This window comes from Nocardioides koreensis, from assembly GCF_039531775.1.
GTDB lineage: Bacteria > Actinomycetota > Actinomycetes > Propionibacteriales > Nocardioidaceae > Nocardioides > Nocardioides koreensis.
Genome location: NZ_BAAAQR010000008.1, coordinates 1 through 111,279 on the forward strand (window position 1 = coordinate 1; position 111,279 = coordinate 111,279).

The window sequence follows — 111,279 nt, forward strand, 5'->3', positions numbered from 1 at the left end:
ACCGCGCGTCGCAGACACGCTGAACCCGCACCGACCCCACGCCAGAACAGAGGCGCCGCCACGACAACCAGTCGCGACGGCGCCTCACCCTGCCCCTTGACAGGAGATCCCTACATATCAGCCGACGGCGAGCACCGCGGTGACCCGGGTGCCGCCGGTCCCGTCGAACCACCAGGCGGTCGTCAGGGCCTGCACGATGGCGAGGCCGCGGCCGCGCGGTGCGTAGGGGTCGGGCGCCACGACGTGGGGGACGGTCGTCCCCCCGCCGTCGAACACGCTCAGGCGCAGGGCGTCGCCCTCCAGCTGCCAGGAGACCTCGAGCCCGTGCTGCGGGTCGGGGCGACCGTGGTCGATCCCGTTGGCGACCAGCTCACCGAGCACCAGCGCGGCGTCCTGCCGGATGTGGGCGCCGAGGCGCTCGCGCTCGACGAAGGCCGCGAGCAGGGCCCGGGCCGCGGCGTTCGTGGTCCGGTTGAACGGCAGCTCATGGACCTCCGCCCGCGCCGCCTGGTCTGCCCCCCGCGCGTCCCCCGCCTCCATCACGCCCGGCCCCTTCCTCAGTCCGTCTCGTGGTCGAGCCCGCAGATCGTCAGCACGCGCTGGGACAGGGACCCGTCGACGGCACGGAGGCCGAGCCCGACGCCGGCCTGGTCGGCCGTACGACGCGCGGTCGCCAGCACGCCGATGGCCAGGCTGGGCAGGTACTCCACCTCGCTGAGGTCCACGGTGATCCTGCGCTCGAACTCGCGGCTGTACTTGGTGAGCTCCTCGCGCAGCACGACACCGGCCGCCTCGTCGACCTCACCACGAACGGTGAGCACCGACGACGCCTCGTCGAAGCTGGAGGAGTAGTTCTGATCATCCACGGCGTGAGGGTAACCCGAGCCGGGTGCGGTCGGCTCCACCCGGCTGGTGACGGGCACCTGCTCCCGTAGCCTGTGGAGCGACGCCGTCACGTGAGGAGCAGCAGTGGACCACCCGGTGGGTGACCTGTCGACGCCGCTGTCCGTGGCGATGCGGGAGGGGTCCCGACGCGAGCACGAGCAGGCCGAGGGCACCGACTTCGTGTCCGACCTGCTCGCCGGTCGCGCGCATCCCCACCAGTACGCCGCCTACCTCGCGCGGCTGCGGGACGTCTACGCCGCCCTCGAGCAGGCGGTCCGCGACCATCGCGACGACCCCGTCGTCACGCAGGTGTACGACGAGACCCTGTGCCGCCTCGACGCCCTCGACGCCGACCTCGAGTTCTGGTCGGGCCCGGACCGGTCGACCGGCTCGCCGGCGGCGGACCGCTACCGCGAGCGGATCGACCGCGCGCGGCGCACGCCGCTGCTGCTGGTGGCCCACCACTACACCCGCTACCTCGGCGACCTGTCCGGCGGCCGGATGCTCGCGCAGGCGATGCGCCGTGGCTACGAGGGCCTCGACCGGGGCGGCCTGGCGTTCTACGAGTTCGACGCGATCCCCAAGCCGGTCGCCTACAAGCGCGCCTACCGCGACCGGCTGGACGGCCTCCGGCTCAGCCCGTCGCAGCGGACGGCCATGGTCGAGGAGGTGCGCAGCGCCTTCCGGCTCAACCACGCGCTCCTCGACGAGGTCGCCACCCTGGGGGCCGGCTGCGTCACTCCGCGATGTCCCGGGTGAGCAGCACGACGTTGATGAACCGGCGGTAGAGCCGGACCGGGTCGTCGTCGGTGGTGGACGCCGCGGTGGTGCCGGTGCGCTCCACCCCGGTGATCCAGGTCGCCATCTCGGCCAGGTCGGCGTTGCGGAAGGTGATCTCGAGCGTGGCGGGCATCTCGACCCGCGGCGGCCGGGCGTCCGTCAGCCCGGCGATCGCGGCCCGCGCCCGGTCGTGGATCAGCTCGCGGGCGACGGCCGGGTGCAGGCTGTCGGCGGCGAACCGGGAGATCGCCGCCTTCACCACGGCCGTCCGGACGCCCGGGCAGAAGGTCTCGGCCTCGGCCGCGGTGACGTCGTCGCCGGTCACCAGCACGACGGGGACGGCGTACGCCTGCGCCACCAGGGCGTTGATGCCGGACTCGCCGACCACGGCCCCGTTCAGCCGGACCTCGGCGATCGCGCGCGGGTTGTAGGTGTGCGAGAGCGGCGAGGAGGTCGACATCGAGCCGTGGTAGGAGACGAAGAAGACCGCGTCGAACGAGCTGTCGAGGCCCTGCATCATGTACATCGGCTTGTGCCGGCCCGAGATGTAGCGGGCGCTGCCGGCCAGCGTGTCCGGGCGCAGGTTCTGCATCCTGGAGTGGGAGTCGTTGACCACGAACTCGTCCGCGCCGGCGGCCCGGGCTCCCTCGATCGCCGCGTTGACCTCGGCCTGGAGCAGGGACCGGTAGTAGTCGTACTCCGGCTGGCCGGCCAGGCACTGGGACCAGTCGACGACCCCGGCGGTGCCCTCCATGTCGGAGGAGATGAAGACCTTCACGCGACCTCGATTCGTGGTGGCTGGTTCGTGGGCGAGGCTAGCCTCGATGTTTCGCGAGGTTGGTTGCATGTGGCCTAGCTCGGGGCATCTGGCGGTGCTGTCAGCGGCGCGCGTGGGATCCCCGGCGTTGCGCTCGCCGGTTCTCCGATGTCCTTGGTGGTGACGGGGGCGGGGGTGTTCAGGCGGTTCGCAGGTTGGCCCAGCCGGTGTCGATGAGCCGGTTCCAAGGCCAGTCTCGTGGGAGCCGGACTCGTCTTCGGCGGCCGGTGCGGATGATGCGTCCGGCGACGGCGAGGATCCGGAAGCGGAGTCGTTTGGGTTCCCAGCGACGGGCGGGCTCGTGCTCGCCGAAGGCCAGGGTCTGGGTCCAGGCGAGCAGGTCGGCGGCCAGGGCGACGACCTCGACCCAGATCCGGTTCTGGGCGTAGCCGTGGAAGGGCAGGTTCCGCAGGCCGGTGTCCTTCAGCCCGCGGATGCGGTCCTCGCAGCGGGCGCGTTGCCGGTGCCGGACCTCCAGGTCGGCCAGTCGCCAACCGGCTGAGCGTGGGGTGTTGGTGGCGAAGCAGGTGATCCGCCAGCCGTTGTGGTCGGTCAGCCGCAGCTGGGCGCCGGGGTGGGGCCGCTCGCGGCGGGCGATGACGCGCATCCCGGTCGGCCATTCCTGGGGGCCGAACCGGGCCGGTGACCTGGTGGGTTTGGTCGGGGGCGGCATCCAGGCGGTGAGCTCGGCGACCTGGGCGCCGTCGCGGGGCTGGCCGTCGCCGTCGATCGCGGCACGCCAGGCCTGTTCGGGGATGGCCTCGATCGCGGCCTGCACGCCTTCCCGGCCGGGGAACCCGATGGAGTACTCCAGCCCGGCGCCGGTGATGTGGTGCAGGAACGCCTTGGAACAGGCACCGGTGTCGGCGCGGACCAGCACCTGCCCCCGTTCCTGCCCGGGCAGCTGGGCCAGCGCGGCGTCCAGGGTGCTGATGTGGTCGGCGCTGTTCCACGGCGAGGCCTTGCCCGGGCGCAGGTCGACCGCGAGCGTCTCACCGGTGCCGTGGACGCCGTGGTCGACGAACGCGCACATCGGCGCGAACCCGTAGCCCCGCTTGAAGGTCGGCTCGGCGCCCTCCTTGTCCGAGTGCGCGGTCACCAGCGTGGCGTCGAGGTCCACGACCACCTGACCGCCGGCACGCCGACCAGGAGCTCCGGCCAGCGGCCGGCGCCGTGCCCACACCGCGGCCCGCGCCTGCGCACGTGCCTCGCGGATCGCGGTGACCGCCTCTTCGACGTTGAGGGCCAACGCTGCGAACAACCGAGAGACGGTGGGATCCGAGGCGACCGGTCCGAACACCGCGGGCTGTGCACGGACCGCGGCCACGTCGGCCAGGCAGTCACCGCCGAGCGCGACCGCGGTTGCCAGGTCGAGCAGAACCTTGCCCGGGTCGTGAATCGCTCGGGGCGATCGCCACCCTGATAGGGCCCGGGACAGGCCGCGGTCAACGCCCGCGATCCGGATCGCCTCCCGCAGCAGTAACGCCCCAGAGGACGAGATCAACGACTCGCGGACGGGATCGAGAACCAGATTCGGGACCGGGCTACGCTTCACCTGCGGAGTGCCTCTCTGCGCGGTGGATCTTGACCTTCGACAAGCCAAGAATCCCGCGCCAGATGGGCACTTCCGTGCTTCTACTGCCGGTGTCGCCTCACTCGTTCATGAAAGCCCGAGGCTAGCTAGGCGCTGTGGCCCCGGCCGGCACCGACCTCGGTGCCGACGACGACCGTGCCGCCGACGTCCTCGTCGTGCACGACCTCGGTGTCCAGGCCGGCGGTGGTCATCAGCGCGGCGGTCGCCGGCGCCTGGGCGACGCTGGTCTCGATGAGCAGGTGGCCCCCGGGTGCCAGCCAGGCGGGGGCGCCGGCCGCCACCCGGCGGTGCACATCGAGCCCGTCGGCTCCGCCGTCCAGCGACACCCGGTGCTCGTGGTCGCGCGCCTCGGGCGGCATCAGCGCGATCTCGTCCGTGGGGACGTACGGCGCGTTGCACGCCAGCACGTCGACCCGGCCCCGCAGCCCCTCCGGCAGCGCGTCGTACAGGTCGCCCTCGAGGACCCGGTCCGGGGGCAGGTTGCGTCGGGCGCAGGCCACCGCGGCCGGGTCCAGCTCAGCGGCGTACACCTCGGCGGTGGGTACGGCGGCCAGCACGGCCGCGCCGACGGCGCCGGTGCCGCAGCACAGGTCCAGCACCACCGAACCGGGACCGGCCAGGGCGGCGGCCCGGCGGGCCATCAGCTCGGTGCGCCGGCGGGGCACGAAGACCCCGGGCGCCACCACGATCCGCAGCCCGCAGAACTCCGCCCACCCGACCAGCACCTCGAGCGGGGTGCCGTCGACCCGGTCCGTGACCATCCGTTCCAGCTCCTCGGCCGACGACGCCGCGTCGACGAGCAGCGCGGCCTCCTCCTCGGCGAAGACGCAGCCGGCGGCGCGCAGTCGCGCGACGATGCCGGCGGGCGGTGCTGCTGGGGCCAAGGCGGGTCTCCGGGGTCGAGGGGCGGCAGGCGATGATGCTCCCATGCAGTCCGCCCTCCACACCCCGCTCGGCCAGCTCACGCTCGTCGCCGCGGGGTACGCCGGCCTGGTCACGCTGGTGGCGCTGGTCACCACCGTGCGTCGGGTCCCGCGACCGGCCTGGCTCGACCACATGGTCTGGATCCTCGAGCTGCTGCTCGCGGTGCGGGCCGTCGCCGGGCTGGGCAGCATGCTGGGCGGGCAGCGTCCCGAGGAGATGTCGGCCCACGTCGGCTACCTGGTCGCCTCGGTGTGCATCCTGCCGATCGCGATGCAGTCGATCTCCGACGACCGGGGCACCTGGTCGTCCGGGGTCGTGACGGTCGCCGCGCTGGCGGTGACCGTGGTCGCCGTACGCCTCCAGATGACGTGGGGGCACGGTGCCTGAGCCGGCTCCCCGCAGCGGTCCGCACAAGGTGCTGCTCGCCTTCTACGCGCTCTTCACGCTGGCCGCCGGGGCCCGGGCCGCGGTCCAGCTCCTGACGCAGTACGACGAGGCGCCCGTCGCCTACTGGCTCTCTGCGGCCGCGGCGGTGACCTACGCGCTCGGGTGGTACGCCATCCGGCGCGCCTCGGTGGGCCACACCGGCTTCGCCAGCGTGATGCTCTGGGTCGAGCTCGGCGGCGTGCTCACGGTCGGCACCCTGAGCCTGGTCGAGCGGGACTGGTTCCCGGACGCCTCGGTGTGGTCCGACTACGGCATCGGCTACGGCTTCGTCCCCGCGGTACTGCCGATCGCGGGGCTGCTCTGGCTGCGCCGGCAGAAGCAACAGGCGCCCGAGGGCGCCCGCGCGGGCGCGTAGCCCGAACGGGTCCCGGCCGTCCCGGGTCTCCCTCGCGGCTGCCCACGAGTCGCTGGACGTTCACCCGCCGTCCCTAGCGTCGCGGTGGTCTGCCCACCATCGAAGGAGCCTGACCCGTGCGACGACCGACCCTGCTCACTCTCGCCTCCGCATCGCTGCTCGCCCTGACGGCCGGCGGCGTAGCCCTCGGCCAGGCTGTCGGGTCGGAGGCGGCCACCGCGCCTGCCCCCGACGGCGAGCTCGCCCGCGACTTCGGCGCCGTCGACCGCAACACGGTGTGGGACGAGGTCGACCGGTTGAAGCTCGACTTCCCGACGTTCCACCCGGAGGGCCTCGTCGTCACCGACGACCACATCTTCCTGTCCTCGGTGGAGGTCATCGAGCCGACGCAGAAGTACCCGAGCCCGGTCGACGGCTACGACCGCACCGCCGGCAAGGGCGTCGGGCACCTGTTCGTCATGAACCGCCGGGGCGAGCTGCAGAAGGACATCGAGCTGGGGGAGGGCGACATGTACCACCCCGGCGGCATCTCCTCCGACGGCACGAACGTCTGGGTGCCGGTCGCGCAGTACCGGCCGGACAGCAGCTCGATCATCTACAAGGTCAACGCGCAGAGCCTGAAGGCGACCGAGCAGTTCCGCGTGGACGACCACATCGGCGGCATCGTGCGCGACGAGACGACCGGCCACCTCGTGGGCAACAACTGGGGCTCGCGCCGCTTCTACGACTGGAGGCCGGACGGCAGCACCGCCAGCACCTGGGCCAACCCGAGCCACTTCATCGACTACCAGGACTGCCAGTACGTCCCCGCGGGCAAGATGATGTGCGGTGGTGTCGCCGACCTGCCGCAGTCGCCCGCGGGCGGTGGTGCCGCGTCGACGTACGAGCTCGGGGGCATGGCCCTGATCGACCTGCACACGCACGCGATCCTGCACGAGGTGCCGTTCCAGCGCTGGTCCACGGCCGGCCACGTGATGACCCGCAACCCGCTCAAGCTCGCGGCCGACGGGAAGCGGCTGACGATGTGGGCCGCGCCCGACAACGGTGACGAGGGCAACGGCACCGAGCTGTTCACCCTCGAGGCCGACGTCTCGTAGCGGGCCCGTCCCGGCTCGCGGGGACCTGCAACGTGTTCTAGATTGCCGGGGTGGCTCCCGACGTCTTCGCGCCCGCGACCCTGGGGCCGGCCCGGCTGCGCAACCGCATCGTCAAGGCGGCGACGTTCGAGGGCCGGACACCGCACGGGCAGGTCACCGACGAGCTGGTCGCCCACCACCTCGCGGTCGCCGAGGGCGGCGTCGGCCTCACGACGGTCGCCTACCTCGCGGTGGCGCCGGAGGGGCGCACCCACCACGAGCAGGTCGTGGTCGGCGAGGACACCCTGGCCGGGCTGGCGCGCCTCGCCGAGGCCGTGCATGGCGCCGGTGCCGCGATCGCCGGCCAGGTGGGGCACGCGGGGCCGGTCGCCAACGGCCGCTCGAACGGCGTGCACGCCCTGGCGCCCAGCCGGATGCCGAGCCCGCTGTCGATGCAGCTGGTCCGGTCGGCCACCGAGCAGGACCTGAGCCGCATCACCGCGGCGTACGTCGCCACCGCGCGCACCCTGGTCCGGGCCGGCTTCGACGTGCTCGAGCTGCACATGGCCCACAGCTACCTGCTCTCGAGCTTCCTCGCGCCCGGGCTCAACCGCCGCAAGGACCGGTGGGGCGGGCCCCTGGAGAACCGGGCCCGGCTGGCCCGCCAGGTGGCCCGCGCGGTGCGCGACGAGGTCGGCGGCGAGGTGGCGGTGACCGCGAAGGTCAGTCTCGCCGACGGCTTCCGTGGGGGCGTGACCACCGAGGAGGGCCTGGAGGTCGCCCGGCTGCTCGAGGCCGACGGCACCCTCGACGCCCTGCAGCTCAGCGGCGGCAGCTCGCTGATGAACCCGATGTACCTCTTCCGCGGCGGCGCCCCGGTCAAGGAGTTCGCCGCCGCGATGCCGCTGCCGGTGCGCTGGGGGATGCGGGTCGGCGGCGGGCGGTTCCTCAGGGAGTACCCCTTCGAGGAGGCCTACTTCCTCGACAAGGCACTGCGCTTCCGGGAGGCGCTGTCGATGCCGCTGATGCTGCTCGGCGGGATCAACCGCCGGGACACCATGGAGCAGGCGATGGCCCACGGCTTCGAGTTCGTCGCCATGGGTCGCGCGCTGCTCCGCGAGCCCGACCTGGTTCGGACGCTCGAGGAGGAGCGCCGGGCAGAGGGGCTGTGCATCCACTGCAACCGGTGCATGCCGACGATCTACTCGGGCACCCGCTGCCCGGTGGTCGAGGAGGCGCCCTTCCCGCCTACCTAGAACGTGTTCTAGATTGACCCATGGTCTCGACGAGTCTGCCCGAGGGTCCGCTGCCTGTCGTCGCCTGGTCGACGGGGACGGTCGGCCGGCACGCCATCGCCGGCATCGACGCCCATCCCGATCTGGAGCTCGTGGGCGTCTGGGTGTCGAACCCCGCCAAGCACGGCAAGGACGCGGGGGAGCTGGCCGGGCTCGGCCGGGAGCTCGGGGTCCGCGCCACCACCGACCGGGACGCGCTGCTGGCGCTCGAGCCGGACGCGATCGTGCACACCGCGATGGCCGACGACCGCGTCCTCGAGTGCATCGAGGACCTCTTCGGGTTCGTCGAGGCCGGCGTCAACGTCGTCTCGAGCGGTCCGGTGCTGCTGCAGTGGCCCGAGCGGATCCTGCCGGCGGAGATGCTCGACCGGCTCGTCGCGGCGGGGCGTCGTACCGGCGCCAGCCTGCACGTCAACGGCATCGACCCGGGCTTCGCCAACGACGTGCTGCCGCTGTCGCTGACCAGCCTCTCGCAGCGCATCGACGAGGTGCGGGTGATGGAGATCGCCGACTACTCGACGTACTACCAGCCGGTGGTGATGCGGGACATCTACGGCTTCGGGCAACCGCTGGAGCACCGGGCGATGCTCTGGGAGCCGGGCATCCTGGGTACGGCGTGGGGCAGCGTGGTCCGGCAGCTCGCCGCGGGACTGGGCATCACCCTCGACGAGCGCTCGAGGAGGTGGTCGACCGCCGTCCCGCCGAGCGCGACCTCGACACCGCGTCGGTCCGCATCCCGGCCGGCAGCATGGGGGCGGTGCGGTTCCAGGTGATCGGCAAGGTCGACGGGGTGCCGCGGGTGGTGCTCGACCACGTCACCCGCACCGCCGAGGACCAGGTGCCCGAGTGGCCGACGCCGCCGGAGGGTGGCGGCTGCTACCGGGTCGTGATCACGGGCGAGCCGTCCCTGCGGTGCGACCTCGTCCACCACGCCGAGCACGGCGACCACAACGTGTCGGGGATGATCGTCACCGCCCAGCGGCTGGTGAACGCCGTGCCCGCCGTCGTCGCCGCCCCCGGCGGCCTGGTCACCGCGCTGGACCTGCCGCTGGTGACGGGGACGGGGCTGGTCTCGACAGTCTCGACAGGCTCGTCCGACGGAGCAGCATGAGCATCCTCGACCGCTTCACCGTCACCGACCAGGTCGCCGTCGTCACCGGCGCCGGGCGCGGGATCGGCGCCGCCACCGCGCTCGCCCTCGCGGAGGCGGGCGCGGACGTGGTGATCTCCTCACGCACCGCCGCCCAGCTCGAGCAGGTCGCCGAACGCGTCCGGGCTGCCGGCCGCCGGGCGCTCGTCGTCCCGGCCGACCTCAGCGATGCCGACGCGGTCGCCGGCCTCGCGCAGGCGGCGTACGACGAGCTCGGCCGGCTCGACACGGTGGTCAACAACGTCGGCGGCACGATCCCGAACGCCTTCCTCGACACCGACGTGGCCTACCTCGAGGAGGCCTTCCACTTCAACGTCAGCACGGCCCACGCGCTGAGCCGGGCCGCGGTCCCGCTGATGCTGAAGGGTCCGGACGACGCCCCGAAGTCCATCGTCACCATCAGCTCGATGATGGGCAGGGCCTCCGGCCGCGGCTTCCTCGCCTACGGCACGGCCAAGGCCGCGCTCGCGCACTGGTCCCGGCTCGCCGCCGCCGACCTCGCGCCGCGGATCCGCGTGAACGGGATCTTCGTCGGGTCGGTGATGACCAGTGCTCTGGAGCTCGTCGCCGGGGTGCCGGAGATGTGGCAGCAGCTGGAGTCCAGGACGCCACTGGGCCGGGTGGGCGAGGCCGAGGACGTCGCCGCGGCCGTGCTGTACCTGAGCTCGCGGGCCGGGCAGTACGTCACCGGCAAGATGCTCGAGGTCGACGGTGGCATCCAGGAGCCCAACCTCGACCTCGGCCTGCCCGACCTCTGACCGCCGGCGCGGCCCGCACCTGAGCGTGGGCCGGGACGGGGTCGGCCGTGCTCACGCGAGGTCGGCCACGACCAGGGCGAAGTTGTCCGGTGCGCCGGCCGCCTCGACGGCAGCAACGACCCGGTCCGCCACCTCCTCGGGGTCACCACCGCCCAGGAGCCCGGCGAGCTCCTCCGCCGGGAGCACCGCGTGCACCCCGTCACTGGTGAGGACCAGACGGTCACCGGCCCGTGCGTCGTGCACCGAGAGGTCGGCCTCGGCCGGTGCGTCGGGCGCCAGCGCCCGGTTCAGGCGGACCCGGTCGGGGTGGCAGCGCGCCTCCTCCTCGGTGAGCCGGCCCTCCTCGATCAGCGCGGTCACCATCGAGTGGTCACGGGTGAGCCGCTCGATCTCGCCCGCGCGCAGCCGGTAGAGGCGGGTGTCCCCGATGTGGGCCACGGCGACCTCGCCGTCGCGCAGCCAGCAGGCCGTGAGGGTGGTGCCGCCCGCGGCCTGGTCGCTGATCCGTGCTCCGGCCCGGGTCACGGCCGCCTCCAGCCGGTCCAGGGCGGCGCCGGCCGCCACCCCGTCCAGCGCGGCGACCTCCTCGACGGCGGTCCGGGACGCCCGGTCGCCCTCGCCGAAGCCGTCGGCGACGGCGAGGACGGCAGTGCCCGCGTAGGCCGTGTCCTGGTGGGTGTCACGACCGCCGATCCGGTCGCGGACAGCGAGTCGGACGGTCCAGTCGTGGGTGGGTCGGGTGGTGCTCATCGGTGCCTCCTGGGCTCTCAGCTGCGAGACGAGGGAGGCCACGAGCTCACGCCGAGAGGCCGTGTCGGCCTCCACCTGACGCCAGTACGCGCTCAGCTCGGCCAGCGCCGCGGCCGGCTCCTGCTGAGCCATGACCCGCACCCGCGACAGGGGCATCCCGATCAGCCTCAGGCGGGCCACCAGGCGCGCGGCGTCCAGCTGCTCGGGTGAGTAGCGGCGGTAGCCGGAGCCCGGGTCCACCTCTGCGGGCGGCAGGATCTCCAGCTCGTCGTAGAGCCGGAGCGCCTTGGCGGTGAGGCCCGAGGCGACGGCGAAGTCGCCGATGCCCATGAGTGCACGTGTGGTCACTGACCCATCCTCGTCTCCCGGTGTCGGTCACCGGAGTGGCGACTGTGGGGTCTCCCGCTGGGGGAAGGTCAAGCCCCGTTGGCCGTCAGTCGATGACCATCCAGGTCCGGCCGTCGATCAGCTCGCGTACGGCGTCGAGGTGGCCGGCGTGGGTGGCCGTCTCCGTGATCACGTGCATCAGCACCTCGCGCAGGCTGTCCATCCGGAACTCGCCGAAGAAGTCGGGCCACCAGGCGGGCGCCGCGTCGAGCGGAGTGCCCGCGACGATCGCGTCGGTCCGCTCGGCCTGCTCGCGGTAGAGCGCCAGGACCTGCTCGGCGGACTCCTCGGGACCGACCTGCCAGGCGCTCACGGTGGCGGCCGCGACCTCGTCCTTCACCGCCTGCTCGCCGGCCACGACGCCACGGAACCAGAACTGCTCGTCGTCCAGCGCCAGGTGCCGGACCAGCCCGAGGCAGGACCAGCCCGAGGGCAGCACCGGACCGCGCAGGGCCTCCTCGTCGAGGCCCTCGAGGATGCCCAGGACGTGGCGGCGCTGGGAGCGGAGGTGGGCCAGCAGCAGCTCGGCCTCGGCGGTCATCGCCTGGGAGGTGGTCACGAGGCCTCCAGTCCCTGGGCGACTTCCCAGCTGTGCCCCGCGGGGTCGGTGAAGGTGGCGACGCGCATCCCCCACGGCCGGTCGACCGGGCCCACGAGCAGGGTCACGCCTCGGTCCCGCAGGTGGGCGCAGACCGCGTCCACGTCCTCGACCCAGATGCTGACCTGGAAGCGGGCGCCGGCGCTCCGGTCGGCCACCGGTGCCGGTTCGACCAGCCCGGCGCCTTCGGAGCTCTGCAGCAGGTTGATGAGGAGGTTGTCGAACTTGAGCGCGGCCGAGACCTCGTCCTCGTAGACCACCGGGACGCCGAAGACGTCCTGGTAGAAGGCCTTGGCCTCCGGCACGTCCTCGACGAACAGGCTCATCGCACTGATGCTGCCCAGTGTCTTCACGTCAGCCCCCATCGGGCTCCCCCTGAGTCATGTGGTGAACGGATTCCCACACCGTAGACCGCTCGCGCGGCCGGCCCCGGGACCTCGCGGACGCGGCCGCCACCCGCCCCGCCTAGGGTCGAGGTCGTGAGCTCCTCGACCAGCACCGCCCACGCCGTCTCGCCCGACTCCGGGCGGCACTGGACCGAGCCGGGTGCCTGGCGGGTCGCCGACGGCATCCACCGGATCCCGCTGCCGCTGCCGATGGACGGGCTGCGGGCGGTCAACGTCTACGTGATCGAGACCGAGCGCGGGCTCACCCTGGTCGACGGGGGCTGGGCCATCGACGAGGCCCGCACGCTGCTGGAGAAGTCGTTGGGCGAGCTCGGCTTCGCGTTCACCGACATCACCCGCTTCCTGGTCACCCACGTCCACCGCGACCACTACACGCTCGCGTCCGTGCTCGGTGCGGAGGTGGGGGCGCACGTCAGCCTGGGCCTGGGTGACAAGCCGACCCTGGACCTGCTGCACGCCGCGGACGAGGTGTCCGAGGACCCGACCCTGCTCGTGCTCCGCTCCGCCGGCGCGCACCGGATCGCGGAGGAGTGGCAGCGCTTCACCGACGGCCGGCTCCCCGACCTGGGCATGTGGGGCTACCCCGACACCTGGCTCGAGGGCGACCACACCCTCGAGGTCGGCACCCGCACCCTCGACGCGGTGCACACGCCCGGGCACACCCAGGGCCACTTCGTCTTCGCCGAGCGCGCGGCCGGGCTGCTGTTCGCGGGGGACCACGTGTTGCCGACCATCACCCCGTCGATCGGCTTCGAGCCGGTCCCGGTCGAGCAACCGCTGCGCGACTTCATGGGCTCGCTGGCCAAGGTGCGCGCGCTCCCCGACCTGACGCTGCTCCCCGCGCACGGTCCGGTCGCCCCGTCCTCGCACGCCCGGGTCGACCAGCTGCTCGCGCACCACGAGGTCCGGCTCGAGCTCTGCCGCGACGCGCTCGCCGGCGGTGCCGCCACGGCGTACGACGTCGCCGGTGAGCTGCCGTGGACCCGCCACGAGCACCGGCTCGCGGACCTCGACTCCTTCAACGGCGCGCTGGCGGCGATGGAGACCAAGGCCCACCTCGAGCTGCTGGTGGCCCGCGGTCAGGCCACCCGCGAGGAGACCGACGGCGTCGTGGTCTTCTCGGCGCCCTCCGACTAGCGGCCCGGGAAGTCCGCCGCGCCGTCGTCGGGCGCCAGGTCCTGGGCGGTCGTTCCGGACGCGACCTGCTCGAGCGTGCCGAACTCCGCGCCGGTGGCCCACCGGAACGACGTCGCACCGCCGACGTGGCCGGCCGGGAAGCCCAGGGTCAGCGAGGCGCCGCTGACGGTGACCGTGACACCGCTCGAGCCTCCGAACCGAGCCCCGTCGGGGTAGCGGTAGCTGGTGCCCCACCCGGACTCGGACAGGCTGGCCCACATCTCGTAGTCGACCCGGCCGTCACCATCGGTGTCGACGAAGCAGCCGACGTTCATGGTCCGGTCGTCGCCCTGCGACGAGGGCATCGGCGCGGCCACGTCGATGCGCACCCGGAACCGGTCGCCCGCCCGGGTCACGGTGGCCCCGGTGAGGTCGACGTACGCAGGCGCGCCGAGACCGCTGACGTCCCCCCGGGAGTCGGCGGTCGAGGCCGAGCCCGCGGGCGCCGGGGCAGTGGCGCTCGTCGTCGGCGCGGCCGGGGACGTGGCTCCCGCCGCGGAGGGCTCGCCCTGCTTCCCGCCCGTGGCCGGGTCGGGGTGCGCGGTGGTCTTCGCCGAGGCGTGGGCGGTGGCCTTCGGTGAGTGCTGCTTGGCGTGCTGCCGGTGCTTGCCGCGCTCGGGGCGGAAGGTGGGCGCGAGGTGCGACTCGCCCGACTCCGTCGAGCTGGTGTCGGAGGCCCCGATGGCGCATCCGGAGAGCGTGAGGGCCAGGCAGCCGACCACCCCGAAGAGAAATTGACGGATCATCCCAGAACCCTTGTGCTCGCGCCGACGTTTCCGAAACACTACTGCCCGGTAACGACACCGCGGCCAACACCTGGGGAGGGTGGACACCGGCACCCGCCGGGTCACGTGGGGTGTAGCCATTCATCCGAGAGGCAACACAATGCGCATCACCACCCTCGCCATTCCCGCCGCCGCACTCGCGCTCGCCATCGGCGGTGCCACCGTCGCGACGGCCGACCCGGGCCCCAACGGCCACAACACCTTCGGCCTCTGCACCGCCTACTTCGCGGGCTCGGAGAAGGGCCAGGAGATGAAGCACCAGGCCCCGCCGTTCGCCGCCCTCGAGCAGGCAGCGGAGGACAACGACCAGTCGGTCGAGGAGTACTGCGCCGCGAACGGCACCCACCCCGGCGGCGGCCAGAGCTGATCATCGCCTCACATCCCCTGTAGCACGGCCCGCGGAGCTCCTCCGCGGGCCGTGCTCATCCCAGGGGCGGGCCGGCTCGCCTGCGCATCGGCAGGTGCGGGATCCCGTCCTCGACGAACTCCGGGCCGTCGACCTCGAAGCCCAGCGTCGAGTACCAGCCGGCCAGCGGGGACTGGGCGTCGAGCACCACGTCGCGTCCCGGGCAGGCAGCCAGAGCGGCCTGCATCAGCGGATCGGCGAGCCCCCGCCCCCGGGCCTCGGGCGCCAGCACGACCCGGCCGATCCGCCAGACCTCGCCGTCGTCGAGGACCCGCGCGTAGCCCAGCAGCCCGTCGTCGTCCAGCAGGACGTGGCGGGTGCCGGGCTCGGTGTCGCGCCCGTCGAGGTCCGGGTAGGGGCAGGCCTGCTCCACGACGAAGACCGACTGCCGCAGCCGCCAGACGTCGTACGCCCTCCGGGCGTCGAGGCGGTCGAACGGGACCGCGACCACGCTCATGAGAGGAACGCCACCGTCCGGCGCCAGGCGCGCTCGGCCTCGGGCAGGAACGGGAGCAGCGGGTAGACGTGGATCAGGTCCGGCTCCTCGACGTAGGTGAGGCTCCACGACGACTCCGCCGCCCGGGCCGCCAGGAGCCGGCAGCCGGGCGCGAGCGTGTCGCGGGTGCCGCAGAACATCAGCGCCGGGGGCAGCCCGTCGAGGTCGCCCAGTGCCGGCGACACCTCCGGGCGGCCGAGGTCGCCGGGGGAGCCGGCCCACCAGCCGGCGTAAACGCGGATCTTGCCGAGGAACAGCCACGTGTCCCGGGCCGCGAACGCCTCGGTCTCGGGGGTGGAGGTGGTCAGGTCCCCCCAGGGCGAGTGCAGCAGCAGGTGCGAGGGTTGCGGCCCGCCGCGGTCGCGCAGGGTCTCGGCCACCGCGAGCGCGTAGCCGCCGCCGGCCGAGTCGCCGGCCAGCACCACCGGCTCCGGCTCGGTCAGCCAGCGCCCGGTCATGTCCGCGACCGCGGTGTGCGAGTCGCGCCACGTGTGCTCGGGTGCCAGCGGGTAGTCCGGCAGCACCACCCGCGCGCCGAGCGCCCGTGCAAGCCGGGCGGCGTACCGCACGTGGAACGCGTCGATCGGCGCGACGAAGCCACCGCCGTGCAGGTAGACCACGGTCCGGCGCGGCTCGAGGTGGCGCGCCGTGAGGACGTACGCCGGGAACTCGCCCGCCGGGCCCTTCAGGGTCTCGGTGACCACCGAGAAGTGCCGGTGGAAGCGCGGCACCAGCCGGGTCGGCAGCGCCCGGTCCAGCCCGTCGTGCCAGCGCTCGAGCCGGGCGCGCTCCGCGGGCTCGCTGTCGAGGTCGCGCGACTTGCGCACGCGCGGCACGACCTGGGCGAGGAGCTGGTGACGACGGCTCGGCGACATGACGCCGAGGTTGCCACAGCCCGGCCTGTCACAGGGCGCGGGTGGCCGGTGTCTCGTGGTCAAGGACGACCACTCGAGACGGAGGCAGTTCGATGTCCAGCCCCAGCACGTTCCGGATCCCCAAGGCCGAGATCAGCGGCGCCTACGGCGCACTGGTGAAGATGTTCGCCCGGCGCATGCTCGGCGACGAGCTCCCCGACAACCTCTACGTGTACTTCCACAACAAGCCGGTCCTGAAGGCCGTGATGTCCTTCTCCGGCAAGGTCCGCGCGTGGCACGTGCTCGACCCGACACTGAGCTCCTACGCCCAGCTGGCCAGCGCCGGCGTGATCGGCTGCAGCTGGTGCCTGGACTTCGGCTACTTCATGGCCCACAACGACGGGCTCGACCTCGCGAAGGTGCGGGAGGTGCCGCGCTGGCGCGAGTCCGACGTGTTCACCCCGCTGGAGCGGGACGTCCTCGAGTACGCCGAGGCGATGACCGTGACGCCGCCCACCGTCACCGACGAGATGGTGGCCCACCTGGTCGGACAGCTCGGCGCCCCCGCGGTCGTCGAGCTGACCCAGGTGGTGGCGGTGGAGAACATGTACTCCCGGTTCAACTCCGCCGCCGGGCTGCACAGCCAGGGCTACTCCGACGTCTGCGAGCTGCCGCTGGCCCGCCCGACCGCGGGGGCGGCAGGATGACCACCGTGACCACGAGCGCGACCGACGCCTTCGTCGCCCACCGGAACCTGCTGTTCACGGTGGCCTACGAGATGCTCGGGTCCGCCGCCGACTCCGAGGACGTGCTGCAGGAGACGTGGCTGCGCTGGGCCGAGGTCGACCACGACGGCGTCCGCGACGAGCGGGCCTACCTGGTGCGGATCGTCACGCGCCTGAGCCTGAACCGGCTGCGCACCCTCCAGCGGCGCCGCGAGCAGTACGTCGGGCCGTGGCTGCCCGAGCCGCTGCTCACCACCCCCGACGTGGCCGAGGACGTCGAGCTGGCCGACAGCGTGTCGATGGCGATGCTCCTCGTCCTGGAGACCCTCGGGCCGACCGAGCGCGCGGTCTTCGTGCTGCGCGAGGTCTTCGACCTGGGGTACGACGAGATCGCGGCCGCCGTGGACAAGTCGCCGGCCGCGGTCCGCCAGATCGCGCACCGGGCCCGGGCGCACATCGAGGAGCGGCGTCCCCGCGCGGACGTGGCGCCCCGCCTGCGCGACGAGGTGATCGCGAAGTTCCTGGCCGCCGCGTCCACCGGTGACATCCAGAGCCTGATGGACGTGCTGTCCCCCGACGTGGTGCTGGTGACCGACGGTGGCGGGGTGAAGAAGGCGGCGCTGCGGCCGATCCTCGGGCGCGAGAAGGTCATGCGCTTCCTCGACGGCGTGGCCCCGGAGAAGGCCGAGGCCGACGTGGTCGTGGTCAACGGGGCGCCGGCGCTGCGGCTCTTCCTCGACGGGGAGCTCGACTCGATCGGGTCGCTGCTCGTCGAGGACGGCCTGGTGACCGGCATCTACTGGGTGCGCAACCCCGCCAAGCTGGCCCGGCTGGACGAGGTGGTCGCCCTCACCCGTTGAGCTCCCGCCGCGGGTCGTAGAGTGAGCGGCACAAGACAGGGGAGCACGCCCCGTCCGCGAGGACCAGCGTGCTGAGAGTGCGGATGAGCCGCAGACCCTCCGAACCTGCTCCGGCTAGCACCGGCGAAGGGAGTCCACATGAAGTCCAGCCGTGCGCTCAGCGCACTCGCGGCCCTCACCACCCTCGGCCTGACGGTCACCGGCTGCTCGACGGTGGGGGAGGAGTCGTCGGACACGAGCACGGACTCCTCCGTCGTCCTCGTCACCCACGACTCGTTCGTGCTGCCCAAGGCGCTGAAGAAGAAGTTCGAGCAGGAGTCCGGCTACGACCTGGTCGTGCGGGCCTCGGGCGACGCGGGGCAGCTCACCAACAAGCTGGTGCTGACCAAGGACGACCCGATCGGCGACGTGGCGTTCGGCGTCGACAACACCTTCGCCTCCCGGGCCCTCGACGCGGGGGTGTTCGCGCCGTACTCCTTCGACGAGCCGGCCGGCGCCGCCGACTACGCCCTGCCCGGTGACGACGACCACCGGCTGACCCCGGTCGACAACGGCAACGTCTGCGTCAACGTCGACGACACCTGGTTCGCCGACCACGACCAGGCCCCGCCGAAGACCCTCGACGACCTCACCGACCCGGCGTACCAGGACCTGTTCGTGCTCCCGGGTGCCGCCACCAGCTCCACCGGCATGGCGTTCCTGCTGGCCACCATCGCGGCGTACGGCGAGGACGGCTGGCAGGGCTACTGGTCGAAGCTGATGGACAACGGCGCGAAGCTGACCGCGGGCTGGTCGGACGCCTACGAGGTCGACTTCACCCAGGGCGGCGGCTCCGGCGACCGGCCGATCGTGCTGTCCTACGACTCCTCGCCGGCCTTCACCGTGCCGAAGGGCGCCAAGACCTCCAGCACGAGCGCGCTGCTGGACACCTGCTTCGAGCAGGTGGAGTACGCCGGCGTGCTCGAGGGCGCCGGGAACGTCGACGGCGCCGAGGCGTTCGTGCGCTTCATGGACAGCCCCGAGGTGCAGGCGGCCCTGCCCGAGAGCATGTACGTCTTCCCGGTCGTCGACGGCGTGAAGCTGCCCTCGGACTGGGCGAGGTACGCCGTCCAGCCGACCGACTCGTACGCCGTGGACCCGGCCGACGTCGCCGCGCACCGGGACGAGTGGCTGCGGGACTGGAGCGACATCACCTCCCGATGACAGCCCGCACCCGATGACTGCCCGCACCCGGTGGTCGAACCGCACCCGGTGGTCGAGCCGCACCCGGTGGTCGAGCCTGTCGAGACCGCTCGCCCTCGCCGGCCTCGCCGTGGTGCCGGTGCTGGTGCTCGGCGTGTTCTTCGTGCTGCCGGTCAGCGGGATGCTGCAGCTCGGGTTCTGGGCCGACGGGAGCTTCGACCCGGGCGCCGTCCTGGAGGTGCTCGGCCGCCCGCGCGTGCACCGGGTCGTGTGGTTCACGGTCTGGTCGGCGTCGGTGGCGACCGCGGTCGCCGTGCTCCTGGGCCTGCCGGCCGCGCACGCGCTGCACCGGCTGCGCTTCCCGGGCCGCGACGTGGTCCGGGCCGCGCTGCTGGTGCCGTTCGTGCTGCCCACGGTCGTCGTCGGCGTCGCGTTCCGGCAGTTGTTGGGGGAGGCCGGGCCGCTGGGGTTCCTGCGCCTCGACGGGACCGCCGTCGCGATCCTGGCCGGCCTGGTGTTCTTCAACGTCGCGGTCGTGATCCGGGTGGTCGGCGCGGCGTGGGAGTCCCTGGACCCGCGGCCCGGGGAGGCCGCGGCGGCGCTCGGTGCGAGCCCGGCCCAGGTGTTCCGGACCGTGACGCTGCCGGCGCTGCGGCCCGCGATCGTGTCGGCGGCGAGCGTGGTGTTCCTGTTCTGCGCGACCGCGTTCGGGGTGGTGCTGACGCTCGGCGGTCTCCGGTACTCCTCGGTGGAGACCGAGATCTACCTGCTGACCACCAACCTGCTCGACCTCCAGGCCGCCGCCGCGCTGTCGATCCTGCAGCTGGTGGCGGTCGTCGTGCTGCTGCTCGTCGCCGGCAGGCTGCGGGCCGTGCCCGACCCGGAGGTGTCGCGGGTGCTCGCCCGCCCGCGCTGGCCGGCCCGCGGCGACGTCTGGGCGCTCACCTCGACGCTGCTGCTGCTGGTGCTGGTGGCCGCCCCGATCGCGACCCTGGTGGTCGGGTCGCTGCACGTCGACGGTGACTGGAGCCTGGGCAACTACCGGGCCCTGACGACCAACGGCACCCACCAGGCCCTGCTGGTGCCCGTCACCGACGCCCTGGTGACCTCGCTGCGCACGGCGGTCGACGCGACCTGGATGTCGCTGTCGATGGGCCTGCTGGTGGCGTTCACCGTCACCCGCCGGTCGAGGTCGCGCGCCGAGCGGCGGGTCCGCCGCGGCCTCGACGGCCTGTTCATGCTGCCGCTCGGGGTCTCGGCGGTGACGCTGGGCTTCGGCTTCCTGATCACCCTGGACGAGCCTCCGCTGGACCTGCGCAGCTCGCCGCTGCTGGTGCCGATCGCCCAGGCCCTGGTGGCGCTGCCCCTCGTCGTCCGCACCATCGTCCCGGTGCTCGCCGGCATCAACGACCGCCAGCGCCAGGCCGCGGCCTCGCTCGGCGCCGGCCCGCTGCGCGCCGTGCTCACCGTGGACCTGCCGGTGGTCTGGAAGCCGCTGCTGGCCGCCGGCGGGTTCGCGTTCGCGGTCTCCCTCGGCGAGTTCGGCGCGACCTCGTTCCTGGCCCGCGAGGAGCACCCGACGCTGCCGGTGGTGATCTACCGGCTGATCGGGCATCCCGGGCCGATGAACTACGGCATGGCCCTGGCCGCCTCGGTGGTGCTCGCGGCGACGACGACCGTCGTGATGCTCGTGGTCGAGCGCCTCCGGGTGCCGTCCGTGGGAGCCTTCTGAACGATGTTGGAGCTGGAGAACGTCACGGTGCGGTACGACGGTGTCCCCGCCGTCGTCGAGGTGTCCCTGGACCTCCCCGACGGCGAGGTGCTGGCGGTGCTGGGGCCGTCCGGCTGCGGCAAGTCCACGTTGCTGCGCGCGGTGGCCGGTCTCGAGACGCCGAGCGACGGGGCGATCCGCTGGGACGGCCGCGACCTCGCCGGGGTGCCGACGCACAAGCGCGGGTTCGCGCTGATGTTCCAGGACGGTCAGCTCTTCAACCACCTCACGGTGGCCCGCAACGTGGGCTACGCGCTGCGGATCCGGCGTACCCGCTCCTCCCGGGTCGCGGAGCGGGTCGCGGAACTGCTGGCGCTGGTCGGCCTGGAGGGGTACGCCGAGCGACTGCCCGCGACCCTGTCCGGTGGCGAGCGGCAGCGGGTCGCCCTGGCCCGCTCGCTCGCGGTCGACCCGCGCCTGATCCTGCTCGACGAACCGCTCTCGGCCCTCGACGCCGGACTCCGGGAGCGGCTGGCCGGGGACCTGCGGGAGATCCTGCGCTCGGCCGGCACGACGGCGCTGATGGTGACCCACGACCACGAGGAGGCCTTCACGGTCGCGGACCGGCTGGCGGTGATGCGCGGCGGCCGCGTGGTGCAGGCCGGGGGGATCTCCGAGGTGTGGCGTGCCCCGGCCGACCCGGAGACCGCGCTGTTCCTCGGGTACGCCCGGGTCCTGCGGGGCGAGGCGGCGCGCGTGCTGCTCGCGGCGGCGGGGCTGCCGGTCGCGCCGGCGGTCGCCGTACGCCGCTCGGCGCTGGTCGCGGCGCCGGACGGGCCGCTGACCGGCCGGGTGGTCTCCGGCCGCGCCACACCGGAGCAGGTGCGGCTGGTCGTGGAGGTCCCCGGCGTGGGCCAGGTGGACGCGGTGTCCCCGCTGGGACTGCACCCGGGGCCGGGCGAGCAGGTGAGCCTGACGGTGGAGGCCGCCAAGCTCGCGACCCTCCCGGGTGCCTGAGCCGCCCGCTGAGCCCGTCGCCGGGGGCACCACCGGCGATCCCTAGACTGGCGGGCGTGTATCGCCGCGCCTACGCCCTGCTCATCGGCATCGCCGCCGTCATGGGCGCGCTGGCGATCCTCGCGGCTGCGCTGCTGGACAAGAGCCTGGCCGACCCCGACGGCTTCCTCGGCCCGTCGTGGGCCCGGCTGCCGCTGCTGGTCGGTGGCGCGTTCCTGGCCGACCTGCTGCCCCGGACGCTGTGGAAGTCGCGGATGCACCCGCGCGAGATGCCCGGGGTCTTCCTGGCCCGGGTGCGCACCCACTGGACCCGCGAGCGGGTGACCCTGGTCGTGACCGGGGTGGTGTGCTTCTACATCACCTACGTCAGCTACCGGAACCTGAAGTCCTTCCTGCCGTTCGTGATGGGCGAGACGAAGTACGACCGCGAGCTGCACCTGGTCGACCGGGCCCTGCTGTTCGGGCACGACCCCGCGATCACGCTGCACGACATGCTCGGCACCGGCTTCTCCGCGCACCTGCTGTCCTACATCTACCTGTGGTTCCTGCCGCTGGTGCCGCTGGCGCTGACGGCCTGGCTGGTCTGGTCGCGCAACATCACCTACGGCTACTGGTTCGCGACCTCCCAGTGCATCGCGTGGTCGCTGGGGACGCTGTCCTACTACGCGCTGCCCACGCTGGGGCCCGGCTTCCAGTACCCCTGGCTCTACGAGGGCCTCCCCGACACCCCGGCCTCGTCGCTGATGGGGTCACTGTTCTACAGCCGCGACAACGTCCTCCACTCCGGCATCGAGGGCGCCGTGCAGTCGGTGGCCGGCTTCGCGAGCCTGCACTGCGCGATCACGCTGCTGGTCGCGCTGATGGTGCAGTTCACGCTGCGCTCGAAGGTGCTCAAGTGGGTCTTCTGGGTGAACTTCGTGGTCACCCTCTTCGCCACCATCTACTTCGGCTGGCACTACATCTCCGACGACGTCGCCGGGATCATGATCGCGCTGATCTCGTTCTACGTCGGTGGCGTCGCGAGCGGGCAGAAGTTCGACAAGCACGGCCTGTCCTCGCACCCGACCGCGACCACCTCCGCGGTCCCCGTCGAGCAGGACTGAAGACCCCCTCGCCGACCCGTCGCTCGTGATGGAAGAAGTAGAGGCAGACATGAGCGACACTTCGGTCCCCGGGGACACGCTGCGGGTCACGACGTGCGACACCGTCGAGGCGCTCGCAGCGGCCAGCGGCCTGTTCAACCAGTACAGGCACCACTACGGCGCACCGCCGGACGCGGACGAGCGCACCCTCGGCTGGCTCACCGACATGGTTCAGTCGAACATGCTCACGGTCTACACGGCATCCGTGGGCTCGCCGGCGGACGCACCCGCGATCGGCCTGGCGACCGGGCACGCGGTCCCTGCATCTTTGGTCATGGGACGGTTCTGGCAGCTGCGTGACCTTTACGTGCTCCCCGGGTCCCGTCGCCAAGGAGCGGCAGCCGCTCTGGTCAGCGCAGTCCGCGAGGCGGCACTCGCCGCAGGCGCAACACGACTGTCCCTCGTGACGGAACCGGGCAACCAAGCCGCGCTCGGCCTCTATCGGAGACTTGGATTCAGGCCTGTCGAAGGTCTGGCATCGCTCAGCCTCGACCTCGCTCCGCGAGAGATCAGGGAGTAGGGCGTCATCGCACAGGACGTTCCCGCACAAGGCTTCCGCGATCTGACCGACTACGTCGGCCGGGTAGCTGCTTGAGGCTGGCGCTTCAGACCCCGACACACCCTGGGTCGGGATGAGCCTTGTTGCCGCGCTCTGGCGGCGACCCGTCGCTTGTGCGCGCTGAATTACATCCTTGTAGTTCGTCAAGGCGACACGCCGGTTGCTGAAGAGAAAATTGAGGGAAATGTTTCTTTTGTGACAGAAGAGCACTAGCGTGCTCCGAGTGCCTCGGGTGAAGGGGAAGTCACCCGAGGTCCCTTGATCGAAGTCACGAGAGGTCCGAGACGTGCGTGCACTGGGAATCGCGAGCGCGATCGCTCTCACGATGGTGGTCGGCAGCACCGTGGCCGGCGTGGCCGTCGCCGACGACGACACCATGCCGTCGCGCCGCGACGTCCACGAGGCGCGGGTGGCGGTGCGGGACAAGGCCGCGGACGTCGAGTCCGTGCGGGCCCAGCTGGTCCTCGCCAACCAGCGCCTGCAGTCCTCGGCGCAGGCCGCAGCCCAGGCCGCCGAGGCGTACAACGGCGCCCGCTGGGAGCTGACGCGGGCCCGGGCGGCCGCACGCGACGCCCGGCAGCGCTCCGAGATCGCCGGCGCCGACGTCGAGCGCCAGCGCCTTGTGTACGGCGACGCCGTGGTCAGCTCCTACGAGATGGCCCCCGGGCTGACCGCGCTCTCCGCGATCGCGGAGTCCGACGGCATCCAGACCGTCATCGAGCGCGCGACCACGGTCCGCAACGCCGAGGACGCCCTCGACCACCACTACGACGAGTTCCGGGCCGCAGCCACCCTCGCCGACGTGGCGACCCGCCAGGCGCAGGAGACGAGCGCCGCCGCCACCGCCGCCGCCGACAAGGCGCGGGCGGCCCGCGACGCCGCCCGGGCCGCGGCCGACTCGGCTGCCGCCCAGTCGCAGTCGATCGCCGACGAGAAGTCCCGGCTGATCGCGCAGCTCGCGGAGCTGCAGCACGTGAGCGTGCAGCTCGCCGAACGCCGCCAGGCGGCGCTCGAGGCGAAGGCGGCCGCCGCAGCGGCGGCCGCAGCCCAGCACCAGCAGGAGCTCCTCGAGCAGCAGCAGGCCCAGCAGCAGGCCCAGCAAGAGGCCCAGCAGCAACAGCAGCAGCAAGAGGCCGCGTCCAACGGCGGGTCGAACGGCGGGTCGAGCGGCGGGTCCAACGGCGGCTCCGGCGGTGGGTCGCACGACAATCCGTCCACCCCCGCCCCCAGCACCCCGCCCCCGCCGCCGGCCCCGCCGGCACCGCCGGCTCCCGCGTCCGGCGCCCCGGCGGCGATCGCCTTCGCCCGGGCCCAGCTCGGCGAGCCCTACCGGTGGGGCGCCGCGGGCCCGGACGCGTGGGACTGCTCCGGACTCACGATGGGCGCGTGGGGTGCGGGCGGGCGCTCGCTGCCGCACTACTCGGTGGCGCAGTACGAGCAGTCGACGCCGATCTCGGCCTCGAGCCTCCAGCCCGGTGACCTGCTCTTCTGGGGCTCCTCGAGCGCCCCCTCGTCGATCTTCCACGTGGCGCTCTACATCGGCGGCGGCCAGATGATCCACGCCCCCCGGACGGGGCAGCCGGTGCAGGTCGCGTCGATGTACTACTGGACCCCGCCGAACTTCTTCGCCCGGCCCTGACCGCGCGCCGTCAACGCGGCTCCAGACCACCTGTGTAGACGGCGTACCCGTGGGTACGTTGTCGCTCATGGCCACCGACACCGCACCCCCGGCAGCGCCTGACGGGGCCGACGCATCCCGCTACGTGCAGCCCGCGATCGACGTGGCCGAGCTGGCCGCCCTCCTCGACGGGAAGTACGCCGAGATTCGTGGGCTGGTCCGCACGAACCTCGCCGAGTACTCCTCCATCCTGGAGGAGGCCGAGACGATGACCCGCGACGAGTTCCGCGAGCGGGTCAAGGAGGTCGTCGTCGAGATGGCCTCGACCGGCCAGACCGGCATGGGCTTCCCCGAGGAGTACGGCGGCGGTGGCGACATCGGCGCGTCGGTCGCGGCCTTCGAGACGCTGGCGTACGGCGACCTCTCGGTGCTGGTCAAGGTCGGCGTCCAGTTCGGGCTCTTCGGGGGCGCGATCCTCCAGCTCGGCACCGAGGAGCACCACAAGGCGTACCTCCCCGACCTCATCACCGGCAGGCTGATGGGCTGCTTCGCGATGACCGAGACCGGGCACGGCTCCAACGTGCAGGCACTCGGCACGGTGGCGACGTACGACGTGGCCACCCAGGAGTTCGTCATCACCACCCGGGGCGAGCAGGCCCGCAAGGACTACATCGGCAACGCGGCGAAGCACGCCGAGGTCGCCGTGGTCTTCGCCCAGCTCGAGGTGGGCGGCACCTCCGAGGGCGTGCACGCGTTCGTGGTGCCCATCCGCGAGGACGGGCGGCCGTGCGCCGGCGTCCGGATCGAGGACGACGGCGCCAAGATGGGGCTCAACGGCGTCGACAACGGCCGGCTCTGGTTCGACGGCGTCCGGGTGCCGCGGACGGCGCTGCTCAACCGGTTCGCCGACGTCACCGCGGCGGGGGTGTACGAGAGCGAGATCGAGAACCCCAACCGGCGCTTCTTCACCATGCTCGGCACCCTGGTCCAGGGCCGTGTCTGCGTCGGCGGCGCGGGGATCAACGCCGCCAAGGTCGCGCTGACCATCGCGGTGAAGTACGCCCTGCAGCGACGGCAGTTCGAGGCGAGCTCGGAGGACGAGGAGGAGCTGCTCCTCGACTACGGCATGCACCAGCGCCGGCTGTTCCCGCTGCTGGCCCGGACCTATGCGCTGCACTTCGCCCAGGAGGTCGTGGCCTCCCAGCTGCACGACGTCTTCTCCGGCCCCCCGTCGGCGGAGAGCGATGACGACCAGGCCCGCCGGGAGCTCGAGTCGCGGGCTGCGGGCACCAAGGCGCTCGGCACCTGGCACGCCACCCGCACCATCCAGGAGTGCCGCGAGGCCTGCGGTGGAGCCGGCTACCTCGCGGTCAACCGGTTCGCCGCACTGAAGGCCGACACCGACGTGTTCACCACCTTCGAGGGCGACAACCACGTGCTGCTCCAGCTGGTCGCCAAGGGGCTGCTGACCGACTACGCCAGCGAGTTCGAGGACATGGACCAGTTCGGCATGGTCCGCTTCGTCGCCGGCATGGCGGTGGAGACCGTGATCGAGAAGACCAACGTCCACAAGCTGCTGGAGCGGATCAAGGACGTCCTCCCCGGTGGCGACCAGTGGGACCAGGAGGCCGGGCTGCTGGACCCGGACTACCAGCTGGCCATGCTGCGTTTCCGGGAGGAGCACATGCTGGCCGGGGTGGCCCGGCGGCTCAAGCGCGGCATCGACCAGGACATGAACCCGGGCGTGGTGTTCTCCCGCGTCCAGGACCACGTGATCGCCGCGGCCGACGCCCACGTCGAGCGCCTGGTGCTCGAGGCCTTCGTGGCGAAGGCGCGTGCGCTCCCCGAGGGCGACCTGAAGGTCGCGGTCAACCTGCTGTGCGACCTGCACGCGCTGACCACGATCGAGGCGGACCGGGCCTGGTTCATGGAGCACGGCCGGCTCACCGTGGTGCGGTCGAAGGCGATCAGCCGCGAGATCAACAGCCTGTGCCGCAAGATCCGTCCGCTGGCCGGGGACCTCGTCGACGCGTTCGACGTACCCGTCGAGATGCTGCGCTCGCCCGACCTCGTCCGCGGCTGATGCGCCGGCACGAGGATCCCGGAGCATGAGGATCCCCGGCCTCGGCTCCTGGAGCGAGGACCCGCTCTGGGGGGCGTTCTACGACTGGACCGTCGAGCACCCGCTCCCCGGTGGAGTGCTCTGGCGCGCCGGCATCGGCAGCGACCTGGGGCTGCTCCACGGCGCGGCCGCCGAGATCGGGCGCCAGCCGGCGGGCGCCCGCATCCTCGACGTCCCGTGCGGCGGCGGTGTCGCGCTGCGCGGGCTGCGAAGGGGCCAGGGCGTGGAGTACGTCGCCGCCGACATCTCCCCGACGATGCTGGACCGCACGCTCGCGAACGCCCGGAGGCGCGGGGTGGCCGACCAGGTCCACACCCGGCTGGCGGACGTGGAGGCGCTGCCCTTCGAGGACGGCTCCTTCGACCTGGTGGTCTCGTTCACCGGGCTGCACTGCTTCCCCGACCCGGCACGGGCGATCGACGAGATCGTGCGGGTGCTCCGGCCCGGCGGGGTCGTCACCGGCAGTGCGCTGCTGGAGGACACCGGGCTGCGCTACGCGCCCGTCCGTGCCGCCGGCAGGCTGGCCGGGCTCCTCGGCCCGGGGTGCACCGGTGAGCAGGTGGTGGACCGGCTGACCGCCCGGGGGGTCGCCGCGGTGAGCCTGGAGACCAGCGGGGCGATGGGCTACTTCAGGGGCGTGAACCGGGGCTGAGGACGCGGGCCCCGAAATGACAGGACGCCGCCCCGAGGGGCGGCGTACCTGGCAGGACGTGCGTGCCTCAGTGGGCGACGGCCGCCTTCTGCGCGCGCTCGAAGGATGCCTGGACCTCGGCCTCGGCCTCGGTGCGGCCGACCCACTCGGCGCCCTCGACTGACTTGCCGGGCTCGAGGTCCTTGTAGACCTCGAAGAAGTGCTGGATCTCGAGGCGGTCGAACTTCGAGACGTGGTTGATGTCGCGCAGGTGCTCGAGGCGCGGGTCGTGGGTGGGGACGCAGAGCACCTTGTCGTCGCCGCCGGCCTCGTCGGTCATCCGGAACATGCCGATCGCGCGGCACTTGATCAGGCAGCCGGGGAACGTCGGGGCCTGGAGGATGACGAGCGCGTCGAGCGGGTCGCCGTCCTGGCCGAGGGTGTTCTCGATGTAGCCGTAGTCCTCGGGGTACGCGGTCGAGGTGAAGAGCATGCGGTCGAGGCGGATGCGGCCAGTCTCGTGGTCGACCTCGTACTTGTTGCGCGAACCCTTGGGGATCTCCACGAGTACGTCGAACTCCAGCACGTCTTCCTCCGCGATCGTCATCGGCCGCCCGGGCCGGTTGTCGGTGTGGGCCCCTCGAACGGGCCGGGTGACAGTCTCGCGCACAATGTGCGCAAACGCGCACTCGGAGAGGGGGAACGGTGGCTGGACGTGACACACGCCACGCTCGGCGGACGGGCGACCGCTTCCTCCGGTGGTTCCCGATCGTGCTGGTCCTCGTGCTGCTGGCCGCCGCGGCCGCGTCGTACCGCTTCGAGCTCGGCCCACGCTGGTTCGGGCTGGAGCGGGCCGACCCGGTCGCGAACCCGGCCGCCGTGGCGCCGCCCGAGGGGCTGACCCTGCCCGAGCCGGACGCGCCGTCGCCGGTCGCCGCCACGACCGACGCGACGTCGCCGCTGGACGCGGCCAAGGTACGCCGGGCCCTGGCCGGCGCGCTGGGCGACCCGGACCTCGGACCGCACGTGCTGGCCACCGTCGCGCAGCTGGACGACGCGTCGCCGGTCTTCACCCGGGGCGCGGGCGTGGCCATGCCGGCGTCCACGATGAAGCTGCTCACCACCACCGCCGCGCTCGCGACGATGGGCCCGGACCACACCTTCTCCACGCGGGTCGTCGACGGCGGCGGCAACCGGGTCGTGCTGGTCGGCGGGGGCGACCCCTACCTCGCCAGCCGGCCCGCCGGCGGCACGGCGTACCCCCACAGGGCGGACGTGGTCACACTGGCCCGCGCCACCGCCCGCGCGCTGCGCGCCGAGGGCACCCGCCGGGTGCACCTGGCGTACGACGCCTCGCTCTTCACCGGTCCGCGGGTCGACCCGCACTGGCCGGACGACTACGTGCCCGACGGCGTGGTCGCGCCCATCAGCGCCCTCTGGGTCGACGAGGGTCGGCCGCCGACCGGGCTCGGCCGGGTGGCAGACCCCCCGGCGGCCGCCGCGGCCGCCTTCGCCGCAGCGCTGGGCCGGTCCGGGGTCAAGGTCGTCGGCGACCCGCGACCCGGCCGGGCGGACGCCGAGGCGGCGCCGCTGGCGAGCGTGGAGAGCGCACCGCTGTCCGAGATCGTCGAGGAGGTCCTCACGGTCAGCGACAACGAGGGCGCCGAGGTGCTCGCCCACCACGTCGGCCTCGCCACGGGCGGGAGGGGCAGCTTCGCGGACGGCGCGCGGGGGGTCACCCGGGCCCTCGACGCGCTCGGGGTGCCGCTGCGCGGCGCCGAGGTGCACGACGGCAGCGGCCTGTCCCGCGAGGACCGGCTCGCGCCGGGGACGCTGGCCGCGGTCCTGTCGCTCGCCGCGTCCGAGGACCACCCGGAGCTGCGGGCGGTCGTCAGCGGGCTGCCGGTCGCCGGCTTCTCCGGCTCGCTGGAGACCCGGTTCGAGGACGCGGCGCCGCAGGGGCGCGGCCGGGTGCGGGCCAAGACCGGGACGCTCACCGGCGTGAGCGCGCTGGCGGGCGTGGCCACGGACCTGGACGGGAACCCGATGGTCTTCGTGCTGATGGCCGACCGGGTCGCCCTCGAGGACACCCTGGACGCCCGGGAGGCGCTGGACGCGCTCGCCGCGGGCCTCGGCGCCTGCCACTGCGGCCGCTGAGCACCCGGCGGGGGTTTCCCGACGCGGGTACGGTCGGTCCATGACGAACAACCCGGCCCCGGCCATGGTCGACTGGGACCTCGCGGTCTCGTTCGGCTCCCGCGTCGCCGGCGAGGGCCCGACCGTGTCCCGCGAGGAGGCCGTCGCCGCGGTCGCCGAGCTGCGCGCCGGGGCGGACCGCTCGACCGGACTGGTCCGCGAGTTCACCGGCCTGGTCGCCGAGGATCGGACCGCGCCCGTCGTGGTCGTCGACCGGCCGGGCTGGATCCAGGCCAACGCCGACAGCTTCGCCACCATCCTCGGCCCCGTCATCGAGCAGCTCGCCGCCAAGAAGCGGCCGCCCACCGGTCTCGCGCTGACCGTCGGGTCGAAGGTCACCGGCGCCGAGGTGGGCGGCCTGCTGGGCTTCCTGGCCGGCAAGGTGCTGGGCCAGTTCGACCCGTTCTTCGGCGCCAACGGGCGGCTGCTCCTGGTCGCCCCCAACATCGTGCACGTCGAGCGTGAGCTCGGCGCCCTGCCCCGGGACTTCCGGCTCTGGGTGTGCCTGCACGAGGAGACCCACCGGGTGCAGTTCACCGCCGTGCCCTGGATGCGGGACCACCTCTTCGGCGAGATGCAGCGCATCGCCGAGACCATCGAGCCGCAGCGGCTGCTCGACGACGGGTTCAAGCGAGTGACCGAGGCGCTCAAGGGCGGGGGCGGCAGCCTCATCGACGCGATCGGCACCCCCGAGCAGAAGGAGATCGTCGACCGGGTCACCGGGGTCATGTCGCTGCTCGAGGGGCACGCCGACGTCGTGATGGACGGCGTGGGGCCCACGGTGATCCCCAGCGTCGCCGAGATCCGCCGCAGCTTCGACCAGCGCCGCAAGGGGGTCGGCACGCTGGACCGGATCCTGCGCAGGCTGCTCGGCCTCGACGCGAAGATGGCGCAGTACCGCAACGGCGCGGCGTTCGTCCGCGGCGTCGTCGGCAAGGTGGGCATGCACGAGTTCAACGCCGTCTGGGACCGCCCCGAGAACCTCCCCTCGAAGGCGGAGATCACGGACCCGGCGGCCTGGGTGTCCCGGGTCCTGTGACCCGGCCGCCGCGGCGATGAGCCTGCACCCGGCGGTCGCGGCCGTCCGGCTCGGCGTACGCCGTCACCTCGCCGACGTCGAGCCCGGCAGCACCGTGGTGGTGGCCTGCTCCGGCGGCGCCGACTCGCTGGCCCTGCTGGCCGCGACCGTGTTCGAGGGGGAGAAGGCCGGCTGGCAGGTCGTGGGCGCCACCGTCGACCACGGCCTGCAGCCCGGCTCGGCCGAGCACGCCGCGCACGTCGTGGCCCAGATGGCCACGCTCGGCGCGGGCGAGACGCTCAGCGCGAGGGTGCAGGTCGACGGCGGCGGACTCGGGCCGGAGGCCGCGGCCCGGCGGGCGCGGTACGCCGTGCTCGAGCAGGTCGCGGAGCACGTCGGCGCGGCCGTGATCCTCCTCGGACACACCCGCGACGACCAGGCGGAGACGGTGCTGCTGGGCCTCACCCGGGGCTCCGGCGGCCGCTCCATCGCCGGCATGCGCCGCGCCTTCGACCGCTACCGCAGGCCGCTGCTCGACGTCTCCCGCGACGACACCGTGACGGCCTGCCAGGTGCAGGGGATCGAGTTCTGGGAGGACCCGCACAACCACGACCGGGGGTTCACCCGGGTCCGGGTCCGCCGGACCGTGCTGCCGCTGCTCGAGCAGGAGCTGGGGCCCGGCGTCGCGACGACCCTGGCCCGCACGGCCGACCAGCTGCGCGACGACATGGACTTCCTCGACGACCTCGCGGAGGCGGACTGGGTGGAGCTGCGGGGCGCGGACGGCTCGCTGCCCGTCGACCCGCTGGTCGGCCGGCCCGGCCCGGTCCGCCGCCGGGTCCTGCGCCTGGCCGCGCTCGCCGCCGGGGCGCCCTCGGCCGAGCTGTTCCACGACCACGTCCTGGCCATGGACTCGCTGCTGACGGACTGGCACGGCCAGAAGTGGATCGACCTGCCCGGGCACCTGCGCTGTGCCCGGCGCGCGGGCCGGCTGCTTCTTCTCCGACACCCGGAGGCCGAGTCGCGGTAGGTTGCCTGGTTGTGCCGTCACCGAGGATCGGGGGGTTCATGAGGCTCGTGCCCGGGGGTCTGCTCGCGGTCGTGGTGGCGACCGTCGCGTCGCTGGCGATCGGCGCCCCGCCCGCCGTGGCGGCAACCGCCGTCGCCACGACACCACCGACCGTCACCGGGGTCGTCGCGGTGGGGCAGACGGCGCACGCGGAGCCCGGCACCTGGGACGCCGAGGGGCTGGACTTCACCTACGCCTGGCTCCTCGACGGAACGCGGGTCGACGGCGCCACGGGGCCGGACTACGTGCCGGCGGCGACCGACCAGGGCCACGCGTTGAGCGTGCACGTCGTGGCGGTGGAGGGCGGCGCGCCGGCCGGGGAGGCCACCTCGGACTCCGTCACCGTGCTCGGGGAGGCACCCGTCGCGACGGTCCCGCCGGAGATCACCGGTGGCCGGTATCCCGGGGACACGGTGCAGGTCTCCGACGGAACGTGGAGCCGGTCCGACCTCGCGTTCACCTACCAGTGGCTGCGCGGCGGGGAGCCGATCATCGGCGCGGAGTCATCGTCGTACACACTCACGGGCGAGGACTGGTGCCAGGAGCTCACCGTCGTCGTGACGGCGACCGAGGCTGGGTACGCCGACGGCACCGCCACGTCCGCCACCTACCGCACCTCGTGCGTGATCATCGAGACCTGGATCCCGACGGGGCTCCGGCTGCGGCTGGTGCACGAGGTGGTGACCCCGCGCGAGCACCCGGTGCTCAAGGTCCGGGTCGAGACGCCCGGGAACCAGGTCGTGAAGTCGGGGACCGTCACGGTCCGGGTGACGCCCGATCGGATCCGACGCACCGTCCGGCTGCGGCCGGCCGACCGCGGCCGGCTGACGATCCGGCTGCCGAGGCTGGACCCGGGCCGTCATCGGGTGCGTGTGCGCTTCGACGCGCCACCGTCCTCGCCGTTCATGGACTGCACCAACGCGACCATGCTGCGCGTCCGGCGGCATCACCACCGCTGAGGCCGTCCGGATCCGGGAAAACGCCACGGCGACGAGATCTCGCCGTCATGCTCAGGGGGCTCATCTCGTGACCCCGGAGGAACCATGACCCGCACCCGCCCGTTCGCCGCCGCGCTGCTGCTCGCGCTGGCCACCTCCGGCCTCGTGGCGACGGGCACCTCGCCCACCGTCGCGAACCCGGCGTACGACGTGTCCGGGACCGCCCCGCGAGCCGCGGCGCGGCCGCCGCTCATCCAGGGCGTGGTCGTGGACCAGCTGGGCCACGCCGTCGACGACGTCGACGTGCGGGCCATCGACAGCAACGGGGACCCGGCCGCCTCGGCGCTCACCTATGCCAGCAGCCGCGTCGACGGCCCCCAGCACGGTTACTTCTACCTCGAGGTCGGCGCGGTCGGCAGCTACACCCTGCGGCTGAAGAAGCCGGGGTACGTCAGCGCCACCGTCGAGTCGGTGCAGGTCAGCCGGCCGAGGCAGCGGCTCGCTCTCGGCGAGCTGGTCCTGACGAAGGTCCTGGGCACCAAGACCTCCGCCTCGCTGGCCGACGGCCGGATCACCGCCGACCAGTGGGGCAAGGTGCGGGTCACCGTGACTGGAGGTGGCACCAGCCGTCCGGCCGGCACGGTGGAGGTCCGCGACGGGCGCAAGGTCGTCGGGACCGGCCGGCTCCGGCCGTCCGACGGCGGCAAGGTCGTGGTGACCCTGAAGCGGCTGGCCGCCGGCAGCCACGGCCTCGAGGCGCGCTTCCTGGGGTCGAAGACCCTCAAGGCCTCGTCCGCCCGCAAGGTCACCCTGACCGTGACGAAGCCGCGGCGGCACCAGCGCGTCACGGCCGGCGCCCGGTGACGGCCGCCGCAGGACGCCCGCCCGCGCGCCGCCGCCCCACCTGCCTCTAGGCTCTGCCCCATGGACGCGTCCCACGTCGAGAACGACCTCGTGAACGTGCTGTTCACCGAGAAGCAGATCCAGGACCGGCTCGGCGAGCTCGCCCGGGAGATCGAGGCCGACTACGAGGGCAAGGAGCTGCTCATCGTGGGCATCCTCCGGGGTGCCGTCATGGTCATGGCCGACCTCGCCCGCAGCTTCAGCCGACACGTCGAGATGGACTGGATGGCGATCTCGTCGTACGGGTCCGGCACCAAGTCCAGCGGTGTCGTCCGGATCCTCAAGGACCTCGACACCGACATCTCGGGGCGGCACGTGGTCATCGTCGACGAGATCATCGACACCGGCCTGACTCTGTCCTGGCTCACCTCGAACCTCAGCTCCCGCAACCCCGCCAGCGTCGAGATCTGCACCCTGCTGCGCAAGCCCGAGGCGCTGCAGATGCCGGTCGACGTGAAGTACGTCGGCTGGGACATCCCCAACGAGTTCGTGGTCGGCTACGGCCTCGACTACCGGGAGAAGTACCGCAACCTGCGCGACATCGGCACGCTCGCACCGCACGTCTACTCCTGATCTGTTCCCGCCGGCGGGCACTTGCCTGCGAGAATGAGCGTTGTCGACGTTGTGTACCGTCGTCAGTTCAGTTGATCGTCCGCGCATGAGTCCGCGCGGGCGGCATGGTCGTGTCGAGAGAAGCCTGTGAAGCGTCTAGTCAAGGGTCCCTGGCTGTGGATCGTCGTCGCCGTGGTCGGCGTCCTCCTCGCCCTGCAGTACCTCGCCCCCAACGGGGGGTACGACGAGGTCAGCACCTCCCAGCTCGAGTCCTACATCAACAAGGGCCAGGTCAAGGAGATCACCTTCGTCGGAGGTGACCAGCAGATCCAGGCGACCCTGGACGACGGCGTGCGCGACGGCAGCGACAAGGTCTCGGCCTACTGGGTCGCCGGCCAGCAGCAGGGCATCATCAACGAGGTCGACCAGCAGGTCGCCAAGGGCACCATCGAGAAGTCGAACTCCAAGATCGCCAAGCCGAGCGTGATCGGGTCGTTCCTGTTCTCGGTGCTGCCGTTCGTGGTGATCTTCCTGGTGTTCCTGTGGCTGCTGAACAACATGCAGGGCGGCGGCGGTCGCGGTGTCATGCAGTTCGGCAAGTCCAAGGCCAAGCTGATCTCCAAGGACATGCCCAAGACGACGTTCACCGACGTCGCCGGTTGCGACGAGGCCATCGAGGAGCTCGGGGAGATCAAGGAGTTCCTCCAGGAGCCCGCGAAGTTCCAGGCCGTCGGCGCCAAGATCCCCAAGGGCGTGCTGCTCTACGGCCCGCCCGGCACCGGCAAGACCCTGCTCGCCCGCGCCGTCGCGGGTGAGGCCGGCGTGCCGTTCTACTCGATCTCCGGCTCCGACTTCGTCGAGATGTTCGTCGGTGTGGGTGCCTCCCGCGTGCGTGACCTGTTCGAGCAGGCCAAGGAGAACGCCCCCGCGATCGTCTTCATCGACGAGATCGACGCCGTCGGTCGCCACCGCGGCGCCGGCATGGGCGGCGGCCACGACGAGCGCGAGCAGACGCTGAACCAGCTGCTGGTGGAGATGGACGGCTTCGACGTGCGCGGCGGCGTCATCCTGATCGCAGCCACCAACCGTCCCGACGTCCTCGACCCCGCGCTGCTGCGCCCGGGCCGCTTCGACCGCCAGATCGGCGTCGACGCCCCCGACCTGGCGGGTCGACACATGATCCTGCAGGTCCACTCCCGCGGGAAGCCGATGGCACCGGACATCGACCTGCTGTCGATCGCCCGGCGTACCCCGGGCTTCACCGGCGCCGACCTGGCCAACGTCCTGAACGAGGCGGCCCTGCTGACCGCCCGGCAGAACCAGAAGCTGATCGGCAACCAGGCCCTCGACGAGGCGATCGACCGCGTCATCGCCGGCCCGCAGCGCAGCTCGCGGCTGATGAGCGAGAAGGAGAAGCTGATCACGGCGTACCACGAGGGCGGCCACGCCCTGGTCGCCGCGGCGCTGCCCGGGACCGACCCGGTCCACAAGATCACGATCCTGCCGCGCGGCCGGGCGCTGGGCTACACGATGGTGCTGCCCGACGAGGACAAGTACTCCCAGACCCGCTCGGAGATGCTCGACAAGCTGGCCTACATGCTCGGCGGCCGCGCCGCCGAGGAGATGGTCTTCCACGACCCGACGACCGGCGCCGGCAACGACATCGAGAAGGCCACCAACCTGGCCCGGGCCATGGTCACCCAGTTCGGCATGACCGAGCGGCTCGGCGCCATCAAGCTCGGCGAGTCCAACTCCGAGCCGTTCCTGGGCCGCGACCTGGGCCACCAGCGCAACTACTCCGAGGACGTCGCCGCCAAGGTCGACGAGGAGACCAAGAAGCTCCTCGCCACCGCCCACCAGGAGGCGTTCGACATCCTCGAGGAGAACCGCGACGTGCTCGACCACCTCGTCCTGGAGCTCCTCGACAAGGAGACGCTGGACAAGGAGCAGGTCGCCGGCATCTTCGAGCCGCTGCTACGCCGCCCGGCCCGCCCCGCCTGGACCGGCTCGCCGACCCGCAACCCCTCGGAGCTGCCGCCGGTCGAGATCCCGCAGGCGATCCGCGACCGGGCCGCGGCGAACGGCTCCGCACCGGCCGAGGCCGGGACGATCCTGACGCCTCCCGGCTCGGGCGGCGACGTGCACGGCGACCCGGGCGCCTCGGGGCCCGGGCACCCGGGTCCGGGACTGCCGCCGCGATGACCGACCCGATCCGGATGGCCCCCCGGGCACCGGAAGCGGTCCCGGGCTACGACGCCGCCCGCGCGGAGGCGGCGGTCCGTGAGCTGCTGATCGCGATCGGGGAGGACCCCGAGCGCGAGGGGCTGCAGGAGACGCCGGCCCGGGTGGCCCGAGCGTACGCCGAGCTCACCGCCGGGCTGCGGCAGCGGCCCGAGGAGGTGCTCACCACCACCTTCGACATCGGCCACGACGAGATGGTGCTGGTGCGCGACATCGAGCTGTGGTCGATGTGCGAGCACCACCTGGTGCCCTTCACCGGGGTCGCGCACGTCGGCTACATCCCCTCGGAGACCGGCAAGATCACCGGGCTGTCCAAGCTGGCCCGGCTCGTCGACGTGTACGCCAAGCGACCCCAGGTCCAGGAGCGGCTGACGACCCAGGTAGCCGACGCCCTGATGGAGATCCTCGAGCCCCGCGGCGTCATCGTCGTGATCGAGGCCGAGCACCTCTGCATGACGATGCGGGGTGTCCGCAAGGCCGGGGCCCGGACCATCACCTCCGCGGTGCGCGGCATGATGCACAACGCCGCCACCCGCTCCGAGGCGATGTCGCTGATCAACCGCGGGCACTGATGCCCGCGCCGGCCTCGCTGTTCGCCCCGTGGGGGCGACCCCGGCTGATGGGGATCGTGAACGTCACCCCGGACTCCTTCTCGGACGGTGGCCGCTGGGCGGAGCCGGAAGCCGCGATCGCGCGCGGGCACGACCTGCTCGCCGACGGGGCCGACATCCTGGACATCGGTGGCGAGTCCACCCGCCCCGGCGCCACCCGACCGCTGGTCGAGGAGGAGCTGGACCGGGTGGTGCCCGTCATCGGTGCCCTGGCCGAGGCCGGCGCGCTCGTCTCGGTCGACACGATGCGCTCCGAGGTCGCCGCGGCGGCCCTGGCCGCCGGCGCCGGCCTCGTCAACGACGTGTCCGGCGGGCTGGCCGACCCGCGGATGCTCGAGGTGGTGGCCGACACCGGGGCGGCGTACGTCGCCATGCACTGGCGGGCGCACAGCGACCACATGGGTGACTTCGCGAGCTACGACGCCCCCGGCGGCGTGGTCGCCGCGGTCTGCGAGGAGCTCGCGCACCGGGTCGACGCGATGCTGGCCGCCGGGATCGAGCCGGACCGGATCATCCTCGACCCCGGCCTGGGCTTCGCCAAGCGCGCCGAGCACAACTGGGAGCTCCTGGCCGGGCTGGACCGGGTCGGTGCGCTCGGCCACCCGGTGCTGGTGGGGGCGAGCCGCAAGTCCTTCCTGGGCTCGCTGCTGGCCGACACCGAGGGCAGGGCGCGCCCGGTCGACCGGCGGGAGGATGCCAACACCGCCGTCTCGGTCCACCTCGCCCAGCAGGGCGTCTGGGGCATCCGGGTGCACGACGTACGGGCCAGCAGGGACGCGATCTCGGTCGTGGAGCGGCTCGCCGCCGAGAAGAAGAACCACGCGCACCAGGAGGCACCATGACCGACGAGCTGGCCGTGCTGGGCATCGAGTGCTTCGGGCACCACGGTGTCTTCGACTTCGAGCGCCGGGAGGGGCAGACCTTCGTCGTCGACCTCGTCCTGGGCCTCGACATCAGTGCTGCGGCGGCCTCCGACGACTTGCGCGACACCGTCGACTACGGAAGTCTCGTGGCCGCGGTGAAGGCCGCCGTTGAGAAAGATCCGGTCGACCTGATCGAGACCCTCGTCGTGCGCATCGCGGACGTCTGCCTCTTGGACGCCCGTGTTGAATGGGCGCGGGTCACGGTTCACAAGCCGGATGCACCCATCGAGGCGACGTTCGCGGACGTCGCCCTGACGATCACCCGGACACGTGAGGGCGAGAAGTGACTGAGACCCCCAACCCGAACATCATCGACGCCGACACGCTGACCGGCGAGATGCGGCCGATCCGTCGGGCGGTGCTGGCGCTGGGGTCCAACCTGGGGGAGCGGATGGCCAGCCTGCAGGGCGCCGTGAACGCGATCGCTGACACGCCCGACGTCTGGGTCACCGGCGTCTCGCCGGTCTACGAGACCGAGCCGGTCGACAGCCCCGAGGACGCCAAGAACTACCTGAACGCGGTCGTCCTCATCGACACCACGCTGGCCGCCACCCGGCTGATGGACCGGGCGCTGGCCATCGAGGACGCCTTCGACCGGGAGCGCAGCGACGTCGAGAACGCTCCCCGCACCCTGGACGTCGACCTGATCGTGGTGGGCGACCGTCGCAACGACGACGAGTTCCTCCGGCTGCCGCACCCGCGGGCCGCCGGGCGCGCCTTCGTGCTGCAGCCCTGGCACGACCTCGAGCCGGAGGCCGAGTTCCCGGAGCTGGGCCCGATCGCGGTGCTGCTGGAGAAGGTCGACCGGAGCGGACTGTCGCGGCGGGACGACCTCCTCCTCGAGATCCAGTGACGTCCGGCCCGTCCGGCGAGGAGCCGTCGGGCGGGCGCCTGCGTCCGACCTCCCCGGCCGTCCTCACCACCTGGGCGGTCATCGGCCTCGTCGGCGGCTGGTTGTTCCACCCGCTGATGGAGCGGACCCGTGGCAGCGCCCCGGTGGTGACCTGGACCCAGCCGCTGGCCCTCTTCCTCGGGGCCGCGATCGTCGGGGCCACCGCGTGGGGCACCTGGCGCACCGTGCAGGTCCGCCGCGAGCCGCTCGAGCCGCACCGGGCGGTGAACCGGCTGGTCCTCGCCCGTTCCTGCGCCTACGTGGGTGCCCTGGTGGCCGGTGGCTATGCCGGGTACGCCGTGTCCTGGCTGGGCGTGGGGGCCGAGCTGGCCTCCCAGCGGGCATGGCGCTCGCTGGCCGCCGCGGTCGCCGGTGTGGCAATCACCATCACAGCAGTCCTTCTCGAGCGTGCGTGTCGCGTCCGTTCCGACGACGACACGACATAACCTGCTATTCATGCCTTCCCCGTCGTCTCCTGCCCCCTCCGGCCGGGCTCCCAAGGCCCGTCGCCGGCAGCGGAGCGTCCGGCTCACCGTCGCTGTCGCACTCCTCGTGGTCGCGGCTCTGCTCGTCACCGGCGCCGTCGTCAGCAGCTCGTGGCTGGTCCTCGTGCTCGCCGCCGGGCTCGGTGTCGCCCTGGGCGCCGCCGCCACCCGCATCACGCACTCCGAGCTGATGGAGACGCGCCGCGAGGCGGCACGTGACCGTGCGGAGCAGGCGCAGGCCTACCGTGACCTCACCGTGGCCCGCACCGCCGAGCACGCCGCCTTCGCCGAGACGATGGAGTCGCGGATCGCGTCCCACGAGTCGGCGATCGGGGAGCTCGAGGTCGCGCTGACCTCGGCCCAGAAGCGCGCCGCCGAGGCCACCCGCAAGATGAACGCGGAGGCCCGACGGGCCGACGTCGCCGAGCGTGAGGGTCTCGAGAAGTCCGAGCGCCTCGACGAGGCCGAGCAGCGTGCCGCGGAGGCGATCGTCCGGGTCGCCGAGCTCGAGGGAGAGCTCGACGTCCTCAAGGCCGAGCTCCTCGCCTGGCAGACCGCCCCGGCACGCCGCCACGCCTGATCGACCCGTCGCGTGTCGGCGTCGTACGCACGCCGACCCGTCGCTTGTCGACGTCGTAGCGACCTCGACCCGCCCGCAGTTTCCTGTGGGCGGGTCGCCGCCTTTCCGGGCACTACGGCAGAATCGACGATCGTGATCCCCGAGGACTCCCGTTTCGAGAGCGACCCTGACTTCGTCATCCGATCGGAGCTCGGCACCGACCCCGGCCTGCCCGAGGGCTGGGAGGTCGGCACTCCGGACCCCGCCGACCGCTTCGACGTCGCCCGCCTGACCCACCTGCTGCGTGCACACGAGCGGCACGGCCGCGGCTGGGCCGGCGCCGGCGTGGACGACGTCCTCGTCGAGGTCTCCGAGCACGGCCTGCGGATGCGCGAGAACGTCGTCGTCCGCGATGCCTCCGGCGAGATCCGCGCCTGGGGCAGCGTCCACGACCGCTCGGTGGGGCGGATGCTGTTCGTCCACATCGTCGAGCGCGGCCTGCCGGACGACCTCGAGGAGAAGTGCTCGGACGTCCTCGTCGAGTGGGCGGTCGGCCAGGCTCGGGCGGTCGGCGCCGCCAGGGGCCTGGAGACCCAGCAGATCGACACCGGGGCCTTCGCAGACGACGAGCGCCAGCACGCCTGGCTCGCGGGCGCGGGCTTCAAGCGGGTGCGCACCTGGTGGCAGATGAGCCGCCCGGTGACCCCGGACGAGGCGTCCCTCACCGGCTCGCCGGACCACTGGGAGCAGGACGGCGTGGTCTTCCGCCTGGTCCGTCGTGCCGGCGGCGGCATGCCGGACGAGGGTGACCTGCGCGAGGTCCACGAGGTCCTCGAGGGCGCGTTCGTCGACCACTTCAACTCCAGCGAGGAGACCTTCGAGGAGTTCCTGTTCCGGCTTCGTGAGGACCCCGGCCACCGCTGGGACCACTGGTGGCTCGCGGAGCTGACCGAGGGCGAGACCCCGCAACCGGTGGGGGCCCTGGTGGGCACCGTCAGCGAGAGCTCCTCGGGCCCGGACGGCTCCTACGTCTCCTACCTCGGCGTGCTCGAGGCGGCGCGCGGACGCGGGGTCGCCAAGGGGCTGCTGCGCACGATCATCGCCGACGCCGCGGCCCGCGGCCGGGACCGGGTCGGGCTCGAGGTCGACGCCGACTCACCCACCGGCGCGGCCGGGCTCTACACCTCGATGGGCTGGAAGACGAAGTACGTCACCGAGTCCTGGCACCGCGACGTACCGGTGATCCCGCCGCGCGCGTAGCGACCACCCGACTCGGCACCTGCCGCAGGACCCGCCGCGTCCCACTGGTCAGGGGAAAGGGGAACTGGTCAGGTGGTCCTCCCCCTGACGAGTGCCACTTTCCCCGCCCGGTGAAAGTGCCCGCCCTCACTCCGCCAGCGAGGCCCGCAGCGCCCGGTGGATGCCGTTGGGGGTGAGCACGCCGACGAACTGCGCGCCCTGCTTCACGGCCACCATCGGCTTGTCATCGCGCAGCAGCACGGCGAGCGCCTCCTCCAGCGTGGAGGCGACGTCGATGGCGGCGCCGAGGTCGCCGGTGCGTACGCCGTCGAGCGGTTCGAGGTGGGCGGGGTCGATCGGCGTCACCGCGAGCCGGCGCAGCCCGCGGGTCGAGCCGACGAAGTCGGACACGAAGTCGTCGGCCGGCCGGCCGAGCAGGTCGGCGGGGGAGGCGTACTGCGCCAGGCGCCCGCCGCCGGCGAAGATCGCGACCCGGTCGCCCATGCGGACCGCCTCGTCGATGTCGTGGGTGACCAGCACCACGGTCTTCCCGAGCTCGTGCTGCAGGCGCAGGAACTCGTCCTGCAGCCGCACCCGCACCACGGGGTCCACGGCCCCGAACGGCTCGTCCATGAGCAGCACCGGCGGGTCCGCGGCCAGGGCCCGCGCCACGCCGACCCGCTGCTGCTCGCCGCCCGAGAGCTGGTGCGGGTAGCGGTCGGCGTACGTCGCGGGGTCGAGGCCGACCAGGTCCATCAGCTCGTGGGCCCGCGCCCGCGCCTTCGCCCGCGACTCGCCGTACAGCAGCGGCACCGTCATCACGTTCGTGACGATCTTCTGGTGCGGGAACAGGCCCACCTGCTGGATGACGTAGCCGATCCCGCGGCGCAGCTCGACCGGGTCCTGGGCCGTGACGTCGCGGCCGTCGATCTCGATCGTGCCCGTGGTCGGCTCGATCAGGCGGTTGATCATCTTCAGCGTGGTCGACTTGCCGCAGCCCGAGGGGCCCACCAGGCACACCAGCTCGCCCCGGCCGACCTCGAGGTCGAGCTCGTGGACCGCGACGGTCCCGTCGGCGTACGTCTTGCCGACTCCCCGGAGCCGGATCATCGGCTCGGGCGCGGACCGGTCGGAGGCCCTGGCGTCGGGGGAGCCGGTAACGTCCATGCGGTGACCCTACTCGCGCACGCGGCCACCTCCGGTGAGCCGAGCTGCTACAGCAGGCTCACCAACGAGTGGTTCTGCATGCAGTACGTCCGGGACCGGCAGAGCGAGATCGTCGACGCCACCACCCAGCACCTCCAGATCACCATCGCCGCCGTCGTCCTCGGCGTCCTCATCGCCTTCCCGATGGCACTCGTCGCCCGGCGCTTCCCGCGGCTGGAGTCCTCGATCCTCGCGGTGAGCACGGGCATCTACACGATCCCGTCGCTCGCGCTCTTCCCGCTGCTGGTGCCGTTCACCGGTCTCACCGCCACCACGGTCATCATCGGCCTCGCGCTCTACGCCCTGACGGTGCTGGTGCGCAGCATGCTCGAGGGGCTCCGCTCGGTGCCCGCCGACGTGCGCGAGTCCGCCACCGGCCTGGGGTACGGCGCCGGCAGGCTGCTGGTCAGGGTCGAGCTGCCGCTCGCGCTGCCGGTGATCATGGCGGGGCTGCGGGTCGCCACGGTGTCGACGGTGGCGCTGACGACGGTCGGCTCGCTGGTCGCGTACGGCGGTCTCGGGAACCTGATCAAGGATGGTGTGCTCACGAACTTCCGCGCCGAGCTGCTCACCGCCGCCGTCCTGTGCGTCGTCCTCGCCGTCCTCCTGGACGTGCTCATCGTGGTGCTGCAGTGGCTGATGACCCCGTGGACGCGAGGTGCACGCGCATGATCTTCCTCGACACCTGGGCCTACCTCACCGACTGGTCGCACTGGCAGGGCGATGACGGCCTGCTCCAGCTGCTCGTCCAGCAGCTGCTGCTCAGCGTCACCGCGCTCGCCATCGCGGTGGCCGCGGGGCTGCCCGTGGCGTTGTGGCTGGGCCACCTCGGCCGCGGCGGCTTCCTGGCCATCAACATCTCCAACGTCGGCCGGGCGGTGCCGACGTTCGCGTTGCTGGCGCTGCTGGTCACCGCGGACTTCCCCGGTGTGACGACCTTCGGCCCGTACGGTCGCGCCGGCCTGGCGACGCTGATCGCGCTGGCGCTGTTCGCGCTGCCGCCGATCATCACCAACGCCTACGTGGCGGTGCGCGAGGTGCCCGCCGACGTGCGCCAGGCCGCCGACGGGATGGGCATGACCGGGCTGCAGAAGTTCACGCGGGTCGAGCTGCCGCTCGCCCTCCCCCTCGTCATGTCGGGCGTCCGGCTCGCGCTGGTCCAGGTCTGGGCGACGGCAACGATCGCGGCGCTGGTCGCGGGCCCTGGTCTAGGCCGGGTGATCACCGACGGCTTCTTCCGCTCCAACTACGCCAAGGGCATCGCGGGCGCCGTCGTCGTGGCCGTCGTCGCGCTCCTGCTCGAGCTCCTGGCGGGCACCGTGCAGCGCGCCGTGGACCCCACGCCCGCCGGACCGTCACGCAGTCGCGGGCGCGGCCCGTCGACCCCGGCCCGTACTGTGGACCAAGCGGCCGAGCCTGTCGGCAGCTGAGGGTGGCTCGGGGCCGCCCACATCCGGACACGCGCGGCGAGGGCCGCGGGACACAGAAGGTTGGACGCCATGCAGGTACGACGCTCTCTCGCCGCGGTGCTCGCCGTCGGCTCGCTCCTCCTCGCCGGCGCCTGCGCCAGTGACGACGTGTCGGGCTCCGCGTCCGACGACAACGCCTCGACGGGCTCGGCTGACAAGGGCACCGTGCACATCGCGGGGCAGAACTTCGGCGAGGCCACCCTGGTCGCCGCGATGTACGACGAGCTGCTCACCAACGCCGGCTACGACACCGACGTCAAGCTGGTCGACTCCCGCGCGGCCTACATCGGCACCTTCCCGAAGACCATCGACGTGGTCCCCGAGTACGTCGGCGGCATCGTCAACCAGCTCAACGCCGATGCGAACGGCGCCGACGCCAAGCCGTTCGAGGCCGGCGACGGCCAGGAGCTCGCCCAGCAGGGCAAGTCCCTGCTCGACGACAAGGGCATCACGCTGCTCGACCTCTCCACGGCCACCGACACCAACGCCTTCTTCGTGACCAAGGACTACTCCGAGTCCGAGGGCGTCACCAAGCTGTCCGACCTCAAGGGCAAGTCGGTCGTGCTGGCCGCCAACCCCGACTGCGAGGGCCGGCTCGACTGCGAGGGCGGCCTGTCCGACGACTACGGCATCGACATCACCAAGGTGCTGCCGCTCGGCTATGCCTCTGACCAGACCTACCAGTCGGTGCTCGACGGGGAGTCCGAGCTGGGCGAGACCAGCACCACCGACGGCACGCTGTCCTCCCAGGGCCTCGTCGTGCTCGACGACGACAAGAAGATCCAGCCGGCCCAGAACCTGGTGCCGGCGGTGGGCACGGACTTCCTCGACGCGCACCCGGACGTCGCCGATGTGCTCAACCCGCTGATGGCCGCGCTCACGACCGAGAAGCTGACCGAGCTCAACGGCCGGGTGGCCGTGGACCGGGAGAAGCCCGAGGACGTCGCCCACGACTTCCTCACCCAGGAGGGCCTGGTCTGAGTCACCGACCGGCTCAGGGCCTGCGCAGCTCCTCGGGCAGGTCCGGCCGGTCGCTGACCGGGTGGTCCACCACTTCGTGGCCGCCGACCACCCGGCGGGGCAGCCCGTCGGGGTGCCGGTCGAGGAATGCGAGGAAGTCCTCCAGCTCCGCGCGCAGGCCGCGGGCCACCAGCCACCCCATCATGCGCTGCCGCCACGGCAGCACCGTGCGCTCGAAAGGGACGGTCTCGGGGCCCCAGAACTCCTCGACACCCTCCCGCAGCAGCGACCAGTACTCCTCGGAGCAGCCGGGAACCGCCCGGAAGTACTCCCACATGTCGATCGGCAGCACCCGGGCGAACCACACGGTGCGGGTCGGCTCCGAGGCCCGCTCCAGCACGGTCGCGGTGCTCCACCGCTTCGTCAGGATCCGGTCCGACAGGTCCCGGAGGTCGCCGCGCTGCTGGCTGATCGACGTCCCGTCCGACCGGATCCGCCACCGGTACACCGGGTCGGCGAGGACGTCGAAGGCCGTCGCCCCGACCAGCGCCCGGGTCAGCGCCGGCTGGTCCTCGTAGCGCACGTCGACGGGGAAGGACAGCCCCGCCGCGTCCCAGAACGAGCGCCGGAAGACCTTGTTCCACGCGAAGACGTCGGCCAGCATCAGCGGTTGGTCCTCGACCGTGGCGGCGTACGACGACCGCTCGTGGTTCTCCCGCATCAGCGGGGTCATGAAGCTGCGCTGCCCGTCGAAGCGCTCCACCGCGCCGACCGCGAGGTCCGAACCGGTGCGTTCGAGCGTGCCCACGAGCAGGGCGTAGGCGCCCGGGCACACCAGGTCGTCACTGTCCGCGAACGTGAGGTAGTCGCCGGTGGCCAGCAGCGTGCCGGCGTTCCGGGCCGCGCCGAGGCCGGCGTTCGCCTGGTGCACGACCCGGACCCGGTGGTCGCGTGCGGCGATCCGGTCCGCGATGGCACCGGTGCCGTCGGTCGAGCCGTCGTCGACGACGATGACCTCCAGGGCGCGGTGCGACTGGGCGAGGATGCTCTCGAGGCACTCGGCGAGGTACGCCTCGACCTCGTAGGCCGGCACGACCACGGTCAGGAGCGCCGAGGAGGCGGCGTCCTCCGCGGCCGCGCGCCTCGTCAGCCGCCGGAGCAGGTTGGCCATCCCCGGACCTACGGACGCGGTCCCGGGCCGGTGCCGGAGGGTGCGCCACCCGGGGTCAGCCGGGCCCGCACGCGGGCCCGTGCCGGAGCCGGGACCAGCCTGCGCACCGAGGGCGGGACCCGGCGGGCAGCGCTGACCGCGAACCCCCGGATCCCGGTCGGCGCCGGAACCGGGGCCGGCTCCTGCTTCCGGGCGCGCTCGGCGGCCTGCCGGACGGCGATGACCGAGGAGCGGGAGACCCCCTCGGACTCGAGGTAGTACGCGGCGTACTGCTCGTGGATCTCGTCGAGCCGGGCGGTCACCGCCCCGGCGTCCTCGCCCACGTCGGGGAGCGCGTCGAGGGCCTCCCAGGCGCCGCGCGCCATCGTCGCGAGCCGGTCCGGCAGGTCGAGGTCGTCCCACGTCAGGCTGACCCGACGCAGGGCGGGGTCGACGAAACCGTCGACCACCTCGCGGTCGGCGGGGGTCAGGTGCTCGAGCCGGGGCAGCGTCAGGTCGGCGCCGATCCTGGTGATGGTGGGCTCCCAGTCGCCGAGCAGGTCGTGATAGCGGACGAACGACCGGGCAGAGCCCCGGGTGGCCCGCTCGGTGTTGAGCAGCATGTTCAGCCAGGCCGCGACGCCGTGGGCGTCCTGCAGGAAGCTGTTGTAGTAGGTGCGCTTGCTGCCGACGATCTCGGCGGGCGGTCGCAGCATGGTGATGAACGACGGCTCCGCGCCGACCCGGCGCGCGATCGTGGTCCACAGCGGGAGGAACCAGGAGAGGCGCGGATCCTTGATGAGCACCTGGTCGGCCTGGGAGAACTGCTCCTCCAGCCATCCGGTGAGCAGCCGCGTGGCGCCGGGCCGCTCCGCGAAGGCGCTGGTCCGGGTCCAGGCGTCCGGGCGGGCGTCGGAGACCTGGACGTTCGCGTGCATGAGCAGGTCGTCATGGAAGTCCACGACCCACTGGGACTCGGAGAACCCCTTGGGGTTGGTCTCGTCCGAGACGACCTCGGGGGCCGGCACCACCAGGCCGAGGCGCTGCAGGATGCCGGCCACGGTGCTCGTGCCCGAGCGGCCGGCTCCGGCGACGAGGACCAGACGCCTCGTGGGTGCCGGGTCGTCCGACGCGATCTGGGGTGACGAGGGGTCCGGCAGCATGGAGCGATGCTAGCCACTCCGGGCGGCGGCGCGCGCACGAGGCGGTTCCACCGGAGCCGCCGGTTGGGCCCGGGAGGGGGCTGTCGGGCTATCCTGAGCCACCGGCACCCCCCTTGCCCTGTGCCACCCACGCTCCCCAACAGCGCTTGATGGAGGTCGAGTCGATGCTCGAACAGGTTCCGGCAGAACCAGAGTCGGAGAAGCTGACCGACGAGGACCTGGCGATGTCGTCGACCCCGGGCCCCACGGACACGCAGCGCAAGGTCGTCCTCGTGGCGGGCTCCGGGCGCAGCGGGACCAGCCTGATGGCCGGGATCCTGAAGCAGATGGGCATGACCGTCCCCGAGCCCGAGGTGGTCGCCGACGCGACCAACCCCAAGGGCTTCGGTGAGCCGCGCTGGGTCGTCGACTTCCACGAGACGTTGCTGAAGCGAACCATCGTCCAGACGGCCGACGCCCGGCCGAGCGCCTGGTTCGACACCGGCCGCGCCGGCACCCGTGAGCTCAACCGCTCCGAGCTGACGGCCTGGCTCGAGCAGGAGTTCACGACGGCCGACTCCCTGGTGATCAAGGACCCCAGGATCTCCTGGTTCCTGGGCCTGTGGCGGGTGGCCGCCGTGCGCTCCGGGGCCTCGACGAGCACCATCACCATGCTGCGCCCGCCGGCCGAGGTGGTCGGCAGCAAGAACGCCTACTACGGCGGCCGGCAGGGCGACATCAGCCGCCTCGCGGGCTGGGTCAACGTGATGCTGTGCACCGAGCGGGCCACCCGCGGCTCGTCCCGGGCGTTCGTCCGCTACCACGACCTGCTGGACGACTGGACCAAGACGGTCGTCCGGGTCGGCGAGGAGCTCGACCTGCGCGAGGTGGCCGACGCCGGCACCGGCAAGATGCAGGAGGTCCACGGGTTCGTGGACCCGCAGATGCGCCGCGTGCGCGCCACCTGGGACGACCTCTCCGTGCCCGACAACCTGCGTGACGTCGCCCAGGCGACCTGGGACCAGCTGAACCTGCTGGCCGAGCCGGGCGGCGACACCGCCGACGTCCACGCGGCGCTCGACGAGCTCCGCCACCGCTACGGCGCGCTCTACGCCGACGCCGAGGCGTTCGCCAACTCCAGCGTGACCGCCGCCGGTCCCGCCTTCCTGCGCGCCACGCGCCAGGCCCGCGCCGCCCAGGCCGAGGCCGACGCCGCCGCGGCGTACGAAGCCGCGTCCCCGATGCGCAAGGGCTACCTGCGGACCCGCCGGGTCGGTGGCCGGGTGAAGCGCAGGCTCCAGAACCGAGGTGAGTGAGCGATGACCGACAACCACCTGCTGCTGTCCAACCTCGAGGAGCTCCACGACTTCGACGTGTCGTGGCCCCGCGACTTCCGCGCCCAGAAGCCGGGCGTCACCTCGGTCCTGCGGGTGAAGAACGAGGCCCGCAGCCTGCCGTGGGTGCTGCCGCCGCTCTTCGAGGCGGTCCAGCACGTGGTGGTCGTCGACAACCAGTCGGACGACGGCACCCCCGACGTCGCCCGCCGGGTGGCCGAGGAGTCGGGCGCCGCGGACCGGCTCACCGTCACGGCGTACCCCTTCGACGTGAGCCGCTGCGGGGCGGAGCACCTCGCGACCCCCGAGGCGTCGGTGCACAACCTCGCCTACTTCTACAACTGGTCCTTCGCGCACGTGGACACGGCCTACTCCATGAAGTGGGACGGCGACATGGTCCTGACCCGCGAGGGCATCGAGACGTACGCCGACCTCTCGTGGCAGCTGGAGAGCGTGGAGGCGGTCATCGCCATGCCGCGGCACCCGCTGTTCGTGGAGAGCGACCGGGTCGCCTACCTCGACGTCTACATGATCAACGTGGAGGAGTACGTCTTCCCGATGGGCGAGGCGTACCGGCACGTGAAGGCCTACGAGTGGGAGATGCGGATGGTGCCGCGCCAGGCGCGCCGGGTCCGCCTCCCCGAGGGGCTGTGCGTGGAGCTGAAGTACCTCGACAGCGACGAGTTCGACCACTGGGTCGGCCCGGACGCGTTCGGCGCCACCCCCCGCACGATGCGCAAGCTGCGCGAGTGGGAGGTCTTCCACGCGCTGAAGGAGGGTCGCGCCGACGAGATCGAGGGCGTCGTCCGGATCGAGGCGCCCGCGGACTACGACCACGTGATCACCTACGTCACCCAGTCGTGGCTGCCGCGCCAGCAGCGCCCGATCACCGTGCCCGTCGACCAGCGCCCGGGCTTCGCCGAGGAGCTCACCTCGGTCCCCAAGGCTGCCGACAAGGCGTCCGCAGCCCCCCGCTGACCACGCCTCGGCGTTCAGTCGTGGGTCGGGGTGGCCACGACCTTCTTGGCGTACTGCGCGGCGAGCTCGTCGGGGTCCAGGTCCCCGTCCAGCAGCCGCTGGAGCGGCCAGGCGGACACGTCGAGACCGGAGAGCTTCTTGAACTTCGCGAAGTCCGCACGGTAGACGTCGACGAGGTGGTTGATGTCCGCGCCGGTGGGCGCGGTCCCGATCACCGTCGGCTTGCCCGGGAACGCGTTGGGCAGGTCGGGGTACTTGCGGAAGGCGTGGATGCCCAGGAACTGGGTGATCCGGTCCAGGTGGGTCTGGTAGTCCTTGAGGAACGAGCGGAACTCCATCACGTGGAACTGCTCCTCGCCCAGCACGGAGTAGCCGTGCTCGAGCTGGGCGCCGTAGTAGCCGCGCACGATCCCGGAGTTCATCCGGTAGCCCGCGACGTCCACCCGCTCGGGGATCCGGTCCTCCAGGCCGCTCGGCGCGAACCGGGTGAGGAACTCCGGCCAGTCCGGCGCGACGTTCGGCCAGCGGTTGACGTTCATCACCCACTGGGAGAACAGCCGCTCGACGGGATCCCGGAAGATCGCGATCATCAACATGTCCGGGTTGTAGGCCCGGATCCGCTCGAGGGCCCGGGGCCACCACAGGTAGAGCGGCGTCGCGTCACCGAGGAGCTGCTTGCGGTCCCGCTTGGCCGGCACCGTGAAGTCGGAGAAGTCCCCGCTGGCCCAGTCCCGGGTCTCGTCGTCGAAGTAGTGCATCTCCTTGCGAGGAGCGCGCTGGATCATCCGGTGCTTGTCGAGCATCACCGACAGGGTGCTCGTCCCGGACTTCTGGGTACCGCCGATGCAGAACGTGAAACGCCTGTCGCCGAAGCCGTTCTCGGGCTCGATCTCGGTCAACGCGATTCCTTCCATGACCAGCCCTGCGCATGCGTCGACTGGCTCGAACGGCGGCCACCCCCAGAGGCAGGGAGGCTAACACAGCGGGGAGAGTCGCCCTCGTCACACCTCGGGGCCGTTCCCCGGGAAGATCCGGGGTCCTACTGTGTGTTCACTGCATAGACCGAGACACGTCCGGTACCCGCACCGGCCCTCTCCCGAGGGCGTCGGAGGGACTGGAACGAAAGGTTCGCGCATGAACAGCTCCAGCCCGCACGCCCGCGTCGGCGTCATCGGCGCCGGCCGCGTCGGCGCCGTCCTGGCCGCCGCGCTCCGCGACGCCGGACACGAGGTGGTGGCCGCCGCCGGCGAGTCCGACGCCTCCCTGCGCCGCATCGCCGAGCTGCTCCCGGGCACCCCGAACCAGAAGCCCAGCGTGGTGGCCCGCTCCTGCGACCTGCTGCTGCTGACCGTGCCCGACGACATGCTCGACAACGTGGTGACCATGCTGGCGGCCAGCGGTGCGATCCACGAGGGCCAGTACGTCGTGCACACCTCCGGGCGGCACGGCCTGGCCGTGCTCGACCCGGCCGCCGCGGTGGGCGCGCACGTGATCGCGATGCACCCGGCGATGACCTTCACCGGCACCTCCGTGGACCTGCCGCGCCTGACCGGTTGCGTGTTCGGCCTGACCGCGGCCGCGGGGGAGCGCGGGATGGCCGAGCGCCTGGTCGCCGACCTGGGCGGGCGCCCGATGTGGGTCGCCGAGGAGATGCGCACGCTCTACCACGCCGGGCTCGCCCACGGCGCCAACCACCTCGTCACGCTGGTCAGCGAGGCGATGGAGATCCTCGCCGCCGCCGGGGCCGACGACCCCGCGGGCACCCTGCGCCCGCTGCTGGCCGCGGCGCTGGACAACGCGCTGGAGCAGGGCGACGCGGCGCTGACCGGGCCGATCGTCCGGGGTGACGTCAACACCGTGCGCGGCCACCTCGCCGACATCGCCGCCAACGCGCCGCAGACCATGGCGTCGTACGTCGCCCTGGCCCGCGCCACGGTGGACCGCGCGGTCACCGACGGGCGGCTGCTGCCGATCCGGGCGGCGAAGATCCGGCTGGTCCTCGACGAGGCCGTGGCCCCGGCGCCCGCCCGGGCGCCCCGTGCCCGGACCTCGCTCCAGTGACCGGCACCCCGGTCCTCGCGCGCACCCGCGAGGAGCTCGCCGCGCTGCTGGCGCCCGCCCGCGCCGGCGGGCAGTCGGTCGCCCTGGTGCCGACGATGGGCGCCCTCCACGAGGGGCACGCCAGCCTGGTGCGGGTGGCCCGCGACCGCGTCGCCGACGGGCCGCTGGTCGTCTCCGTGTTCGTCAACCCGCTGCAGTTCGGCGCCGGCGAGGACCTCGACCGCTATCCGCGCACGCTCGACGAGGACCTGAAGGTCTGCGAGCGCGAGGGCGTGGACATCGTGTTCGCGCCGTCCGTCGACGAGGTCTACCCCGGCGGCGAGCCCCAGGTGACCGTCGAGCCCGGACCGCTCGCGACCGTGCTCGAGGGCAGCACCCGCCCCGGCCACTTCCGCGGGGTGCTCACCGTCGTCGCCAAGCTGCTCGGCCTGGTCCGTCCCGACGTGGCCGTCTTCGGCGAGAAGGACTACCAGCAGCTGGTGCTCATCCGGCGCATGGTGCTGGACCTCAACATGCCGGTGGAGGTGGTCGGCGCGCCGACCGTGCGCGAGGTCGACGGGCTCGCCCTGTCCAGCCGCAACCGGTACCTCGAGGGCGAGCAGCGGCAGGAGGCGGTGGCGCTGAACCGCACGCTGCGCGCCGCACGGGAGGTGGCGGAGTACGGCGTGGACGTCGCGCTCGACGCCGCCCGGGCCGAGCTGCGCCGGACCGTGGGTGTCGACCTCGACTACCTCGTCCTCACCGACGCCGACCTCGGCGAGCTCGCCCACGACGCACCCGCCGGCACCGAGGCCCGCATCCTCGTGGCCGCCCGCGTGGGCGGCACCCGCCTGATCGACAACATGGCCATCACCCTCGGGTCCGCGCCCGAGCACCGTCAGAAGGACCGCTGATGCTCCGCACCATGATGAAGAGCAAGATCCACCGCGCCACCGTCACCCAGGCGGACCTGCACTACGTCGGCTCGGTGACCGTCGACGAGGACCTGCTGGAGGCCGCGGACCTGCTGCCCGGGGAGCTCGTCCACATCGTCGACATCACCAACGGTGCACGGCTGGAGACCTACACGATCGCCGGCGAGCGCGGCTCCGGCGTGATCGGCATCAACGGCGCGGCGGCCCGGCTCGTCCACCCCGGCGACCTGGTGATCCTGATCGGCTACGGCCAGATGGAGACCGCGGAGGCCAGGGACTTCCAGCCGCACGTCGTCTTCGTCGACGCCGACAACAAGATCATGGCCACGGGCTTCGACCCCGCCGAGACCTTCGGCGGCACCGGTCTGGTCCGCGGCGACGCGGCTCCCGGGCGATAGCCTGCATGAATGGCTGACGCCCCTGTACGCCGGGTCCCCGGACGCCTCACGGCGCCGCCGCCCGGCTGGACGACGACCGCCGACGTCGTCGTCATCGGCTCCGGCATCGCCGGGCTCACCGCGGCGCTCCGGCTGCGCGGCCAGGTCGAGAAGATCCTGGTGGTCACCAAGGACGTGCTGTCCGCGGGCTCGACCCAGTGGGCGCAGGGCGGCATCGCGGCCGCACTGGGGCCCGAGGACACCCCGGAGCAGCACGAGCGCGACACCCTCGTAGCAGGAGCGGGCGCCTGCGACCTCGACGCCGTCCACGCCCTGGTGACCGAGGGTCCCGACTCGGTCCACGAGCTGATCGCGCTCGGCACCCGCTTCGACCACGACCCCGACGGCGTCCTTTCGCTGACCCGCGAGGGCGGCCACCACCGGGACCGGATCGCGCACGCCGGCGGCGACGCCACCGGCGCCGAGATCCAGCGCGCGCTGACCGCCGCCATCGAGCGGGCCCGCGAGATCGAGGTGATCCAGCACGCGCTCGCGGTCGACCTGCTCCTCGACGCGGACGGTGGAGTCTGCGGCGTCACCCTGCACGTGATGGGGGAGGGACAGCGCGACGGCGTGGGCGCGGTGTACTGCCGGGCCGTCGTCCTGGCCAGCGGCGGCCTGGGCCAGGTGTTCTCCCAGACGACGAACCCGGCGGTGGCCACCGGCGACGGGATGGCCCTCGCCCTGCGGGCCGGTGCCCCGCTCCGCGACCTGGAGTTCGTGCAGTTCCACCCCACGGTGATGTACCTCGGCCCGGACTCCCGTGGCCAGCAGCCGCTCATCTCCGAGGCGGTGCGCGGCGAGGGCGCGTTCCTGGTCGACTTCGACGGGAACCGGTTCATGCAGGGCGTCCACGAGCTCGCCGACCTCGCCCCCCGCGACGTCGTCGCCAAGGCCATCACCCGCCGGATGAACGAGACCGGGCGCCCGCACATGTGGCTGGACGCGCGGCACCTCGGCGCCGAGTTCTGGGAGCGCCGGTTCCCGACCATCCTGGCCACCGCCCGGTCCCACGGTGTCGACCCGGTGACGGAGCTGATCCCGGTCGCGCCGGCCTGCCACTACGCGTCGGGCGGGGTCCGCACCGACCTGTGGGGCCGCACCGGGGTGCCCGGGCTCTACGCCACCGGGGAGGTCGCCTGCTCGGGCGTGCACGGCGCCAACCGGCTCGCCTCGAACTCCCTGCTCGAGGGCCTGGTCTTCTCGCGCCGCATCGCGGCCGTGCTGCCGGCCGAGCTGCGCCCCTGGTCGCAGCCGGTGGCGGACACGCGGACCGCCGGGCTGGTGCCCGGCGCCGTGCGCCGGGAGCTCCAGGAGGTGATGACGTCCCGGGTGGGCGTCCTGCGCACCGCCGACGGGCTCGCCGAGGCCGCGCTGATGCTCGACAAGCTGGCCGGCGCCGTGGCCGAGGAGGTCGGCCAGGAGTCGTGGGAGGCCACCAACCTGCTCACGATCAGCGCGGCGCTCACGGACGCCGCGGCGCTGCGCGAGGAGACGCGCGGCTCGCACTGGCGCGAGGACTTCCCGGACCGCGACGACGACCGCTGGGCCGGGCACCTGGACGCCGTGATGGCCGACGGCGAGACGAGCCTGCGCTTCCAGCCCGCCCCGGCCACCGACCACCTCGTCTGAGGAGACGCCACCGTGACTGCCCGTACGCCGTACGACGCCCTGCCGAGCGCCCTGCTCGCCGAGCTCGAGGCCGCCGGCCTCGACCCCAGGGCGGTCTACGACTCGATCGTGACGGCCGTGGCCGAGGACCTGCCGGGCGACGACGTCACGAGCGCCGCCACCATCCCGGCCACGGCCCGGGGCGTGGCCGACTTCGCGACCCGGGAGCCGGGCGTCGTGGCGGGCCTCCCGGTCGCCGCGATGGTGTTCCACTACGTGATGGGCGACGCGGTCACCATCACCGACCGGCTGCCCGACGGCACCGGGGTCCGCCCCGGGGACGTCGTGATGCGGGTCGCGGGCCCGACCCGGGGACTGCTCACCGCGGAGCGCACCGCGCTCAACTACGCCTCCCACCTCTCGGGGGTCGCCACGGCCACGGCCGCCTGGGTCGCGGCGCTGGAGGGCACCCGTGCCCGGGTGCTCGACACCCGCAAGACGCTGCCCCACCACCGCGCCCTCCAGAAGTACGCCGTGCGCTGCGGCGGTGGCGTCAACCACCGGTTCAGCCTCTCGGACATGGCGATGGTGAAGGACAACCACGTCGTCGCGGCCGGCGGCGCGGTGCCGGCGTACCGCGCGGTGCGCGAGGCCTACCCGGACCTGCCGGTCGAGGTGGAGGTCACTGATCTGGACCAGCTCTGCGACTTGCTCGACGCCGGTTGCGAGCGGATCCTGCTCGACAACATGGACACCGCCACGATGGCCGAGGCGGTCCGCCTCGTCGAGCAGCGGGGAGCCAGCCGCGCCACCCTGGAGGCCAGCGGCGGGCTGACCCTCGAACGGGCCCGCGAGGTGGCCGGGACCGGTGTGGACTTCATCTCGGTCGGTGCCCTGACCCACTCGGTGAAGGTCTTCGACCTCGGCATGGACCTGCGCGAGGAGTAGGCCGTGTCCCTGCTCGCGGCCGACATCGGCAACAGCCACACCGTCCTCGGCATCCTCGAGGGGGGCGACGTGGTCGCCGACTGGCGGATCGCGACCGAGGAGCGCCGTACCGCCGACGACTGGGCGGTGGTGCTCCGGGGGCTGCTGGAGGACGACCTCGACCGGGTCACCGGCATCGCGGTGTGCTCCACGGTCCCGGCGGTGCTGCACGAGTGGCGCGAGATGCTGGCCGGCCACTTCCCCGACGTGCAGCGCGTGGTGGTCGAGCCGGGCGTGCGCACCGGCGTACCGGTGCTCATGGACAACCCCCGCGAGGTCGGGTCGGACCGGATCATCAACGCGCTCGCCGCCGCGACCGACTACGGCGGCCCGGCCATCGTCGTGGACTTCGGCGGCACCGCCACCACGTTCGACGTGGTGAGCGCACGCGGGCAGTACGTCGGCGGCGCGATCGCCCCGGGAATCGAGATATCCCTCGAGGCGCTCGGACGCCGCGGCGCCCAGCTGCGCAAGGTCGAATTGCTGCGACCCCGCGCGGTCATCGCCAAGAACACGGTCGAGGCGCTGCAGTCGGGAATGGTTTTCGGCGTCGCCAGCCAGGTCGAGGGAATAGTCGCCCGAATGATCGACGAGCTCGGCGTGGCGTCCGCCGACGTGCACGTGATCGCGACCGGATATCTTGCGCCGTTGGTGCTCGAGGAATGTCGCTGTTTCACCGATCATGCGCCGTGGCTCACGCTGCGTGGACTCGAGATGGTGTTTGCCCGCAACACGTGAGGGACACACTGCGGAAAGGTCACGTGGTCTCGGGAGGAGTCAGGATGCGGGTGGTCCCCGGTCTCGCGGCCGTGGCCGCGCTGGCCTCGCTCGCCGGCGCGTGCACGGCCGTCCAGGAGTCGCTGTCGTGTCCCGGTGAGAGCTGCCCGGCGGCGCTCCGGGCCGTCGGTGACGAGGCGCGGCAGGTGCCGCGGGTGACCTCGGTGGAGCGCGCGTGGCGGTTCTACAACGTCGACCACGGCGCCAGTGGCGGCGTCGACGTCCACGCCTCGGTCCGCACCGAGTCCGAGGCGCGCCGCGTGGCAGCAGCGCTCTCCACGATCTACCAGGACAGCGGCGTGGAGCCCGTCGACCGGGTCGACGTGGTCGTCGTTCCCGAGCCGGAGCGGGGCCGGCGCGACGACACCGAGTCGGTCACCAGCGGCGCGGCGAGCAGCTCCGGGGCGGTCCCGTGCGCCGACGACGACTGCGCGGCCGAGGTCGCCGCGTTCCGGGCCGCGTTCGCCGACGCCCCGGTCGCCGACGAGGCGACGCTGGACGCGGTGTCGTGGAGGGCCGACGGCCAGGATCCCGGTACCCGGATCGAGGTCACGGCCACCGGCGAGCCGATGAGCCCGGCCGCTTTCCGGGACTTCGAGCGCCGAATTGTCGACGTCGCGCAGGCTGCGGGACTCGCCGATATCGGTGACGTGAGAACGCTCGTGCACTACCGGCAGCGCGTCGAGTTCTCGTTCACCTTCGATACGCAGATTTCGGCGGGGAGTTAGCGCCGACAATTAAGAGCGTGGCATGATCAATTCGTTAACGGTCTTTCCTTGAAAGAAACAGAGGTATTGCCATGGCTCAGAAGGTCCACATCGTTCTCGTCGACGATCTCGACGGGAGCGAGGCGACCGAGTCGGTGTCCTTCGGCCTCGACGGCACGTCGTACGAGATCGACCTCAACGACGCCAACGCCGCCCGCCTGCGCGACGCGCTGGCCGAGTTCGTCGGCCACGCCCGCAAGGTGAGTTCCGCCTCGCGCCGCGGGGGCCGCCGGTCCTCGGGGTCCGCGGCCGCCGCCAGTGGCCCGAGCGCCAGGGAGATCCGCGACTGGGCCCGCTCCAACGGCTACGACGTCCCCGACCGCGGCCGCGTCTCCGCCGAGGTCCGCGAGGCCTTCGACGCCGCGCACTGATCCCGTACCGAGTCGGCGCAGCCCCCGGATGCCGGGCGGCTGCGCCGACTCGTCGGTCCTGTTCGCTCAGAGCGGAGCGTGGATACAGGCATTCCGGGAACGCGTAGGCTGGGAGAGGGGTTAGTTCAACTGTCCGATCCCGTCGCCCCTGAACGGGACGGCCCCGAACTCCTGAGGAGACTTGAGCATGTTCGAGCGGTTCACAGACCGAGCCCGCCGGGTGGTCGTGCTGGCCCAGGAAGAGGCCCGCATGCTCTCCCACAACTACATCGGCACCGAGCACATCCTGCTCGGCCTGATCCACGAGGGTGAGGGCGTTGCCGCGAAGGCGCTCGAGAGCCTCGACATCTCGCTGGAGGCCGTCCGGGCCCAGGTCGAGGAGATCATCGGCCAGGGCCAGCAGGCCCCCAGCGGCCACATCCCCTTCACGCCGCGCGCCAAGAAGGTGCTCGAGCTGTCCCTGCGCGAGGCGCTGCAGCTCGGCCACTCCTACATCGGCACCGAGCACATCCTGCTCGGCCTGATCCGTGAGGGCGAGGGCGTCGCGGCCCAGGTGCTGCAGAAGCTGGGCGCCGACCTGAACCGGGTCCGCCAGCAGGTCATCCAGCTGCTCTCGGGCTTCCAGGGCAAGGAGTCCGCGTCCTCGGGCGCCGCCGCGAGCGGTTCCTCCAGCGACGCCCCGTCGTCCTCGCTGGTGCTGGACCAGTTCGGGCGCAACCTCACCCAGGACGCCCGCGAGGGCAAGCTGGACCCGGTCATCGGCCGGGAGCAGGAGATCGAGCGCGTCATGCAGATCCTGTCGCGCCGTACGAAGAACAACCCGGTCCTGATCGGCGAGCCGGGCGTCGGCAAGACGACGATCGTCGAGGGCCTGGCCCAGGACATCGTCAAGGGCAACGTGCCCGAGACGCTCAAGGACAAGCAGATCTACACGCTCGACCTCGGCGCCCTGGTGGCCGGCTCGCGCTACCGCGGTGACTTCGAGGAGCGCCTGAAGAAGGTGCTCAAGGAGATCCGCACCCGCGGCGACATCGTGCTGTTCATCGACGAGATCCACACCCTCGTCGGCGCCGGCGCGGCCGAGGGCGCGATCGACGCGGCCAGCATCCTCAAGCCGATGCTGGCCCGCGGTGAGCTCCAGACCATCGGGGCGACGACGCTCGACGAGTACCGCAAGTACCTCGAGAAGGACGCCGCGCTGGAGCGCCGCTTCCAGCCCATCCAGGTCGCCGAGCCCTCGATCGCGCACACGATCGAGATGCTCAAGGGCCTGCGGGACCGCTACGAGGCCCACCACCGGGTGACCATCACCGACGAGGCGCTGGTCTCCGCGGCCACGCTGGCCGACCGCTACATCTCCGACCGGTTCCTGCCCGACAAGGCGATCGACCTCATCGACGAGGCCGGCTCGCGGCTGCGGATCCGCCGGATGACAGCCCCCGCCGACCTGCGCGAGTACGACGAGAAGATCGGCGACGTGCGGCAGCGCAAGGAGGCCGCGATCGACGGCCAGGACTTCGAGGCCGCCGCGCGCCTGCGCGACGAGGAGAAGCAGCTGATCGCCAAGAAGTCCGAGCGCGAGCGGCAGTGGCGCGCGGGCGACATGGACGAGGTCGCGGAGGTCGACGAGGAGCTGATCGCCGAGGTGCTCGCCGTGGCGACCGGCATCCCGATCGTGAAGCTGTCCGAGGAGGAGTCCACCCGGCTGCTCAAGATGGAGGACGAGCTCCACAAGCGCGTCATCGGCCAGGAGGAGGCCGTCAAGGCCCTCTCCCGGGCCATCCGTCGTACCCGCGCGGGTCTCAAGGACCCGAAGCGTCCCGGCGGCTCGTTCATCTTCGCCGGCCCCTCCGGCGTCGGTAAGACCTGGCTGTCCAAGACGCTGGCCGAGTTCCTCTTCGGCGACGAGGACGCGCTGATCCAGCTCGACATGAGCGAGTTCGGCGAGAAGCACACGGTCTCGCGGCTGTTCGGCTCGCCTCCCGGCTACGTCGGCTACGAGGAGGGCGGCCAGCTGACCGAGAAGGTGCGGCGCAAGCCGTTCTCGGTGGTGCTGTTCGACGAGGTCGAGAAGGCGCACCCGGACATCTTCAACAGCCTGCTGCAGATCCTGGAGGAGGGTCGCCTGACCGACTCCCAGGGCCGGGTGGTCGACTTCAAGAACACCGTCATCATCATGACCACCAACCTCGGCACCAAGGACATCGCCAAGGGCGTCAACCTCGGCTTCCAGCAGACCGGCGACGCGGCGGGCTCCTACGAGCGGATGAAGGGCAAGGTGCAGGAGGAGCTCAAGCAGCACTTCCGTCCCGAGTTCCTGAACCGCGTCGACGAGATCATCGTGTTCCCGCCGCTCTCGCAGGAGCAGATCATCTCGATGGTGGACAACATGATCGCGGCGGTGGAGACACGGCTGAAGGACCGCGACATGCAGCTCGAGCTGACCCAGTCGGCGAAGAACCTGCTTGCGCAGCGGGGCTTCGACCCGGTGCTCGGAGCCCGGCCGCTGCGCCGCACCGTGCAGCGGGAGATCGAGGACACCCTCGCCGAGAAGATGCTCTACGGCGAGGTCGGCCCCGGCCAGATCGTGCTCGTGGACGTCGAGGGCGAGGGCCCGACAGCGACCTTCACCTTCAAGGGGCAGAAGGTCGGCGAGCTGCCGGACCTGCCGCCGTTCGAGACCGCCGAGGTCGGGTCGGGAGAGGCCGCGGTCGAGGGACCGGACGACACCGAGGGTCCCAAGGACGTCCCGAAGTCCACCGACTGACCGCAGCAGCAGACGACGTCAGACGGGCTGGTCGCTCCGGCGGCCGGCCCGTCTGTCATGCCCGGGGGGACGTCATCCGTGGTGGCGGTCCGGGCGACCACCTCCGACGACGTCCCGGGGCCGACCCTCAGGGCAGGGCGTAGGTGCCGCGCGGGGTGCGGACGACCAGGCCGTCCTCGACCAGGCCGGCCAGGCAGCGGGCTCGCTGCAGCTCCTCGGACCAGGCCGCGTCCAGCCGGGCCGCGGTGACCTCGCCCTCGGTGTCGCGCAGCACCGCGAGCAGCCGGCCGCGGCACTGGCGGTCGGTGCCCGCCCAGGCCTGCGCCCTGCGGGGCGGCCCGTCGTACGCCGGGTGGCCGGCCGCCCGCCACGCGCACAGGTCGGCCAGCGGGCAGGCCGGGCACCGGGGGTTGGCGGCGGTGCAGACGAGGGCGCCCAGCTCCATGACCGCGACCGACCAGGTCGCGGCGGTGGGCTCGTCCTCGGGGAGCAGCTCCGCGGCCAGGGTCCGCTCGCCCTTCGTCACGCCGGCGGCCGGGAACTCCTCGCCGGTCGCCACGCGCGCGAGCACCCGCCGCACGTTGGTGTCGAGAACCACGTGTCGCCGGCCGTGCGCGAAGGTCGCGATCGCGGCCGCGGTGTAGTCGCCGATGCCGGGCAGCGCGCGCAGGTCGTCGTACGACGCGGGCACCTGGCCGCCGTGCCGCTCGACGATCGTGGTGGCGGCGGCGTGCAGCCGCAGCGCCCGGCGCGGGTAGCCCAGCCGGCCCCACGCCCGGACCGCCTCCCCGGCCGTCTCGGCCGCGAGCGCCGCCGGGGTCGGCCACCGGCGCAGCCACTGCTCGTGGACCGGGAGGACCCGGGCGACCGGCGTCTGCTGGAGCATGAACTCCGACACCATCACCGACCAGGGACCGGCCGCCGTCGAACGCCAGGGCAGCTCGCGCGCGTGCTCGTCGTACCACGCCAGGACCGGCTCGTGCAGATCGCTCATCGCGGTCATTCTCGGCGGTCGGGCGGGTCGTCGCGAAGCCGGGGGCCGAAAGGTCACCCGTGACGCCGTCGTGCCGGTGTGGCACCGCCAACCTCGGCGGTGCGCTGGCTAGCGTTGCGCCCATGTCGTCCCTCACCCGTGGTCCGCTGCCGGCCCGCGTGTACTGGCGGCGTCGCGTCATGGTCCTCGGCACCGCGCTGCTGCTCGTCTTCGCGTTCGCCCGGCTGCTGGGAGGCGGCAGTGACGCCTCCTCCGCCTCGGAGGAGGCCGCCCAGGTGGCCGCCGACCAGACCACGCCGACGTCCGCGCCCACGAGCGCGCTCACGACGCCCGCCGCGACGGGTCCGGGCCAGGGCAAGGCAGGCGGCAAGCACACCAGCCAGGCGCCCGTGCTCGCCGAGCCCGACGGTCCGTGTGCCGACGAGGATGTCCTGGTCAGCCCCGAGGTGAAGGACGCCGTCGCCGGCCGCGACGTGCACATCTCGCTGAAGCTGAGCACCGTGGAGTCCGAGGCCTGCACCTGGGAGGTCTCCCGGGACACGCTCACCCTCAAGGTCACCTCGGGCAAGGACGACATCTGGTCGACCCGGCAGTGCCCCCGGGCGATCATCGGCCGCGAGATGGTGCTGCGCCGCGACTCCACGACCTCGGTCGGCGTGACCTGGAACGCCCGGCGCTCCGACGACGAGTGCTCCCGGCTGACGGAGTGGGCGCTGCCCGGCTTCTACCACGTCGAGGTGGCCGCGCTCGCGGGCGAGCCGACCGACGAGCAGTTCGAGCTGAAGGCCCCCACGGCGCCGGTCATCACCCGGTCTCCGTCACCCCACCAGAGCCCGCAGCAGAATCCTCAGCAGGGCAAGCCCTCCGGCCGCCCGGTGACCTCGCCCTCCGGCTCGACCGACTGACGCCTGACGTCGCCCGACGCGTGACGTCCGGCGGCAGGCGTCAGACGTAGCGCTCGAGGATCGTCGACTCGGCCAGGCGGGACAGTCCCTCGCGCACGCTCCGCGCCCGCAGCTCGCCGACGCCCTCGACGGCCTGCAGGTCGTCGATGCCGGCGGAGAGCAGCTTCTGCAGGGTCCCGAAGTGGTCGACCAGCCGGTCGACGACCGAGGGAGGAAGCCGCGGGACCTTGGCCAGCAGCCGGTAGCCGCGGGGCGCCACGGCGCCGTCGAGGTGCTCGCCGGTGCCGAGCCCGAGGGCCCTGGCCGCGGCGGCCGGGTCCACCAGCTCGGTGGGGGAGAGGGACTCGAGCCGCTGCAGCAGCGCCTCGGGGGTCCGGGTGCGTCGCCCGGCCGGCAGGTAGTCGCGGATCACCAGCTCGCGCTCGGCGTCCACACCGGTGATCAGCTCCTCGAGCTGCAGCGACAGCAGCCGGCCGTCGGTGCCGAGCTCCAGGACGTAGTCCTCGATCTCCCGGGCGATCCGGGTGACCATCTCCAGCCGCTGGGCGACGACCGCGACGTCGCGGACCGTCACCAGGTCCTCGATCTCGAGTGCCGAGAGAGTGCTGGCGACCTCGTCGAGGCGCAGCTTGTAGCGCTCGAGCGTGGCGAGCGCCTGGTTGGCGCGGGACAGGATCTGGCCGGAGTCCTCGAGGACGTGCCGGGTCTCGCCGACGTAGGCCGCGATGATCTGCATCGACTGGGACACCGAGATGACGGGGTAGTGGGTCTGCCGGGCGACCCGGTCGGCGGTGCGGTGGCGGGTGCCGGTCTCCTCCGACGGGATGGTGTGGTCGGGCATCAGGTGGACGGCGGCCCGGTAGATCCGGGTGACGTCCTTGTCGACGATGATCGCGCCGTCCATCTTGGCCAGCTCGCGCAGGCCGGTCGCGGTGAACGGCACGTCCAGGGTGAAGCCGCCGGTGGAGATGGACTCCACGGTCTTGTCGTGGCCGAGCACGATCAGGGCGCCCGTGCGACCCCGGAGGATGCGCTCGAGGCCGTCGCGCAGGGCGGTGCCGGGGGCGATGGATGCGAGCGCGGCGCGCAGGCGCAACGTCTCGTCCGAGCGGTCCGTGGCCACCACGCCGTTCCCTCCGTTCCGGCTGCGGCAAGGGTCGGCCGCGACCCCAGTCTAGGGGAGCATCGCGTGACGTCGAACACGGTTCGCCGGACAACCCGCCGGCGACCCGGTCCGCGGTGGTCAGACCGGGCGCGGCCCCTGCTCGGCGCGGGCCAGCTTGAGCATCTGCAGTGCGGCCGCGATGTCGGGGACGCTCACCACCCGCATCCCGTCGATGTTCGGCACCGGGTGCACGTGGTCGACGGGGCGCAGGTTGCCGGGAACGCGCTCGCCGGGCTCCATCGGCACGACCGCGACCCGGAACCCGAGGCGCGCGGCCTCGGCGATCCGCTGGGGCAGGTCGCGGACCCGGCGCAGCTCGCCGGCCAGGCCGATCTCCCCCATGGCGACGACACCGGCGGGGACCGGCCGTCCGGTCGTCGCGGAGGCCAGGGACACCGCGACCGCGAGGTCGCTGGCCGGCTCCGAGAGCCGGGCTCCGCCGACGGTGGACGCGAACACGTCGTGGGCGTGCAGCCGGATCCCGCAGTGCTGCTGGAGCACCGCCAGCACCATCGCCACCCGTGACCCGTCGAGGCCCGAGGTCGTACGCCGGGGTCGCTCGCTCGCGGTGGGCGTCGCCAGCGCCTGGACCTCGGCCAGCAGCGGCCGGCGGCCCTCCATCGTGACCGCGACGCAGGTGCCGGGCACGTGGGCGTGGTGGTTCTCCACGAACAGGCCCGTGGGGTCGGTCACCGCGCTGATGCCCTCCGAGGACAGGTCGAAGCAGCCGACCTCGTCGATCGGGCCGAAGCGGTTCTTCATCGCCCGGACCATCCGGAAGCGCGAGTTGCGGTCCCCCTCGAAGTGGAGCACCACGTCGACCACGTGCTCGAGCACGCGCGGACCCGCGATCGAGCCGTCCTTGGTGACGTGGCCGACCATCACGGTCGTGATGTTGCGCGTCTTGGCGACCCGGACCAGCGCGGCGGCCACCTCGCGCACCTGGGTGACCCCGCCGGGGACACCCTCGACGCCCGAGGCGCCGATGGTCTGGACGGAGTCGACGACCAGCAGCGTGGGCCGCACCTGCTCGATGTGGGTGAGCACCGCGCCCAGGTCGGTCTCGGCGGCGAGGAACAGCTCGTCGTGCACGCCGCCCGTGCGGTCGGCGCGGAGCCGGACCTGGGAGGCGGACTCCTCGCCGGTGACGTACAGCGTGCGGCGCTGGTAGCGGGCGGTCTGCGCCGCGACCTCCAGCAGCAGCGTGCTCTTCCCGACCCCGGGCTCCCCGGCGAGCAGGATCGCCGCGCCTGGCACCAGCCCGCCGCCGAGGACCCGGTCGAGCTCGGGGACCCCGCTGGAGCGGAAGGTCGAGTCCTCGACCGAGACGTGCCCGATCGGCACCGCGGGCCGGGTGACCGGCGCGGCCGCGGCCCGGGTGGCCGGCGCGGCGGCCTCGGCGACCGAGCCCCAGGCCTGGCACTCACCGCAGCGCCCGACCCACTTGGCGGTCTCCCACCCGCACTCGGAGCAGCGGAAGGCGGGGCGTGACGGTTTCGGCATGGCGGGAACGCTAGGGCACCGCGCCGACAACCCGAGGGTCACTCGTGCGGGTGAAGCGGGGGACGGTCCGGTTATGATCCGCTTGGAACGTTCCAGTCCTGCGGGGGACGGGTGGTGACGTGTGCGGGAGGACGATCGGATGACGAGGAGCCTGGGGCGCGTCCCTGCGCCTCCGCCGACGCTCGCCGATGTCGCCGAGCGTGCCGGTGTCTCGCGCCAGACGGTGTCGAACGCCGTGAACAACCCCGACCTGCTGCGGACCGACACCCTCGCCCGGGTGCAGGAGGCGATCGAGGAGCTCGGCTACTCGCCGAACCGGGCCGCCCGCAACCTGCGGACCCGCTCCTCGCACCTGATCGGGATGCGGATCAACCCGGCGCAGGAGGGCACCGCCAACGCGACCATGGACCGCTTCGTCCACTCGCTGGTGGAGACCTCCGGCGAGGCCGGCTACCACGTGCTGCTCTTCGCGGGCAGCCACCTCGACCCGCTGGACGGGTACGACGACCTGCTGCGCTCGACCGCCGTGGACGCGTTCGTGGTCACCGACACCTACCTCGGCAACCCGCAGGCGGCGTGGCTCGAGTCGCGCCGGGCCCCCTTCGTGGCCTTCGGCCGGCCGTGGGACAACCCCGACGGCACCCATCCGTGGGTCGACGTCGACGGCGCGGCGGGCGCCGACCTGGCCACCACCCACCTGCTCGACCGGGGACACCAGCGGATCGCCTGGATCGGGTGGCGCAAGGACTCGCGGATCGGCGAGGACCGGCGTTCGGGGTGGAGCCGGGCGCTGCGCTCCCGGGACCTGCCGACCACGGGGCTGGCGTCCCGGGTCGAGGACACCGTGGCCAGCGGCCGCGAGGCGAGCGCCGTGCTCCTCGACGAGGCGCACCCCAGCGCCTTCGTGTGCGCCTCGGACACGCTGGCGATGGGGGTGCTGCACACGCTGGCCGAGCGCGGCCTCGCCCCCGGACGTGACGTGGCCGTGGTGGGCTTCGACGACTCCCAGGTGGCTCAGGTCGTGCCGCCGGGCCTGACCTCGGTGCGCCAGCCGCTGGAGGACGTGGCCGTCGAGATCGTCAAGGCCCTCGAGGGCCTGCTCGGCCACCCCCACCAGGCCCCCAAGGGCGTGCTGCTCACCCCCACGCTCGCCGTCCGCGGCTCCAGCTAGGGGCGGGCACTTTCCGGCTGGCCGGTGAAAGTGGCACTTGTCAGGGGGCAGACCACCTGACAAGCGCCGGTTCTCCCTGACAGGTGAGGTCAGAACCCGCGCCACCAGAGGTTGACGGCGTAGTCCACCTCGGTGCCCTCGTGGCCGGCGAGGGCCTCCTCGGCCACCTCCGGGGTGAGCTCGATGCGGACGACGCTCTCGAGGTCGGCCCGCGAGGAGAACGACCAGCGGATGTCGACGGGGACCCGGGTCCAGCCCCGGGTGGACCAGAAGCGCTCGACGACCTCGGGGGCCGGCAGGTGCGGGTAGCTGCGGCGGAACCACGCCCCGAACGTCGAGCGGGTCGGGTCGTTGTCGATGACGAACGCCGTGCCGCCGCGGCGTACGACCCGGTCGAGCTCGGCGAGGCCGGGCTCGCAGCCGGGGCCGAAGAAGTACGCCCACCGGGCGTGCACCACCTCCACCGACGCGTCGGGCAGCGGCAGCGCCTGGGCGGTCCCCGTCAGCACGGCCACGTGGTCGAGCCGACGGGTACGACGCCGGGCCAGCGCCGCGAGGTCGGGGTGCGGCTCGATGCCGGTCACCGTCGCGGCCGTGGCGGCGAAGCGGGGGAGGTGGAACCCGGTGCCGCAGCCGAGGTCGAGGACCGACCGTTGGGCCCAGCCGCCTCCGCCGAGGACGGACGTCATCGCGGCCTCGAGCCGTCCGTCGGGGTCGACGGCGCGGTTCTCCACCTCGTAGGTCGCGGTGTGGTGCCAGATGTTCGGGCTCGGCACCGCGCCCGGCGGCGGGGTCGGTCTCGACCCGGTCAGATTCGAACCAGGCCGTTGGGGGTCTGCACCTGCGCGGCGATGATGCCGGGCGTGCCGTGCGGGGCGACCCACTCGACCTTGACGTCCTCCAGCGGCGCCTCGACCGTCTCGCCGAGCCACTCGCTGACCCGCTGCGGGTCGCCGGCGATCTCCAGGCAGGCCAGGGAGTACGCCGGGTCGGCGCCGTTGCTGGGGTGCAGCGCCGCCGGGCTGCTCCACTCGACGAAGAACGGCAGCTGCGGGTCCGCGATCAGCCCGTTGACGCCGATCTGCTTCCAGCGCAGCTCGGTGCCGTCCGGGAGGTGCCGGCTGCCGACGGCCGCCTCGCGACCGAGCCGGGTCTCGACGGTCGCGATGTCGTCGACCGCGACGACCCACCCGAGCCAGCCGCCGCCGAGCGCGGAGCGCGCCCGCACGGCCTGGCCGAAGGGGGCCTTGTCGGACGCCGGGTGGTCGAGCACCTCGACGATCTCGATGTAGGTGCCGTCAGCCAGCGGCATGATCACGTTGCGGGTCCCGAAGCGTGGGTGCACGCCTCCGTCGATGAAGTCCCGGCCGAGCAGTCCCCCGATGCGCTGGGCAGTGCTGGCGAGGCCATCCGGTCCTGCGGCGTAAGAAAGATGGTCCAGGCGCATGTCAAGCATTCTCGACAACGTGATTCGCGCGCCGCGCATCGGGGTCGGGGTCTCTTGACGTCGAGACGTTCCGGCGGGCGGGTCAGCGCGGGTCGGCAGGGTGCAGCGCGAGCGCCGAGCGCGACCGCACGTGCGCCTCGCAGTGCCGCACCAGCTCGTCGTACGCCGCCTTGCCCATCAGCTCGGTCAGCTCCGGCTCGTGGGTGAGGTAGACGGGCTCCAGCGCCACGTGCGCCTCGGTGTTGCCCGAGCAGTACCAGTCCAGGTCGTGCCCGCCGGGGCCCCAGCCGCGTCGGTCGTACTCGCCGATCGACACCTCGGTGTACGTCGTGCCGTCCTGGCGCTCGACCTCGCGGAAGGTCCGCCGGATCGGCAGCTGCCAGCACACGTCCGGCTTGGTCTCCAGCGGGTTGCGGCCCTGCTCGAGCGCCAGCCCGTGCAGCGCGCAGCCGGCGCCGCCCCGCCCGTTCGGCGGAGCGAAGTCGGCGCGGTTGTGGAACACGCACGCGCGCTGGCCGTCGACCTCGACGGTGAGGGTCTTGCGGTCACCGTCCTCGTCGGTCTCGATCCAGTCCGACTTCTTCACCGCACGACCAGCGGGCTTGAACTGCCACTGGGTCTCGTCGAGCTCGTCGACGAACGCCGCCACCCGCCGCTCGTCGCCCTTGTCGGCGAAGTGGGCGCCGAGGGTGCAGCAGCCGGTGTCGGGGGCGTCGGCGTAGATGCCCTGGCAGCCCTGGCCGAAGATGCACATGTAGCTCGACGTGAGCCAGGTCAGGTCGCAGCGCATCACCTGCGAGTCGTCGGCGGGGTCCGCGAACTCGACGTACGCGCGTGGGAACACCAGATCGACTTCGGGCACGCCACCACACTACGTGCCGGGTAGCGTGGTGCCATGCGTCTGGGCGTCCTCGACATCGGGTCCAACACGGGGCACCTGCTCGTGGTCGACGCCCACGGCGGCGCCGCGCCGCTGCCGGCGTACTCCTACAAGGAGCCGCTGCGGCTCGCCGAGCACCTCGACGGCGAGGGCGCGGTCTCGCAGACCGGCATCGATGCGCTGACCGCCTTCACCGCGCAGGCGCTCGTGGTCGCCGAGGACAAGGGCTGCGAGGACATGCTCGCCTTCGCCACCTCCGCGGTCCGGGACGCGGTGAACTCCGAGGCCGTCCTCGACCACGTGCACGAGTCCACGGACGTGCGCATCGAGGTGCTCTCCGGCGAGGACGAGGCGCGGCTGACCTTCCTCGCCGTACGCCGCTGGTTCGGCTGGTCGGCCGGCCGGCTGGCGGTCTTCGACATCGGCGGCGGCTCCCTGGAGATCGCCGGGGGTGCCGACGAGTCCCCGGACGTGGCCTGGTCGCTGCCGCTGGGCGCCGGCCGGCTGGCCCGACAGTTCTTCGGCGGCGGGCCGCCCGACGACGAGGCGATCCGGAGCCTGCGCAAGCAGATCCGCGCCGAGATCGCCCGCGACGCCGGGCACCTGCTCCGGGCCGGGAGCCCCGACCACGCCGCGGCCACCTCGAAGACGTTCCGGTCGCTGGCGCGGATCTGCGGTGCGGCGCCCTCCGGGGACGGACCGCTGGTGCCGCGCAGCCTGCCGCGCGAGGAGCTGCGCGAGTGGATCCCCAAGCTGGTGGCGATGACGCCCGAGGAGCTGGCCGACCTGCCCGGCGTCTCGCCCAGCCGGACCCACCAGATCGTGCCCGGCGCCCTGGTCGCGGAGGCGGCGATGGACATCTTCGACCTCGACGAGCTGGAGATCTGCCCGTGGGCGCTGCGCGAGGGCGTCATCCTCGAGCGCCTCGACCAGATCAGCGTGCTCGGGTGACCACGGTGCCGCGCATCGGCCTCTCCACCGCCTCGGTGTACCCCGAGTCGTCGGCGCACGCATTCGGGTACGCCGCGCAGCTCGGCTACGACGCCGTCGAGGTGATGGTCGGCATCGACTCGCTGAGCCAGCAGACCTCCGCGGTCAAGCAGCTCTCCGAGCACCACGATGTGCCGATCTGCGCGATCCACGCGCCGTGCCTGCTGTTCACCCAGCGGGTCTGGGGCACCGAGCCCTGGGGCAAGCTCGAGCGCTCGGCCGAGATGGCGGCCGCGGTCGGCGCGGAGGTGGTCGTCGTGCACCCGCCGTTCCGGTGGCAGAAGGAGTACGCCCGCGACTTCGTCAACGGCATCGCGGCGCTGGAGGAGTCGACGGGCATCGCGTTCGCGGTGGAGAACATGTACCCGTGGCGCGCCTCCTCGCGGCGCGGGATGGAGATGTACCTCCCCGGGTGGGACCCCTCCGCGGAGACCTACGCCAACACCACGATCGACCTCTCGCACGCCGCCATCGCCCACTCGGACCCGATCCACATGGCCCGGCGGCTCGGCGACCGGCTGCGTCACATCCACCTCACCGACGGCACCGGCTCGGCCAAGGACGAGCACCTGGTCCCCGGTCGCGGGACGACGGGGGCCGCGCCGTTCCTGCGGCACCTGGCCGGGACCGGCTTCGCCGGCGAGATCGTGGTCGAGATCAACACCCGCAAGTGCGGGAGTCGCGAGGAACGCGAGCGCGACCTCCTGGAGTCCCTGCAGTTCGCGCGGGAGCACTCCGCGGTGACGACGTCGTGAACGGCGCCGGGGTCGGGGCCAGCGCCAGCGCCGGAGCCGGCGCCGGGGCCCGCCGCGGTCGGCGGCCGGGGGCCCCGGACACCCGCGCGGCGATCCTCGGCGCGGCCCGGGAGCTGTTCGCCTCCTCCGGGTACGGCGGTACGTCGATCCGCGCGGTCGCCGCCGCCGCCGGTGTCGACGCCGCGCTCGTGCACCACTACTTCGGCACCAAGGACGACCTGTTCCTCGCCGCCCTTCAGCTGCCCATCGACCCGCGCGCGGCGCTGGTGCCGGTCGCCGAGGGCGGCCTCGGCGGCGCCGGGGAGCGGTTGCTGCGGGTCTTCCTCGGGGTGTGGGACGACGAGCAGAACCAGCAGTCCCTGCTGGCGCTGGTGCGCGGCCTCGCCGAGCCGAGCGGCCAGCGGCTGCTGCGCGACGGCGTGCTCCAGATGGTCTTCGCGCCGGTCGGTCGCGCGCTCGGCATCGACGAGCCGGACCGCCGGATGGCGCTGGTCGCGTCCCAGATGGTCGGCGTCGTGATCCTGCGCTACCTGCTCCGCGCCGAGCCGCTCGCCTCGATGGCGCCCGACGACCTGGTCGCGGTGTACGGGCCGACGCTGCAGCGGTACCTCGCCGAGCCGCTGCCGTAGGGCGCAGTTTCACCGGGCGCCCGGGGAAAGTGGCACTTGTCAGGGGGATGTCCACCTGACAAGCACCAGTTTCCCCTGACCGGTCTCTTGCGCCGGGCGCCGCTGGCACGCACAATTCAACACATGATGAAAAACGCGGTGGAGGTGCGGGACCTGGTCGTGGTCCGCGGTGGCCACGAGGTTCTGCGCAACCTCGACATCAGCATCGGCGGCGGCGTCACCGGCCTGCTCGGCCCGTCCGGCTGCGGCAAGTCCACGCTGATGCGCTCCCTGGTCGGCGTGCAGCAGCTGCGGGCCGGCACCGTCACGGCGTTCGGCCTCGAGGCCGGCAGCCGCCCGCTGCGCGACCGGATCGGCTACGTCACCCAGGCCGCCAGCGTGTACGACGACCTCACCGTGGCCGAGAACCTCACCTTCTTCGCCCGCGTGCTCGGTGTCGGCCGCGCGGAGGCCGACGCCTCGCTCGAGGCCGTCGACCTCGGCCAGCAGCGCGAGCAGGTGGTCGGCCGGCTCTCGGGCGGGCAGCGCTCCCGGGTCAGCCTCGCCGTCGCCCTGTTGAGGAAGCCCGACCTGCTGGTGCTCGACGAGCCCACCGTCGGGCTCGACCCGGTGCTGCGGCGCGACCTGTGGGCGCTGTTCCACCGGCTCGCCGACGAGGGCGCCGCGGTCTTCGTCTCCAGCCACGTCATGGACGAGGCCGACCGCTGCGACCGGCTGCTGCTGATGCGCGACGGCCGGATCATCGCCGACGGGTCGCCCTCCGAGATCCGCCAGAAGACCGGCGCCGACGACATCGAGTCGGCGTTCCTCGCCATCGTCGAGGAGGACGTGGCATGACCCTTCACCCCACGAGACCGCTCACTGTGCTCACGCTTCCGCGGGGGCCCCGATGACGCCCCGGATCACCTTCGCCGTCGCGACCCGCGTGCTGACCCAGCTGCGCCGCGACCACCGCACGCTCGCGATGCTGCTCCTGCTGCCGTGCCTGCTGATCTCGCTGCTCTGGTGGATGTACGAAGCGTCCGACCCGGCGATCTTCGACCGGATCGGCCCGGCGCTGCTGGCGATCTTCCCGGTGATCGTGATGTTCCTGGTCACCAGCGTCACCACCCTCCGGGAGCGTGCCAGCGGCACCCTCGAGCGGCTGTTGTCCATGCCCATGGGCAAGCTCGACTTCCTGGTGGGCTACGCCATTGCCTTCGGCCTGGTCGCCGCGCTCCAGTCGGTGCTGGCGGTGTCGACCAGTGTCGGACTGCTCGGTCTCGACGTGCTCGGTCCGGTCTGGCTGCTGACCGTCGTCGCCGTCGCGGACGCCGTGCTCGGCACCGCGCTCGGGTTGTTCGTGTCGGCGTTCGCGCAGACCGAGTTCCAGGCCGTGCAGTTCATGCCCGCGCTGCTGATCCCCCAGCTGCTGCTGTGTGGGCTGTTCGTGCCGCGCTCGGAGCTGCCGACGTTCCTCGAGAAGGTCAGCGACGTGCTGCCGCTGTCGTACGCCGTCGACGCCATGCAGCACCTGACGACCAGCGCGAGCACCGCCGACGTCTGGCAGGACGTCGCGATCGTGGCCGGTTTCGCGCTCGCCGGCCTGGCCCTCGGCGCCGCGACCCTGCGACGGCGTACCGCCTGAGACCGCCTCCGGGAGGGTTCTCGCCGCTTGGTGCCTTCCGAGTCGCACGGCGTAACCTGTGCCGCATGTCCCTGCTCCGCCAGCCGATCCTGCTGCTCGCCCGCAGCGAAAAGGTCAAGAAGCTCGTCAGCACGATGCCCGTCTCCTCGGGGATCGTGACCAGCTACGTCCCCGGCGAGACCACCGAGTCCGCCGTCGACGCGACGGCCGGGCTGGTCGACGACGGGCTGCGCGCGACCCTGGACTTCCTCGGCGAGGACACGCTCGACGCCGAGCAGGCCGAGGCGACCGTGGCGGCCTACCTCGACCTGCTCCAGCAGCTCGGGGCCCGCGGCCTGACCCGCAACGCCGAGGTGTCGGTCAAGCTCTCGGCGATCGGCCAGGCGCTGCCGGAGAACGGCAACAAGATCGCGCTGGAGAACGCCCGCACCATCTGCCGGGCCGCCCGCAACGCCGGCACCACGGTGACCCTCGACATGGAGGACCACACCACCACCGACTCGACGCTGGCGATCCTGCGCGAGCTGCGCAAGGACTTCCCGGAGACCGGGGCAGTGCTCCAGGCCTACCTCCACCGCACCGAGGCCGACTGCCGCGCCCTCGCCTACGAGGGGTCCCGGGTCCGCCTGTGCAAGGGCGCCTACAAGGAGCCCGAGTCGGTCGCGTTCCAGGAGCGGCTCGACGTCGACAAGTCCTACGTCCGCTGCCTCAAGGTGCTGCTGGCCGGCCAGGGCTACCCGATGATCGCCACCCACGACCCGCGGATGGTCGAGATCGCCTCCTCGCTCGCGAGCCGGTACGGCCGCGCGCAGGGGTCCTACGAGTTCCAGATGCTCTACGGCATCCGCCCCGACGAGCAGAAGCGGCTCGCGGAGAGCGGCGAGACGATGCGCGTCTACATCCCCTACGGCCTCGAGTGGTACGGCTACCTCATGCGGCGCCTCGCGGAGCGCCCGCAGAACCTGTCGTTCTTCCTGAAGTCCTTGATCTCGAAGAAGTAGGGCCGAGCGATGACCGAGCAGGCACAGACCGCCATCCTCGGCGCCGGCGTGATGGGGGAGACCCTGCTGTCGGGGCTCGTCCGCGCCGGTCGCCGCGTCGACAACCTGCTCGTGGGGGAGAAGCGCGCCGAGCGCGCCCGTGAGCTCGAGGAGCGGTACGGCGTCGCCGTGGTCTCCAACGTCGAGGCCGCGCGCAAGGCCGACACCCTCGCGCTGGTCGTCAAGCCCCAGGACATGGGCGACCTCCTCGCCGAGATCGCCGGCGAGCTGCGCCCCGGGCAGCTGGTGGTCTCGCTGGCCGCCGGCATCACCACCGCCTTCATCGAGTCGCGGGTGCCCGAGGGCGTCGCCGTGGTCCGGGTGATGCCGAACACCCCGGCCCTGGTCGACGAGGGCATGGCCGCCATCTCGCCCGGCTCCCACTGCGACGAGGGCCACCTCGAGGAGGCCGAGGCGCTGATGGCCTCGGTCGGCCGGGTGCTCCGGATCCCCGAGCGCCAGCAGGACGCCGTCACGGCGATCTCCGGCTCCGGACCGGCCTACATCTTTTTCGTGGTGGAGTCGATGATCGAGGCCGGCGTCCACCTCGGCCTGCCGCGCGCGACCGCCACCGACCTGGTCGTCCAGACCGTGGTCGGCTCGGCCAAGATGCTGCGCGAGACCGGCTCCCACCCCGTCGTGCTCCGCGAGCAGGTCACCTCGCCCGCCGGCACCACCGCCGCCGCGCTGCGCGAGCTGGAGATCCACAAGGTGCGCGCGGCGTTCCTCGCGGCCATGGAGGCCGCCCGGGACCGCTCCCGCGCGCTGGCCGAGGGCTCCTGAGCCGAGTCGGCGCAAGCTCCCGCGCTCAGCACGAGTCGGCGCAAAGTCGTGAGCACATCTCACGACTTTGCGCCGACTCGAGCCGATTTCCGGGTGAGTTTGCGCCGACTCGACGTTGATGCGGGCCTGCCAGACTGGCCGCCATGGAGAACTTTCGGACACCGGACGCCCGCTTCGCCGACCTGCCCGACCTCCCCTGGACACCGCAGTACGCCGAGGTGCCCGACGGCGACGGTGGTGCGCTGCGGATGGCGTACGTCGAGGCCGGCCCGGCGGACGGTCCGGTCGCGCTGCTGCTGCACGGCGAGCCGACCTGGGCCTACCTGTACCGGCACGTGATGCGAGTCCTCGCCGAGGCGGGGATCCGGGCGGTCGCGGTCGACCTGGTCGGGTTCGGCCGCTCCGACAAGCCGCTGAGCCCGGGGGACCACTCCTTCGCCCGGCACGTGGAGTGGGTGCGGGCGCTCGCCTTCGACCACCTCGACCTGCGCGACGCCACCCTGGTCGGGCAGGACTGGGGCGGCCTGATCGGGCTGCGGCTGGTCGCCGAGCACCCCCACCGCTTCGCCCGCGTGGTGGCGGCCAACGCCGGCCTGCCCACCGGCGACTTCGACATGCCCGAGGTCTGGTGGATGTTCCGCAACGCCGTCGAGAAGGTCGAGGTGCTCGACGTCGGCCGGCTCGTCGCCGCCGGCTGCGCGCGTGGCCTCGACGACGCCACCCGCGCGGCGTACGACGCGCCGTTCCCCGACGAGGCCTCGAAGGTGGGCCCGCGGGTGATGCCCACCCTGGTGCCGACCCGGCCCGACGACCCGGCCAGCGAGGCCAACCGGGCCGCGTGGGAGGTGCTGACCCGCTGGGACAAGCCGTTCCTGACCGCCTTCAGCGACGGCGACCCGATCACCGGCGCGATGGCCCCGATCCTGCGCAAGCTGGTCCCCGGCGCGGCGGACCTCGAGCACCCGGTCGTCGCGGGCGCCGGGCACTTCCTGCAGGAGGACGCGGGCGACGAGCTCGGCCGGGTGGTCGCCGCCTTCATGGGCTGAAACGGGGGTGCGCCCGTCCCCGGGCGGTGCCACGATCGCGGCATGACGAACCTCCATCACCGGGTCGAGGGATCCGGACCCGCCGTGGTCCTGCTGCACGCCGGCGTCGCCGACCTGCGGATGTGGGACGTCCAGGTGGCCGAGCTCGTGCCCGGCCACCGCGTCGTCCGGTGCGACCTGCGCGGCTACGGCCACACCCCGCTCGAGCCGGGCGCCTCCTACTCCGACGCCGGTGACGTGCTGGCGCTGCTCGACGAGCTCGGCGTCGACCGCTGCGCGCTCGTCGCCGCGTCGTACGGCGGCTGGGTGGCGCTCCAGGTCGCCTCGGCCGCGCCCGAGCGCGTGGAACGGCTCGTCCTGCTCGACCCGCTGGCGGAGGTGGCCGACCCGGACGAGCGGCTGCGGGCCTTCTGGCGGCAGGAGGGCGACCTCGTCGAGTCCGGCGACCTCGACGCGGCCACCGACCTCAACGTGGCCACGTTCCTGGGCCCGGAGGCCCCCGACGACTCGCGCGAGCTGGTGTGGAAGATGCAGCGTGGCGTGTTCCAGCACCAGGTCGAGGCCGGGGACGTCGAGAACGCCGAGCTGCCCGTCGACCTCGACCGGTTGACGATGCCGGTCACCGTGGTGGTCGGCGGCCACGACCTGCTGTTCTTCGTCGACACGGCGCGCGAGCTGGCCCGGGTCCTCCCGCACGCCGAGCTCGTCGAGCTGCCCTGGGCGGGGCACCTGCCGTCCCTGGAGCGACCGCTCGAGGCCGCGCACCTCGTCCGCGCCAGCCTGCTCGACTGAGACCGCACCAGCGCCCGATCACCCGTGGGGGCCGAGCCCGATCGCGGCCTCGGCGGCGGCGAGCAGCGGGGCGGTCACCTCCCGGCAGCGCGCCGCGCCGTCGGCGTACACCTGCGAGACGTGCGCGGGGTCGGCCGCCAGGTCGGCGTACCTCTTCCGGATCGGCTCCAGCGTGGCCACCACCGCCTCGGTCACCGCTCGCTTCAGCGCGCCGTACGTCGTGATGCCGTCGGCCGAGCCGCCGCAGGCGGCCAGGACCTCGAGCAGGTTGGTCACGCCCGGCTTGGACTCCCGGTCCGCGCGCACCGCGGACGGTCCGGCCTCGGAGTCGGTGACCGCGCGCGACACCTTGCGACGGACCACGTCGGGGGCGTCGAGCAGGAAGATCGACCCGGCGGCGTCGGCCGACTTGCTCATCTTCCGGGTGGGGTCGGACAGGTCCATGACCCGGGCGCCGACCGACGGCGTGGTGATCTCCGGGACCGTGAACACCTGCCCGTAGGCGCGGTTGAAGCGGACCGCGAGGTCGCGAGTGAGCTCGACGTGCTGACGCTGGTCCTCGCCCACCGGGACCACCGCCGGCCGGTAGAGCAGGATGTCGGCCGCCATCAGCACCGGGTAGGTGTACAGCGACACCCGCGTCGAGTCCCGGCCCCGGCCCTTCTCCTTGAACTGCACCATCCGGTTCAGCTCCCCGGTGTACGCCGTGCACTCCAGCAGGTAGGCGAGCTGGGCGTGGGCGGGCACCTGGCTCTGCCGGAAGAGCGTCGCCCGGTCCAGCCCCGCGGCCAGCAGCAGGGTGGCCATCTCGACGGTCCGCGACCGCAGCAGCTCCGGGTCGTGGGTGGTGGTCATCGCGTGCAGGTCCGAGAGCCCGTAGTAGGCGTCGTCCTGGCGGTGCGCCATCGGTCCGATCGCGCCGAGCAGGTTGCCGAGGGTCAGCCTGCCTGACGGCGTGAGGAGGGAGAGCCTGCGGGTGGGCGTGGTGGTCATGGTCGTGCTCCTGGGGTGAGGGCCCCGGGGCGACCACGGTCCCGCAGGACCTGGAGATGGAAGCGGCCGCCTCGAGGGCGGCCGGTGAAGTGCGTGCTTCGAACGTGGTCCGCCGTCAGGCGGGCCACCACTGGCCGGTCCGGAGGACCGAGGCGATCGTGCGCACGGGTCGAGTCTGGCACAGGACCACCGGGTGGCGCGACGGATCGGGGCGCCTGCCAGCCGGGTACGGTGCCCCCATGCCTGAGTGCTGCGGACCTGCGACGGTCGTCTTCGACAGGTCGCTCACGGAGTACGACTTCGGTCCCGCGCACCCGATGTCCCCGATCCGGGTCGACCTGACGATGCGGCTGGCCGAGGAGCTCGGGGTGCTCGACCACGGGCTGCGCACCGTGCCCGCGCCGATCGCCGACGAGGCACGGATCGCGACCGTCCACGACCCCCGCCTGATCGCGGCGGTCGAGCGGGCCGGCACCGTCCCGGGGGTCCTCGACGAGGAGTTCGGGCTCGGGACAGACGACAACCCGACCTTCCGCAACATGCACCACGCCGCGGCCCACATCGTGGGGGCCAGCGTGGAGGCGTTCCGACAGGTCTGGACCGGTGAGAGCCTGCACTCGGTCAGCATCGCCGGCGGCCTCCACCACGCCATGCGGGACCGGGCCAGTGGCTTCTGCATCTACAACGACGTGGCCGTCGGCATCCAGTACCTGCTCGACCAGGGTGCGGAACGGGTGGCGTACGTCGACATCGACGTGCACCACGGGGACGGCGTGGAGCGGATCTTCTGGGACGATCCGCGGGTGCTGACGATCAGCCTGCACGAGACCGGGCAGATGCTCTTCCCCGGCACCGGCTTCCCGAACGACGCCGGGGGGCCGGAGGCCCGGGGGAGCGCGGTCAACGTCGCGCTGCCGCCCGGCACCGGCGACGCCGGGTGGCTGCGGGCGTTCCACGCCGTGGTGCCGCCGCTGCTGCGCGAGTTCGACCCCGAGGTGCTGGTGACCCAGCACGGCTGCGACTCCCACATCGAGGACCCGCTGGCGCACCTGATGCTGACCGTCGACGGCCAGCGCGCGGCGTACCTCGCCCTCCACGAGCTGGCCCACGAGGTGGCCGGCGGCCGCTGGGTGGTCACCGGGGGCGGTGGCTACGCCCTGGTCGAGGTCGTCCCGCGGGCCTGGACCCACCTGCTGGCGATCGTGGGGGGCCGCCCGCTCGATCCCGCCACCGACACCCCGGACGGCTGGCGGGCCTACGTCCGCGACGGTCTGCAGCGCACCCCGCCGTACCGGATGACGGACGGTCGCAACCCCGCGTGGCGGGACTGGTCGGAGGGCTACGACCCCGAGACCTGGCTGGACCGGGCCATCCATGCGACCCGGACCGAGATCTTCCCCTGGCATGGGCTCGATCCGTTGCCCTGAACGTGCAACAGTGGGACACAAGTAAAGAATTGGTGGGGAGTGCAAGGGGACACGCCGGGGCAACACAAGTTGCTCTAGTGAACCTCTTCCCCATGAGTCACATCAGGCTCTATTCTCACCGTGCGCGAACGCGTGCAATCACCGGTGGGGAAGCCGGTGGCGCGTCGCAAAGAAAGTCGGTGCACGATGGCTACCAACTCGTCCGGGGACATCTCCGAAGCGAAGTTCCTGACCGTTGCCGAGGTTGCCGCGATGATGCGCGTCTCCAAGATGACCGTCTACCGTTTGGTCCACAACGGCGACCTGCCCGCCGTCCGCGTGGGCCGCTCGTTCCGCGTCCGTGAGGAGGACGCGAACGAGTACCTCCGCAAGAGCTTCTACAGCGCCGGCTGACGTGGCCCGCTGACCGGGTCCGCCCGGTCGTGCAGACCCCACATCGTGGACTTCGGTCCGCTGGATTCTGCCTGTCTCGCACGGGCCTATAGGCTGTCCGGGTCCTCCGGGTGTTCCCGGTGCGACCACACAGCATGTGAAAGGTGTCCCGTGGGTTCTGTCATCAAGAAGCGGCGCAAGCGTATGGCCAAGAAGAAGCACCGCAAGCTGCTCAAGAAGACGCGCGTGCAGCGCCGCAAGCTCGGCAAGTAGGCCCCTCGCGCGATGGGCAGGGTCGGCAGAGTAGTCCTGGTCACCGGGGTCTCCCGCGACCTCGGCCGACGGTTCGCGCGAGCCGTCGCCACCGACCCTGCCGTCGAGCGTGTGATCGGCGTGGACGTGGTCCCGCCGCGCGGTGACATCGGGGACGTCTCGTTCGTCCGCGCCGACATCCGCAACCCCGTCATCGCGAAGATCATCGCGAAGGAGGACGTCGACACCGTCGTCCACATGAGCGTGATCTCGACCCCCGGCACCGCTGGGGGACGCAACACGATGAAGGAGCTCAACGTCATCGGCACGATGCAGCTGCTCGCTGCGTGCCAGAAGGCGCCCGGGCTCCAGAACCTCGTCGTGAAGTCGACGACGACGGTCTACGGCGCCAGCAGCCGCGACCCGGCGATGTTCACCGAGGACATGGAGCCGCGCCGCGCGCCTCGCGCGGGCTACGCCAAGGACGTCGCCGAGATCGAGGGCTACGTCCGCGGCTTCGCGCGCCGTCGACCCGACGTCCGGGTCACCATGCTCCGGGCGGCCAACGTCATCGGCCCCCACGTCACGAGCCCGATCACGTCGTACTTCCGGCTGCCGGTCATCCCGACCGTCCTCGGGCACGACCCGCGCCTGCAGTTCCTGCACGAGCAGGACCTGCTCGCCGCGCTCCAGCACGCGGTGTCCCACGAGGTCCCGGGGACCTTCAACGTGGCCGGCGACGGCGTGCTGATGCTCTCCCAGGCGATCCGCCGCCTGCAGCGCCCGTCCCTCCCGATGCCGACCTTCGCGGTCGGCAGCCTGGGCTCGGCGCTACGTTCGGCCCGGCTCGCCGACTTCTCACCGGAGCAGATGGCCTTCCTCACCTACGGCCGGGGCGTCGACACCCGCGCCATGCGCGAGGTCCTCAAGTTCGAGCCCGCCTTCTCCACCGCCGAGGCCTTCGCCGACTTCGGGTCGGTGCTGCCGCCGACCGGCGGCCTGACCGACAAGGCACTCGGCAGGGTCGCCCGGGCCCTGCCGCCCGTCGAGGAACCGATCGGAGCCGGTCATGGGTGACGCCGAGATCATCCCCATCGGGACCCGCGGCCGCCCCGGCCGGGGCACCGGCAAGCAGCCCTCGTCCGCCGCGCGCAGCCTGGCCAACGGCGGCAAGCCGGCACCCGCCGAGCGCCGGGCTGCGGCCCAGCGACCGGAGCCCGGACCCGGTTCGACCGACGAGACGGCGGAGCCCGCCACCGCCGAGCCCACCGTGGTGCCCGAGCGGGCGCCCGTCACCACCCGCGACCGGGCCCCGCTGCACGGCATCCCCACCTCGGACTGGCTGGCCGCCTTCCAGCACGCCGCCCGCGAGGTGTTCGGCGAGCAGTGGGAACCCCAGCTGGCCCGCTTCCTGGCGTTCCTGCGACGTCGGGTCACCGGCGACTACGCCGTCGACGAGTACGGCTTCGACCAGGAGATCGCCCAGCGGTTCTTCATGGCGGCGCTGCGGCCGATCGCGGAGAAGTGGTTCCGCATCGAGGTGCGCGGCGCGGAGAACATCCCCACCGACGGCGGCGCCCTGGTCGTCTCCAACCACTCCGGCACGGTCCCGGTCGACGGCCTGATGACGATGGTCTCGATCCACGACCACACCGGCCGCTTCCTGCGGCCGCTCGGGGCGGACCTGGTCTTCCGGCTGCCCGTCGTCAGCACCATGGCCCGCAAGGGCGGGGCGACGCTGGCATGCAACGAGGACGCCGAGCGGATGCTCCGCGGCGGCGAGCTGGTCGGGGTGTGGCCCGAGGGCTTCAAGGGCATCGGCAAGCCCTACTCCGAGCGCTACAAGCTCCAGCGCTTCGGGCGCGGCGGCTTCGTGTCCGCGGCGCTGCGCACCGGCGTACCCATCGTGCCGCTGTCGGTGGTCGGCGCCGAGGAGATCTTCCCGCTGGTCGGCAACGTCCCCTCGCTCGCGCGGCTGATCGGCGTGCCCTACATCCCGATCACGCCGCTGTTCCCCCTGCTCGGCCCGCTGGGGCTGGTGCCGCTGCCGTCGAAGTGGCTGCTGGAGTTCGGCGAGCCGATCCGCACCGACGAGTTCGAGGCGGGGGCCGCCGACGACCCGATGCTGGTGTTCAACGTGACCGACCAGGTGCGCGAGACGATCCAGCAGACGCTCTACTCGTTGCTGATGAAGAGGCAGTCGGTCTTCCGCTGACGAGGTGGTCGCGCCGCCCGATCAGGGGGCGGTGACGCCGCCCGTGACGGAGCCGGTGGCGTCGTCGAGGAGCTGGCCGACGTCGTTGGTGACGTCGTCCACCGTCCCGCCGACGTCGGGCACGCCCGGCCCGGAGCCGTCCCCACCGCCGGTGAGCCCCTCGGTGAGCGAGCCGATCGGGTCGTTGGTCGCGTCACCGGTCGGCCCGGACTGGCCGCCCGTGCCGCCGTCCTGGGTCGGGTCGAGCACGCTGCCCGGGGGCAGGTCGCCGGCGTCCACGGACGGCAGCTCGCTGCCGTCGTCAGCGTGCTGCTTCGAGCCGTGGTGACGCCCGCCCTTGCCGTCCTTGGCCCGGTGGCTGGTCGGCACCTCGAACGCCGTCGAGGAGGCCGTGAACATCGGCGGGATCTTGGTGACGCCGCCGTCACAGGACGGGCAGGCCTGCTGCGCGGCCGTGTCGATCGCGATGACCACCTGGGCCGCGTGCATGAGCTCGTCGCGCGCCTCGGGGGGCACCAGCTGCTCGAGCTCGGTGAGCCGGTCCAGGCTGCTCGCGGTGAAGCCACGCAGCTCGTCGATCGAGTCCTGGTCGCCGCTCTGGGTGTAGTCGGCGAGCAGCAGGTCGGACGCCTCGGCGGCCTGGTCGGTGAAGTCGTTGAGCGTGTCGGCGATGACCACGCTGTCCTCGAGGTCGCCGCCGCGGCTGAGCTCGGTCGCCTCGTCGAGCCGGCCACTGGCGTTGTCGAGCAGCGTCGAACCCTTCTGGGCCTCACCGACGCTGAGGCCGGTGTGGACGTTCTCGATGGCCCGCTTGACCGGGTACAGGGCGTCGCCGGGCAGGGCGCTCTGGGCGGCCATCGCCATCGACGTGGTGGCGCCGACCAGCGCGAACCCGCCCACGGCGGCGGCGATCCGGCGCTCGCGGGCAGGACGTCGGGCCGGCAGCGTGAGCCGGCTGGTGTCCTCGGGGACGAGCGCGGTCTCCGCCTCGGCCATCAACCGGGCGCGCAGGTCGGCCACGAACTCGGGTCGCGCCTCGGGCGCGGGAGCCGCGCGCATCGCGCCGACCAGCTCGAGCAGCTGGGAGTACCGTGCGTCGTCGGTCGCAGAGGTCGAGGGTGCCTCGACCAGGGCCGCGAACTCCTCGGCGCGCCGTCGCGCCGCGAACACGGGTGTCATCGGATTCTTCCTGTCGTCGTGTCGTGCGTGTCGCTCCCCCGGCGGTGCCTCGACGCTGACTCCAACGACGGGTGGGCGCGCGAGGTTACGGGGTCCGCGGGGGGTACGACGACGGTCGGTGCGAAGGCGCTCATCAGTCCCGGATCCCCTCGGGCATCAGCTTGGCGAGGTTGCGGACCCCACGCAGCTGCAGCTGCTTGACCGCGCCGTCGCTGCGGTCGAGGACGGCGGCGGTCTCGGCGATGCTCATCCCCTGCAGGAACCGCATGATCAGGCAGTCCCGCTGCTCGTCGGGCAGCTCCTTGAGGGCGGCGAGCAGGATCTCGTTGGTCAGCCCCGCCAGCACGGCGTCCTCGGGGCCGTCGGTGGCGTCGTCGTGGAGCCCCATGTCCTCGGTGGTGAGCTCGAGGCGGGTGCGGCCGGCCTTGAAGTGGTCGGTGGCGAGGTTGCGGGCGATGGTCATCAGCCACGCCCCGAAGTCCTTGCCCTGCCAGCGGAAGCTGGTCATGCTGCGCAGCGCGCGGAAGAAGGTCTCGGAGGTCAGGTCCTCGGCCAGCGTCGCGGAGCGGGTCCGGTAGTAGAGGAACCGCTGCACCGAGGGCTGGTAGTGGTCGTAGAGCAGTCCGAACGCGTCCGCGTCGCCCGTGCGCGCCAGCTCCACGAGCGCGATCAGCCGGCTCCGCTCGTCCTCGGACTCCTCCGAGGAGGTGGCCAGCTCGCCGTCCCCGAACCCGTCGGGCCCGCCGGGGGCCGACCCGACGCCGCCGTCGGTGAGCGCCTCGGAGAGCAGCAGGCCGGGCCCGCCCGCGAGCAGCGCGTCCTCGGGGAGCAGGACCCGGGCGACGGCTGTACGCAGGGCGTCGAGCCCGCGCGCCACGTCTCTGGCGTCCCAAGACATTGTGATGAGACCCTCCCGGTCAGCTTCCCCCGAAGCCCCCGCCACTGTAGGTCCGGGTCACCCGTGCTGGGAACAGTTCGCCGGGAAAGAGTGGTCCACGCCACGTCGGTAAAGAGCGGCGCCGTCGGCAAAGAGCGGCGCCGGGTCAGCGGCGCCGGCCGCGCAGCGCGACGCCCGCGGCGACGGTCCCGGTCGCGGCGCCGGCGACGGCGCCCATCAGCAGTCCCGCCCGGGCGGCCTTGCGGCCGGTCCGGTAGTCCCGGATGCGCCACCCCATCTCCCGGGCGTGCGCACGCAGCCGGGCGTCCGGGTTGATGGCGCAGGGGTCCCCGACGAGGCTCAGCATCGGCAGGTCGTTGAAGGAGTCGGAGTACGCCGAGCAGGCGGCCAGGTCGAGGTCCTCGCGGGCAGCGAGGGCCTTGACCGCCTCGCCCTTGGCCGGGCCGTGCAGGAGGTCACCCACCAGGCGGCCGGTGTAGACGCCGTCCACGTGCTCGGCGACGGTGCCGAGGGCGCCGGTCAGTCCCAGCCGGCGGGCGATGATCTGGGCGATCTCGATCGGCGCCGCCGTGATCAGCCAGACCCGCTGGCCCTGGTCGAGATGGAGCTGCGCGAGCGCGCGGGTGCCCGGCCAGATCCGGTGCGCCATCGCCTCGTCGAAGATCTCCTCGCCGAGCTCCTCGAGCTCGGCCACCGTGTGGCCGGCGATGAACCCCAGCGCGGAGTTCCGGGCGTCGGCGACGTGGTCGGGGTCCTCCACGCCGACCACGCGGAAGTAGGCCTGCTTCCACGCGGCCCCGAGGATCTCGCGGGTGGTGAAGAAGTGACGCCGGTGCAGCCCCCGGGCGAGGTGGAAGATGCTCGCGCCCTGCATGACGGTGTTGTCCACGTCGAAGAACGCGGCCGAGGTCGGGTCGGCGGGAGTGAGCAGCGCGGACTCCACCTCGGCCGCGGCGGCGGCCGCCTCGCCGGCGAGGGTCGAGCGCAGCTGGAGGTTCAGCGGCCGACGGCTCCTGTCGGGCGGTGGGTTCACACCGGCAGCGTAGACCCCGCCACGACGGGCCCGACACGTGTCCGGAGCCTGTGGAAGTATCCCCCCATGCCCGCAGACGCAGCCAGGCCGCACGACGTCGCCGACCTCGTCGCCGAGGCAGCGGCACAGAGCCCGGACAAGCTGGCGGTCGTGGAGGCCGGCGGCCGGAGCCTGACCTGGGCCGAGCTCGACGACGAGGTGGACCGCGTCGCCGGCGGCCTCGGCGCCGCTGGGATCGTCGCCGGCTACCGGGTCCTGCTCGCGAGCGGGAACCGGCTCGAGTTCGTGACCACCTATCTCGGCGTCCTCCGCGCGCAGGCCGTGGCAGTCCCGGTCAACCCCCGCGCGACCGCCGGTGAGCTGGCCCGAGTGATCGCCGACTCGGGGTCACGACTGGTGGTGGCCGACGCCGACACCGTGCCCGCGGTCCGCGAGGCCGTGGACCTGGTCGCGCAGGCCCTCTCCGATGGGGCGGGGGAGGTCGACGCCGAGCTGGTCGCGCGCGCCGTGGTGCCACGGGTGGTCGTCATCGGGGCGGCCCCGGCACCCGGCGAGGGGTCGTACGACGAGCTGAGCGCCGGACCTCGGCGTCCGGTCCCGCCGCTGCAGGACCCCGAGAAGCTCGCCGCGCTGCTCTACACCAGCGGCACCTCCGGTCGTCCGCGGGCCGCGATGCTCACGCACCGGGCCCTGCTCGCGAACGTCGAGCAGGTCGCGCAGGTCCAGCCGCCGATGATCCACGCCGACGACGTCGTGCTCGGCGTCCTCCCGCTCTTCCATGTCTACGGCCTCAACGCCGTGCTCGGCGGGGTGCTCCGCACCCGGGCCAAGCTGGTGCTCGTCGACCGGTTCGACCCGCAGGGCACGCTCGACCTGATCGAGGACCAGGCGTGCAGCGTCGTCCCGGTCGCGCCCGCCGTCTTCGCCCACTGGCAGGGCGTCGACCAGCTGGAGGAGCGGCTCGGCCCGGTCCGTCTCATGCTGTCCGGCTCGGCGCCGCTGTCGCCCGAGCTGGTCGAGGGCTTCACCGGCCGTACCGGGATCCCGGTCCACCAGGGATACGGCCTCACCGAGGCCTCGCCGGTGGTGACGAGCACGCTGTGCAGCGAACGTCTCCAGCCCGGCTCGGTCGGTGCCGCGCTGCCCGGCATCGGCCTCCGGCTGGTCGACGAGGCGGGAGGCGCCCCCGCGGGCGAGGACCCGGGGGAGATCCAGATCTCCGGTGCCAACCTGTTCAGCGGCTACTGGCCCGACGGCACCGGCGGCCCGGACGCGGACGGCTGGTGGTCCACCGGCGACGTGGGCTTCCTCGACGCCTCGGGCGACCTGTTCCTCGTCGACCGGCTCAAGGACGTCGTGATCGTCTCCGGCTTCAACGTCTACCCGGTCGAGGTCGAGGACGTGATCCGCGAGGTCGCGGGTGTCACCGAGGCCGCGGTGATCGGCGTGGAGGACGCGGTCACCGGGGAGGCGGTCGTGGCCTACGTCCGCGCCCCGGGCGCCGACCCGGTGGCGACGGAGGACGCCGTACGCCTGCACTGCGCGCAGCGCCTGGCCCGGTTCAAGCAGCCCAGCCGGGTCGAGGTCGTCGACGACCTGCCGCTCACGGTGACGGGCAAGGTCCAGAAGGGGCGGCTGCGCGGCCTCGAGCGGCGCCGGACGATGGGGCTGCTGGAGTGACTGCCGGGACGCCCCGGGTGACGCTCTACTCGCGCCCCGGCTGCCACCTGTGCGACACGGCGCGGGAGGTCGTCGCGCGGGTCTGTGCCGAGCTGGGTGAGGAGTACGCCGAGGTCTCCATCGACGACGACCCGGCCCTGGTCGAGCGCTTCGGGGAGGAGATCCCGGTGACCTTCGTCGACGGTCGCCAGCACGACTTCTGGCGGGTCGACGAGACCCGCCTGCGTGCCGCGCTCACGAGCCCCGGACGGCCCTGACCGACCCTGACCCACCCCGGGCGACGTGTGACTGGTCACATGTGCTAGCCGGCCTCCCGGGCGGGTTCCGGACCGCCGACCGTCTCGGTTTGTTCTCCCGTTCACAAACTCCTACAGTGAACTGGCCGAACGCTTGAGCGGGCTGCCAGACAGCCTTCGCAGGGGGCCGATCGTCCGGTCCGATTCCATGGCATGGAGACGAGAGCAGTGACTGCACGGACAACCCCCGAGAGTGCCCGGGACATCCCCGAGGCCACCGTCGCGCGGCTGCCCGTCTACCTCCGGGCCCTCACCACGCTGTCCGAGCAGGGCACTGCCACCTGCTCCAGCGAGGACCTCGCCGCCGCTGCCGGCGTCAACAGCGCCAAGCTCCGCAAGGACCTGTCCTACCTCGGCAGCTACGGCACCCGCGGCGTGGGCTACGACGTCGACTACCTGCGCTACCAGATCGCCCGCGAGATCGGCGTGACCCAGGACTGGCCGGTCGTCATCGTCGGCATCGGAAACCTCGGCCACGCCCTGGCGAACTACTCCGGCTTCCGCAGCCGCGGGTTCCGGGTCGTCGCCCTGCTGGACGCGGACCCGAAGCGGCACGACGAGGTGGTCGCCGGGGTCGACGTACGGCCGTTCGACCACCTCGAGCAGATCGTCCGCGACCACGGCGTCGCCATCGGGGTGATCGCCACGCCGGCGCTGGCCGCCCAGGACGTCGCCGACCGGATGGTGGGCTGCGGGATCACCAGCATCCTGAACTTCGCCCCGACCGTGCTGACCGTCCCCGCGGGCGTCGACGTGCGCAAGGTCGACCTCTCCATCGAGCTGCAGATCCTCGCCTACCACGAGCAGCGCAAGACCCACGCGGAGGAGCCCGCATGAGCGTCCTGGTGGTGGGCATCTCCCACAACTCCGCACCGGTGCACCTGCTGGAGAAGGTCGCGCTCGACCGCGACGGCGTGCAGAAGCTGGTCCACGACGCCGCCGCGTGCGAGCACGTCAGCGAGGCCACGGTCATCGCGACGTGCAACCGGCTCGAGATCTACGCCGACGTCGACCGGTTCCACGGCAGCGTCGAGGAGGTGTCCCGGCTGCTCGTCGACCGGGCCGGCCGGTCGACCGAGGAGATGCTGCCCCACCTCTACGTGCACTACGACGACGGCGCCGTCTCGCACCTCTTCCAGGTCGCGGCGGGCCTGGACTCGATGGCCGTCGGCGAGGGCCAGATCCTCGGCCAGACCCGCGAGGCCCTCCGGCTGGGGCAGGAGCTCGGCACCGTCGGGCCCGCCCTCAACGTGCTCTTCCAGCAGGCCCTGCGGGTCGGCAAGCGGTCCCGCGCCGAGACCGACATCGACAGCGCCGCCCCGTCCCTGGTGAGCGCCGCCCTCGACCGGTCCGGTGCGGCGGTCGGCGACCTCGTCGGCAAGCGCGTCCTGGTCGTCGGCGCCGGCGCGATGGCCGGCCTGGCCACCGCCACCGTGGCCCGCCTCGGCGCCGCCGAGATCACCGTCGCGAACCGCAGCGCGGAGCGGGCCGACCGGCTCGCCGCGGAGTACGGCGGCCGCGCGGCGCCGCTCTCCGACATCGCGGCCGAGCTGGCCGTGGCCGACGTCGTCATCACGTGCGCCGGCGCCACCGGGCTGCTGGTGACCGCGGAGATGGTCGAGCTGGCCCGGCCGGACCACCGGCCGATGGCGGTCATCGACCTCGCCCTGCCGCACGACGTGGAGCCGTCCGTCGCCCGCCTGCCCGGGATCAGCCTGATCAACCTCGCCGAGCTCGCCGCGGAGCTGCACGAGTCCGACGCCGGCCGCGAGGTGCTCGAGGTGCGCCGGATCGTGACCCAGGAGGTCACGGCCTTCGTGTCGGCCCGCCGGCAGGCCAGCGTCACCCCGACCGTCGTCGCGCTCCGCTCGATGGCGACCGCGGTGGTGGAGTCCGAGATGGAGCGGCTCGTCGGCCGCCTCCCGGACCTCGACGACGCGGCCCGGGCCGAGGTCCTCCACACGGTTCGCCGGGTCGCCGACAAGCTGCTCCACCAGCCCACGGTCCGCGTCAAGGAGCTCGCCAACGAGGCGGGCGCCGTGTCCTACGCCGCCGCGCTGGCCGAGCTGTTCGCGCTGGACCCGGACGCCGTCGACGCCGTCACCCGACCGGAGGGGCTGACATGAGCAACCCCGTTCGCGTCGGCACCCGGCGCTCGCTCCTCGCGACCACCCAGTCCGGTACGGTCGCCGACCTGATCCGCACCCGGCTGGGCCGCGAGGTCGAGCTGGTCGAGGTCACCACCGAGGGGGACCGCTCCCAGGCGGACGGCACCCCGCTCACCGCGGCGGGCGGCACCGGCGTCTTCGTCGGCGCCCTGCGCGACGCGCTGCTCCGGGGTGACGTGGACGTGGCCGTGCACTCGCTCAAGGACCTCCCGACGTACCCGCAGGACGGCATCGCGCTGGCCGCCGTACCCGGCCGTGAGGACCCCCGCGACGTCGTCGTCGCCCGGGACGGCCTGACCCTCGGCGAGCTGCCGCCCGGCAGCCGGGTGGGGACCGGGTCCCCGCGCCGCGCCGCACAGCTCCACGCACTGGGCCTCGGTTTGGAGATCTCGCCGATCCGCGGGAACGTGGACACCCGGATCGGCAAGGTCGCCTCGGGCGAGTACGACGCCGTCGTGCTGGCTCGTGCCGGCCTGGTCCGGATCGGTCGGCTCGAGCAGGCGACCGAGGTGCTCGACCCGCTGCAGATGCTCCCGGCTCCCGGGCAGGGCGCGCTGGCGGTGGAGTGCCGCTCGAACGACGCCCAGCTCGTGGCCGAGCTGGCGGAGCTCGATGACGACCACGCTCGCGCGGCGGTCACGGCCGAACGGGCCGTGCTGGCCACGCTCGAGGGTGGCTGCTCGGCCCCGATCGGGGCACTGGCCGAGGTCGTGGAGGGCGAGGACGGGAACGAGATCTGGGTCAGGGCCGTCGCCCTGTCCCCCGACGGGGCGCTCTCGGTGCGGATGTCCGCGACCGGAGCCCCGGCCGACGCCGCAGGCGTGGGCAGCCGGCTGGCGAGCGAGATGCTCGCCGACGGCGCAGCACGGTTGGCAGAACCACCAGACAAGAGGCAGAACGCATGACGCGAGGCAAGACCACCACCGCCACGACGCAGGCCCCGAGCCGCGGCTGGGTGTCGTTCGTCGGCAGCGGCCCCGGTGACCCCGGCCTGCTCACGGTCCGTGCCGTCGACCTGCTGCGGCAGGCCGACGTCGTGGTGACCGAGGTGCCCGAGCACGAGTCCCTGGTGCGCACCCTCCTCGGCCTCCCGGAGCCGGTCGTCGGCGAGGACGGCCAGCCCACACCGGTGCCGGGCCCGGAGATCGTGGACGGGGGGTTCGGTGAGGACGGCCAGCCGCTCACCCACGCGGCCCGCGCCAAGGTCGTCGTCAAGCACGCCAAGAAGGGCGCACGCGTCGTGCGCCTGATGACCGGGGACCCGTTCCTCTACGCCTCGGGCCCGGAGGAGGCGCAGGCCTGCGTCAGGGCCGGCATCGGCTTCGAGATCGTCCCCGGCGTCTCCTCGGTCAGCGCGGTCCCGGCGTACGCCGGCATCCCGCTCACCACCAAGGACAACCGTGAGGTCGCGGTCGTGACCTGCGGGGAGAAGGTGGACTGGTCGCAGTACGCCGACCGTCGCACGCTGGTGCTGCTCTCCGCGGTCGGCATGATCGGCGACATCAGCAAGGCGCTGGTCGACGCGGGCCGCTCCCCGAAGACCCCGGTCGCGATGACCCGGGTCGGCACCACCACCGAGCAGGCCACCGTCACCTCGACGCTCGAGCACATCGCGGCCGACGCCCGCACCGCCCGGATGGCCCCGCCGGCCGTCACCGTGGTCGGCGACGTGGTCGACCTGCGCGAGACGCTGTCGTGGTTCGAGACCAAGCCGCTGTTCGGCTGGCGGGTCCTGGTGCCGCGCACCAAGGAGCAGGCCGGCACGCTCTCGCAGCGGCTGCGCGGCTACGGCGCGGTGCCGGAGGAGGTGCCGACCATCTCGGTCGAGCCGCCCCGCAACCCGCTCCAGATGGACAAGGCGATCCGCGGCCTGGTCGAGGGGCGCTACGAGTGGATCGCGTTCACCTCGGTCAACGCGGTCAAGGCCGTGCGCGAGAAGTTCGAGGAGTACGGCCTCGACGCCCGCGCCTTCTCCGGCCTGAAGATCGCCGCCGTCGGCGACAAGACCGCCCAGGCGATCGCGGCCTGGGGCCTGCGCGCCGACCTGGTGCCCTCGGGCGAGCAGTCCGCGGCCGGCCTGCTGGCCGACTGGCCGGAGTACGACGAGGTGCTGGACCCGATCAACCGGGTCTTCCTGCCGCGCGCCGACATCGCCACCGAGAACCTCGTGGCGGGCCTGATCGACCTCGGCTGGGAGTGCGACGACGTCACGGCGTACCGCACCGTGCGGGCCACGCCGCCGCCGGCGCCGACCCGCGACGCGATCAAGACCGGCAAGTTCGACGCGGTCGTGTTCACCTCGTCCTCGACCGTGCGCAACCTGGTCGGCATCGCCGGCAAGCCGCACCCGTCGACGATCATCGCGGTGATCGGCCCCGCCACGGCGAAGACCGCCGAGGAGCACGGCCTGCGGGTCGACGTGCTCTCGCCCAAGCCGGACGTCGAGGAGCTCGTCGACGCGCTCGCCGACTTCGGCGCCAGCCGCCGGCTGTCGATGCTCGAGGCCGGCCAGCCGGTCACCAAGCCGTCCGAGCGCAAGCCCTCGGCTCGCAGAAAGGTCCGAGCCGAGTGAAGAGCCGGCGAAGCCGGCTCTGAACGCAGGCGAGGAGGTCGAGCAGCGAGCGCCAGCGAGCGTGTCGAGACCTCGGTGAGCCGAGAGGCCACGGCGAGCGGAGAGACCATCGGTGAGCCGAGAGACAACCGCAACCCGAGGAGCAGACCATGTCTGACGACCCCACCGCCCTGTCGGTGACCGGACCCTCGGTCCGGCCCCGCCGGCTGCGCACCACGCCGGCGCTGCGCCGGATGGTGGCGGAGACCTCGCTGGAGGCCCGGCAGCTGGTGCTGCCGGTCTTCGTCCGGGAGGGGATCTCCGAGCCGCGGCCGATCTCCTCGATGCCGGGCGTCGTCCAGCACACGCGCTCCTCGCTGCTGAAGGCGGTCGCCGAGGCCGCCGAGCTCGGCCTCGGGGGCGTGATGCTCTTCGGCATCCCCGAGCACAAGGACGCGACCGGCTCCGGTGCGGCCGACCCGGCCGGCATCCTCAACCTGGCGATCACCGACGTGGTGGCCGAGGTCGGGGACGCGCTCACGGTGATGAGCGACCTGTGCCTCGACGAGTTCACCGACCACGGCCACTGCGGGCTGCTCACCCCCGACGGCCGGGTCGACAACGACCGCACGCTCGCGGCGTACGCCGAGATGGCGCTGGCGCAGGCACACGCGGGCGTGGACATGGTCGGCCCGAGCGGGATGATGGACGGCCAGGTCGCCGTGGTCCGGGCGGCGCTCGACGTGGCCGAGCACACCGACGTCTCGATCCTGGCCTACTCCGCGAAGTACGCCTCCGCGTTCTACGGCCCGTTCCGGGAGGCCGTGGACTCCTCGCTCCAGGGGGACCGGCGGACCTACCAGCAGGACTCCCCGAACGCCCGCGAGGGCGTGCGTGAGGCCCTCCTCGACGTCGAGGAGGGCGCGGACATCGTGATGGTGAAGCCGGCGCTGGCCTACCTCGACGTCGTACGCCGCGTGCGGGACGCCGTGGACGTGCCGGTGGCGGCGTACAACATCTCGGGGGAGTACTCCATGCTCGAGGCCGCCGCGGCCAACGGCTGGATCGACCGCGAGCCCGCGATCCTCGAGACGCTCACCTCGATCCGCCGTGCCGGCGCGGACATCGTGCTGACCTACTGGGCCGCCGAGGTCGCCCGGCTGCTCGCGCGCTGACCGGCGTTGGCCGGCTTCAGGTGGGCTTTCGGCTCACCGGGTCTCGACACGCTCCGTCGCGGCTTCGCAGGCTCAGCCGCGGTCGCTACTCGACCTTGCGCCAGGTCTCAGGCCGAGCAAGCTCGGCCTGAGGGCGCTAAGTCTCGACACGCTCCGTCGCGGCTTCGCAAGCTCAGCCGCGGTCGCTGCTCGACCACCGACGATGTCGTCCGCTACGCGGCCGACATCAATGCGTGTAGTCGTAGACGCACTTGTCGAAGGCGTCGTTGTCGCTGAGGGGATTGTCGACGTAGCCCTCGGTGGTGCACTTCGCGATCGCCTCGGCGGTGGTGAGCACCTCGTCGACCGGCGGGATCGAGGGTGTCGGCAGCGGGGGCACCGACGGGGTGCTCGGGACCGGGTCGTTGCTGCCGCCGCCGTCACCGCCGGGGCTGGTGGGGGCGGTCGGCGTCGTGGTCGTGGTGGCCGGCGGGTTCGAGGTGGTGCCGCCACCGCCACCGGTGCTGCCGCCCTGGGTGCCCTGGGGGTGCTGCGGCTGGTGGTGCTTGACGGGCTGGGACGGGGTGCTGGTGTCGGGCACGAAGTAGCCGGCCGAGGTGGTGCCGTTCGGCACCGCGGTGAAGTCGCCGTCGAGGTAGGCGTTCATGATCGACAGCACCAGCTCGACGTAGGACTGGCTGTGGTTGTAGCGGAACACCGCGGCCCGCTGGCCCGCGAGCGTGGAGAGGTCGTCCTCGCCGGAGCAGAGGTAGACGGCCGTGGCGAGCGCGGCGTCGTTGATGTCCTGCGGGTTGCGCTGGGCGTCGCCGTCGGCATCCACGCCCACGACCGACCAGGTGGAGGGGATGAACTGCATCGGGCCGACGGCGCGGTCGTACCTGGCGTCGGAGTCGTACTGGCCGGCGTCGGTGTCCTTGATCAGCGCGACCTGCTGCGTGCCGTCGAGGGCGACGCCGAAGATGCCGGGGCGGGCCACGCCGTTGGCGTCGAGGTGGTTGCCGTTGGTGCGGCCGTGGTCGGACTCGACCCGCCCGATCGCGGCGACGAGCTGCCAGGGGAGGTTGCAGGACTTGTCGGCGGCGTTGATGACCGTCTCGGCGCGCTGGTAGGCGGCGAGCGCCGCGTCGGGGATCCCCGAGGTCGACGCGGTCGTCACGGCCCGGTGGGTGTTGCCGCTGATGCCGGGGGCCACGACGCCGGGCACGGAGACGCTGGCGGGCGCCTTGATGGCCTCGGTGGGCACACTGGTGCCGTCCGGGAGCGAGGCGGCGGCGGACTCGTCGGCGGAGGCGGTGCTCGCGCCGACACCGGCGATGCTGGCCGTCCAGGCTGCCGACAGCAGCGCCAGCGGCACCAGGGCGGTGCCCTTCTGGATGCGACCGAATCGCGATGTGGTCATCGAGCTCTCCCTCACTCCCCGTCGTGCTCCCTCAAGCACCGTGAAGTCTCAACGACGTGTGTCACACCGAGTTACGTCGGAGTGGTGCCGGATGAGACGCATGTCACGCTGGTGACGATCGTGCCCACGGGTCATGACGGTGAAACCGATTGTCTCAGCAAAGTGGTCCGCGGCACCCCCGGAATGGTGTATCCGGGCCTGCCCGCGGCCCGGTTGTCCCCCTCGGGGACAATCGGGTGGTGACCTCAGCCCGACCCGACAGCCAGCCCTCCGGACCGACCTCCGGCACGGCCAGGTCGGCCTCCCTCTTCGAGCGTGCGCAGGCCGTCACGCCGGGCGGTGTGAACTCCCCGGTCCGCGCCTTCAACGCCGTGGGCGGTACCCCGCGGTTCATCCGCTCGGCGCGGGGCGCCTGGCTCACCGACGTCGACGGGAACGAGTACGTCGACCTGATCTGCTCGTGGGGCCCGATGCTGCTCGGCCACGGCCACCCCGAGGTGCAGGCCGCGGTCGCGGCCGCGGTCGCACGCGGCACGTCGTACGGCACGCCGACCGAGCCCGAGGTCGAGCTCGCGGAGGAGATCGTCGCGCGCACCCCGGTCGACCGGGTGCGGTTCGTGTCCTCGGGCACCGAGGCGACGATGTCGGCGATCCGGCTCGCCCGCGGCTTCACCGGCCGCGACGTCGTGCTGAAGTTCGCCGGTTGTTACCACGGGCACGTGGACTCGCTGCTCGCCTCGGCCGGCTCCGGGCTGGCGACGTTCGCGGTGCCCGGCACGCCCGGCGTGCCCGAGTCGTCCACCGCGCTGACGCTGGTGCTGCCCTACAACGACCGGGCCGCGGTGGAGAAGGCGTTCGCCGAGCACGGCGAGCGGATCGCCTGCCTGATCACCGAGGCCGCGCCCGGCAACATGGGGGTCGTCCCGCCGGAGCCCGGCTTCAACGCCTTCCTGGCCGAGACCTGCGCCCGGCACGGTGCCCTGTTCATCAGCGACGAGGTGATGACCGGGTTCCGGGCCGGCCGGCTCGGCCAGTGGGGGCTCGACGGGGCCCGGGAGGGCTGGCGCCCCGACCTGATGACCTTCGGCAAGGTGATGGGCGGCGGCTTCCCCGCCGCGGCCTTCGGCGGCCGTGCGGACGTGATGTCGCGGCTGGCGCCCGAGGGCCCGGTCTACCAGGCCGGCACGCTGTCGGGGAACCCGATCGCCACCACGGCCGGCCTGACCACGCTGCGGCTCGCCACCGACGAGGTGTACGCCCACATCGACGCCGCCGGGGAGACGATCAAGGCGGCGGCGGCAGCAGCCCTGTCGGAGGCCGGCGTCCCGCACGTCGTGCAGTCGACCGGGACGATGTTCTCCGTCTTCTTCACCGACCCTGCCGACGGGCCGGTCCGCGACTTCGCCGACGCCTCCCGGACCGACTCGATTGCGTTCGCGGCGTTCTTCCACGCCATGCTGGACCGGCGGGTCTACCTCCCGCCGTCGGCGTACGAGGCGTGGTTCCTGTCCTCGGCGCACGACGACCGTGCCGTCCAGACGGTGCTCGACGCCCTGCCAGAGGCCGCCGAGGCGGCCGCCCGTGCCCGCGAGGAAGTGTGATGAGCGAGATGCCCGACACGATCGTCCACCTGCTGCGCCACGGCGAGGTGCACAACCCGCAGGGTGTGCTCTACGGGAGGATGGACGGCTACCACCTCTCCGAGCTCGGCCAGAGGATGGCCGAGAAGGTCGCGGGCGCGATCGGGGACCGCGACATCACCCACCTGCGCGTCTCCCCGCTCGAGCGGGCCCAGGAGACCGCGCAGCCGCTGGCGGAGGCGCGCGGCCTCGACATCGTCACCGACGAGCGGGTCATCGAGTCGTCCAACGTCTTCCAGGGCCGGCGCTTCGGCCCGAACGACGGCGCCTTCCGCAAGCCCAGCACCTGGGTGCACCTGTGGAATCCGTTCCGACCGTCCTGGGGCGAGCCCTACAAGCAGGTCGCGGCCCGCATGACGGCGGCGGTCGAGGACGCCCGGGACACGGCGCGCGGCCACGAGGCGGTCATCGTGTCGCACCAGCTGCCGATCTGGATCGCCCGGCTGAGTGCCGAGAAGCGCTCGTTCCTGCACGACCCGCGCAAGCGGCAGTGCACCCTGTGCTCGCTGACCTCGCTGCACTTCCGGGGCGACCGGCTCCTCCAGATCTCCTACTCCGAGCCGGCCGGCGACCTGATCCCGACCCGTGACAAGCGTGCCCCGTTCTCGGCGGGCGGGGCACCGGAGGAGCGCAGGCCCTGAGCATGCCCGCACCCGGCCCCCGCCGTACCTTCCTGCGCCGCTGCCCGGCTCCCGTCCTGGCCGCCGCGCTCGCCTGTCTGCTGCTGCTGACGGGCTGCACGTCGCTGTCCGGGACGGGGGACCAGGGGTTCGTCACCAACGACGGCTCGGTCAAGGAGGTCGCCGCCGGCGACCGGGGCGAGCCGGTCACGCTGACCGGCCGCGGCCTCGACGGCAAGGACCTCGACCTCGCGTCGTTCCGGGGCAAGCCGGTCGTCGTGGTGGTGTGGGGCTCGTGGTGCACGCCCTGCCGGGCCGAGGCGCCCGACGTCGTCGGCGCCGCCAACGAGCTCGGCGACCGCGCGCAGTTCGTCGGCATCAACATCCGCGACGGCTCGACCGAGCAGGCCGACAGCTTCGTACGCCGATTCCGGGTGCCCTACCCGTCGTACTTCTCGCCGGACGGGCGCGCCCTGCTCGCCTTCCGGGGCACCCTGACCCCCAACTCGATCCCGAGCTTCGTCGTGCTCGACCAGCAGGGCCGGGTGGCCGCCAGCATCATCGGCCAGCTGCCCTCGCGCACGACCCTGGTCGAGGTCGTGAAGGACGTCGCGCAGGAGCGGGCCGATGGGTGAGTGGTTCCACCAGACCGCCGCGTCCGGGTCGCTGGTGCTGGCCGTGCCGGTCGCGCTGGTCGCCGGCCTGGTCTCGTTCTTCTCCCCGTGCGTGATCCCGCTGCTGCCCGGCTACCTCTCCTACGCCACCGGGCTGTCGGGTGCCGACCTGGCGAGCGGCCAGGCGGAGGTCCGGCGCGGCCGGATGCTGCTCGGCTCGCTGCTGTTCGTGCTCGGCTTCACCGTCGTCTTCGTCGCGCTGGGCACCCTGTCGGGGGCGGTCGGCGCGTGGCTGGTCACCTGGCGCCGGACCCTCACCGTGGTCCTCGGGGTCCTCACGATCGTGCTGGGCCTTGCCTTCGCCGGCCTGGTCCCGGCCCTCCAGCGCGACTGGCGGGTCCACAAGGTGCCGGCCGTCGGGCTCGCCGCCGCACCGGTCCTCGGGTTCCTCTTCGGGCTCGGCTGGACCCCCTGCATCGGTCCCACGCTGGCCGCGATCACCACGCTGTCGCTCAACGAGGCCACGGCCGGCCGTGGGGCCCTGCTCTCGGCGGTGTACGCCGTGGGGCTGGGCGTGCCCTTCATCGTCGCCGGGCTGGCCTACCGCCGCGCGCTGAGCGCCTTCGGCGTCATCCGCCGGCACCAGGCGTGGGTGACCCGCGCCGGCGGGCTGATGCTGGTGGCGGTCGGGCTGCTGCTGGTCTCCGGCATGTGGGACCAGGCGGTCACCTGGGTCCAGGTGCACCTGGTGTCCTCCTCCGAGGTGAGCGTGTGAACGAGCCGGTCCTGAACGACCAGCGGCCCGAGGGCCACGTCGACACCCAGGAGCGCGACGCGGCCCGTCGCGACGGGCGGCGGTCGGGGGAGCTGAACTTCCGCGAGCTGCTGCGGTGGACCTGGCGCCAGCTCACCTCGATGCGCACCGCCCTGGTGCTGCTGCTGCTGCTCGCGCTGGCAGCAATCCCGGGTTCGCTGATCCCGCAGCAGGGCGTCGACTCGCTCAAGACCTCGCGGTGGCAGGACGCCCACCCGAAGCTCACCCCGGTCTACGAGAAGCTCAGCCTGTTCTCGGTCTACGACTCGCCGTGGTTCTCGGCCATCTACATCCTGCTGATGATCTCGCTGGTCGGCTGCATCGTGCCGCGCACGCTCGTCTACTGGCGCGGGATGCGGGCCAAGCCGCCCGCCGCCCCCCGCAACCTGACCCGGCTGCCCGACCACGCGTCGTACCGCACGGACGCGGAGGTCGACGAGGTCCTCGAGGGGGCGCGGGCGCTGCTGCGCAAGCGGCGCTACCGGGTCGAGACGCGTGCCGATGCGGTCTCCGCCGAGCGTGGCTACCTGCGCGAGGCCGGCAACCTGCTCTTCCACCTCTCGGTGGTGGTCGTGCTGGTCGGCTTCGCGATCGGCGGCCTGTTCGGCTACAAGGGCGGCGTCATCCTGGTCGTCGGCAACGGCTTCTCCAACAACCTCACCCAGTACGACGACTTCGTGCCGGGCAGCCTGTTCAAGGCCTCCGACATGGAGCCGTTCTCGTTCGACGTGAAGGACTTCTCGGTCGACTGGCTGAGCTCGGGCCCGCGGGCCGGGATGGCCCGGGCCTTCGATGCCCAGCTGGCCTACCGGACCTCGCCGGACGCCCCCGAGCAGCAGTACGACCTCAAGGTCAACCACCCGCTCACCGTCGGCAACACCGAGGTCTTCCTCATCGGCCACGGGTACGCCCCCGTCATCACGGTCCGCGACGGCAAGGGGAACGTCGTCTACAGCGGCCCCACGGTCTTCCTGCCGACCGACCAGAGCTTCCGGTCCTTCGGCGTGGTCAAGGCGCCGGACGCGCAGCCCACCCAGATCGGGCTGGAGGGCGAGTTCTACCCGACCGTGGCGTTCTCCAAGCAGACCGGGAGCTACTTCTCGGCCTTCGGCAACACCCTGGACCCGCTGGTCTCGATGATCGTCTACACCGGTGACCTCGGCATGGACACCGGCACGTCGCAGTCGGTCTACGCCCTCGACAAGTCGAAGACCACGATGCTGACCAAGAAGGACGGGGCGCCGTACCGCATCGACCTGCGCCCCGGGCAGACGGCCAAGTTGCCGAACGGCCTCGGGTCCGTGGAGCTCGACGGGGTCAAGCGCTGGACCAAGATCCAGATCAGCCAGACCCCCGGCAAGCACATCGCGCTGGCCGGCGTGATCCTCGCCCTGATCGGGCTGCTGGGCTCGCTGTTCATCCGGCCGCGGCGGGTGTGGGTTCGTGCCCGTCGGGAGGGTGGGGTCACACTGGTCGAGGTGGCCGCGCTGGACCGCTCGGGCGGCGGGGACGTGGCCACCGTGCTCGACGAGATCGTGGCCGCCCTGCCGGGCGCGCCGACCAAGGACACCGGAGAGGACGAGTCGTGACCGACGCCGCGTGGGAGACCCTCAGCAACCAGGCCGTCGCGGCCTGTGGAGTCGTGTACTTCCTGGCCCTGCTCGCGCACCTCGTGGAGTGGAGCTCGCTGCGGCACGTCCCCGTCGAGGGCGCCGCGGCCGCCAGGTCCGCGTCCGCCAGGTCCGGCAGCGCCGAGGGTGGTGGTGTGGCGGTCGCGACGGGTGGCCCGGCGGAGACCGCCGTCGACCCGGACCGGGTCCGGCGTACGGAGCTCTTCGGCCGGCTCGGCCTGCTGCTGACCGGCATCGCGGTCGCGGTGCACGCCGTGGCCCTGCTCGGCCGGGGCATGGCGGCGGACCCCAACCGCGTGCCCTGGGGCAACATGTACGAGTTCACGCTGAGCGGCACCTTCGTCGTCGCCCTGCTCTACCTCGTCCTGCACCGCCGGCTCGGCCTCGCCTGGATGGCCCCGATCGTCGTGGGCTTCGTGCTGGCGTTGCTGATGGTCGCGGTGCTGTGGCTCTACGACCCGGTCGCGCCGCTCACCGAGGCGCTCGACTCCTACTGGCTGGTGATCCACGTCGTCTCGGCGATCATCGCCACCGGCGCCTTCACGCTGGGCGGGATCTGCTCGGCGATCTACCTGGTCAAGGAGCGCTGGCCCGGCCCGACCACCGGCCCGCTGGCCCGGATCCCGGCCCCCGCGGTGCTGGACCGGATCTCCTACCGGATCCACTCCTTCGGCTTCCCGGTGTGGACGTTCGCGGTGCTGATCACCGGGCCGATCTGGGCGCACCAGGCGTGGAGCAGCTACTGGAACTGGGACCCCAAGGAGGTCTGGGCGTTCATCACCTGGGTCGTCTACGCGGCGTACCTGCACGCCCGCTCGACCGCCGGCTGGAAGGGGCGCAACGCCGCCATCCTGGCGCTGGTCGGCCTGGCCACGCTGTGGTTCAACTTCATCGGGATCAACTACTTCTCGAGCACCAGCCAGCACTCGTACGCGTCGGCGCCGGTGGTGAGCGAGCCCGCGGCGGGCGTCGCGCACAGCGGCGGTGCCTGAGCCACCGTGGTGACGCGCCGGACGGTGGCTGGCTCACCGCCCGGGCGCTGCGGGCTCAGGCCTCCGGGTCCTTCGGATGCTTGCGCTTCCGGTCGAGGTCACGGAGGAAGTCCGGGTCGTCGTCCGGACCGAACGGGCGCGGCGGCGGCTGGTGCCTGGGCAGCACGCCACGGCGCTGGATCGCTCGCACGGTGAAGTAGACAGCGACCGCGAGAAGGATCACGAGGAGCAGGAACTTCAGCACCCCTCCAGCGTAGAAGGCCCATGGTCACCGCCTACCCTGAGGGCGTGAAGGAGTTCGTCGTCTACACCGCCCTGCGCATCGTGCTGTTCCTCGCCTCGCTGGCGGTCGTGATCGGGGTGTGGATGCTGCTCGCCGACAACGTGCCGCTCACCTGGGCGGTCGTGGTCGCGTTCGTGGTCAGTGGGCTGGGGTCCTACTTCCTGCTCAACCGGCAGCGCGCGGCGTTCGCGCGCCGGGTCGAGGAGCGGGCCGACCGCGCGACGGCGAAGTTCGAGGAGATGAAGGCGCGCGAGGACTCCGACGACTCCTGAGCACCGGTCAGGGGAAACAGGTACTTGTCAGGTGGTCCACCCCCTGACAAGTACCACTTTCACCGGACCCGCCCGGTGAAAGTGCCTCGGCCCCTCAGCGCTTGCGTCGGTTGAGCTGGCGGTTGATGCGCCCCTGGTCCTGGCCCAGGATCTTCGCCAGGATCGGCCCCCGGAACTTGTAGACGACCACGGCGACGACGACGATCAGCAGGATCCACAACATGTGTCGAGCCTACGTCGCGTCTCGCAGGATCAGCCGGCGATGACGAGCGGGGCGGCCACCAGCGCCGCCCAGAGCAGCTCGGCGACGCCGGTCTGCTGGAGCACGGGGATCAGTCCGGGACCCGTCGCGCCGCCCTGGACGGTCCGCACCGCGCGTGCCCCGACGACCAGGAACCCCAGGCCCACCAGCGCCCACCACGTGGTGGCCGCGGCCACGGCCACGACAGCGGCAGCCGCGGCCAGCACGAGCAGCAGGTAGAGCGCGCGGGTACGCCGGTCGCCGAGGCGGACGGCCAGGGTCCGCTTGCCGGCAGCCACGTCGGTCGGGATGTCGCGCAGGTTGTTGGCCACCAGGATGGCGCAGGCGAGGGCGCCGATCCCGACGGCGGCGTACAGCGCGGCCCACTCCCAGCTCTCGGCCTGGACGTACGTCGTGCCGATGACCGCGACCAGCCCGAAGAAGACGAAGACCATCACCTCGCCGAGCCCGAGGTAGCCGTAGGGCGCCGAGCCCCCGGTGTAGAACCAGGCGGCGACGATGCACAGCAGCCCGACGGCGACCAGCCACCAGGCCGTGGTGGCGGCGAGCACGAGGCCCGCGACACCGGCCACGCCGAAGGCCAGGAACGCCGCACGCCTGACCGCGCCCGGCGTGGCCGCGCCGGAGCCGACCAGGCGCATCGGGCCGACCCGGTCGTCGTCGGTGCCGCGGATGCCGTCGGAGTAGTCGTTGGCGTAGTTGACCGCGACCTGGAGGGCCATGCTCACAGCCAGCGCGAGCAGCGCCTTCCACCAGACGAAGCCGTCGGCCCAGGCCGCGACCGCGGTGCCGGCAAGGACGGGGGAGACGGCGGCCGGGAGCGTGCGCGGGCGCGCGCCGGCGAACCATTCGGAGGGGGAGGCCACCGGAGGATTCAAGCAGGCAGCCGCGTGGCCTCACCCGAGTGGTCGGCCTGGAGGAAGCGCTCCGCGGCGCGGGCCGCGGGGTGGATGCCGATCGCGGCGACCACCACGATCCCCCCGATGAGCAGCCAGCCGGGAGTGCCCCAGTTGATGGCGAGGAACGTGTACGCCGCGGGCGCCCACACCTGGCCGACGGTGCCGCCGAGCCGGGCGGCACCCTGGTACTCGCCGCGGCGGTCCGGGTCGGACAGCTCGGCGACCAGGCCCCAGTGGCCCGCGGACTGGAAGAGCTCGGCCCCGGTGACGGTGACGTGGCCCAGCCAGACCAGCGCGATGGTCACCCAGCCGATCGTGTCGTGGGTGACCAGCACGATCAAGCAGGACAGCACGAAGAAGGCGGCGCTGATCCGGGCGGCCCGCAGCGCACCCGGCACGGACTCGGCGCCCCGGGAGGCCGAGACCTGGAGGAGGACCGCGAGCACGGTGTTGGTGCCGAACAGCCACGCCAGCAGCACCCGCGGCGCGTCGGTCTCCTGGACCAGCCACAGCGGGATCACGACGTTGAGCAGGACCTGGTTGGTGCTGAGCACGCCGTCGCAGACGTTGAGCGCGAGGAAGCCCTTGTTGCGCAGGGCGCCCGGGGTGATCACCTGCTTGGGCGTCACCTTGGGCTCGTCGTGGGACGTCCGGGGGAGCCGGCTGATCAGCGCGGCGTTCAGCCCGAGGATCGCGGCGGTCGCCAGCGGCACCATCCGGATCAGCGAGTCGCTGTTGGTGGCGAGGGCGAGGCCGCCGAGGAGGGCGCCGAAGGTGAACCCGATGTTGAGGGCCGAGCGCATGAACGCCAGCGACCGGATCCGCTCCTCTCCGGAGAAGATGCCGAGCGTGTAGGCCCCGCGCCCGGCCCCGCCCGCGCCGCTGACCAGCTGCAGCACGATCATCATCGCGACGTAGGACGCGAAGCCCGAGATCCACGGCCACGCCAGGTAGAGCACCGCCTCGGCGAGCGCGCCCGCCGCCCACATCCGCTGCGGCCCCACCCGGTCCGCCAGCCGCCCCAGCGGCACCGCGAAGAAGAACGTCACGACCCCTGCGACGGTCAGGCCCAGGCCGACCTGCGCGGCGGAGAGCCCAACGATGTGGGTGAAGAACACCGCGCTGCCGGTGAGGAAGAAGCCCTCGCCGACGGCGAAGAGGATGGACTGTGCCGAGAGCTTCCGGGCCAACGGGGTCGGCGGCAGGAAACGATCCACGAGACTGGGCACGGGACGGCATTCAACCAGCCGGTGCGAGGATGCGCCCATGGAATTCCTCCGCCCGGTCCGCGGTGCGACGCGCGACGTGGTGGCGGCGCTGGACGGCTGGCTGGCGGTGCCCGGGGAGCCGGAGCCTCTGGTCGTCGAGACGTCCGGCTCGACCGGCCGGCCCAAGCGGGTCGTGCTCTCCCGGCGGGCGGTGCTGGCCTCGGTGACCGCCACGGAGCGACGCCTCGGCGCCTCCGGACGCTGGCTGCTCACGCTGCCGGTGTCGTACGTCGCGGGGTTGCAGGTCGCCTGCCGGTCGCTGGTCGCGGGGCGGCAGCCCGCGCTGCTCGAGGAGCACGGGTCCTTCGTCGCGGCCACGGACGCGATGACCTCGACGGGCTCGACCGACGAGGAGCGCTTCGTGTCCCTCGTGCCGACCCAGCTGCACCGGATGCTCGACGTGCCCGAGGAGGTCGCCGCGCTGCGCACCTTCCACACAGTGCTGCTCGGCGGTGGCCCCGTGGACGCCGCGCTGCGGGAACGGGCGGCCGGGGCAGGCGTGCGCGTCGTGGCGACGTACGGCTCCTCGGAGACCGCGGGGGGCTGCGTCTACGACGGCTACGCCCTGGACGGGGTGGCCCTGGCGATCGGCCGCGGCGGCCGGATCCGGATCGGCGGGCCCACACTCTTCGACGGCTACGAGGGCGACCCGGAGCTGACCAAGTCGGTCCTCGAGGACGGCTGGTTCCTGACCTCCGACGCGGGCCGCCTCGACGAGGACGGCCGGCTGCACGTGCTGGGCCGCGTCGACGACGTGGTGGTGAGCGGGGGCGTGAACGTGCCCACCCCCGCGGTCGCCGCCCGGCTGCGTGCGCACCCGGCGGTCGCCGCGGCCGAGGTGCTCGGGGTCCCGGACGAGGAGTGGGGCAACCGGGTGGTGGCGTTCGTGGTCGGGGACCTCTCGCTGCCGGAGGCGCGGGCCTGGGTGGGCGAGGCGCACCCGCGCTCGTGGGCGCCCCGGGCGCTGGTGCTGCTCGACGAGATCCCGCTGCTGGCCAACGGCAAGCCGGACCGGGTGCGGCTGCGGGGGATGGCGTGATCTCGACAGGCTCGATCTCCGGGGCCTGGTCGATCTCCGGGGCCTGGTCTATCTCCGGGGCCTGGTCGATCCCGATGCGCACCCGCTTCCGCGGCATCACGGTCCGCGAGGGGGTGCTGCTCCGCGGCACCCTGCCGTCCGGGGAGGCGGGCTGGGGCGAGTGGAGCCCGTTCCTGGAGTACGACGCCGCCGTGGCCGAGCCCTGGCTGCGCTGCGCCGAGGAGGCCGCGGCCGGCGACTGGCCGGAGCCGGTGCGGGACTCGGTGCCCGTCAACGTGACCGTGCCGGCGGTGGGGCCCGGGCGGGCGCGCGAGGTGGTGCTCGCCGGTGGCTGCCGCACCGCGAAGGTCAAGGTCGCCGAGCCCGGCCAGACGCTGGGCGACGACGAGGCCCGGCTGGAGGCGGTCCGGGACGCCCTCGGCCCCGGCGGCCGGATCCGGGTCGACGCCAACGGCGGCTGGGGCGTCGACGAGGCCGTCGCCGCGATCCGGCTGCTCGACCGGGCCGCGGGCGGGCTGGAGTACGTCGAGCAGCCCTGCGCGAGCGTCGAGGAGCTGGCCGCGGTCCGCCGCGCCGTCGACGTACCGATCGCCGCCGACGAGTCGATCCGCCGCGCCGCCGACCCCTACCGGGTGCGCGACCTCGAGGCCGCCGACGTGGCGGTGCTCAAGGTGCAGCCCCTCGGCGGGGTGCACGCCTGCCTGCGGATCGCCGAGGACATCGGCCTGCCGGTGGTCGTGTCGTCGGCACTGGAGACCTCGGTCGGCATCGCCGCCGGCGTCGCCCTCGCGGCCGCGCTGCCCGAGCTTCCCTACGCCTGCGGCCTGGCGACGGTCCAGCTGCTCACCGCCGACGTCGTCGCGGCGCCGCTGCTCCCGGTCGACGGCGCGCTCCCGGTGACCCGTCCGGTCGTGGACGAGGCCGCGCTGGCCGCGGTCACCGCCGCGCCGGACCGGGTCGCCCACTGGGAGGCCCGGCTGGCCGAGGTGCGGGGCGTCCGGGAGGTCGTGCGGAAGGATGGGCGCTCGTGACGAACACAGCCACCGAGCTCGCCCGGGCCGTCGTCTCCCGCCTCGTCGAGGCGGGGGTCACCGACGTGGTGATCGCGCCCGGCTCGCGCAACGCCCCGCTGAGCTTCGCGTCGTACGACGCCGCCGCGGCCGGGCTGCTGCGGCTGCACACCCGCATCGACGAGCGCAGCGCCGGGTTCCTGGCGGTGGGGCTCACCAAGGTCGGCGCCCGGGCGGCGGTGATGTGCACCTCCGGGACCGCCGTGGCCAACCTGCACCCTGCGGTGCTCGAGGCCGCGCACGCCGGGGTGCCGCTGGTCGTCGTCACCGCGGACCGGCCGGCGCGGCTGCGCGGCACCAACGCGAACCAGACCACCGACCAGGTCGGGATCTTCGGCCCGCTGGTCACCACCCACGACCTGGCGCACGCCGACGAGATCGACGCCGCCACGCTCGTCGAGGGCCCGGGGCCGGTGCACCTCGACGTGCAGCTCGACGAGCCGCTGGTCCCCGACGACCGGTGGCAGCCCGTGCCCGGGTCGCGCCGGGAAGCACCCACGCAGCTCGACACCGTCGCCTTCGTCTCGCTGCCCGCCGGCCCGCGGACCGTCGTGGTCGCCGGCGACGACGCGGGCCCGCCCGCGCGGGTCCTGGCCGAGCGGGCCGCGTGGCCGCTGCTCGCCGAGCCGACCAGCGGTTCCCGCACCGGCGACAACGCGATCCGCTGCTACCGGCTCCTCCTCGACACCGAGCTCGGGCGCAGCATCGAGCGCGTCGTGGTGTTCGGCCACCCGACCCTCTCCCGGCCGGTGACCCGGCTCCTGGGCCGCGCCGACGTCGAGGTGCACGCGGCTCCGGCGCGGGGCGTGTGGTCCGGCCGCCCCTTCGAGACCACCGGCCCGCCGCAGCGGGTCGACGCGGCCACGGAGGCCGACGACCCGGCGTGGCTCGAGCAGTGGCGGGCGGCGGACCGGTCCGTGGGCCGCCAGCTCGACGCGCTGCTCGCGGCCGAGCCGGAGCTCACCCCGCACGAGGTGGCGGGCGCCGTCAGCCGCGCGCTGCCGGCCGAGGGGCTGCTGGTCGTGGGCGCCTCCAGCCCGATCCGCGACCTGGACCTGATGGTGGCGAGGTACGCCGTCGGGGACCGGCGCAAGGTGATCGCCAACCGCGGGCTCTCCGGGATCGACGGGACGATCTCCTCGGCGATCGGCGCCGCGCTCGGCCGGCCGCGCAGCTCCCGCGCGATCGCGCTGATGGGCGACGTGACCTTCCTCCACGACGCGAACGGGCTGGTCCTCGGTCCGGGGGAGGCCCGCCCCGACCTGACGGTCGTGGTGGTCAACGACGACGGCGGATCGATCTTCTCGATGCTCGAGCAGGGTGCCGACGAGTACGCCGCGCCCTTCGACAAGCTCTTCGGCACCCCGCACGGCGTCGACCTGGCCAGCCTCTGCGCCGCCACCCGGACCCCGCACTGGAAGGTCGACTCGCTCGCGGAGCTCGAGCACGCGCTGGCCAGCCCCCACGGCGGCATCGAGGTCGTCGAGGCCGTCGTCCGGCGCGACAACCGGCGTGACCTCGACGCCCGCATCCGCGCGCTGCACCCCTGACGGGGGCAGACTCGGCCGGGACCGAGCAACGCCGATCAAGACGGGGAGGGGCAGCAGCGATGAGGATCGGGCCGTGACCACGTCAGCCGACACCTTCGCGGAGTTCGTCGACCACCTCGCCGAGGCGCTCGACGACCCCCGCATCACCGAGGCGTCGGGCGAGGACTGGGCCGCCCGGCTGCACTTCTCGCGCTACCACTTCGACCGGATGATCAAGTCCGTCGCCGGGGAGCCACCCAGTGCGCTGCGCCGGCGCATCCTCCTCGAGCGGGCGGCGTACCGCATGATCACCACCACCGCCCCGCTCATCGACATCGCGGTGGAGGCGGGCTACGGCTCGCACGAGGCGTTCACGCGGGCGTTCACCCGGGTGTACGGCGTGCCGCCGGCGACCTGGCGGCGCAGGCCCGGGCACATCCAGATCGACGCGCCCAGCGACGTGCACTTCCACCCACCCGGCAGCCTGCGGCTGCCCGCACGAGACAAGGTGACCGCCATGGACCTGCTGACCAAGATGGTCGAGCACCACGTCTGGCTGACCGGCGAGATGGTGCGCCTGGCCGGCCGGCTGACCGAGGAGCAGCTCGACCAGCGGATCGAGCTCGACGTCGACGACGACGCGCAGACCGTCCGCTCGCTGCTGTCCCGGCTGATCGGCCAGATGGGCATGTGGAACGCCGCGATGGCCTCCCGCGACTACGACTGGTCGGTCGAGGAGCACGAGTCGCTGTCCTCGATGCGGCAGCGGCTGGCGACCGAGGGCCCGACGTACCTCGCCCACGTCCGCGACGTGGTCGCGAGCGACCGGCTCGACGACACCTTCGTCGACGCGCTCTGCGAGCCGGCCGAGGTGTTCACCTACGGCGGGATGATCGCGCACGTGCTGACCTTCGCCGCCCATCGGCGCACGCTGGTGGTGCTGGCGTTCGGCCGGCACGGGATCGAGGACCTCGGCTGGGGTGACCCGATGACCTGGGTGGCCCAGCCCGCCTGACAAGCGGCCCGACTAGGGACCCTCCGACAGAATGGCCCGGTGGAGATCGCCCTGCTGCTCGTCGCGCTGGCTGTCGGCGTGCTGGCCTTCACCGCGCTGGCCGAACGGCTGGGCTTCCCGGCCCCGCTGCTGCTGATCGCGGTCGGCGTGGCGGTGAGCTACGTGCCGGGCATGCCGGAGGTGCACCTCGAGCCCGAGGTGGTGCTGCTCGGGCTGCTGCCGCCGCTCCTCTACGCGACCGCCATCCAGAGCTCGCTGGTCGACTTCAACACCAACCGGCGCGCGATCCTGCTGCTCTCCGTGGGGCTGGTCATCTTCACGACGGTGGGGATCGGCGTGATCGTGCACGCGATCCTCCCGGACATCTCCTGGGGTGCGTCGTTCGCCATCGGCGCGGTCGTGGCCCCGCCCGACGCGGTCGCGGCGACCGCCATCGGCCGCCGGATCGGGCTGCCGAGACGGGTGGTCACGATCCTCGAGGGCGAGTCGCTGCTCAACGACGCGACCGCCCTGGTGTCCCTGCGCACGGCCGTGGCGATCATCGCCGTCGGGGCCGAGAACGTCGTGGCCTGGCGGGTCGGCGCGGACTTCGTCTGGGCGGCCGCCGGCGGCGTCCTGGTCGGGGCCGTCTTCTTCGTCGTCGTGGCCTGGATTCGGAAGCGGATCACCGACCCGGTCCTCGACACCGGGATCTCGTTCGTCATCCCGTTCGCGGCCTACGTGGCCGCCGAGGAGCTCCACGCCTCGGGCGTGATCGCGGTCGTCATCGCGGGCCTGCTGCTCGGCCACAAGGCGCCGATCCTGCAGACCGCGCAGTCGCGCATCGCCGAGCGGACGAACTGGCGCACCATCGCCTTCGTCCTCGAGAACACCGTCTTCCTGCTCATCGGCCTGCAGGCGCAGTGGCTCTTCGCGGACGTGGGCGACAGCCCGCTGTCGGCCGGTCGGATCGTCGCGGTGTGCGTGGCGACACTGGTCGGTGTCGTGGTGCTGCGCATGGTGTGGGTCTTCGTCACCCGCTACGCGCTGGTCCGCCCCGGCCCGGACCCCGACCTGGGCTACACCCCGCCGTGGACCTTCACGTTCGTCCTGGGCTGGGCCGGGATGCGGGGCGTGGTCACGCTGGCGGCCGCGTTCGTGATCCCGGTGGAGGCCGAGCACCGCGAGATCCTGCTGTTCGTGGCGTTCACGGTCGTGGCCGGCACCCTGTTCATCCAGGGCCTCTCCCTGGGCTGGGTCGCTCGCCGGCTGGGGGTGCCGTCGCCGGACCCGATGGACGACGCGCTCGCGCGGGCCACGATCCTGCAGCAGGCGTCCAAGGCGGGCTACGCCCAGCTGGACCGGATGGAGCTCGACGACCCGCACGGCGTCGCCGACCTGATCCGGGAGCGCACCGACCAGCGCAACTTCGCGGCCTGGGAGCGGCTCGGCACCACCGCCGACCAGGAGACCCCGAGCGAGCTGTACTCGCGGGTGCGCCGGGCCATGATCGACGCCGAACGCCGCCGGGTGCTGGAGATCCGCCGCTCGGGGACGGTGGCCTCCGAGGTGATCAGCGAGGTGCTGTCGATGCTCGACGTCGAGGAGTCGATGCTCGAGATCGCCCACCAGGAGCACGACGAGCTGCGCTCGGTGAACGCCGTACGCCGTCCGCGCGGCGAGGTGTGCGACGACCTCGAGCAGCACCCGGCGGTGGAGGCCTCGACGGCCGGCGTGTGCGAGGAGTGCCAGCGCGACGGCACCCAGTGGGTCGCGCTGCGGCAGTGCCTCGAGTGCGGGCACCTCGCCTGCTGCGACTCCTCACCGCGCCAGCACGCCACCGCCCACTTCCGCGACGCCCAGCACGCGGTCATGCAGTCGGCCGAGCCGGGCGAGGACTGGCGTTGGTGCTACGTGCACCACCTGACCGCCTGAGGGCATGCCTCAGGCGGCCTCCGCGCGGTCCCCGGCGCCGATGAACTCGACGACGTGCGCGATCACCGCCGGGTCGCGCAGGATCCGTCGGTGCCCGAGCCCCTCGGTGGTGACCATCCGGGCGTCGGGGAGGGCCTCGACGAGTCGCTGCGCGCCGGCGTACGACGTCTGCCGGTCGCCGCGGTCGTGCACGACCAGCGTCGGCACGGGCTCGACGTGGGAGGCCTGGTGGAGCGCGTCGAACTCGGCGACGGGGAGCCCGACGAAGGCGTCGACCTCCGCGTCGAAGGCGCGGCGGGTCCGGTCGCCGAAGCCGAGCGCGGCCTGGAACTGGTCGAACAGCCCCTGGGCCTCCACCATCGGCGCCAGCAGCACCAGCCGGTCGGTGCCGAGCCACCCGAAGCGCAGCGCCAGGTAGGTCGCGATCGCGCCGAGCGAGTGCGCGACGACGGCCTCGGCCGGTCCGAAGCGGGTGAAGACGGCGTCGAGCGCACGGCCGAGCTCGACGCCGTGGCTGCGGCCCGGCCCCGCAGGGCCCGGGTCGGAGTCGCCGTGGGCGGGCGCGTCGAACAGGACGAGCCGGTGCCCGGTCGCCACCAACGGCTCCACCAGCGCGGCCAGCTGGCTGCCGCGGCCACCCCAGCCGTGGACGAGGTAGACGGTCGGCCCCTCACCGAAGACGTGGCCGTGCACCTGCGCGCCCTGGGCGGTGACGGTGAACGGCTCGGCGCCCGGAGGCAGCGGGGTGGCGGCCATCGTCGGGGGAACCGTGAACCAGAGGTCGCGGGCCCGTCGACCGGCGAGGCGCGGCGCAACCAGCTCGGCGGAGCGGAAGAAGCCGCGCAGGCCGACATTTCGGACACGAACGATCGTGCTTTTCTGAACGGATGAGGGTGTCATCGGAGTGCCTTTCCTGGGGGTGGTGGGGTCAGTGCGCCCGGGCGTGGTCGAGGATCGCCTCGAAGGCGTTGCGCGCGTGGTCCAGGGCCCGCTCGTCGTCAAGCAGCCTGGTGGCGTGGTGGAAGCCGAGGATCAGTGCCTGGATCTCGAAGGCGACCTGGCGTGGGTCCGCGTCCGGGCGGAGGTCGCCCTCGGTGACGGCGGTCTCGGCGACCGTGGCGATGGTGTCCAGCCAGTCGCGCTGGTCGGCGACCAGGGCGTCGTGCATGGCGCCGGGCTGGTCGTCGAACTCGATGGAGCCGGTCACGAAGATGCAGCCGCCCGGGAGCGTCTCGGTCTCCCAGGCGAGCCAGCGCTCGAACAGCTCCCGCAGCCGCTTCTCGCCGCGCGGGGTCGCGAGGGTCGGCCGCACCGTGGTGTCGATGAACCGGTGCCGGGCGTGGGCCAGGGTCTGCAGCTGGAGCTGCTCCTTGGACCGGAAGTGCGCGAACAGGCCGCTCTTGCTCATGCCGGTCTGCTCGGCGAGCTGGCCGATGGTCAGGCCGGTGAACCCGACCCGGGACGCCAGTGCGAGCGCCTCGTCCAGGATCGCGCCCCTGGTCTCGTCGCCCTTGGTCATGAATCGACAATAGAACGATCGTGCTTTTCTGGCAAGGGTCGGAGCGGGAGTCAGACCCCGGCGCGGACCATCCGGACGTGCCGGCCCTCGTCGTGCTCGTCCCGGGTGCCGTCGCGGCGGAAGCCCTGGCGCTCGTAGAACCGGATCGCGCGCTCGTTGCCCTCCAGCACCCACAGGTACGCCGCGCGGTCGCCGATCGCGGCCTCGAGCAGCGCGTAGCCGACCCCGGTGCCCCAGCGGTCCGCCCGCACGTAGAGCGCCATCACCTCGAGCTCGGTGTCCACGTCGTTGTCGCGGCCCGGGCCGGCGCTGGCGAAGCCGACCAGCCCGTCCGGGGCCTCGGCCACCAGGGTGTTGGCGCTCTGCTCGAGGATGGTGCGCCAGCGCTCGATGCGCGCGGGGACGTCGGTGCGCCGCGCGTCCAGGACCTCCTGGGGCATCAGCCCGGTGTAGGCGTCGTCCCAGCAGT

At 72.7% G+C, this 111,279-nt stretch carries 117 protein-coding genes and 1 riboswitch (1 of these 118 only partly in view); of the genes, 83 read left to right on the forward strand and 34 right to left on the reverse strand.

The features are described from left to right. Positions 1-117 precede the first annotated feature (117 nt). Both ABD268_RS13445 and ABD268_RS13450 read right to left on the reverse strand, forming a co-directional pair. The gene (locus ABD268_RS13445) at positions 118-540 is read right to left on the reverse strand and encodes an ATP-binding protein (RefSeq protein ID WP_344153429.1); all 423 of its coding nucleotides are present in this window, start codon (positions 538-540) and stop codon (positions 118-120) included. Positions 541-557: 17 nt separating this feature from the next. Next, complete coding sequence (locus ABD268_RS13450; RefSeq protein WP_344152883.1) at positions 558-866, reverse strand: STAS domain-containing protein; 309 nt, start codon at positions 864-866, stop codon at positions 558-560. Between the two features lie 103 nt (positions 867-969). On the opposite strand from ABD268_RS13450, the gene ABD268_RS13455 reads away from it, so the two are divergent. Continuing rightward, positions 970-1,644 (forward strand): biliverdin-producing heme oxygenase, encoded by a 675-nt coding sequence (locus ABD268_RS13455; RefSeq protein WP_344152886.1) that lies wholly within the window; start codon positions 970-972, stop codon positions 1,642-1,644. Here ABD268_RS13455 and ABD268_RS13460 read toward each other — a convergent pair. The 3 genes from ABD268_RS13460 to ABD268_RS13470 form a co-directional block, all read right to left on the reverse strand. After that, positions 1,622-2,443 (reverse strand): M55 family metallopeptidase, encoded by an 822-nt coding sequence (locus ABD268_RS13460; RefSeq protein ID WP_344152889.1) that lies wholly within the window; start codon positions 2,441-2,443, stop codon positions 1,622-1,624. The genes ABD268_RS13455 and ABD268_RS13460 overlap by 23 nt on opposite strands. A 178-nt stretch (positions 2,444-2,621) precedes the next feature. Further along, positions 2,622-4,037: an IS1380 family transposase gene (locus tag ABD268_RS13465; protein ID WP_344152892.1), complete on the reverse strand. Its 1,416-nt coding sequence runs from the start codon at positions 4,035-4,037 to the stop codon at positions 2,622-2,624. 125 nt (positions 4,038-4,162) lie between these two features. Next, a complete protein-coding gene (locus ABD268_RS13470) occupies positions 4,163-4,960 on the reverse strand; it encodes a putative protein N(5)-glutamine methyltransferase (protein WP_344152895.1) in 798 nt (265 codons plus the stop codon). 43 nt (positions 4,961-5,003) lie between these two features. On the opposite strand from ABD268_RS13470, the gene ABD268_RS13475 reads away from it, so the two are divergent. The 7 genes from ABD268_RS13475 to ABD268_RS13505 all read left to right on the forward strand — a co-directional run bounded on the left by ABD268_RS13475 (position 5,004) and on the right by ABD268_RS13505 (position 10,081). Then, positions 5,004-5,387, forward strand: coding sequence for a hypothetical protein (locus ABD268_RS13475; protein WP_344152898.1), 384 nt, complete (start codon positions 5,004-5,006; stop codon positions 5,385-5,387). After that, positions 5,380-5,802 carry a hypothetical protein gene (locus ABD268_RS13480; protein WP_344152901.1) on the forward strand — a complete coding sequence of 141 codons (423 nt, stop codon included), beginning with the start codon at positions 5,380-5,382 and terminating at the stop codon, positions 5,800-5,802. The genes ABD268_RS13475 and ABD268_RS13480 overlap by 8 nt, the downstream gene beginning before the upstream one ends. A 116-nt stretch (positions 5,803-5,918) precedes the next feature. After that, positions 5,919-6,899 (forward strand): DUF6454 family protein, encoded by a 981-nt coding sequence (locus ABD268_RS13485; RefSeq protein ID WP_344152904.1) that lies wholly within the window; start codon positions 5,919-5,921, stop codon positions 6,897-6,899. A 50-nt stretch (positions 6,900-6,949) separates the two neighbouring features. After that, a complete protein-coding gene (locus ABD268_RS13490) occupies positions 6,950-8,134 on the forward strand; it encodes an oxidoreductase (RefSeq protein WP_344152907.1) in 1,185 nt (394 codons plus the stop codon). Between the two features lie 20 nt (positions 8,135-8,154). Then, complete coding sequence (locus ABD268_RS13495; protein ID WP_344152910.1) at positions 8,155-8,946, forward strand: NAD(P)H-dependent amine dehydrogenase family protein; 792 nt, start codon at positions 8,155-8,157, stop codon at positions 8,944-8,946. Continuing rightward, positions 8,931-9,284: a hypothetical protein gene (locus ABD268_RS13500; RefSeq protein WP_344152913.1), complete on the forward strand. Its 354-nt coding sequence runs from the start codon at positions 8,931-8,933 to the stop codon at positions 9,282-9,284. The genes ABD268_RS13495 and ABD268_RS13500 overlap by 16 nt, the downstream gene beginning before the upstream one ends. Then, a complete protein-coding gene (locus tag ABD268_RS13505) occupies positions 9,281-10,081 on the forward strand; it encodes an SDR family oxidoreductase (protein ID WP_344152916.1) in 801 nt (266 codons plus the stop codon). Before ABD268_RS13500 ends, ABD268_RS13505 begins: the two co-directional genes overlap by 4 nt. Before the next feature lie 51 nt (positions 10,082-10,132). Here the strand turns inward: ABD268_RS13505 and ABD268_RS13510 are convergent, their stop codons facing one another. The 3 genes from ABD268_RS13510 to ABD268_RS13520 all read right to left on the reverse strand — a co-directional run bounded on the left by ABD268_RS13510 (position 10,133) and on the right by ABD268_RS13520 (position 12,142). Further along, a complete protein-coding gene (locus tag ABD268_RS13510) occupies positions 10,133-11,179 on the reverse strand; it encodes a MerR family transcriptional regulator (RefSeq protein WP_344152918.1) in 1,047 nt (348 codons plus the stop codon). 85 nt (positions 11,180-11,264) lie between these two features. After that, the gene (locus tag ABD268_RS13515; protein WP_344152921.1) at positions 11,265-11,777 is read right to left on the reverse strand and encodes a DinB family protein; all 513 of its coding nucleotides are present in this window, start codon (positions 11,775-11,777) and stop codon (positions 11,265-11,267) included. Further along, the gene (locus tag ABD268_RS13520) at positions 11,774-12,142 is read right to left on the reverse strand and encodes a VOC family protein (RefSeq protein WP_344152924.1); all 369 of its coding nucleotides are present in this window, start codon (positions 12,140-12,142) and stop codon (positions 11,774-11,776) included. The genes ABD268_RS13515 and ABD268_RS13520 overlap by 4 nt, the downstream gene beginning before the upstream one ends. A 153-nt stretch (positions 12,143-12,295) precedes the next feature. On the opposite strand from ABD268_RS13520, the gene ABD268_RS13525 reads away from it, so the two are divergent. Continuing rightward, positions 12,296-13,360 carry an MBL fold metallo-hydrolase gene (locus tag ABD268_RS13525; RefSeq protein ID WP_344152927.1) on the forward strand — a complete coding sequence of 355 codons (1,065 nt, stop codon included), beginning with the start codon at positions 12,296-12,298 and terminating at the stop codon, positions 13,358-13,360. Here ABD268_RS13525 and ABD268_RS13530 read toward each other — a convergent pair. Beyond that, a complete protein-coding gene (locus tag ABD268_RS13530) occupies positions 13,357-14,145 on the reverse strand; it encodes a hypothetical protein (RefSeq protein ID WP_344152930.1) in 789 nt (262 codons plus the stop codon). The two genes, ABD268_RS13525 and ABD268_RS13530, sit on opposite strands and share 4 nt — an antisense overlap. Before the next feature lie 139 nt (positions 14,146-14,284). Between ABD268_RS13530 and ABD268_RS13535 the strand changes: the two genes are divergently transcribed. Next, the gene (locus ABD268_RS13535; RefSeq protein ID WP_344152933.1) at positions 14,285-14,551 is read left to right on the forward strand and encodes a hypothetical protein; all 267 of its coding nucleotides are present in this window, start codon (positions 14,285-14,287) and stop codon (positions 14,549-14,551) included. Between the two features lie 55 nt (positions 14,552-14,606). Here the strand turns inward: ABD268_RS13535 and ABD268_RS13540 are convergent, their stop codons facing one another. Both ABD268_RS13540 and ABD268_RS13545 read right to left on the reverse strand, forming a co-directional pair. Further along, the gene (locus tag ABD268_RS13540; protein ID WP_344152936.1) at positions 14,607-15,047 is read right to left on the reverse strand and encodes a GNAT family N-acetyltransferase; all 441 of its coding nucleotides are present in this window, start codon (positions 15,045-15,047) and stop codon (positions 14,607-14,609) included. Further along, complete coding sequence (locus ABD268_RS13545; protein ID WP_344152939.1) at positions 15,044-15,961, reverse strand: alpha/beta hydrolase; 918 nt, start codon at positions 15,959-15,961, stop codon at positions 15,044-15,046. Before ABD268_RS13545 ends, ABD268_RS13540 begins: the two co-directional genes overlap by 4 nt. A 92-nt stretch (positions 15,962-16,053) precedes the next feature. Here ABD268_RS13545 and ABD268_RS13550 point away from each other — a divergent pair, with 92 nt between their 5' ends. From ABD268_RS13550 to ABD268_RS13595, 10 genes are all read left to right on the forward strand, one after another. Continuing rightward, a complete protein-coding gene (locus ABD268_RS13550; protein ID WP_344152942.1) occupies positions 16,054-16,647 on the forward strand; it encodes a carboxymuconolactone decarboxylase family protein in 594 nt (197 codons plus the stop codon). After that, positions 16,644-17,525, forward strand: coding sequence for an RNA polymerase sigma-70 factor (locus tag ABD268_RS13555; protein WP_344152945.1), 882 nt, complete (start codon positions 16,644-16,646; stop codon positions 17,523-17,525). The genes ABD268_RS13550 and ABD268_RS13555 overlap by 4 nt, the downstream gene beginning before the upstream one ends. 27 nt (positions 17,526-17,552) lie before the next feature. After that, positions 17,553-17,674, forward strand: a riboswitch (TPP riboswitch). Then, the gene (locus ABD268_RS13560; protein ID WP_344152948.1) at positions 17,664-18,728 is read left to right on the forward strand and encodes a thiamine ABC transporter substrate-binding protein; all 1,065 of its coding nucleotides are present in this window, start codon (positions 17,664-17,666) and stop codon (positions 18,726-18,728) included. Its footprint overlaps the riboswitch before it by 11 nt. Positions 18,729-18,741: 13 nt before the next feature. Next, the gene (locus ABD268_RS13565; RefSeq protein ID WP_344152951.1) at positions 18,742-20,439 is read left to right on the forward strand and encodes an ABC transporter permease; all 1,698 of its coding nucleotides are present in this window, start codon (positions 18,742-18,744) and stop codon (positions 20,437-20,439) included. Positions 20,440-20,442: 3 nt separating this feature from the next. After that, positions 20,443-21,435: an ABC transporter ATP-binding protein gene (locus tag ABD268_RS13570; RefSeq protein ID WP_344152954.1), complete on the forward strand. Its 993-nt coding sequence runs from the start codon at positions 20,443-20,445 to the stop codon at positions 21,433-21,435. 56 nt (positions 21,436-21,491) lie between these two features. Next, positions 21,492-22,538 carry a phosphatase PAP2 family protein gene (locus ABD268_RS13575; protein WP_344152957.1) on the forward strand — a complete coding sequence of 349 codons (1,047 nt, stop codon included), beginning with the start codon at positions 21,492-21,494 and terminating at the stop codon, positions 22,536-22,538. Between the two features lie 49 nt (positions 22,539-22,587). Next, positions 22,588-23,097, forward strand: coding sequence for a GNAT family N-acetyltransferase (locus ABD268_RS13580; RefSeq protein WP_344152959.1), 510 nt, complete (start codon positions 22,588-22,590; stop codon positions 23,095-23,097). Positions 23,098-23,422: 325 nt separating this feature from the next. Continuing rightward, a complete protein-coding gene (locus ABD268_RS13585) occupies positions 23,423-24,775 on the forward strand; it encodes a C40 family peptidase (protein ID WP_344152961.1) in 1,353 nt (450 codons plus the stop codon). A gap of 67 nt (positions 24,776-24,842) precedes the next feature. Next, a complete protein-coding gene (locus tag ABD268_RS13590; RefSeq protein ID WP_344152964.1) occupies positions 24,843-26,837 on the forward strand; it encodes an acyl-CoA dehydrogenase family protein in 1,995 nt (664 codons plus the stop codon). Positions 26,838-26,862: 25 nt separating this feature from the next. Then, positions 26,863-27,528, forward strand: coding sequence for a class I SAM-dependent methyltransferase (locus tag ABD268_RS13595; RefSeq protein WP_344152967.1), 666 nt, complete (start codon positions 26,863-26,865; stop codon positions 27,526-27,528). A 67-nt stretch (positions 27,529-27,595) separates the two neighbouring features. Here the strand turns inward: ABD268_RS13595 and ABD268_RS13600 are convergent, their stop codons facing one another. Further along, positions 27,596-28,114, reverse strand: coding sequence for an inorganic diphosphatase (locus ABD268_RS13600; protein ID WP_425573723.1), 519 nt, complete (start codon positions 28,112-28,114; stop codon positions 27,596-27,598). A gap of 98 nt (positions 28,115-28,212) precedes the next feature. Here ABD268_RS13600 and dacB point away from each other — a divergent pair, with 98 nt between their 5' ends. From dacB to ABD268_RS13670, 14 genes are all read left to right on the forward strand, one after another. Further along, positions 28,213-29,664, forward strand: coding sequence for a D-alanyl-D-alanine carboxypeptidase/D-alanyl-D-alanine endopeptidase (dacB, locus tag ABD268_RS13605; protein WP_344152970.1), 1,452 nt, complete (start codon positions 28,213-28,215; stop codon positions 29,662-29,664). Positions 29,665-29,704: 40 nt separating this feature from the next. After that, positions 29,705-30,742, forward strand: coding sequence for a zinc-dependent metalloprotease (locus ABD268_RS13610; RefSeq protein WP_344152972.1), 1,038 nt, complete (start codon positions 29,705-29,707; stop codon positions 30,740-30,742). Positions 30,743-30,758: 16 nt separating this feature from the next. Continuing rightward, complete coding sequence (tilS, locus tag ABD268_RS13615) at positions 30,759-31,751, forward strand: tRNA lysidine(34) synthetase TilS (protein ID WP_344152975.1); 993 nt, start codon at positions 30,759-30,761, stop codon at positions 31,749-31,751. 38 nt (positions 31,752-31,789) lie between these two features. Beyond that, entirely contained in the window at positions 31,790-32,749 is a 960-nt protein-coding gene (locus ABD268_RS13620) for a hypothetical protein (RefSeq protein WP_344152978.1), read from the forward strand. Positions 32,750-32,833: 84 nt separating this feature from the next. After that, positions 32,834-33,592, forward strand: a complete 759-nt coding sequence (locus ABD268_RS13625) for an Ig-like domain repeat protein (RefSeq protein WP_344152981.1) — start codon at positions 32,834-32,836, stop codon at positions 33,590-33,592. Between the two features lie 60 nt (positions 33,593-33,652). After that, positions 33,653-34,204, forward strand: coding sequence for a hypoxanthine phosphoribosyltransferase (hpt, locus tag ABD268_RS13630; protein ID WP_344152984.1), 552 nt, complete (start codon positions 33,653-33,655; stop codon positions 34,202-34,204). A gap of 126 nt (positions 34,205-34,330) precedes the next feature. Further along, complete coding sequence (gene ftsH, locus ABD268_RS13635; protein WP_344152987.1) at positions 34,331-36,385, forward strand: ATP-dependent zinc metalloprotease FtsH; 2,055 nt, start codon at positions 34,331-34,333, stop codon at positions 36,383-36,385. After that, positions 36,382-36,996 (forward strand): GTP cyclohydrolase I FolE, encoded by a 615-nt coding sequence (gene folE, locus ABD268_RS13640; RefSeq protein WP_344152990.1) that lies wholly within the window; start codon positions 36,382-36,384, stop codon positions 36,994-36,996. Before ftsH ends, folE begins: the two co-directional genes overlap by 4 nt. Then, on the forward strand, positions 36,996-37,877 hold the full coding sequence (gene folP, locus ABD268_RS13645) for a dihydropteroate synthase (protein WP_344152993.1): 882 nt from the start codon (positions 36,996-36,998) through the stop codon (positions 37,875-37,877). The genes folE and folP overlap by 1 nt, the downstream gene beginning before the upstream one ends. After that, positions 37,874-38,245 carry a dihydroneopterin aldolase gene (gene folB / locus ABD268_RS13650; protein WP_344152996.1) on the forward strand — a complete coding sequence of 124 codons (372 nt, stop codon included), beginning with the start codon at positions 37,874-37,876 and terminating at the stop codon, positions 38,243-38,245. The genes folP and folB overlap by 4 nt, the downstream gene beginning before the upstream one ends. Beyond that, on the forward strand, positions 38,242-38,811 hold the full coding sequence (gene folK, locus ABD268_RS13655) for a 2-amino-4-hydroxy-6-hydroxymethyldihydropteridine diphosphokinase (RefSeq protein WP_344152999.1): 570 nt from the start codon (positions 38,242-38,244) through the stop codon (positions 38,809-38,811). The genes folB and folK overlap by 4 nt, the downstream gene beginning before the upstream one ends. Further along, complete coding sequence (locus tag ABD268_RS13660; RefSeq protein WP_344153002.1) at positions 38,808-39,296, forward strand: DUF3180 domain-containing protein; 489 nt, start codon at positions 38,808-38,810, stop codon at positions 39,294-39,296. Before folK ends, ABD268_RS13660 begins: the two co-directional genes overlap by 4 nt. Before the next feature lie 10 nt (positions 39,297-39,306). Next, positions 39,307-39,915, forward strand: coding sequence for a hypothetical protein (locus ABD268_RS13665; protein WP_344153005.1), 609 nt, complete (start codon positions 39,307-39,309; stop codon positions 39,913-39,915). A gap of 132 nt (positions 39,916-40,047) precedes the next feature. Then, positions 40,048-41,154 carry a GNAT family N-acetyltransferase gene (locus tag ABD268_RS13670; protein ID WP_344153008.1) on the forward strand — a complete coding sequence of 369 codons (1,107 nt, stop codon included), beginning with the start codon at positions 40,048-40,050 and terminating at the stop codon, positions 41,152-41,154. A 126-nt stretch (positions 41,155-41,280) separates the two neighbouring features. Here ABD268_RS13670 and ABD268_RS13675 read toward each other — a convergent pair whose 3' ends face one another. After that, positions 41,281-42,300, reverse strand: a complete 1,020-nt coding sequence (locus tag ABD268_RS13675) for an ABC transporter ATP-binding protein (protein WP_425573725.1) — start codon at positions 42,298-42,300, stop codon at positions 41,281-41,283. Between the two features lie 3 nt (positions 42,301-42,303). On the opposite strand from ABD268_RS13675, the gene ABD268_RS13680 reads away from it, so the two are divergent. The 3 genes from ABD268_RS13680 to ABD268_RS13690 all read left to right on the forward strand — a co-directional run bounded on the left by ABD268_RS13680 (position 42,304) and on the right by ABD268_RS13690 (position 44,789). Continuing rightward, positions 42,304-43,011, forward strand: coding sequence for an ABC transporter permease (locus ABD268_RS13680; protein WP_344153011.1), 708 nt, complete (start codon positions 42,304-42,306; stop codon positions 43,009-43,011). Further along, on the forward strand, positions 43,008-43,769 hold the full coding sequence (locus ABD268_RS13685; RefSeq protein ID WP_344153014.1) for an ABC transporter permease: 762 nt from the start codon (positions 43,008-43,010) through the stop codon (positions 43,767-43,769). Before ABD268_RS13680 ends, ABD268_RS13685 begins: the two co-directional genes overlap by 4 nt. A 69-nt stretch (positions 43,770-43,838) precedes the next feature. Further along, a complete protein-coding gene (locus tag ABD268_RS13690; RefSeq protein ID WP_344153017.1) occupies positions 43,839-44,789 on the forward strand; it encodes an ABC transporter substrate-binding protein in 951 nt (316 codons plus the stop codon). A gap of 13 nt (positions 44,790-44,802) precedes the next feature. Here the strand turns inward: ABD268_RS13690 and ABD268_RS13695 are convergent, their stop codons facing one another. Next, positions 44,803-45,939 carry a glycosyltransferase family 2 protein gene (locus ABD268_RS13695; protein WP_344153020.1) on the reverse strand — a complete coding sequence of 379 codons (1,137 nt, stop codon included), beginning with the start codon at positions 45,937-45,939 and terminating at the stop codon, positions 44,803-44,805. Positions 45,940-45,947: 8 nt separating this feature from the next. Continuing rightward, positions 45,948-47,081: a sulfotransferase family protein gene (locus ABD268_RS13700; RefSeq protein WP_344153023.1), complete on the reverse strand. Its 1,134-nt coding sequence runs from the start codon at positions 47,079-47,081 to the stop codon at positions 45,948-45,950. A 164-nt stretch (positions 47,082-47,245) separates the two neighbouring features. On the opposite strand from ABD268_RS13700, the gene ABD268_RS13705 reads away from it, so the two are divergent. Next, positions 47,246-48,376 carry a sulfotransferase family protein gene (locus tag ABD268_RS13705; protein ID WP_344153026.1) on the forward strand — a complete coding sequence of 377 codons (1,131 nt, stop codon included), beginning with the start codon at positions 47,246-47,248 and terminating at the stop codon, positions 48,374-48,376. A gap of 3 nt (positions 48,377-48,379) precedes the next feature. Continuing rightward, positions 48,380-49,372: a glycosyltransferase family 2 protein gene (locus ABD268_RS13710; protein WP_344153029.1), complete on the forward strand. Its 993-nt coding sequence runs from the start codon at positions 48,380-48,382 to the stop codon at positions 49,370-49,372. Positions 49,373-49,386: 14 nt separating this feature from the next. On the opposite strand, the gene ABD268_RS13715 is transcribed toward ABD268_RS13710, so the two are convergent. Beyond that, positions 49,387-50,271 (reverse strand): sulfotransferase family protein, encoded by an 885-nt coding sequence (locus tag ABD268_RS13715; RefSeq protein ID WP_344153031.1) that lies wholly within the window; start codon positions 50,269-50,271, stop codon positions 49,387-49,389. Between the two features lie 235 nt (positions 50,272-50,506). On the opposite strand from ABD268_RS13715, the gene ABD268_RS13720 reads away from it, so the two are divergent. The 9 genes from ABD268_RS13720 to ABD268_RS13760 all read left to right on the forward strand — a co-directional run bounded on the left by ABD268_RS13720 (position 50,507) and on the right by ABD268_RS13760 (position 60,064). Then, entirely contained in the window at positions 50,507-51,433 is a 927-nt protein-coding gene (locus ABD268_RS13720) for a Rossmann-like and DUF2520 domain-containing protein (protein ID WP_344153033.1), read from the forward strand. Then, positions 51,430-52,326, forward strand: a complete 897-nt coding sequence (gene panC, locus ABD268_RS13725; protein ID WP_344153035.1) for a pantoate--beta-alanine ligase — start codon at positions 51,430-51,432, stop codon at positions 52,324-52,326. The genes ABD268_RS13720 and panC overlap by 4 nt, the downstream gene beginning before the upstream one ends. Further along, the gene (panD, locus tag ABD268_RS13730; protein ID WP_344153037.1) at positions 52,326-52,745 is read left to right on the forward strand and encodes an aspartate 1-decarboxylase; all 420 of its coding nucleotides are present in this window, start codon (positions 52,326-52,328) and stop codon (positions 52,743-52,745) included. The genes panC and panD overlap by 1 nt, the downstream gene beginning before the upstream one ends. Positions 52,746-52,754: 9 nt before the next feature. Then, positions 52,755-54,416 carry an L-aspartate oxidase gene (locus tag ABD268_RS13735; protein WP_344153039.1) on the forward strand — a complete coding sequence of 554 codons (1,662 nt, stop codon included), beginning with the start codon at positions 52,755-52,757 and terminating at the stop codon, positions 54,414-54,416. 12 nt (positions 54,417-54,428) lie between these two features. After that, positions 54,429-55,343 (forward strand): carboxylating nicotinate-nucleotide diphosphorylase, encoded by a 915-nt coding sequence (gene nadC, locus ABD268_RS13740; protein ID WP_344153042.1) that lies wholly within the window; start codon positions 54,429-54,431, stop codon positions 55,341-55,343. 3 nt (positions 55,344-55,346) lie between these two features. Further along, positions 55,347-56,120 carry a type III pantothenate kinase gene (locus ABD268_RS13745; protein WP_344153047.1) on the forward strand — a complete coding sequence of 258 codons (774 nt, stop codon included), beginning with the start codon at positions 55,347-55,349 and terminating at the stop codon, positions 56,118-56,120. 44 nt (positions 56,121-56,164) lie between these two features. Continuing rightward, complete coding sequence (locus ABD268_RS13750; RefSeq protein WP_344153050.1) at positions 56,165-56,887, forward strand: hypothetical protein; 723 nt, start codon at positions 56,165-56,167, stop codon at positions 56,885-56,887. 71 nt (positions 56,888-56,958) lie between these two features. Then, on the forward strand, positions 56,959-57,297 hold the full coding sequence (locus ABD268_RS13755) for a histone-like nucleoid-structuring protein Lsr2 (RefSeq protein WP_344153053.1): 339 nt from the start codon (positions 56,959-56,961) through the stop codon (positions 57,295-57,297). A 187-nt stretch (positions 57,298-57,484) separates the two neighbouring features. Next, positions 57,485-60,064, forward strand: a complete 2,580-nt coding sequence (locus tag ABD268_RS13760; protein WP_344153056.1) for an ATP-dependent Clp protease ATP-binding subunit — start codon at positions 57,485-57,487, stop codon at positions 60,062-60,064. A gap of 127 nt (positions 60,065-60,191) precedes the next feature. Here ABD268_RS13760 and ABD268_RS13765 read toward each other — a convergent pair whose 3' ends face one another. Then, positions 60,192-61,058: an HhH-GPD family protein gene (locus ABD268_RS13765; protein ID WP_344153059.1), complete on the reverse strand. Its 867-nt coding sequence runs from the start codon at positions 61,056-61,058 to the stop codon at positions 60,192-60,194. A gap of 122 nt (positions 61,059-61,180) precedes the next feature. On the opposite strand from ABD268_RS13765, the gene ABD268_RS13770 reads away from it, so the two are divergent. After that, the gene (locus ABD268_RS13770) at positions 61,181-61,963 is read left to right on the forward strand and encodes a hypothetical protein (RefSeq protein ID WP_344153062.1); all 783 of its coding nucleotides are present in this window, start codon (positions 61,181-61,183) and stop codon (positions 61,961-61,963) included. 40 nt (positions 61,964-62,003) lie between these two features. On the opposite strand, the gene disA is transcribed toward ABD268_RS13770, so the two are convergent. Both disA and radA read right to left on the reverse strand, forming a co-directional pair. Next, complete coding sequence (disA, locus tag ABD268_RS13775; RefSeq protein ID WP_344153438.1) at positions 62,004-63,086, reverse strand: DNA integrity scanning diadenylate cyclase DisA; 1,083 nt, start codon at positions 63,084-63,086, stop codon at positions 62,004-62,006. A gap of 120 nt (positions 63,087-63,206) precedes the next feature. After that, entirely contained in the window at positions 63,207-64,631 is a 1,425-nt protein-coding gene (radA, locus tag ABD268_RS13780) for a DNA repair protein RadA (RefSeq protein WP_344153065.1), read from the reverse strand. Positions 64,632-64,770: 139 nt separating this feature from the next. Between radA and ABD268_RS13785 the strand changes: the two genes are divergently transcribed. Next, positions 64,771-65,802: a LacI family DNA-binding transcriptional regulator gene (locus tag ABD268_RS13785; RefSeq protein WP_344153068.1), complete on the forward strand. Its 1,032-nt coding sequence runs from the start codon at positions 64,771-64,773 to the stop codon at positions 65,800-65,802. 89 nt (positions 65,803-65,891) lie between these two features. Here ABD268_RS13785 and ABD268_RS13790 read toward each other — a convergent pair whose 3' ends face one another. From ABD268_RS13790 to ABD268_RS13800, 3 genes are all read right to left on the reverse strand, one after another. Then, on the reverse strand, positions 65,892-66,578 hold the full coding sequence (locus tag ABD268_RS13790) for a class I SAM-dependent methyltransferase (protein ID WP_344153071.1): 687 nt from the start codon (positions 66,576-66,578) through the stop codon (positions 65,892-65,894). Between the two features lie 32 nt (positions 66,579-66,610). After that, positions 66,611-67,249, reverse strand: coding sequence for a VOC family protein (locus ABD268_RS13795; RefSeq protein ID WP_344153074.1), 639 nt, complete (start codon positions 67,247-67,249; stop codon positions 66,611-66,613). Between the two features lie 82 nt (positions 67,250-67,331). After that, a complete protein-coding gene (locus ABD268_RS13800) occupies positions 67,332-68,111 on the reverse strand; it encodes a DUF3109 family protein (RefSeq protein ID WP_344153077.1) in 780 nt (259 codons plus the stop codon). A gap of 33 nt (positions 68,112-68,144) precedes the next feature. Between ABD268_RS13800 and ABD268_RS13805 the strand changes: the two genes are divergently transcribed. The 9 genes from ABD268_RS13805 to ABD268_RS13845 all read left to right on the forward strand — a co-directional run bounded on the left by ABD268_RS13805 (position 68,145) and on the right by ABD268_RS13845 (position 75,791). Next, complete coding sequence (locus tag ABD268_RS13805) at positions 68,145-69,080, forward strand: Ppx/GppA family phosphatase (RefSeq protein ID WP_344153080.1); 936 nt, start codon at positions 68,145-68,147, stop codon at positions 69,078-69,080. Positions 69,081-69,085: 5 nt separating this feature from the next. Then, the gene (locus ABD268_RS13810; protein ID WP_344153441.1) at positions 69,086-69,874 is read left to right on the forward strand and encodes a sugar phosphate isomerase/epimerase family protein; all 789 of its coding nucleotides are present in this window, start codon (positions 69,086-69,088) and stop codon (positions 69,872-69,874) included. Then, positions 69,871-70,503, forward strand: coding sequence for a TetR/AcrR family transcriptional regulator (locus ABD268_RS13815; RefSeq protein ID WP_344153083.1), 633 nt, complete (start codon positions 69,871-69,873; stop codon positions 70,501-70,503). The genes ABD268_RS13810 and ABD268_RS13815 overlap by 4 nt, the downstream gene beginning before the upstream one ends. Positions 70,504-70,626: 123 nt before the next feature. Then, positions 70,627-71,340, forward strand: coding sequence for an ABC transporter ATP-binding protein (locus ABD268_RS13820; RefSeq protein ID WP_344153086.1), 714 nt, complete (start codon positions 70,627-70,629; stop codon positions 71,338-71,340). A 52-nt stretch (positions 71,341-71,392) separates the two neighbouring features. Beyond that, on the forward strand, positions 71,393-72,130 hold the full coding sequence (locus tag ABD268_RS13825) for an ABC transporter permease (RefSeq protein WP_344153089.1): 738 nt from the start codon (positions 71,393-71,395) through the stop codon (positions 72,128-72,130). Between the two features lie 65 nt (positions 72,131-72,195). Beyond that, positions 72,196-73,131, forward strand: coding sequence for a proline dehydrogenase family protein (locus ABD268_RS13830; protein WP_425573726.1), 936 nt, complete (start codon positions 72,196-72,198; stop codon positions 73,129-73,131). Positions 73,132-73,140: 9 nt separating this feature from the next. Further along, positions 73,141-73,953, forward strand: coding sequence for a pyrroline-5-carboxylate reductase (gene proC, locus ABD268_RS13835; protein ID WP_344153091.1), 813 nt, complete (start codon positions 73,141-73,143; stop codon positions 73,951-73,953). 143 nt (positions 73,954-74,096) lie between these two features. Further along, the gene (locus ABD268_RS13840) at positions 74,097-74,999 is read left to right on the forward strand and encodes a haloalkane dehalogenase (protein ID WP_344153094.1); all 903 of its coding nucleotides are present in this window, start codon (positions 74,097-74,099) and stop codon (positions 74,997-74,999) included. A gap of 42 nt (positions 75,000-75,041) precedes the next feature. Further along, on the forward strand, positions 75,042-75,791 hold the full coding sequence (locus tag ABD268_RS13845) for an alpha/beta fold hydrolase (protein WP_344153097.1): 750 nt from the start codon (positions 75,042-75,044) through the stop codon (positions 75,789-75,791). Between the two features lie 18 nt (positions 75,792-75,809). Here the strand turns inward: ABD268_RS13845 and trpS are convergent, their stop codons facing one another. Next, on the reverse strand, positions 75,810-76,784 hold the full coding sequence (gene trpS / locus ABD268_RS13850) for a tryptophan--tRNA ligase (RefSeq protein ID WP_344153100.1): 975 nt from the start codon (positions 76,782-76,784) through the stop codon (positions 75,810-75,812). Positions 76,785-77,023: 239 nt separating this feature from the next. Between trpS and ABD268_RS13855 the strand changes: the two genes are divergently transcribed. The 5 genes from ABD268_RS13855 (at position 77,024) to ABD268_RS13875 (ending at position 81,050) form a co-directional block, all read left to right on the forward strand. After that, positions 77,024-78,211: an acetoin utilization protein AcuC gene (locus ABD268_RS13855; RefSeq protein WP_344153102.1), complete on the forward strand. Its 1,188-nt coding sequence runs from the start codon at positions 77,024-77,026 to the stop codon at positions 78,209-78,211. A 186-nt stretch (positions 78,212-78,397) separates the two neighbouring features. Further along, positions 78,398-78,604, forward strand: coding sequence for a helix-turn-helix domain-containing protein (locus tag ABD268_RS13860; protein ID WP_344153105.1), 207 nt, complete (start codon positions 78,398-78,400; stop codon positions 78,602-78,604). 150 nt (positions 78,605-78,754) lie between these two features. Then, complete coding sequence (locus ABD268_RS13865; RefSeq protein ID WP_008356322.1) at positions 78,755-78,856, forward strand: 30S ribosomal protein bS22; 102 nt, start codon at positions 78,755-78,757, stop codon at positions 78,854-78,856. Positions 78,857-78,868: 12 nt separating this feature from the next. Further along, positions 78,869-79,912 (forward strand): NAD-dependent epimerase/dehydratase family protein, encoded by a 1,044-nt coding sequence (locus ABD268_RS13870; RefSeq protein ID WP_344153108.1) that lies wholly within the window; start codon positions 78,869-78,871, stop codon positions 79,910-79,912. Next, positions 79,905-81,050, forward strand: a complete 1,146-nt coding sequence (locus tag ABD268_RS13875) for a lysophospholipid acyltransferase family protein (protein ID WP_344153111.1) — start codon at positions 79,905-79,907, stop codon at positions 81,048-81,050. Before ABD268_RS13870 ends, ABD268_RS13875 begins: the two co-directional genes overlap by 8 nt. Before the next feature lie 21 nt (positions 81,051-81,071). Here ABD268_RS13875 and ABD268_RS13880 read toward each other — a convergent pair whose 3' ends face one another. The 3 genes from ABD268_RS13880 to ABD268_RS13890 form a co-directional block, all read right to left on the reverse strand. After that, positions 81,072-82,229 (reverse strand): DUF5667 domain-containing protein, encoded by a 1,158-nt coding sequence (locus tag ABD268_RS13880; protein ID WP_344153114.1) that lies wholly within the window; start codon positions 82,227-82,229, stop codon positions 81,072-81,074. A 133-nt stretch (positions 82,230-82,362) separates the two neighbouring features. Then, positions 82,363-83,127: a sigma-70 family RNA polymerase sigma factor gene (locus ABD268_RS13885; protein ID WP_344153117.1), complete on the reverse strand. Its 765-nt coding sequence runs from the start codon at positions 83,125-83,127 to the stop codon at positions 82,363-82,365. A gap of 145 nt (positions 83,128-83,272) precedes the next feature. After that, positions 83,273-84,160, reverse strand: a complete 888-nt coding sequence (locus tag ABD268_RS13890) for an HAD family hydrolase (protein ID WP_344153120.1) — start codon at positions 84,158-84,160, stop codon at positions 83,273-83,275. A 66-nt stretch (positions 84,161-84,226) separates the two neighbouring features. Here ABD268_RS13890 and ABD268_RS13895 point away from each other — a divergent pair, with 66 nt between their 5' ends. The 7 genes from ABD268_RS13895 to hemB all read left to right on the forward strand — a co-directional run bounded on the left by ABD268_RS13895 (position 84,227) and on the right by hemB (position 92,030). Next, complete coding sequence (locus tag ABD268_RS13895) at positions 84,227-85,840, forward strand: class I adenylate-forming enzyme family protein (protein WP_344153123.1); 1,614 nt, start codon at positions 84,227-84,229, stop codon at positions 85,838-85,840. After that, positions 85,837-86,097, forward strand: a complete 261-nt coding sequence (locus ABD268_RS13900) for a glutaredoxin family protein (RefSeq protein ID WP_344153126.1) — start codon at positions 85,837-85,839, stop codon at positions 86,095-86,097. Before ABD268_RS13895 ends, ABD268_RS13900 begins: the two co-directional genes overlap by 4 nt. A 192-nt stretch (positions 86,098-86,289) precedes the next feature. Beyond that, complete coding sequence (locus tag ABD268_RS13905) at positions 86,290-86,973, forward strand: redox-sensing transcriptional repressor Rex (RefSeq protein WP_344153129.1); 684 nt, start codon at positions 86,290-86,292, stop codon at positions 86,971-86,973. Further along, positions 86,970-88,262 carry a glutamyl-tRNA reductase gene (locus tag ABD268_RS13910; protein ID WP_344153132.1) on the forward strand — a complete coding sequence of 431 codons (1,293 nt, stop codon included), beginning with the start codon at positions 86,970-86,972 and terminating at the stop codon, positions 88,260-88,262. The genes ABD268_RS13905 and ABD268_RS13910 overlap by 4 nt, the downstream gene beginning before the upstream one ends. Next, a complete protein-coding gene (gene hemC / locus ABD268_RS13915; protein WP_344153135.1) occupies positions 88,259-89,209 on the forward strand; it encodes a hydroxymethylbilane synthase in 951 nt (316 codons plus the stop codon). Before ABD268_RS13910 ends, hemC begins: the two co-directional genes overlap by 4 nt. Beyond that, the gene (locus tag ABD268_RS13920) at positions 89,206-90,876 is read left to right on the forward strand and encodes a bifunctional uroporphyrinogen-III C-methyltransferase/uroporphyrinogen-III synthase (RefSeq protein ID WP_344153138.1); all 1,671 of its coding nucleotides are present in this window, start codon (positions 89,206-89,208) and stop codon (positions 90,874-90,876) included. The genes hemC and ABD268_RS13920 overlap by 4 nt, the downstream gene beginning before the upstream one ends. Positions 90,877-91,025: 149 nt before the next feature. After that, the gene (hemB, locus tag ABD268_RS13925) at positions 91,026-92,030 is read left to right on the forward strand and encodes a porphobilinogen synthase (protein ID WP_344153141.1); all 1,005 of its coding nucleotides are present in this window, start codon (positions 91,026-91,028) and stop codon (positions 92,028-92,030) included. 226 nt (positions 92,031-92,256) lie between these two features. On the opposite strand, the gene ABD268_RS13930 is transcribed toward hemB, so the two are convergent. Further along, positions 92,257-93,429: a lytic transglycosylase domain-containing protein gene (locus ABD268_RS13930; protein WP_344153144.1), complete on the reverse strand. Its 1,173-nt coding sequence runs from the start codon at positions 93,427-93,429 to the stop codon at positions 92,257-92,259. Between the two features lie 239 nt (positions 93,430-93,668). On the opposite strand from ABD268_RS13930, the gene hemL reads away from it, so the two are divergent. Genes hemL through ccsB form a run of 6 tightly spaced genes read left to right on the forward strand, consistent with a single transcriptional unit; the run spans position 93,669 to position 99,740 of the window. Continuing rightward, complete coding sequence (gene hemL, locus ABD268_RS13935; RefSeq protein ID WP_344153147.1) at positions 93,669-95,030, forward strand: glutamate-1-semialdehyde 2,1-aminomutase; 1,362 nt, start codon at positions 93,669-93,671, stop codon at positions 95,028-95,030. Further along, positions 95,030-95,710, forward strand: a complete 681-nt coding sequence (locus tag ABD268_RS13940) for a histidine phosphatase family protein (RefSeq protein ID WP_344153150.1) — start codon at positions 95,030-95,032, stop codon at positions 95,708-95,710. The genes hemL and ABD268_RS13940 overlap by 1 nt, the downstream gene beginning before the upstream one ends. A 2-nt stretch (positions 95,711-95,712) precedes the next feature. Then, the gene (locus ABD268_RS13945) at positions 95,713-96,324 is read left to right on the forward strand and encodes a TlpA family protein disulfide reductase (RefSeq protein WP_344153153.1); all 612 of its coding nucleotides are present in this window, start codon (positions 95,713-95,715) and stop codon (positions 96,322-96,324) included. Further along, positions 96,317-97,078 carry a cytochrome c biogenesis CcdA family protein gene (locus ABD268_RS13950; protein ID WP_344153155.1) on the forward strand — a complete coding sequence of 254 codons (762 nt, stop codon included), beginning with the start codon at positions 96,317-96,319 and terminating at the stop codon, positions 97,076-97,078. Before ABD268_RS13945 ends, ABD268_RS13950 begins: the two co-directional genes overlap by 8 nt. Continuing rightward, on the forward strand, positions 97,075-98,706 hold the full coding sequence (gene resB, locus ABD268_RS13955) for a cytochrome c biogenesis protein ResB (RefSeq protein ID WP_344153157.1): 1,632 nt from the start codon (positions 97,075-97,077) through the stop codon (positions 98,704-98,706). The genes ABD268_RS13950 and resB overlap by 4 nt, the downstream gene beginning before the upstream one ends. Further along, the gene (gene ccsB, locus ABD268_RS13960) at positions 98,703-99,740 is read left to right on the forward strand and encodes a c-type cytochrome biogenesis protein CcsB (RefSeq protein ID WP_344153159.1); all 1,038 of its coding nucleotides are present in this window, start codon (positions 98,703-98,705) and stop codon (positions 99,738-99,740) included. The genes resB and ccsB overlap by 4 nt, the downstream gene beginning before the upstream one ends. Before the next feature lie 55 nt (positions 99,741-99,795). Here ccsB and ABD268_RS13965 read toward each other — a convergent pair whose 3' ends face one another. Beyond that, positions 99,796-99,984: a hypothetical protein gene (locus ABD268_RS13965; protein WP_344153162.1), complete on the reverse strand. Its 189-nt coding sequence runs from the start codon at positions 99,982-99,984 to the stop codon at positions 99,796-99,798. Between the two features lie 44 nt (positions 99,985-100,028). Between ABD268_RS13965 and ABD268_RS13970 the strand changes: the two genes are divergently transcribed. Next, positions 100,029-100,295: a DUF4229 domain-containing protein gene (locus tag ABD268_RS13970; protein ID WP_344153165.1), complete on the forward strand. Its 267-nt coding sequence runs from the start codon at positions 100,029-100,031 to the stop codon at positions 100,293-100,295. A gap of 94 nt (positions 100,296-100,389) precedes the next feature. On the opposite strand, the gene ABD268_RS13975 is transcribed toward ABD268_RS13970, so the two are convergent. Genes ABD268_RS13975 through ABD268_RS13985 form a run of 3 tightly spaced genes read right to left on the reverse strand, consistent with a single transcriptional unit; the run spans position 100,390 to position 102,685 of the window. After that, complete coding sequence (locus ABD268_RS13975) at positions 100,390-100,518, reverse strand: hypothetical protein (protein ID WP_344153168.1); 129 nt, start codon at positions 100,516-100,518, stop codon at positions 100,390-100,392. A gap of 29 nt (positions 100,519-100,547) precedes the next feature. Further along, entirely contained in the window at positions 100,548-101,423 is an 876-nt protein-coding gene (locus ABD268_RS13980; RefSeq protein WP_344153171.1) for a 1,4-dihydroxy-2-naphthoate polyprenyltransferase, read from the reverse strand. Positions 101,424-101,431: 8 nt separating this feature from the next. Then, the gene (locus ABD268_RS13985) at positions 101,432-102,685 is read right to left on the reverse strand and encodes an MFS transporter (protein ID WP_344153174.1); all 1,254 of its coding nucleotides are present in this window, start codon (positions 102,683-102,685) and stop codon (positions 101,432-101,434) included. A gap of 37 nt (positions 102,686-102,722) precedes the next feature. Between ABD268_RS13985 and ABD268_RS13990 the strand changes: the two genes are divergently transcribed. The 5 genes from ABD268_RS13990 (at position 102,723) to ABD268_RS14010 (ending at position 109,291) form a co-directional block, all read left to right on the forward strand. Further along, positions 102,723-103,763, forward strand: a complete 1,041-nt coding sequence (locus tag ABD268_RS13990) for an AMP-binding protein (protein WP_344153177.1) — start codon at positions 102,723-102,725, stop codon at positions 103,761-103,763. A gap of 50 nt (positions 103,764-103,813) precedes the next feature. Beyond that, positions 103,814-104,794 (forward strand): o-succinylbenzoate synthase, encoded by a 981-nt coding sequence (locus ABD268_RS13995; RefSeq protein ID WP_344153447.1) that lies wholly within the window; start codon positions 103,814-103,816, stop codon positions 104,792-104,794. After that, the gene (gene menD / locus ABD268_RS14000) at positions 104,791-106,383 is read left to right on the forward strand and encodes a 2-succinyl-5-enolpyruvyl-6-hydroxy-3-cyclohexene-1-carboxylic-acid synthase (protein ID WP_344153180.1); all 1,593 of its coding nucleotides are present in this window, start codon (positions 104,791-104,793) and stop codon (positions 106,381-106,383) included. Before ABD268_RS13995 ends, menD begins: the two co-directional genes overlap by 4 nt. A gap of 73 nt (positions 106,384-106,456) precedes the next feature. After that, on the forward strand, positions 106,457-107,377 hold the full coding sequence (locus tag ABD268_RS14005; protein ID WP_344153183.1) for a helix-turn-helix domain-containing protein: 921 nt from the start codon (positions 106,457-106,459) through the stop codon (positions 107,375-107,377). A gap of 39 nt (positions 107,378-107,416) precedes the next feature. Next, positions 107,417-109,291: a cation:proton antiporter domain-containing protein gene (locus ABD268_RS14010; RefSeq protein ID WP_344153186.1), complete on the forward strand. Its 1,875-nt coding sequence runs from the start codon at positions 107,417-107,419 to the stop codon at positions 109,289-109,291. Between the two features lie 9 nt (positions 109,292-109,300). On the opposite strand, the gene ABD268_RS14015 is transcribed toward ABD268_RS14010, so the two are convergent. From ABD268_RS14015 to ABD268_RS14025, 3 genes are all read right to left on the reverse strand, one after another. Further along, the gene (locus ABD268_RS14015) at positions 109,301-110,047 is read right to left on the reverse strand and encodes an alpha/beta fold hydrolase (RefSeq protein WP_344153189.1); all 747 of its coding nucleotides are present in this window, start codon (positions 110,045-110,047) and stop codon (positions 109,301-109,303) included. A 172-nt stretch (positions 110,048-110,219) separates the two neighbouring features. Then, on the reverse strand, positions 110,220-110,810 hold the full coding sequence (locus tag ABD268_RS14020; protein ID WP_344153192.1) for a TetR/AcrR family transcriptional regulator: 591 nt from the start codon (positions 110,808-110,810) through the stop codon (positions 110,220-110,222). 50 nt (positions 110,811-110,860) lie between these two features. After that, positions 110,861-111,279: the 3' portion of a GNAT family N-acetyltransferase gene (locus tag ABD268_RS14025; RefSeq protein ID WP_344153195.1), read on the reverse strand. Its footprint extends 82 nt past the window's final position; only the last 419 of its 501 coding nucleotides appear in the window; its start codon lies beyond the right edge, outside the window; its stop codon occupies positions 110,861-110,863.

Excerpts from the sequence above, each read along its gene's own strand:
- ABD268_RS14020 (WP_344153192.1), bottom strand. The coding sequence starts at position 110,810 with ATGACCAAGGGCGACGAGACCAGGGGCGCGATCCTGGACGAGGCGCTC.
- ABD268_RS13625 (WP_344152981.1), top strand. The coding sequence starts at position 32,834 with ATGACCCGCACCCGCCCGTTCGCCGCCGCGCTGCTGCTCGCGCTGGCC.
- folE (WP_344152990.1), top strand. The coding sequence starts at position 36,382 with ATGACCGACCCGATCCGGATGGCCCCCCGGGCACCGGAAGCGGTCCCG.
- ABD268_RS13770 (WP_344153062.1), top strand. The coding sequence starts at position 61,181 with ATGTCGTCCCTCACCCGTGGTCCGCTGCCGGCCCGCGTGTACTGGCGG.
- ABD268_RS13550 (WP_344152942.1), top strand. The coding sequence starts at position 16,054 with ATGTCCAGCCCCAGCACGTTCCGGATCCCCAAGGCCGAGATCAGCGGC.
- ABD268_RS13495 (WP_344152910.1), top strand. The coding sequence starts at position 8,155 with ATGGTCTCGACGAGTCTGCCCGAGGGTCCGCTGCCTGTCGTCGCCTGG.
- ABD268_RS13895 (WP_344153123.1), top strand. The coding sequence starts at position 84,227 with ATGCCCGCAGACGCAGCCAGGCCGCACGACGTCGCCGACCTCGTCGCC.
- ABD268_RS13805 (WP_344153080.1), top strand. The coding sequence starts at position 68,145 with ATGCGTCTGGGCGTCCTCGACATCGGGTCCAACACGGGGCACCTGCTC.
- ABD268_RS13695 (WP_344153020.1), bottom strand. The coding sequence starts at position 45,939 with ATGGCCAACCTGCTCCGGCGGCTGACGAGGCGCGCGGCCGCGGAGGAC.
- ABD268_RS13845 (WP_344153097.1), top strand. The coding sequence starts at position 75,042 with ATGACGAACCTCCATCACCGGGTCGAGGGATCCGGACCCGCCGTGGTC.
- ABD268_RS13665 (WP_344153005.1), top strand. The coding sequence starts at position 39,307 with ATGCCTTCCCCGTCGTCTCCTGCCCCCTCCGGCCGGGCTCCCAAGGCC.
- ABD268_RS13620 (WP_344152978.1), top strand. The coding sequence starts at position 31,790 with ATGAGGCTCGTGCCCGGGGGTCTGCTCGCGGTCGTGGTGGCGACCGTC.
- ABD268_RS13565 (WP_344152951.1), top strand. The coding sequence starts at position 18,742 with ATGACTGCCCGCACCCGGTGGTCGAACCGCACCCGGTGGTCGAGCCGC.
- ABD268_RS13880 (WP_344153114.1), bottom strand. The coding sequence starts at position 82,229 with ATGACACCCGTGTTCGCGGCGCGACGGCGCGCCGAGGAGTTCGCGGCC.
- ABD268_RS13840 (WP_344153094.1), top strand. The coding sequence starts at position 74,097 with ATGGAGAACTTTCGGACACCGGACGCCCGCTTCGCCGACCTGCCCGAC.
- ABD268_RS13555 (WP_344152945.1), top strand. The coding sequence starts at position 16,644 with ATGACCACCGTGACCACGAGCGCGACCGACGCCTTCGTCGCCCACCGG.
- ABD268_RS13940 (WP_344153150.1), top strand. The coding sequence starts at position 95,030 with ATGAGCGAGATGCCCGACACGATCGTCCACCTGCTGCGCCACGGCGAG.
- ABD268_RS13830 (WP_425573726.1), top strand. The coding sequence starts at position 72,196 with ATGTCCCTGCTCCGCCAGCCGATCCTGCTGCTCGCCCGCAGCGAAAAG.
- ABD268_RS13875 (WP_344153111.1), top strand. The coding sequence starts at position 79,905 with ATGGGTGACGCCGAGATCATCCCCATCGGGACCCGCGGCCGCCCCGGC.
- ABD268_RS13930 (WP_344153144.1), bottom strand. The coding sequence starts at position 93,429 with ATGACCACATCGCGATTCGGTCGCATCCAGAAGGGCACCGCCCTGGTG.
- ABD268_RS13825 (WP_344153089.1), top strand. The coding sequence starts at position 71,393 with ATGACGCCCCGGATCACCTTCGCCGTCGCGACCCGCGTGCTGACCCAG.
- ABD268_RS13735 (WP_344153039.1), top strand. The coding sequence starts at position 52,755 with ATGGCTGACGCCCCTGTACGCCGGGTCCCCGGACGCCTCACGGCGCCG.
- proC (WP_344153091.1), top strand. The coding sequence starts at position 73,141 with ATGACCGAGCAGGCACAGACCGCCATCCTCGGCGCCGGCGTGATGGGG.
- ABD268_RS13475 (WP_344152898.1), top strand. The coding sequence starts at position 5,004 with ATGCAGTCCGCCCTCCACACCCCGCTCGGCCAGCTCACGCTCGTCGCC.
- ABD268_RS13505 (WP_344152916.1), top strand. The coding sequence starts at position 9,281 with ATGAGCATCCTCGACCGCTTCACCGTCACCGACCAGGTCGCCGTCGTC.
- ABD268_RS13590 (WP_344152964.1), top strand. The coding sequence starts at position 24,843 with ATGGCCACCGACACCGCACCCCCGGCAGCGCCTGACGGGGCCGACGCA.
- ABD268_RS13755 (WP_344153053.1), top strand. The coding sequence starts at position 56,959 with ATGGCTCAGAAGGTCCACATCGTTCTCGTCGACGATCTCGACGGGAGC.
- ABD268_RS13545 (WP_344152939.1), bottom strand. The coding sequence starts at position 15,961 with ATGTCGCCGAGCCGTCGTCACCAGCTCCTCGCCCAGGTCGTGCCGCGC.
- ABD268_RS13820 (WP_344153086.1), top strand. The coding sequence starts at position 70,627 with ATGATGAAAAACGCGGTGGAGGTGCGGGACCTGGTCGTGGTCCGCGGT.
- folB (WP_344152996.1), top strand. The coding sequence starts at position 37,874 with ATGACCGACGAGCTGGCCGTGCTGGGCATCGAGTGCTTCGGGCACCAC.
- ABD268_RS13520 (WP_344152924.1), bottom strand. The coding sequence starts at position 12,142 with ATGAGCCTGTTCGTCGAGGACGTGCCGGAGGCCAAGGCCTTCTACCAG.
- ABD268_RS13595 (WP_344152967.1), top strand. The coding sequence starts at position 26,863 with ATGAGGATCCCCGGCCTCGGCTCCTGGAGCGAGGACCCGCTCTGGGGG.
- ABD268_RS13945 (WP_344153153.1), top strand. The coding sequence starts at position 95,713 with ATGCCCGCACCCGGCCCCCGCCGTACCTTCCTGCGCCGCTGCCCGGCT.
- ABD268_RS13750 (WP_344153050.1), top strand. The coding sequence starts at position 56,165 with ATGCGGGTGGTCCCCGGTCTCGCGGCCGTGGCCGCGCTGGCCTCGCTC.
- ABD268_RS13975 (WP_344153168.1), bottom strand. The coding sequence starts at position 100,518 with ATGTTGTGGATCCTGCTGATCGTCGTCGTCGCCGTGGTCGTCTACAAG.
- tilS (WP_344152975.1), top strand. The coding sequence starts at position 30,759 with ATGAGCCTGCACCCGGCGGTCGCGGCCGTCCGGCTCGGCGTACGCCGT.
- ABD268_RS13920 (WP_344153138.1), top strand. The coding sequence starts at position 89,206 with ATGACGCGAGGCAAGACCACCACCGCCACGACGCAGGCCCCGAGCCGC.
- ABD268_RS13760 (WP_344153056.1), top strand. The coding sequence starts at position 57,485 with ATGTTCGAGCGGTTCACAGACCGAGCCCGCCGGGTGGTCGTGCTGGCC.
- ABD268_RS13705 (WP_344153026.1), top strand. The coding sequence starts at position 47,246 with ATGCTCGAACAGGTTCCGGCAGAACCAGAGTCGGAGAAGCTGACCGAC.
- ABD268_RS13530 (WP_344152930.1), bottom strand. The coding sequence starts at position 14,145 with ATGATCCGTCAATTTCTCTTCGGGGTGGTCGGCTGCCTGGCCCTCACG.
- ABD268_RS13795 (WP_344153074.1), bottom strand. The coding sequence starts at position 67,249 with ATGCGCCTGGACCATCTTTCTTACGCCGCAGGACCGGATGGCCTCGCC.
- ABD268_RS13950 (WP_344153155.1), top strand. The coding sequence starts at position 96,317 with ATGGGTGAGTGGTTCCACCAGACCGCCGCGTCCGGGTCGCTGGTGCTG.
- ABD268_RS13570 (WP_344152954.1), top strand. The coding sequence starts at position 20,443 with ATGTTGGAGCTGGAGAACGTCACGGTGCGGTACGACGGTGTCCCCGCC.
- ABD268_RS13535 (WP_344152933.1), top strand. The coding sequence starts at position 14,285 with ATGCGCATCACCACCCTCGCCATTCCCGCCGCCGCACTCGCGCTCGCC.
- ABD268_RS14015 (WP_344153189.1), bottom strand. The coding sequence starts at position 110,047 with ATGGCCGCCACCCCGCTGCCTCCGGGCGCCGAGCCGTTCACCGTCACC.
- panD (WP_344153037.1), top strand. The coding sequence starts at position 52,326 with ATGCTCCGCACCATGATGAAGAGCAAGATCCACCGCGCCACCGTCACC.
- hemC (WP_344153135.1), top strand. The coding sequence starts at position 88,259 with ATGAGCAACCCCGTTCGCGTCGGCACCCGGCGCTCGCTCCTCGCGACC.
- radA (WP_344153065.1), bottom strand. The coding sequence starts at position 64,631 with ATGCCGAAACCGTCACGCCCCGCCTTCCGCTGCTCCGAGTGCGGGTGG.
- ABD268_RS13785 (WP_344153068.1), top strand. The coding sequence starts at position 64,771 with ATGACGAGGAGCCTGGGGCGCGTCCCTGCGCCTCCGCCGACGCTCGCC.
- trpS (WP_344153100.1), bottom strand. The coding sequence starts at position 76,784 with ATGACCACCACGCCCACCCGCAGGCTCTCCCTCCTCACGCCGTCAGGC.
- ABD268_RS13870 (WP_344153108.1), top strand. The coding sequence starts at position 78,869 with ATGGGCAGGGTCGGCAGAGTAGTCCTGGTCACCGGGGTCTCCCGCGAC.
- ABD268_RS13580 (WP_344152959.1), top strand. The coding sequence starts at position 22,588 with ATGAGCGACACTTCGGTCCCCGGGGACACGCTGCGGGTCACGACGTGC.
- ABD268_RS13610 (WP_344152972.1), top strand. The coding sequence starts at position 29,705 with ATGACGAACAACCCGGCCCCGGCCATGGTCGACTGGGACCTCGCGGTC.
- ABD268_RS13700 (WP_344153023.1), bottom strand. The coding sequence starts at position 47,081 with ATGCTGCCGGACCCCTCGTCACCCCAGATCGCGTCGGACGACCCGGCA.
- ABD268_RS13540 (WP_344152936.1), bottom strand. The coding sequence starts at position 15,047 with ATGAGCGTGGTCGCGGTCCCGTTCGACCGCCTCGACGCCCGGAGGGCG.
- ABD268_RS13560 (WP_344152948.1), top strand. The coding sequence starts at position 17,664 with ATGAAGTCCAGCCGTGCGCTCAGCGCACTCGCGGCCCTCACCACCCTC.
- ABD268_RS13885 (WP_344153117.1), bottom strand. The coding sequence starts at position 83,127 with ATGTCTTGGGACGCCAGAGACGTGGCGCGCGGGCTCGACGCCCTGCGT.
- ABD268_RS13710 (WP_344153029.1), top strand. The coding sequence starts at position 48,380 with ATGACCGACAACCACCTGCTGCTGTCCAACCTCGAGGAGCTCCACGAC.
- ABD268_RS13860 (WP_344153105.1), top strand. The coding sequence starts at position 78,398 with ATGGCTACCAACTCGTCCGGGGACATCTCCGAAGCGAAGTTCCTGACC.
- ABD268_RS13600 (WP_425573723.1), bottom strand. The coding sequence starts at position 28,114 with ATGACGATCGCGGAGGAAGACGTGCTGGAGTTCGACGTACTCGTGGAG.
- ABD268_RS13685 (WP_344153014.1), top strand. The coding sequence starts at position 43,008 with ATGATCTTCCTCGACACCTGGGCCTACCTCACCGACTGGTCGCACTGG.
- ABD268_RS13675 (WP_425573725.1), bottom strand. The coding sequence starts at position 42,300 with ATGGACGTTACCGGCTCCCCCGACGCCAGGGCCTCCGACCGGTCCGCG.
- ABD268_RS13445 (WP_344153429.1), bottom strand. The coding sequence starts at position 540 with ATGGAGGCGGGGGACGCGCGGGGGGCAGACCAGGCGGCGCGGGCGGAG.
- ABD268_RS13855 (WP_344153102.1), top strand. The coding sequence starts at position 77,024 with ATGCCTGAGTGCTGCGGACCTGCGACGGTCGTCTTCGACAGGTCGCTC.
- ABD268_RS13990 (WP_344153177.1), top strand. The coding sequence starts at position 102,723 with ATGGAATTCCTCCGCCCGGTCCGCGGTGCGACGCGCGACGTGGTGGCG.
- ABD268_RS13720 (WP_344153033.1), top strand. The coding sequence starts at position 50,507 with ATGAACAGCTCCAGCCCGCACGCCCGCGTCGGCGTCATCGGCGCCGGC.
- hemB (WP_344153141.1), top strand. The coding sequence starts at position 91,026 with ATGTCTGACGACCCCACCGCCCTGTCGGTGACCGGACCCTCGGTCCGG.
- ABD268_RS13905 (WP_344153129.1), top strand. The coding sequence starts at position 86,290 with ATGGAGACGAGAGCAGTGACTGCACGGACAACCCCCGAGAGTGCCCGG.
- hpt (WP_344152984.1), top strand. The coding sequence starts at position 33,653 with ATGGACGCGTCCCACGTCGAGAACGACCTCGTGAACGTGCTGTTCACC.
- ABD268_RS13690 (WP_344153017.1), top strand. The coding sequence starts at position 43,839 with ATGCAGGTACGACGCTCTCTCGCCGCGGTGCTCGCCGTCGGCTCGCTC.
- ABD268_RS13765 (WP_344153059.1), bottom strand. The coding sequence starts at position 61,058 with ATGAGCGATCTGCACGAGCCGGTCCTGGCGTGGTACGACGAGCACGCG.
- folP (WP_344152993.1), top strand. The coding sequence starts at position 36,996 with ATGCCCGCGCCGGCCTCGCTGTTCGCCCCGTGGGGGCGACCCCGGCTG.
- ABD268_RS13910 (WP_344153132.1), top strand. The coding sequence starts at position 86,970 with ATGAGCGTCCTGGTGGTGGGCATCTCCCACAACTCCGCACCGGTGCAC.